Source organism: Streptomyces sp. NPDC001108 (assembly GCF_053598535.1).
Window position 1 is genome coordinate 626,122 of the sequence record NZ_JBSFKL010000002.1, and the last position, 115,343, is coordinate 741,464.

Genomic DNA, 115,343 nt, shown 5'->3' on the forward strand with positions numbered 1-115,343 from the left:
GGATCCGCGCGGTGCTGCGCCGCGGCGAGCGCGAGTCCACCGACTCCGCGGTGTTCGGGAGCGTGGTCATCGACCGTTCCGCGATGACCGTGACGAAGAACGGGGAGGATCTCCAGCTCACCCCGACCGAGCTGCGCCTCCTGCTGGAGCTGAGCCGCCGCCCCGGCCAGGCGCTCTCCCGGCAGCAGCTGCTGCGGCTGGTCTGGGAGCACGACTACCTCGGTGACTCCCGGCTGGTGGACGCGTGCGTGCAGCGGCTGCGCGCCAAGGTGGAGGACGTGCCGTCCTCGCCGACCCTGATCCGTACCGTCCGGGGTGTGGGCTACCGGCTGGACTCGCCCCAGTGACCGCTGCCCCCATACGGAGACTCCTCGCCGGGCTCCGCTGGACGAGCCTGCGCCTGCGGCTGGCCGTGGTGTTCGGGCTGGTGGCGCTGACCGCGGCGGTCTCCGCCTCGGGGATCGCGTACTGGCTGAACCGCGAGGCGGTGCTGACCCGTACGCAGGGCTCCGCGCTCGGGGACTTCCGCCAGGAGATGCAGAGCCGGGCGGCCACGCTGCCGCTCCACCCCACCCGGGACGACCTGCAGAACGCCGCCGTGCAGATGGCGAGCAGCTCGCCGGGGTACAGCGTGCTGCTGGTCGACGAGCGGGACACCGGGAAGCCGATCGTCGGCAACTCCGACCTGGACACGTTCACACTCGACAACGTGCCGCTCCCCCTCCAGAAGGCCGTCGGCAAGAAGCAGCCGCTGGGCTCGGGCAACAAGGACGAGTACCACCTGTTCTGGCAGCGCACCAACATCAACGGCACGCCGTACCTGGTGGGCGGCACGAAGATCATCGGCGGTGGCCCGACCGGCTACATGCTGAAGTCGCTCGACCAGGAGCGGCAGGACCTCAACTCCCTGGCCTGGTCGCTGGGGATCGCGACCACGCTCGCGCTGATCGGTTCCGCGCTGCTCGCGCAGGCCGCGGCGACGACCGTGCTGCGCCCGGTGCGGCGGCTCGGCGACGCCGCCCGCAAGCTCGGCGAGGGCAAGCTCGACACCCGGCTCGTGGTGTCCGGAACGGACGAACTGGCCGATCTCTCGCGCACGTTCAACCGGACGGCGGGTTCGCTGGAGAAGCGGGTCGCGGACATGAGCGCGCGGGAGGAGGCGAGCCGCCGGTTCGTCGCCGACATGTCGCACGAACTGCGCACCCCGCTCACGGCCCTGACCGCCGTCACCGAGGTGCTGGAGGACGAGGCGGACGGCCTCGACCCGATGATCGCGCCCGCGGTGCACCTGGTGGTGAGCGAGACCCGCCGCCTCAACGACCTGGTGGAGAACCTGATGGAGGTCACCCGCTTCGACGCGGGCACGGCCCGGCTGGTCCTCGACACGGTCGACGTCGCCGACCAGGTCACCGCCTGCATCGACGCCCGCGCCTGGCTGGACGCGGTGGACCTGGACGCCGAGCGCGGCATGATGGTCCGCCTCGATCCGCGCCGTCTCGACGTGATCCTGGCGAACCTGATCGGCAACGCGCTCAAGCACGGCGGTTCGCCGGTGCGGGTCGCGGTGCGGACGGAGGGCGAGGAGCTCGTCATCGAGGTACGGGACCACGGTCCGGGCATCCCCGAGGCCGTCCTGCCGCACGTCTTCGACCGGTTCTACAAGGCGAGCGCCTCCCGGCCGCGTTCCGACGGCAGCGGGCTCGGCCTGTCGATCGCCATGGAGAACGCGCACATCCACGGCGGCGACATCACGGCCGCCAACTCTCCGGACGGTGACGGCGCGGTGTTCGTCCTGCGCCTGCCGCGCGACGCCGAACGGCTGACCCGCACCACCGACGGGGAGGACGGCGACGGTGACGGCTCCGGGGGCCGGGACGAGGGGAACGGGGCCACGACATGACGGGCAGCAGCATCGGGCGCCGGGACCGGCGCCGTACCACCGTCCTCGCGCTGGCCGGGGCCCTCGCCGGGGCCGCGCTGGTCACGGGGTGCGGGATCAGGTCGACCACGGTCCCGGTGGACGCCGGCCCCGCCCCGTCCCAGGTGCCCTGCACCGTACCGGCGGAGAGCGTCACCACGCAGTCGCTCCAGGGCGTGCCCGTGGAGGTGTACCTGGTCTGCTCCTCGCAACTGGTCACGGTGGACCGTACGGTCCGGGCCGACGTGTCCGGCCCGGACCGGGCCGCGGCGGCCCGGGCGCTCCTGGACGAGCTGCGTCGCGAGCCGGACGCCGAGGAGCGCCGCGCCGGGTACGCCACGACCGTCCCGGACGGCCTGCGGATCGGCCCGGCCCACCCCGGCGACGGCAAGGACACCCTGCGGCTCAGCGAGCAGCCGGAGGACCTGCGCTCCGAGGCGCTGGCCCAGATCGTGTGCACGTACGCGCAGAACGACACGCTGGCCCCGGGCGGCCAGGTGGTGCTGGGCGGCCCGGGGGCGTACCCGGCGCGTGCCTACCTGTGCACCTCGGAAATGAAGGCGCGCCCGAATGCCGACCCGGCCCCGGTGGCGGTCCGGACCACGATCCCGGGGAACGGCGCGTCGCCCGGTACCGGGTGACGGTGAGCGGTGCCGGTGCAGGGGGCGGCGAGAGCGGTTCCGGTACGGGCGCGTGGGGCCGTGAACGTCGCCTCGCGCGCCGCTGAGCAGCCGTAACGGGAGTGAGGGGCCGCCCGCGCGCCCGTTACGGGAGCCGGGCGCCGTTACCGTTTCCGGACGTAATCCGGACGTGCGGATCGACAGGCGGCGGAACCGATTCCGCCGCCCGCCGCGTCTTGGGGGGCGTGCGTCAAGGTACGGACGGCCAGACCGTCATCCGCTTCCGCGCGACCGGGGCATGCCTGCTCCTCGCGCATCTGCTGCTCGTCGGGTGGCTGACCCTGCGCCCGCTCGACGTCCCCTGGGCGACCGCCTCGAATCTTCATCTCTTCGCCGGGATCCGGGCCGATCTGGCCCTCGGCCCGGTCGAGGCCACCCGGCGGATCGGTGAGGGGCTGCTGCTCCTCGCCCCGCTGGGCGTCCTGCTGCCGATGGCCGGCGGCCGCCTCACCGTGTCCCCGTGGGCCTCGCTGGCCCGTACCGTCGCGGCGGGAACGCTCATCTCCACGCTCATAGAACTGGCCCAGACCGGAGTGCCCGGCCAGGTCGTCGACGTCGACTCGCTGCTGCTGAACACGGTGGGCGTGGCCGTCGCCCACCTGCTCGTCGTCCCCGTGTGCCGGGCGCGGCTGCGCCGCCGGAGGGAGGGGCGGGCCGAGACCGCCCCCCGCCCCAGGGACGAGGCCCCCCAGGGTGCTACCCCGACGATTCCCAGGGTCGGGATCGCCCCGTAGAGCGACGCTTTGCCCCCGTTCGCCGGAGACCATGGATTCATCGGATCGGGAGCCCACGGAGCGGCTCCCGGCACCTCATCCCAGCGACGAATCCGCACGACGGATCCCCGCAACGGTTTCGCGAAGGAGCCCACCATGGCCGGACTTGTCCGCCCCCGCGAGGGACGCATGATCGGCGGAGTGTGCGCAGCGCTGGCACGGCGCTTCGGCACCTCCGCCGGGACGATGCGCATCATCTTCCTGGTCTCGTGCCTGCTGCCGGGCCCGCAGTTCCTGCTCTACCTGGCGCTGTGGCTGCTGCTCCCGGCGGAAGGGACGAGGGCGGCCACCGACTGGTGACCTCTTCCGTACGCGTACGCCCGTGGGGCGGCCACCTGGACCGGGTGGCCGCCCCACGGGCGTACAGCGGAATACGGATGCGAATGCGGTGACGGGTGCCGGTACGGACCGGGTGCCGGCCGGTGTGGACCGGGTGCCGGCCGGTGTGGACCGGGTGCTATCGGTTTCCGGCCGTGGGTGCGGGCTCTCAGCCGCCGAGCGGGATGCCGTTGGCCGTCAGCCCACCGGCGTTCGCGCCGCCCGCGGGCAGGCCGCCGAGGAGGCCCTTGACCGGGCCGGTGGCGCCGTCGACGAGCTTCTGCTGGTTGGTGCCGAGGAGCTTGGTGGTGGTCTCCTGGAGCGGCAGGCCCTGGGTGGCGGTGTCCACCGCCGAGCTCGCGACGGGCAGGGCCATGCCCACGGCGTTCGCCGGCAGCACGGCGGCGGAGGCGGTGCCCGCGGCAGCGGCGGCGAAGGCGGCACCGAGAGCGGCGACACCGAGAGTCCTGACAGCAGACTGCTTCATGGAATTCATCCTCGGAGGGAGAAGGGGGTGTGGGAACAACGAAAAGTAGCCACGGTTTCCCGCTCCTCACAAACAGTCCGACACGCCGAAACGGCCGGGAATTCGACATCCCGGCCGTTCCCGCGCAGCCGCCGATCAGTCCGAGGCCGCGGAAGAAACGCTGGTCGCAGCGGTCTGCTCGAAGAGCCACTCCGCCTTCAGCTCGGCGTAACCCGGCTTGATCACCTCATTGATCATCGCCAGACGCTCATCAAAAGGAATGAAAGCCGACTTCATCGCATTGACGGTGAACCACTGCATGTCGTCGAGCGTGTATCCGAAGGTCTCGGTCAGCTTCTCGAATTCCTGACTCATGCTCGTACCGCTCATGAGCCGGTTGTCCGTATTCACCGTGGCCCGGAAATGCAGCTTCCGCAGCATTCCGATCGGGTGCTCCGCGTACGAGGCGGCGGCGCCGGTCTGGAGGTTGGAGGTCGGGCACAGCTCCAGCGGGATGCGCTTGTCCCGTACGTAGGAGGCGAGGCGGCCGAGCTTGACCTCACCGTTCTCGGCGACCTCGATGTCGTCGATGATGCGGACGCCGTGGCCGAGCCGGTCGGCGCCGCACCACTGGATGGCCTGCCAGATCGACGGCAGGCCGAACGCCTCGCCCGCGTGGATGGTGAAGTGGTTGTTCTCGCGCTTGAGGTACTCGAACGCGTCGAGGTGGCGGGTGGGCGGGAAGCCCGCCTCCGCGCCCGCGATGTCGAATCCGGCCACGCCCTGGTCGCGGTAGCGGTTGGCCAGCTCGGCGATCTCCAGGGACCGGGCGGCGTGCCGCATCGCGGTGAGCAGGGCGCCGACCCGGATGCGGTTGCCGTCGCGGCGGGCCCGTCGCTCGCCCTCGCGGAAGCCCTCGTTGACCGCCTCGACGACCTCTTCGAGGGTCAGCCCGGCCTCCAGGTGCTGCTCGGGGGCGTACCGGACCTCGGCGTAGACGACACCGTCGGCGGCCAGGTCCTCGGCGCACTCGGCGGCCACCCTGACCAGCGCCTCACGGGTCTGCATGACGGCGCAGGTGTGGGCGAACGTCTCCAGGTAGCGCTCCAGCGAGCCGGAGTCGGCCGCCTCACGGAACCAGATGCCGAGCTTGTCCGGCTCGGTCTCGGGAAGTCCTTCGTACCCGCTCGCGCGGGCGAGGTCCACGATCGTCCCGGGGCGCAGGCCCCCGTCGAGGTGGTCGTGGAGGAGGACCTTGGGGGCGCGCCGGATCTGATCCCGGCCGGGCACGTTAAGGGGCTGGCTCATCATCTGCGCACTCTAGCCCCTACGCGCGTAGATCGCCGATTGTCGATGCGTAACAGTGACCGCGAATACGGGTGGCGTACACCTCTCCTTCTGACACTGTTCTGCCATGGCACAGCGCGCACTCCCCCTGCCTGCCCCGAGGCTGGGACGGGCCGTCCGGACGGCCGGAGCCACCACCGCGGTCAGCGGCGTCGTCCTGCTGCTCCCGGACGGCGAGGCCGACTCGCATCGTCGCCCCTCCCCCCTCTCGTACGCCCGCCAGCTACCGCTGGCCCGCACCCTGGCCCGCGCCGGAAAGGAGGACGGTCTCGCCGTGCACGTCGTCCGCTACGGCTGCCGTGGCTGGAACGCGACGGACGCCCGGCTCGCGGCGGACGCCGAGTGGTCGGTGGAGGAGGTCGTACGCCGCTACGGCGACGTCCCCGTCTGCCTGGCCGGTCACGGCATGGGCGGCCGGGCCGCGCTCCGGGCGGGCGGCCACTCGGCGGTCAACTCCGTTCTGGCGATGGCCCCCTGGCTCCCGGAACACGATCCGGGCGGCCCGGAACCGGAACCCGACCCCGAACCGGTGAAACACCTCCTCGGCCGCCGGGTCCTCCTCGTCCACGGCACCAACGACGCCCGCACCGACCCCGAACTCTCCTTCCGCCTGGCCGAACGCGCCAAGAAGACCAACCGCGACACCTGCCGCTTCGAGGTCCACTCGGACGGTCACGGCCTGCGCCAGCACCGCGCCGAAGTCATGGCCCTGGCGGTGAACTTCGTCCGCGGCTCGCTCTTCGGCCGCGCCTACGCCCGCCCGGTCACGGACGCCCTGGCGGCCCCGCCGCCATTGGGGCTGCGGATGCCGCTGGCGGCGGGGTTCGGGAAGTCGCTGCGGGACTGAGGGCGGGCCGGGGTCATCTCGGCGGATCGCGCCCCCGTCAGTCGGCTGCGGCCGTACGCCTCGCGACCCGGAAGCGGCGTACGGCCCAGACGGCACCGGACACGGCGGCCGTCCAGACGATGACCTCGGCGAGAATGATGCCCGGTGTCATGACGAGGTGCGGCCGGGGCGGCATGACGACCATCTGCGCGGCGGCCCCCACCGGGACCGTCAACGCCGCGAGCAGGCCGACCACACCGGGCCGCCTGACGGCCGAGCCCACCGCACCCAGGAGCAGCCCGAGCGGCAGCCCTGCCACCCACCACGTGACCATGTCCGTCTCGGCGTCCGCGACGGCGGCGTCCGTCACGTAGTACGTCCACGTGGCGGCGAACAGCGCCAGCGCCCCGGTCAGCGCCCCCCGGACCGGCGTACCGACCAGCCACCCGACCACAACCGCCAACGCAGCCCACGCCCAGCCCGCGTCCATCAGCAGACTGAGCACCTTGGCGGCACCGCCCCAAAGGGTCCCGGTGATCGGTGCGCCGATGTGCGTGTACGGGGAGGAGAGCGCGTTGACGAGCGAGGTAGCCGCCCCGAACCCTGCTCCTATCGCGACTCCGACCGCCATGATCTTCATACCGGGAGAGTAGGCGGGGTGCCCGCGCACACGGCACGCAGGGCTCGGACTACTCAACAGAGAGGCACCCAGACCCAATTCGGACCGACTGGCTCACGCCGACCCGCGCCCCAACGATCAATTTGCCACCTCCCGAGACGCGCGGCGGCAAAAGCACCGGACGGGCGTCTGGTTGGCCCCTCTTCCCAACACGGCAGCGCAGACGAGCCGGGGCGGGTAAAGCCTCGGTAGCGCTCAACGTCAACTTGACGGAATCGGGGCGCTTTCCGCTCAAGTGGCTGTCATCATCAGGCTACTTGAGAGCGAGCAAGCAGGGCGGATTGAAACCTATGCGACATATGCCGGATTCAGCGAAGTTGGACGAAACTGGCCTCTCCCCTCGATGAACCCGCAGGTCAAGAAGAGTGGTCCCCGCGCGTGCGGGGGTGGTCCCGCACCCGACACCCTCGAACCCGCCGACACATGGTGGTCCCCGCGCGTGCGGGGGTGGTCCCATGCAGGACGCTGCCGCATCGTCCCTGAGTCTGTGGTCCCCGCGCGTGCGGGGGTGGTCCCCGTCAACGGCACCCGGAGGATCTTCTCGGCGTGTGGTCCCCGCGCGTGCGGGGGTGGTCCCAGCGGCGGGTCCCTGCGAGATGCGGTTGACCGGTGGTCCCCGCGCGTGCGGGGGTGGTCCCCCGCAGGCCCGTGTACTGCGCTGCGTGCGCCGGTGGTCCCCGCGCGTGCGGGGGTGGTCCCGGCTATGACCTGTACCTCAGCAACAAGTACATGTGGTCGCCGCGCGTGCGGGGGTGGTCCCCAGGCACCGCGCCGTGCTCCTCCGCCGGTCCAGTGGTCCCCGCGCGTGCGGGGGTGGTCCCCACCCGCGACCTGAACCGCATCCTAGGCTGGCGCGGTCCCCGCGCGTGCGGGGGTGGTCCCCAGCCACCACGCCGCGCTCCCCCGCCGGTCCAGTGGTCCCCGCGCGTGCGGGGGTGGTCCCGTGGCGGAGGTCATCGGGATCACCCGGGCGTCGTGGTCCCCGCGCGTGCGGGGGTGGTCCCAGGCGGCGGGATCTCCGGCGTTTGACGGGGGGGGGGTGGTCCCCGCGCGTGCGGGGGTGGTCCCGGCTTCTCGCCGCTCCTCTTCGCCCACGTCGTGCGGTCCCCGCGCGTGCGGGGGTGGTCCCAGCTCGACGACCTGGCTGCCCACCCGGGCAAGGTGGTCCCCGCGCGTGCGGGGGTGGTCCCGCGGACACTGAACCGTCTCAGTGTCAGGAATTGTGGTCCCCGCGCGTGCGGGGGTGGTCCCCTCAACCAGCTCGTCCGCTACACCCACCAGGAGTGGTCCCCGCGCGTGCGGGGGTGGTCCCTACCCCGATCTACCGATCCACCTACCTCGGATGTGGTCCCCGCGCGTGCGGGGGTGGTCCCGCGTGCCGGTCACCGGAAGCGCCGGCGCCCCGGTGGTCCCCGCGCGTGCGGGGGTGGTCCCCCGGCCGACTCCTTGCGGGGCCGGGTCTTCGTGTGGTCCCCGCGCGTGCGGGGGTGGTCCTCCGAAAGCCGCCGGCTGCTCGCCGCGGCGCGAGTGGTCCCCGCGCGTGCGGGGGTGGTCCCTCGATCCGCCCGATCACTCCGTCATCGCTCATGTGGTCCCCGCGCGTGCGGGGGTGGTCCCCCGTCGTCGACCAGCCACGCCGCTACCTCGGTGTGGTCCCCGCGCGTGCGGGGGTGGTCCCCCCTACGAAGGACACTGGGCCCTGCCCGGCGGGTGGTCCCCGCGCGTGCGGGGGTGGTCCCGGGTTCCAGTCCAGGTGGGCGGACAGGGCGTCGTGGTCCCCGCGCGCGTGCGGGGGTGGTCCCAGGCTGATGTCGGCGATGACGTCCTGCGGATCGTGGTCCCCGCGCGTGCGGGGGTGGGTGGGCCTTGCTCGGAGATGTGACAGTGACACATGTTCGTGTCACTTCTTTTCTGTGGGTGGAGATCAGTCCGGGAGGAGGTGGCCTCGGCGGGAGAGGAGGAAGCGTTTGAAGGCGGCCACCGGTGGGGTGTCGGGGTGGCCGTCGAGCCAGGCGACGCCGATCTCTCGGGCGGCTCTCGGGGCGGTCACCGTCAGTTCGACGACGCCCGGGCGTGGGACTGCCGGAGGGGGGAGGAGGGCCACGCCCAGGCCGGCCGCCACCAGGCCGCGCAGGGTTTCCGCCTCCTCACCCTCGAAGGCGACGCGGGGGGTGAAGCCCGCCTCGGTGCAGAGGTCGTCGGTGATGCGGCGCAGGCCGTAGCCGGGTTCCAGGGTGACGAAGGTTTCGTCGGCGGCCTCCGCGAGGCGGATGCGGCGGCGGGTGGCCAGGCGGTGGTCCTCGGGGACGACGAGGCGCAGGCGCTGCTCGTCCAGGCGGCGGGCGACCAGGTCGGGGGCGTCCGGGACCGGGGAGGTGAGGCAGAGGTCGAGGCCGCCGGCGCGCAGGCGCTCGATCATCGCCTCGCCGTAGTTCTGCACGAGCTGGAAGCGGACTCCGGGGTGGTCGGCCCGGAAGGCGCGGATGAGGGCGGGTACGGTCTCCGAGCCCATGGTGTGGAGGAAGCCGAAGGCGACCTTGCCGGTGGCCGGGTCGGCGTCGGCGCGCACCGAGTCGGCGGCCTTCTCCACCTCGGCCAGGGCCCGCTCGGCGGAGACGAGGAACGTGCGGCCCGCCGGGGTGAGCGAGACCGTACGGCCCTTGCGGGCGAACAGGGCGACGCCCAGGTCCTGTTCGAGCCGCACCATCGCCCGCGAAAGCGTCGACTGCGGTACGCCGAGTTCCTGCGCGGCACGCGTGACGTGCTCGTGGCGGGCGACCGCCGCGAAGTGGGCCAGCCTCGGCGCGAGCACGGCGCGGATGTCTTCTTCGTAACTGCTCGGTGACAGCCGGGGCTGTGAGCTGTGTTCATGCGCCATGGGATTGATTATGGCCACTTCGTGCATTGGACGCATGAAATGGGAGGGCCTACTTTCGGGGTATGCCTCCTGCCAGTACCGGGGCGTCCACGCTCGTCGTGGCCGCCTCGCCCCAGCCGTCCCCCGTCGCCGACTCCCCCGCGCCCGCCGCCACCGCCGCCGCGCCGGCCCGTACCGGGGCGGAGCGCCTCGAACCGGGCCGCCCCGGGTACCGCCGGATGAGCTTCGCGCTCTTCGCCGCGGGTGTCGCGACCTTCGCTCTCCTCTACTCCACGCAGGCCCTGCTGCCCGCCGTCTCCGCCTCGTTCGGCGCCACGGCCGGGCAGGCCAGCTGGACGGTCTCCGCGGCGACCGGCGCACTGGCGCTGTGCGTGCTGCCGCTGAGCGCGCTGTCCGAGCGGTTCGGGCGGCGGCAGATGATGACCGCCTCGCTGACGGTCGCCGTACTGGTCGGGCTGTTCGTCCCCTTCGCCCCCTCGCTGGGCTGGCTGATCGCGCTCCGCGCCGTGCAGGGCGCCGCCCTGGCCGGGCTGCCCGCCTCCGCGATGGCGTACCTGGCGGAGGAGGTGCGGCCGAAGGCGCTGGTCGCGGCGATCGGGCTGTTCGTGGCCGGCAACAGCATCGGCGGCATGAGCGGCCGCATCGTCACCGGCTGGATCGCCCAGCTGTGGGGCTGGCGGGCGGCGCTCGGAGCGGTGGGGCTGATGGCCCTGGCCTGCGCGGTCGTCTTCCACCTCATGATCCCCCGGGCCCGGAACTTCACCCCCGGGACGCTCAACCCGAAGGCGCTGGCCCGGACGGTCGGCGGGCACCTCGCCGATCCGCTGCTGCGCCGGCTGTACGCGATCGGCGCACTGTTCATGACGGTGTTCGGCGCGGTCTACACGGTCATCGGGTACCGGCTGGTGGAGGCGCCGTTCAACCTCCCGCAGGGGGTCGTGGGCTCGATCTTCCTGGTCTACCTCGTCGGTACGGTCTCCTCCGCCGCGGCCGGGAAGCTGGTCGCCCGGCTGGGCCGCCGGGGCGCGCTGTACCTGGCCGTCTCCACCACCGCCGCCGGGCTGCTGCTCTCGCTCGGCAACGGGCTCGTCCCCGTACTGCTGGGCCTGGTCCTGATCACGGCGGGCTTCTTCGCCGGGCACGCGGTCGCCTCGTCCTCCGTGAGCCGTACCGCAACGAAGGGCCGCGCCCAGGCGTCGGCGCTCTACCAGTCGGCCTACTACCTGGGCTCCAGCGCGGGCGGCACGCTCGGCGCGGTCGCCTTCCACGCCGGGGGCTGGGCCGGGACCGTGTCGCTGGGGCTGCTCGCGGTCGTCGGCGTCACCGCGATCACGCTCCACGGGACACGGGCCGCCCGCGCCGAACGGATCCGGCCGGTCACGGTGTCGCCCGTGCGGGCATCCGTACAGAACTGAGACATTCGGCGCACAACCAACGACTCCCCGACGCGCGTCCAACAGGCGGAAGCACCTCACGGCGCGCGAAGGGGAGTTGGCGTACATGGGAGTCCCGGGGAACATACGGGGAGTGCGGCTGAGGCTGCGGCGCGGGATCGCGCTGTCGGTCGCGGGGCTGACGGCGGTGCCCGCGCTGGTGCTGGCCACCGGCGGGTCCGCGCAGGCGGCGTCGTGCACGACGACGACCGGGCCGTACCAGAAGCAGGTCGAGAAGTATCTGAAGCGGCCGGTCGACGGCAAGCAGTCGGCCGCCGACTGCAAGGCGATCAAATCGTTCCAGAGCACCTACGGGGTCACCCCCACCATCGGGTACGCCGGGCCCGTCACCTGGCGCACCATGAAGACGCTCACCGCCCAGAAGGCGGCCGGCAAGAACCCCAACAAGGACGGGAAGTGCCCCACCAACAAGGGGCGCATCGCGTGCGTCGACCTGACCCGGCAGCTGAGCTGGATCCAGGACGGCAGCAAGCTGAAGTTCGGTCCCGTGCCGGTGCGCACCGGGCGGAACGGGTACGAGACCCGCACCGGGTCGAAGAAGATCTACTGGCGCCACATCGACCACGTCTCGACGCTCTACAACGTGAAGATGCCGTACTCCCAGTTCTTCGACGGGGGCCAGGCGTTCCACGCGGTGGGCGTGAAGATGTGGAACCCGCCGGGCTCGCACGGCTGCGTCAACATGCGTACCGCCGACGCCAAGTCGTACTGGAACCTGCTGAGGAACGGTGACGACGTGTACGTGTACGGGCGCAAGCCCGGCACGTGACGGACGGCGCCGTCCTCGGCGGCCCGGACCACCCTCGACGGCCCGGACCACGGTCGCCCGCGCGGCCGTGATCCGGGCCGTTTCGTCGCTTCCGCCCCCGGCTGTCAGTGGCCTGCGGTAGCTTCCGGAGTGCTGGAACGAGCCATGTCGCAGCACAACAGGGGTGGAAAGAACGATGAGCGATCTGACCGCGGCGGCGGATGTCGACAGCCGTCTCGAAGGACACCGGGTCGAGCTGACCGGCTACTGCTACCGGATGCTCGGCTCCGCCTTCGAGGCGGAGGACGCGGTGCAGGACACGCTGGTGCGTGCCTGGCGCAACTTCGACAAGTTCGAGGGCCGCTCCTCGCTCCGCTCCTGGCTGTACCGGATCGCCACCAACGTCTGCCTGGACATGCTGAACGCGGGGAAGAAGCGGGCCCGCCCGGTCGATCTGTCCGGCCCGACCCCGCTCGCCGAGGCGGCGCTCAACCCGCTGCCGGAGAACACCTGGCTGGAGCCGGTGCCGGACGGCCGCGTCCTGCCGACGGTGGCCGACCCGGCGGAGGCCGCGGTGGCCCGGGAGTCGGTGCGGCTCGCGTTCGTCGCGGCGCTCCAGCATCTGCCGCCCAAGCAGCGCGCCGTGCTGATCCTGCGCGAGGTGCTGGCCTGGAAGGCGAGCGAGGTCGCCGAGCTGCTCGACACCACGGTCGCCTCGGTGAACAGCGCCCTCCAGCGCGCCCGGGCCACCCTCACCGAGCACGAGGGCCGGCCGGCCGACACCGCCAACCCGCTCGACGAGGAGCAGCGCAAGCTCCTGGAACGGTACGTCGCGGCCTTCGAGGGCTACGACATGAAGGCGCTGACGGCGCTGCTCCACGAGGACGCCGTCATGACCATGCCGCCGTTCGACCTCTGGCTCCAGGGGCACGACGACATCACCGGCTTCATGCTCTCCCTCGGCGCGGGCTGTGCGGGTTCCCGTCTGGTGGCGACGGAGGCGAACGGCACCCCGGCGTTCGCGCACTACAAGCCGAACCCGGACGGGCCCGGATTCGTGCCGTGGGCGGTGCAGGTCATCGACATCGCGGACGGGGCGATCACCGGGATGCACTGCTTCCTGGACACCCCTCGCTGGTTCCCGCTCTTCGGTCTGCCCGACCACCTCGACGACGACGCCGCGTAGGGCCCGGCGTACGCGAAAGGCCGTCGGCCGGGGTCCCCGCACGCGGACCACGGCCCCGGCCACCGGCGGTGGGCGGCGGTCAGCCGCCCACCGCGCCGCCCGCCTCCGGGACGCACCGTACGTCCACCACGTCGGCGAGGCCGACCAGGTCCAGCAGGTCGCGCAGTTCGGGTGGCGCGTTGCGCAGCCGCAGCCTTCCACCGCCCGCCCGGCGGGCCACCAGCCCCAGCCGCGCGACCGCCTCGACCAGGGCCAGATCCGCCCGCGCGACCCCGCCCACGTCGCAGTCCACCTCCGCGCCCGGGTGGCGGACGGTGCCGTCGGGCGCGTACAGCAGTGATTCCAGCTCGGCGCAGAGTCCCGGCACCACGTCTCTGGTGACATGGCCGGTGACGACGAGAGCGCCCGGGGTGACGGATTCAATGGGTTCCACGACCGGTTGACCGATGCGGCGGCCGAAACTCATCGCCGGCCCGTGGTCCGTCCGCCGCCGCCCGCCCCGTCCCCGTCCCACCCCTCCCCTGTGTCCCGCTTGGCCGCGGCGGGTCTCGGCGCGCCCGGACGGGCCTCCGAAACCCCGGGAAACGGGCGATGAACTTCCGTCAACTCCGGTTATCTGTGCGACTTCTGTGAACCTTTTCGAGTGATCTCGACTCTAGGTACATGAACCGGCCCTCGGGGCCGCCTGATTCTCCAGGGGGAGAGTTGCGCAAACACGTGAGAAGCGCGTGTGTTTCGACCGTAGCCGCGGCAGCCGCCGTGGCGCTCGCGGCCGGGATGACCAGCCCGGCCGTGGCCCAGCCCGGCGACGGCGGCCCCGCCATCGCCCGCGTGGCCGGTGCCGGATCGGCCGCCGGGCACGAACTGACCCTCATCACCGGCGACCGGGTCACCGTGGACGCCAAGGGCAGGGTCGTCTCCTTCCGCCCGGCCAAGGGGCGCGAGCACATACCCGTACAGCGGCAGACGCACGACGGGCACACCCTGCTCATCCCGGCCGACGCCCACCGGCTGATCAGCTCGGGGAAGCTGGACCGCCGGCTGTTCGACGTCACGGAGCTGAGCCGGCCGGAGTACCGCCGGTCCCAGAAGTCCGGCCTGAAGCTGATCGTCTCCTACCGGGGCGCCCGGGCCGCGGCCGCCAAGGCGGAGGTCCGCGACGCGGGCTCCACCGAGGTCCGCCGGAACCTGGCCACGCTGAACGCCCAGTCGGTGACCACGCCGCAGGAGGACGCGCAGGACATCTGGCAGGCGCTCACCACCCGCCCCGCGAAGAGCGTGCAGCGCACCACCGCCGCCGGGATCGACCGGGTCTGGCTGGACGGTGTGCGTCGGGCCAGCCTCGACAAGAGCGTGCCGCAGATCGGCGCCCCCACCGCCTGGAAGTCCGGGTACACCGGCAAGGGCGTGAAGATCGCCGTCCTGGACACCGGTGTGGACGCCACCCACCCCGACCTCCAGGGCCGGATCCTCGACTCGAAGAACTTCACCGCCTCGCCCGACACCAAGGACCGGGTCGGCCACGGCACCCACGTCTCCTCGATCGCGGCCGGTTCCGGCGCCAAGTCGGGCGGCAAGTTCAAGGGGGTCGCCCCGGACGCCGAGCTCCTCGAGGGCAAGGTCCTCGACGACGACGGCTTCGGCGACGACTCCGGCATCCTGGCCGGGATGGAGTGGGCGGTCGCCCAGGGCGCCGACATCATCAACCTGAGCCTCGGCGGCCAGGACACCCCGGAGGTCGACCCGCTGGAAGCGGCGGTCGACAAGCTCTCCGCCGACAAGGGCGTGCTGTTCGCCATCGCGGCGGGCAACGAGGGCGACGAAGCCGGTACGGTCGGCTCGCCGGGCAGCGCGGACTCCGCGCTGACCGTCGGCGCGGTCGACGACAAGGACGTGCTGGCCGACTTCTCCAGCCGGGGCCCGCGCGTCGGCGACGGGGCGATCAAGCCCGATGTCACCGCCCCCGGCGTGGACATCACGGCGGCCGCCGCCCCCGGCTCCGAGATCGACAAGGAGGTAGGCCAGAACCCGCCGGGCTACCTGACGATCTCCGGTACGTCGATGGCGACCCCGCACGTGGCGGGCGCCGCGGCGCTCCTCAAGCAGCAGCACCCCGACTGGACGTACGCCGAGCTCAAGGGCGCGCTGACGGCCTCGACGAAGCCGGGCGCGTACACGCCGTTCGAGCAGGGCTCGGGCCGGATCGCGGTGGACCGGGCGATCGAGCAGACCGTGGTCGCCGAGCCGGTCTCGGTGAGCTTCGGCGTGCACCAGTGGCCGCACACCGACGACGCCCCGGTCACCAAGACCGTGACGTACCGCAACCTCGGCACCACCGATGTCACCCTCGACCTCTCGGTCACGGCCACCGGCCCGAAGGGCAAGCCCGCCCCGGCCGGCTTCTTCGCCCTCGGCGTCGACAAGGTGACCGTGCCCGCGGGCGGCACCGCCGACGTACCGCTGACCGTGAACACCAAGCTCGGCGGGACGGCGGACGGCAGCTACTCCGCGTACGTCGTCGGCACCGGCGGCGGCCAGACCGTGCGCACCGCGGCCGCGGTCGAGCGCGAGATCGAGTCGTACGACGTCACGGTCAAGGTCCTCGGCCGGGACGGCCGGCCCGCCGCGTACGCCGACACCGATCTCTTCGGCCTGTCCGGTGCGGGGCTCGGGGTCTGGCTCTCGAACGAGACCGACAAGGGGCTCGTCAAGGTGCGCGTTCCCAAGGGCGGTTACACGCTCAACTCGGGCGTGTACATCGACCCGGAGGACCTCTCCAAGGGCGCCGACTGGATCTCGCAGCCGAAGCTGGACGTCACCAAGAACCTCACCGTGACGTTCGACGCCCGCAAGGCGAAGCCGATCGACATCACGCTGCCGGCCACCGGCACGAAGAGCCTGCTGGCCTCCCCCGACCTCCAGTTCGACAACGCGAACACGTCGTACGGGTACGGCTGGCTGCTGGACACGTTCAAGAGCCTGCGCACCGCGCACGTCGGCCCCTCGGTCACCGACGGCTCGCTCTCCGCGCACTGGATCGGCACATGGACCAAGGGCGCCTCGACCCGGTACGACATCGCCGTCGGCGGTCCGGTGACCAAGGCCTCGACCGGCTACAGCCGGAAGTTCACCGCCGCCCAGCTGTCCCGGGTGGACGTCACCATGGGCGCCTCCCGCAAGGGCAAGACCGGTGAGTTCGCCGCCTCGGGCGAGCTGCCCGGTTCCAACGGCGGCTGGTCGGCCTGGTCCCTGCACAAGCTGCCGGGCAAGGTCACGCAGTACCTCTCGACCGCCGACAAGGTGAAGTGGGCCCTCGACTTCGCCCAGGACGGCGCCGTGGACTCCGACGGCATCCCGGCCACCGACGCGATGTACTCCATCGGCAACCCGGCCACGTACAAGGCGGGCAAGAAGTACACGAAGACCGTGAACACCGCGGTGTTCGGCCCGGGCCTCGGCCGGGGCACCGGCATCTTCCGCGACGGCAACGAGATCTTCCCGGCCATCCCGCTCGCGGCCGACGGAAGCGGCAACCTCGGCTTCCAGTCGTACACCTCGGTGAAGACCGTGCTGTACCGCAACGGTGTGAAGTACGCCCAGAGCAAGGACCCGGTGGAGGGCGAGCCCTTCACCGTCCCGTCCGGCGCCGCCGACTACCGGCTGACGACCTCGGTCAAGCTCGACCCGAAGTCCACCGCCGTCACCAGCCGGATCGACGCGAGCTGGACCTTCCGCTCCAAGAGGGCCACCGAGCAGTCCCTGCCGGTCTCCACCGTCCGCTTCACGCCCAACGTGACGACGGACGGCAAGGTCACCGCCGGCCGGACCGCCTCGGTGCCGGTGAAGGTGCAGGGCTCGGCCGCCGGTAAGAACCTCAAGTCGCTGACGGTGTACGTCAGTTACAACTCCGGCAAGACCTGGAAGAAGGTCACGGTCAAGTCCGGGAAGATCTCCGTGAAGAACCCGGGCAAGGGCAAGTCCATCTCCTACCGGGCCAACGTCACGGACAAGAAGGGCAACAAGGCGTCGGTCTCGATCTACGACGCGTACTTCGGCAAGTAACCCGCGGCGGGCGGTGGGCCGAACGGCCGACCGCCCGCGCACCTGAACGACGGCCCGCCGGGAGAGTTCCCCCCTCCCCGGCGGGCCGTTGCGCGTGCGGCCGCGGGCCCGCGAAGTCCTCGGGACCGCGGAAGCCCCGGAACCGCGAACGGCTCAGGACACCGGGAAGACGCCGGTGTCCAGGACGAGCCCGAACGGCTCGGGCAGCGTCAGCTTCTCCCCGTACTCGACCGTCTCCAGCACCCGGTAGGTGGCGCCGTCGGGTTCCCCGTAGAGCGTGGCGGTGGGGCGGCCCGAGTGCCACGGGTCGAGCAGCAGGAAGAGCTCGACGCCGGCCTTCGCGTAGCCGCGCACCTTGCCGATGCGGTCGTGGTTGGCATTGGCCCGGGAAGTGATCTCGACGACGAGCCGGGCCGCCTCGGCGGGGATGCGGTTCCCCGGTCCTGTCGCCATCGCCCGTGGTACGACGACGAGATCGGGACTGTAGAGCCCGGCCCTTCCCGGTACCGAGACGCCGAGGGTCTGGTAGATCCCCCAGTCCTCCGGGATGACCCCATAGAGCCTGCGCTGCAGAAGCTCCGCAGTGGTGTTGTGGTCCTTGGACGGCGGCGGTGACACGGTGACGATCCCCTCGATGATCTCCACCTCGCAGCCCTCGGGTGCGTCCGTCTCCTCCCAGATCCGGACGAGGTCGTCCCATTCCCGGCCGTGGCCCGGGGCGGGATCGACGGTGAGTGCGCTCATGGCGGTCTCCTTCATAGGTGCGTCACCGAGTCCAGCATGCCGAACGGGACCGGCGGTGGTCCACCGGTCCCGTTCACCCGCACGAGGAAACCGCAGGTCAGGCGATACGTTCCCGCACCACCGGGGTGGCGGTGAAGGCCGTGTCCGGGGCGGCGATGTCGTACGCGCCGGGGAGGGTCTTCAGGGCGTAGTCGAACTTCTCCGGGGTGTCGGTGTGCAGGGTCAGCAGCGGCTGGCCCGCCGTGACCCGGTCGCCCGGCTTGGCGTGCAGCTCGACGCCCGCGCCCGCCTGCACCGGGTCCTCCTTGCGGGCCCGGCCCGCGCCGAGGCGCCAGGCGGCGACGCCGATGTCGTACGCGTCCAGGCGGGTCAGGACACCGGTGGACGGGGCGGTGACCACGTGCTGCTCGCGGGCGACCGGGAGGGCCGCGTCCGGGTCGCCGCCCTGGGCGGAGATCATCCGGCGCCAGACGTCCATCGCGGAGCCGTCGGCGAGGGCCTTCTCCGGGTCGGCGTCCTTGAGACCGGCCGCGTCCAGCATCTCGCGGGCCAGGGCGAGGGTGAGGTCGACGACGTCCTTGGGGCCGCCGCCGGCCAGCACCTCGACCGACTCGCGCACCTCCAGGGCGTTGCCCGCGGTCAGGCCGAGCGGAGTGGCCATGTCGGTGAGCAGGGCGACCGTGCGCACCCCGCTGTCGGTGCCCAGCGCGACCATGGTGGAGGCCAGTTCGCGGGCGTCCTCGATGGTCTTCATGAAGGCGCCGGAGCCGACCTTGACGTCCAGGACGAGCGCGCCGGTGCCCTCGGCGATCTTCTTGGACATGATGGAGCTGGCGATCAGCGGGATGGCCTCGACGGTGCCGGTGACGTCGCGGAGCGCGTACAGCTTCTTGTCGGCGGGGGCGAGCCCGTCACCGGCGGCGCAGATGACCGCGCCGGTGGTGTCCAGGACGGAGAGCATCTCCTCGTTGGAGAGGTGGGCCCGCCAGCCGGGGATGGACTCCAGCTTGTCGAGGGTGCCGCCGGTGTGGCCGAGGCCACGGCCGCTGAGCTGCGGCACGGCGGCGCCGCAGGCGGCGACCAGCGGGGCGAGCGGCAGGGTGATCTTGTCGCCGACGCCGCCGGTGGAGTGCTTGTCGGTGGTGGGGCGGGAGAGGGACGCGAAGTCCATCCGCTCGCCGGAGGCGATCATCGCGGCGGTCCAGCGGGCGATCTCGGTGCGGTTCATGCCGTTCAGCAGGATCGCCATGGCCAGCGCCGACATCTGCTCGTCGGCGACCTCGCCGCGGGTGTACGCGTCGATCACCCAGTCGATCTGCTCGGGGGTCAGCTCGCCCCGGTCCCGCTTGGTGCGGATGACGGAGATGGCGTCCATGTCCTGGGAGTCCTTCCGGCCGGTGGTACTACGTACACACGTGCGGTACGCGAGAGTCCTGGCTGACTCTACGCGCATAGAGGGTGGAGAGGGGTGTGGCCCTCCCGGCGGGCGGGAGGGCCACGGTGGGCAGGGCCTCGGGGCCCCTACTTCTTCAGGTGGTCCGGGCCGAAGGCCTGCGGCAGCATCTCGTCGAGGGTGCGCAGCCCGTCCGGGGTCTCCAGGACCAGCTCGGGGCCGCCGAACTCGTACAGCAGCTGGCGGCAGCGGCCGCACGGCACCAGGACCTCGCCCGCCCCGTCCACGCAGGTGAAGTGGGTGAGGCGGCCGCCGCCGGTGGCCTGGAGCTGGGAGACCAGCCCGCATTCGGCGCAGAGGCCGATGCCGTAGGAGGCGTTCTCGACGTTGCAGCCGGAGACCGTGCGCCCGTCGTCGACCAGCGCCGCGGCGCCGACCGGGTAGTGCGAGTACGGGACGTACGCCCGGGTCATCACGGACCGCGCGGCGCTCCGCAGCGCCGCCCAGTCGACCTCCGCGAGGGCCGTCACTTGCCCTGGCCCTTCCGGTACGGCAGACCGTCCGCCTTGGGCATCCGCAGGCGCTGCGACGACAGGGCCAGCACGAGCAGCGTGGTGACGTACGGGGCGGCGTCGACGAACTGGCTCGGGACCTGGTCCGTCAGCGCGTACCAGGTGAACAGCAGCGCCGAGCAGGCCGCCGCGATCACCGCGGCCACGTACTTCTTCCGGTACAGCTGCACGGCGGCGGCGATCACCAGCAGGATCGCCAGGAGCAGCAGCATCGCGTGCACGTTCTCCGCCCCACCGCGCAGCTTGAGGCTGTCGGTGAAGCCGAAGAGTCCGGCGCCCAGGGCCATACCGCCCGGCATCCAGTTGCCGAAGATCATCGCGGCGAGACCGATGTAGCCGCGGCCGCCGGTCTGGCCCTCCTGGTAGATGCTGGTGGCGACGATGGAGAGGAAGGCGCCGCCGAGGCCGGCCAGTCCGCCGGAGATGACGACGGCGATGTACTTGTACTTGTAGACGTTCACGCCGAGGGTCTCGGCGGCCACCGGGCTCTCGCCGCAGGAGCGGAGCCGCAGACCGAACGCCGTGCGCCACAGCACCCACCAGGTGGCCGGGATCAGCAGCAGGGCGACGACGGTCAGCAGGGACAGTCCCGTGACGAGCCCGCCGATGATCCCGGCGAGGTCGGAGACGAAGAACCAGTGGTGCTGCTGGAGGTCCTGGAGCCAGTCGGAGAGGCCCGGGATGGTGATCTTGTCGATCTCCTCCAGGCGGGGGGACTGCTTGGAGGAGCCGCCCGGGTCGTTGGCGAAGGTGAAGTTCGAGAGGTACCGGGTGACGCCGACGGCGAGGATGTTGATCGCCACACCGGAGACGATGTGGTTCACGCCGAAGGTGACGGTCATGACCGCGTGCAGCAGGCCGCCGAGCGCGCCGCCGATGATGCCGAACAGGACACCCACCCAGGGACCCCACTGGAATCCGGCCCAGGCACCGAACCAGGTCCCGAGGATCATCATGCCCTCGAGCCCGATGTTGACCACACCGGCCCGCTCGGCCCACAGACCGCCGAGTCCGGCGAGACCGATGGGAACGGCCAGTTCCAGGGCGCCCGCGACCTGACCGACCGAGGTCACGTCGTCGGCACCGCTGATCAGGCGGACGAGCGAGACGAGGGCCAGGGCGCCGGCGACGAGCAGCAGGACGGTGGGCAGGGAGAGCTTGCGACGGCCGCCCTTCGCGGGGGCGACGCGTGCGGCGGAGACTTTGCTGGTGCTCACAGGGCCGCCTCCTTCTCGGTCGTGAGGGCGTGGCCGGCGGCGAGCTCTTCGCCGACCTTCTGCTGCTGACGGCGGGTCCCGTAACGGCGGACCAGCTCGTAGCTGATGACGACGGAGATCACGATCAGGCCCTGCATGATCGTGGCGATCTCCTTCTCGAACCCGAACTGGTCGAGCGGGGAGGACGCCTTGTCCAGGAAGGCGATCAGCAGGGCGCTGAGGGCGATGCCCACCGGGTGGTTCCGGCCGAGCAGCGCGATGGTGATGCCGGTGAAGCCGATACCGACCGGGAAGTCGAGGCTGTACGTGTGGGTGTCGCCGAGCAGCGTCGGCATGCCCGCCAGACCGGCGACCGCGCCGGAGATCAGCATCGAGGTGAGGATCATCTTCTTGGCGTCCACGCCGGATGCCTGGGCTGCGCTCTCGCTGGCGCCGGTGGCCCGCAGGTCGAAGCCGAAGCGGGTGCGGTTGAGGACGAACCAGTAGACGAGGCCGCAGCCGGCGGCGACGAAGGTGAAGCCGTAGATCTCTCCGGACTCGGGGCCCAGGGAGAGGCCCGGGAACCAGCCGGACTCGTGGATCTCGCCGGTGGTGAGGTTGTTGGACCCGGCGGCCTGGTCACCGAAGTTCTTCGGCAGGATCAGCCAGGCGATCAGCGAGGTCGCGATGGAGTTGAGCATGATCGTCGAGACGACCTCGCTCACTCCCCGGGTCGTCTTGAGGACGCCCGCGATGCCTGCCCAGAACGCGCCGACCAGCATCGCCACGATGACGATCAGGGCGATCTGGAGCGGTCCGGGAAGGTCGACACTGGCGCCGACGAGGGCGGCCATCATCGCCGCGAGGCGGTACTGGCCGTCGACGCCGATGTTGAAGAGGTTCATCCGGAAGCCGACCGCGACCGCGAGAGCGGCGAGGTAGTAGGTACCGGCCTGGTTGATGATCAGTACCTGTACGTCGGAGTACGACGCCTGCTCGAACAGCAGCCGGTACAGCTCGAACGGGTCACGGTCCGACACGAGCAGCACGACGGTGCTGAGCGCGAAGGCGACGACCAGGGCGAGCGCCGGTCCGGCGAAGCCGAGGATCAGCCGGTCCTTGTCGAGTTTCTTCATCATGCCTCGTCCTCCGGCGCTGCTTCGAGGTGGCCTGCAGCGGCACCGGTCATGGCCGAGCCCAGTTCCTCGGGGGTGATGGTGGCGGGGTCCGCGTCCGCGACGAGCCGACCGCGGTACATGACCCGCAGGGTGTCGGAGAGCCCGATCAGCTCGTCCAGGTCCGCCGAGATGAGCAGGACGGCGAGTCCTTCGCGGCGGGCGTCACGGATCTGGTCCCAGATCTGCGCCTGCGCGCCGACGTCCACGCCCCGGGTGGGGTGGGCGGCGATCAGGAGCTTGGGGGCATGGCTCATCTCCCGGCCGACGATCAGCTTCTGCTGGTTGCCGCCGGAGAGCGAGGCGGCGGTGACGTCGATGCCCGGGGTGCGGACGTCGTACTCGCGCACGATCCGGACGGTGTCCTCGCGGGCGGCCCCGGGGTCGAGCAGGAAGCCGCGGCTGTTGGGCTTCTCGGTGACGTGGCCGAGGATCCGGTTCTCCCAGAGCGGCGCTTCCAGCAGGATTCCGTGCCGGTGGCGGTCCTCGGGGATGTAGCCGATGCCGCTCTCGCGCCGCTTGCGGGTGGGCATGCGGGAGATGTCCTCGCCGCCCAGGGTGATCACTCCGCCGTCCGCCGTCTTCATCCCGATGAGGGCGTCGATCAGTTCCGTCTGACCGTTGCCCTCGACGCCCGCGATGCCGAGGACCTCGCCCTTGTGGATGGTGAAGGCGACGTCGGACAGCACGTCGCGGACGACTCCGTCCGGGTCCGTCACGGAGAGGGAGAGCCCGTCGACCTGGAGCATCGGCTCGTCCGTCACCGTGGACTCGCGGGTCTCGGGCGACGGCAGTTCGCTGCCGACCATGAGTTCGGCGAGCTGCTTGGGCGTGGTGTGCGCGGGGTCGGCCGTGCCCACGGTCGTACCGCGCCGGATCACCGTGATGTCGTCGGCGACCGAGAGCACCTCGCCGAGCTTGTGGGAGATGAAGATGACGGTGAGGCCCTCGGCCTTGAGCTCGCGGAGGTTCGCGAAGAGCGCGTCCACCTCCTGCGGGACGAGCACGGCGGTCGGCTCGTCGAGGATGAGGATGCGCGCCCCGCGGTAGAGGACCTTGAGGATCTCCACCCGCTGCCGGTCGGCGACCCCGAGGTCCTCGACCAGCGCGTCGGGCCGGACACCCAGTCCGTACGCGTCGGAGATCTCCTTGATCTTCTTCCGGGCCGCGGAGCCGATGCCGTGCAGCTTCTCGCCGCCGAGGACGACGTTCTCCAGAACGGTGAAGTTGTCGGCGAGCATGAAGTGCTGGTGCACCATGCCGATGCCGCGCGCGATGGCGTCGCCCGGGTTGTGGAACGAGACCTGCTCGCCGTCCACGGCGATGGTGCCCTCGTCGGGCTTCTGCATCCCGTAGAGGATCTTCATCAGGGTGGACTTGCCGGCACCGTTCTCACCGACGAGGGCGTGGACCGTGCCCTTGCGGACGGTGATGCCGATGTCGTGGTTGGCGACGACGCCGGGGAAGCGCTTCGTGATGCCGTGCAGTTCCACGGCAGGGGGGCTACTGGACGCGTTGATGACGCACTCTCCTTGGCCGGACAGGAGCGGGAGCGGAGGGGCAGGGGATGTCTGAGCGATTCCGCGTGGATCACCGGACGCCGCCCGCCCACGCGGGATCGATCGGACACCCGCTGGGGGGCGGGGTGAAGTTATCGCGCCCGAGGGCTGTCTACACGCGTAGTGTTGTCGAATCGTCAAACACATGTGCGCGACAGGACCGGAACACCGGGATTCGGGGCCTGTCCGGAGAATGCGCTGCAACGGGCGGAACCACTTCGGGGGTACCCCCGTGGGCCCGGAGCAGCGATGCTGCGGCTCCGGGCCCACGGGGTACCAGCCGTACGACCGCGGTCGTTACGGGGCGGTCTTGACGGTGATCTTGCCGCCGACGATCTCCTGCTTCGCCTTGTCCACGGCGGCGATGACCTCGGTCATCTTGGTGAACGCCGGGTTGGACATGGCCAGGCCGACGCCGTCCTTGTCCAGGCCGTAGCGGACCTCACCGGACTGCGGCTTGCCGTCCTGCACGGACTTGATCAGGTTGGAGACGGAGTCCTCGACGTCCTTGGTGACCGAGGTCAGGATCGACTCCTTGTAGGCGGCGAGGCCCTTCTGGCTGTACTGGTCGGAGTCGACGCCGATGTTCCACTTGCCGGCCTTGGAGACGGCCTCGATCGCACCGGAACCGGCCAGACCGGCCGCCGAGTAGATCACATCGGCGCCCTTGTCGAGCTGCCCCTGGGCCGCGGCCTTGCCGAGGTCGGGCTTGGAGAAGCCGTCGAAGTTCGGCGGCTGGGTCAGGTACTGGGGGATCACCTTGATCGCGGAGTTGGTGTCCTTGACGCCCTGGGTGAAGCCCGCCTCGAACTTCTTGATCAGCGGCGTCTCGACACCACCGATGAAGCCGACCGTCTTGGTCTTGGTGACCTTGGCGGCGGCGACACCCGCGAGGTAGGAGCCCTGCTCCTCGTTGAACACGATGTTCGCGATGTTCGGGCCGGTCACCGAGGCGTCGTCGATGATGCCGAAGGTGACCTTCGGGAACTTCGGCGCGACCTTCTTGATGGCGGGCGCGTAGGCGAAGCCGACGCCGATCACCGGGTTGTTCCCGGCGCGGGCCAGCGAGGTGAGGCGCTGGACCTTGTCCGCGTCCGACTCGCCGTCGGAGGGCTCGGCCTCGGTGCCCTTGACGCCGAGGTCCTTCTCGGCCTTGGCCAGGCCCGCGTACGCGGCGTCGTTGAACGACTGGTCACCACGGCCGCCGATGTCGTACGCGAGGGCGGTCTTGCTCCCCTTCGAGTCGGAGCTGCTGCTCGACGAGGAGGATGATTTGCCGCACGCTGCCACGCTGAGCGCGAGTGCCGCGGACATGGTGCCCACAGCGGCAATCCTAGTGATCCGGCGCAAGGGAAGGCTCCTTCAAACCTGACCGAAGCGCCTCTTCCGGCGCTGGTTTCGCCGCGATCGTAACGCGCGTAGATGTCAGATAAAGCCCTGTACGGAAGCCGTTATCGGATCGTCGCGAACCGGAGGTGACACTCCCGGTCACGCTTGGTTGCGGGTGAGCAACGCGGAGGCAGTGAACAGCTCCACGGCGACCGTGATCGCCTCCTCGTCGGCGTCGAAATCTCCGCGGTGCAGGTCGAGCCCGGCGGTGTCGCCGGGGGTGCGGACGCCGAGCCGGGCCATGGCGCCGGGGACGTGCTCCAGGTACCAGGAGAAGTCCTCGCCGCCCAGGCTCTGCTCGGTGGGCTCGATGGCGTCGGCCCCGCGACGGGCGGTCATCGCCTCGGCGAGCAGATCGATCACGGCGGCGTCGTTGACGACCGGGGGGACGCCGCGGACGTAGTCGACCATCGACTTGGCGCCGTGCATCCCGGCCACCTGGTCGATCGCGGCGTGCACCAGGTCGGGCGCCTCGCGCCAGGCGTCCAGCTCCAGGCAGCGGACGGTGCCGGAGAGCTCGGCGTGCTGCGGGATCACGTTGCAGGCGTGGCCCGACTGGAGGCGGCCCCAGGTCACGGCGAGGCCGGCGCGGGCGTCGACCCGGCGGGCCAGCAGCGCGGGCACCTCCGTGGCGACCTTGGCGGCGGCGGTGACCAGGTCGGTGGTGAGGTGGGGGCGGGCGGTGTGGCCGCCGGGCCCGTCCAGGCTGACCTCCAGCCGGTCGCAGGCCGAGGTGATCGCCCCGACCCGCAGCCCGATCCGGCCCACGTCCACCTTCGGGTCGCAGTGCACCCCGATGATCCGGCCGACGCCCTCCAGCGCCCCGGACAGGATCGTCTCGGGCGCACCGCCGGGCAGCACCTCCTCGGCGGGCTGGAAGATCAGCCGCACCGGGTTGGGGAGCAGCCCCTGCCGGTCCAGCTCGGCGAGGACGAGGCCGGCGCCGAGGACCGAGGTGGTGTGGACGTCGTGCCCGCAGGCGTGCGCCCGGTCGGGGACGGTGGAGCGGTACGCCACCCCCGCCTTGGTGTCCGGAATCGGCAGGGCGTCGATGTCCGCGCGCAGGGCGAGCATGGGCGCGGTGGACGCGTCGCGCGTGCCGACGTCGCAGAGGAGCCCGGTGCCGGTGTCGAGGATCCGGGGCTTCAGCCCGGCCTTCTCCAGCCGGGCCTTGATGGCCGCGGTGGTCCGGAACTCCTGGTTGCCCAGCTCGGGGTGCATGTGGAGGTCACGCCGGAAGGCGATCAGCTCGGCACGCAGGGCCTCGGGGAGGGTGCCGGGGAGCGGCTGGGCGTGGGGCGTCGGCTCGGCGTCGGACTCGCGGGACATCAACTGGTTCACCCGGTGAAGGTTATGCCGCTTCCCCCGCCAACTGTCTTCGAAACAGGAAAAGTTCAGCCACTTAGGGGAACGAGGGAGGGCGTGGCGACGGGTGGCGCGCTCACGGTGTGGGTACACTCCGCCGCCACCCGAGGGGGCGCACGCCCCCGGGGCACCGGGGTATTCCGGCGGCACATTCACCGAACCCGGGAACCACGGGCCGCGCCGGGCCCCCTGGACCGCGCGAGGGGTCCGGCGCCCCCGGACCCCCGGAACGGCACACCGACCCGAACACCACCGGTGAGATCGGCGCAAAACCATCGCTCTCCCGCCGCCATGCCCTGCGGCGGGCCGGACAGGGCCGCATCCACCTGGGACGGAGCCGCCGCCCCTCACCCCCGGGCGTGGGAGCGTACTCACGATCCCGCCACTCCCGGACCCTACGACTTCACCGCCTCCTGCCCATCCCGGGAGAGCCGGGATCTCTCCCGCACGGTCGCCCCAGCAGGGGGGAGAGGCGCTCCGCCACCCGGGGGTGACGCCGGAATGCCGCGCCTCCGTTCCACCACTGAGGCCCCGACCCGCACGCGGATCGCGCGGACATCCGCCCTCTTACGGGAGAACGCTTTCAGCCTTCATCGACTCAGGAGCGGGCGGGACCGCCGAGCCTCCGCCGGGTGACGTCACGCCGCCCGGCCGAAGCCGAGCGACACGCCCCGGGGCGCGGGCCGGGTGGCGGGCCGGGCACGGAAGGAGAGCTTCTCCAGGAGGGGTCGGCGCCGGGTGTTCTGGAACGCGGCGACCTTCCACTCCCCCGCCGCCCCCAGGACCAGGGCGTACGTCTGGATCTTGCCGAGCCGGCCGGGCCGGGCGCCCTTGTGGACGTCGCCCCGGGTGACGGCCAGGGCGGTGCCGGGCCCGGTGCGGCGGATGTCCACGGTCTCGCTCGCCAACCGGGTGCCCTTGAGGAGACTGCCGAACAGGTCCTGGTGCGCGGCGCCGATCTCGGCCGCGCCGGTGTAGAGGGTGCCGACGTAGGTGATGTACGTGGCGTCGGCGGTGAACTCGGCGCCGTAGGCGGCCCCGTCCCCCACGTTCCAGGCGGCGGTCAGGCGGTCCAGAAGGGCGGTGACGGCGGCTTGCGTGTCGGCGCCGGTGCGATTGCCGGGCGGGACGTCCATGCGGTCCACGACCTCTCGTGATAACTTCACGCAGGAATTAACTTCACAGAAGATTTCTCTTCTTTGGAGAAGAGATTAGGGAGGGGTGGATCGCGTGTCAACGTCCGAGCCGATGCCCGAGGACGCCGGGGCCGTCTACCGGCGGTACCTCAGCGCCGTACTGCTGCACGGCCATGCCGGGGCCAAGGCGGTCGGCCTGGGGGCCACCGATCTGTACGCGCTCAACATCCTGGCCCTGGACGGCGCCATGACCCCGGGCGAACTGGGCCGCCGCACCGGCCTGACCACCGGCCCGACCACCCGCCTGATCGACCGCCTGGAGCAGGCCGGCTACGTCCACCGCGCCGCCGACCCCCACGACCGCCGCAAGGTCGTCGTCGAACCCACCGCCCGCCCCGGCGGCCTGGACGAGGCCATGACCCCGGCCCGCGAGCGGATCGGCGCCCTCATCGAGGGCTACTCCCCCAAGCAGCGGGCCGTCCTCCTCGACTACTTCACCCGCGCCGCCGACGCGTACCTGGAGGCGACGGCGGAGGTCGGCGGCAGCCGCGGGCACTGAGGGCGGCCGAACCAGGGCAGCTACTCGGACATGGTCCGCCGCCCCGAAGCGCGCGGGCACCTCGGCCCCACCGGGAGGATCCCCGCCAGCACGACTCCGCCTACCAGGCCCGATTAGGTTCAACTACCACTCAGCGAGGACTTCCCACCCCGCGCCTCACCGCTTCCCGCAGGCTTGGTGCTGCTCTCGCGGCACGCGAGTGGGAGTGACGACGCAAGGGGAGCCATGAATCACACCGGGCACTTACGGTGGACCATCGCCCGGACCGCGTCTCGAAACGCCCCGTAAGGCACCGACCAAGCAACACGCCTGTGCCGCATCCGCGCAGTCGGCCCGGACTCCAACCCTGGACCAGATGACGAAGCGGCGACGAGCAGCCGACTTCGGAACCTCGAAACACGGCGGCAGAGCCCGCCAGGCACACCCGCCCACCAGCAGTACACGATCGCCGCAAACAGCGGCTCGTCATGCGCGTCCTGCGTCCCACACCCCTGCGGACGCAACCTCGACGACGGGTTCAACGACTTCGCGATCCCTCACAGTCCTTCCGAAACAACCCAACTCATAGATCTCCCCAGAAACAGGCCAAAAGGTGATCATCGCTTAGGAAACGGTCGGGACCGATGATGCACCGCCGACGGGCTACCAAATGTTGATGCCACTGTCACATTGCCGTCAAGAAAACAGAAGCCCCGCCGAACAAATTCGCAGGCGGGGCAACTGAACCACTGGGAATTTAATTGGACTCTAAGCTTCTGGCTACTTCGCCCAATAGATCATCCTCCCGAAGGAATCAAGAGTTTTCGGATCGGGATCTCCGACATGAATCCTCGACCCGACCAGGGGATGGTCTCCAGAAAGGAGAGCGTCCAGCTCGAAAGTTGCTTGCTCGGCGTCCTCTTCGATTTCAGCCGTGCAACGACGAACCCAGAAGATCAACTCTACACGGTGCGCCTCGACGAGAACTGCCACAGCGACGACATCCGAGGAAATCAGGCCCAACAGCGCCTGAATCGCGTCCAGGACGATTTCATTCTCTCGCCGCAGCGCTTCTGGACTAGTCACGACGCCCCCGAATTGGGGTTCATCGGTACCACACTTGGACTCTTCGTACCCTTGATCATGAAGATGTTCGTCGGGACACCGAGCCGACCCGCCCGAGGGTTGTTATCGAAACCTGTGACGGCCGAGACTCTGATCTGAATGTTTCCCGTCTTGGTCACGCCCATGACTTGCGCCTCCCCTGAATGGTAGGCGTCAAGTACTGCCTGAGCATCAGCATGCGAATTGAAGTATCCGCCACCTCTGTAGCCTTTTCCGTTGAGAATGTGACGATCTTGTTTTTGTCGGCTAATCGAGCCCTGAACCTGTGGGAGCTCGACAATATTGCCAGACCCGTCCGCAACAAATCTGGGACAGTTCGAATTGTGCACCAGGACGGGAGTCTCTCCCGCCAGCACATAGTACGTGTGCTACGCGAGCCCCTCGACCTGCTTTTTCGCTGGTCAAACCCAGTTTGCTGGTCCGGCGACGTGCGTGGGTGTCCGTGGTTGTGCGGGGTTGTTGCCGTCAGCTACTGCCGTCAGACAGTTCAGCCCAGGTACGGCTTCTCGCGGTGTTCCAGGAAGTGCTGGATCCTGAGCCGTTGGGTGTGGTGCATCGGCAACTGCTCGATCTCTTCCGGCGGCACGAACCGGAGTTCGGTGGACTCGTCGGAGATAGCCAACAGACCGCCGGTGATGCGGGCGGTGAAGCAGACGTTGAACTGGCGGCGGACCTCGCCGTCGGTGTAGGCGATGATGTGTTTCGGGTCGGTGTAGGTGCCGACCAGGCCGGTGATCTCTACGTCGAGGCCGGTTTCTTCCTTGACCTCGCGGACGGCCGTGCCTGGCAGGGAGTCGGTGAGGTCCATTCCGCCTCCGGGCAGGGCCCACAGGTCGTTGTCGCGGCGGCGCTGGAGGAGGATGCGGCCATGGTCGTCGGTGACGACGGCGGATGCGGCGACGACCATGCTGTTCGGCTTGGGCGCGTTCGGGTCGTCGTAGTACTCGGTGCGAGCCACGGTCAGCCTTCCTCTCGTACGGGGGTTGCTGTCGTCCACACGGCGTCGAAGCTCTCGGCGTAGGTGTCGAACATGCCGCCTGCCTCGTGTCGGCGAAGATGCCATACGGGGGCGGCGTAGGCGTTGACACCCCAGACGTGTGCGTTGACGAGTTGCTGGTCGTCGGCGCGGTAGAGGGAGTTGTAGAGCGTGGTGCCGTGTGTGCGGACTTCGATGCCCGGGGTGCCGGCGAGCGGCCTGTAGTGCATGAGCGCGAGGCGGCAGCGGGATTCGATGCCGTGGCCGAACCGCTCCTCCTGGCCGCGGGCTTGGACGTTGTCGCTGTCGGCATCCCCGATCGCGATACGGACGGTGCAGCCTTCAGCGGCGCGTTCGGTGAGGAGTTCGTTCAGCCGCGGGTACGCCTCATGGAGGAAGACGGCCGCGTAGACGAGGACATCGATCCGTTCCCTGGCCTGGGCCATGAGGTCGGTGAACGTCGAGACGGGAATGTCGGCCCGCTGCTCGTAGAGCGCGACCAGCTCGGGGCTGATGGCGCGGGCGGGGCGGGCTTGGCGGAGTGCCGGCCAGAGTGCGTGCACGTCTTCTCCCAGGGCTTTGGCCGCCTGGAGGGCGGTGGCACGGCGTGGAGTGCGGCCGAGGTTCACCCAGCGCTCGACCGACTTGGGGTCGACCTCCACCTCCTGGGCGAGGGTCGCGTACGTCCAGCCTCCCGCCGCCATGACGGCTCGTAGTCTCTCGTTCGACACGAGTCTCCCCCCTTGTCTCAGGACGACACTAGGGACGTTCTACACGGTGCAGGACGTCCCGAAGTGGGGTTTGGTGGAGGTTCCTTCGTCCCGGTGACCGGCGTGAGGATCGGTGCCGACCCTGCGGCACCAACAGGCCCCAGGGGCACGCATCAACGCCGCCGAGGAGCGTCACCGTGCGAATGAGCGCCACCCCATGTGTTCCCGCCCTGCGACTGGACGCCCGGTCGCGCGCCGCCTCGCCGGGGTGGTCACGATGACGTCCCCCACCCCTGATGCCGACGGGCACACCGTCTCGCCCGATGCCGGCGCCCTGGTGGTCGACCGGCGGAGCGGCAAGGTGGGCGTGGTGATGGGGCACGTGGGGCCGTACGTGCAGCTTCGGCCACCGCGCGGTGGCCGGGAGTGGGACGTGCCGCCAGAGGACGTACGTACGCCGACTCCGACGGAGGAGCTGAGCGCGAAGGTGGCCGTGGCCAACCGGCGGTGGGGACGGTGACCCCTCGCTCGGTCCTGCGCTACGAGACCTGGACTCTCCAGCCCGACCGCGAGCCGGACGCGGAGCCGGTCCTGTACGCGATGCAGTGCGCCGTGGACGGAGAGACCTCGCCGACAAGCGAGGACTTCGCCGAACCACAGGAATGGGTGCTGCGGCACTGCGGCCAGAACCCGTCCCACCACACCTACCGGGAGATCATCACCCGCCCCTGGCGGACCTGGCGCCAGATGTGACCTGCCTCGCTCGCCCAGGCGCCGCACCACGCTGACCCACCCGACTCCCGTCCCTGCCGGGCGCGGCCAACCGAGGCTCCCCCGTCCTCGTCAGCCCCGGCAGGGACGGGCCTTCACATGTGCGCCGCGCCCATGACCGTGAGGTTCTGGCCTCAGCCCCAGAAAGTCAGCCACGACGGCGGGCGCGCCAACGGATCACCCGCCACGTGTGTCTCGCTCAACCCCGCACTGGCATCAGCCCAGTTATCTCCATCGTCACGGCCCCAGCCAAGCACAATGGCCGCGTTCCGGACGACAGCTCCGCCGGGGTGCCGACGCCGCACGGTACGAGATAGCCGGACGGCCTCTCGGGGACCCGGCCGGTCTGCTGCTGAGCGGTCGGACAGCGGGGCTTCCGATTGACAGTCCGGCCTGTGCCTCTGGGCCCTGCGCGCCGAGTGGTCGGCGGCCGTCGCCAGCGGGGCGGCAGACAGGAGCGGGCGGCGGTCACCGACCGCCGGCGCGCGGCGGCCCGCGTCAGCGGGACGCCCTTGATCAAGTAAAGAAACTCTGAACAGCTCGTCCCATGGAACTTCCCTGGCTGAGCTGCCGGACTTTCCCGTCAAGGGCGCTGCTGTCGCCGCTTCCTCGACTCGGCCAGTGCGGTCTCCAGCTTCTCGCGTGGCGACATGTCCGGGTCCGCATCGTCGTCGTGGAGGGGTGGCAGGAACAGGCCGCGGCGGCTCTTCTCGCGTTTGATCTTCCGGCGCTCGTTGAAGACTCGCTGGTGCTCCTCGCGGATCGTGGCCCATCGCTGGTCCAGCTCCGCTTCCCGTTCCAGCAGGTCGTCATCGGTGAGGTTGGCGAACTTGGCGGCGGAGGCGCGGGCCTCGCGGTCGACTTGTTCCCGTAGCAGGTAGTTGGTGATCGGCCCGTGGTGCTTGCCCGGCTCCGGAGTCGGGCGTACGAAGACGCCGCGCCCCTTGACCGCGTACACGAGTCCTGCCTGCTTGAGGCTCCGGTAGGTGTTCTGCGCGGTGGAGTTGGCGACCTGGAACCGCTCCTGGATCTCACGGGCCGGGGGTAGCTGGGAGCCGGGCGGATAGGTGCCTTCCTCGATCTCGCGGCGGAGGATGTCGGCCACCTGAACGTACGGCGGGCGGCTGTCTTCGTTGCGGATGAGGTCGACCGGCCAGTCCGGGCCTTCGGACTCGGCGTCGCCGTGGTCGTCGCCGGCTGGGCCGGCGCTCCGGTCGGCTGAGGCGCTGACGTAGCTGCCCCGACCGAGCTGGGAGTAGACGAGTCCTTTTTTTGCGAGCCGATCAAGCGGCTCCATCGATCAAGGGATGTGATGGCATGGCCATGCCTCGAATCCGGGTTGCTCTGCTGCCGTCGGCGGTGTGCATCGCGGGCACCGAGCCGGTGCTGAAGATCAAGGACCAGCAGACCGGGGAGGTCGCCACCGACCGGGAGACCGGCGCGTCGCTGTACACGGTGACCGTGATGCTCATGGAGGACGGCCGGGCCGAGGTCCTGAAGATCACGGTCCCGGAGACGGGCCTGGCGGCCGGGCTGAAGCCGGGCGTGATGGTCCGGCCGGTGGACCTGTTCGCCACCCCGTGGGCGCGGATCTTCAACGGTCAGCTCTCCGACGGCGTCGCCTACCGCGCCGCCCGCCTGGAACTGGTCGCGGCGGAGGCGGCCCAGTGATCCGCTTCGGAAATTCCGGGCCGGAATACGTGCCGGACGCGCTGCTGGCCGTGGCCGTCCTGGTCGGTGTGTGGCTGCTGGTGACGGTGGTGCGCTACGTACGGGCCGACCGGGGCACGCGGGTGAGCATGCGGCAGGCCGTGCGGGTGCGGTGGGGCTGGGTACGGCTCGCGCGGATGGCCGGGCTGACGGTCACCGACAAGACCCCGGGCCTGCTCGCCCAGATCACCGCGCAGAAGGACGGCCCCGCCCCCGCGCCCCGAGTCCTGACGCCGAAGATCAAGGTGAAGCCGGACCGGTTCGGTGTGATCGTGCAGGCCCGGACGCTGCCGCAGGTCGGGGTGGAGGAGTACCAGAAGTCGGCGCGGTTCCTGGCGGACGCCTGGCGGTGCACGCGGGTGTCCGTGCTGCCGGACGGCCCCGGCAGGGTGGTGATCCGGGGCGTGCGCTTCGACCCCCTGACCACGCCGACCACGCACCGGCCCACCGGCCTCCCGCCCGTGGACCTGACGCGCTGGGAGCTGGGCATCGACGAGTACGCCACGAAGGTGTGCGTGTCCCTGGCCAACGTGCCCGGGGTCACGGTGGCCGGCGTCCCGGGTGCGGGCAAGACCTCCGGGGTCAACAAGTTCGTCTGCGACTTCGCGCCGTCTGCGTCCGTGCAGATCGTGACGGCGGACGGCAAGGTGTCGCGGGCCTCGGAGGGCGACTACTCCGACCTGGTCAAGCGGATGTTCGCGTTCTGCGGAGACGATCTCGATGAAGCCAACGCGCTGTTCAAGCGCCTGGTGGAGCTGCGCAAGCGGCGCTCGGCGACCATCCGGGACGTGCTGGGCGTGAAGAACATGTGGCACGTCGGTCCCTCACCGCAGTGGCCGCTCACGGTCCTGATCATCGATGAGGCGCACACGTACTTCCGCGAGTACAAGGGCAGCGACGCCACCACCAAGCGGCTGGCCGCGCTGACGGCGGAGAACGCCCGGCTGGTGGAGGACCTGGTCAAGAAGGGCAGGAGCGTCGGCATCCTGGTGATCCTGATCAGCCAGAAGACTACCGGCGACGCCATCCCCACGTTCATCCACGACGTGTGCCCCATCGGGCTGTCCTTCGCGCAGAAGACCGTGGAAGCCGCGGTGGCCGCGCTGGGTGACGACATCCGCAACTGGCCCGATGCCAGCCCGGTCACCTTGCAGGACCCCGCCTACGTCGGAGTCGCGGTGATGGCGATGCAGGGCCGCCCCGGCTACACCCGCATCCGCACCCCCTACGTCTCCGACGCCGACGCCGCCCGCGTCGCCGACGCCACCTCGCACCTGACCGCCGATCCGGACCTGTGCCTGGACGCCCTCCTCGCCTCGACCGGCCGGACGGCAACGCCCGCACCCTCGCTCACCAAGTGATCCCGAACAGACCACGCGACAAAGGAGGTTGAGGTCATAGCGGAGGAACGATTCACCCGGCGCACCGTGACCGTGGTCATGGCAGTCATCGCGGCCCTGGCCTTCGTCTTCTCCTTCGGCAACGTCTGGGCACTTGCCCTGCGCCTCGGCGTCCCCCACCCGATCGCACCGCTGATCGCCCCCATAGTCGACCTGTCCGTCGTCGGGCTCCTGATCGCCCTGCGCTTCCTGGCGCTGCGCGGCGTCAACAAGACGGAGTTGCGGGCCGGTACCCGGCTGCTGCATCTGTGCGGGCTGCTCACCCTCGCCCTGAACACCGCCGAACCGCTGCTGGCCGGACGCTACGGCCGGGCCTGCCTGGACACCGTCGCCCCGCTCCTGCTCCTCGGCTGGGGCCACGTCGGCCCCGCCTTCCTCACCCAATTCCACACCCTCACCCACCCCACCACGCACCTGGAGGACACACCCACCCCCATCTCCGAGCCGGTGCCCGACGAAGCACCCGCACCCGAGCCCCCGACGCCCACCCCGGTCGAGAAACTGGAGCCCACTCCGGCTCCGGCCACTGCTCCGCCCGCTGCCGTCGCGAAGGCAACTCGGCCCGCCTCAAGCCCGGCCTTGCCTGCCGCCCTGCTGGACGCGGCCCGGCGCCTCGCGGACACCCACCGGGCGGAGCACGGAACCCCGATCAGCGCTGCCCAGTTGGGCACGCGCCTGGGCATCGCCCTGCCGGTGGCCACCGCCGCCCTCGCTCAGCTCTGAGCCCCGGCCCTCACCGGCCGCATCCCCCTCGCTCAACCCCACGCCCGCCCATGGGCCTGGTTCGCCATGCCACGAGCAGCACCAACACGCCTTCCGATTGGGCTGGTTGCTGCTCGGGGCCGCCCACCCGAACAGAAGGGACACGCCCCGAATGGTCACCCTGGACCGGCGCCACGTGGCAAGCCCCGCCGTACGGGACCTGCTCCACCTCGTCAACCACCCCGGCTTCGACCGCACACAGCAGCAGATCGAACACCTCGGCGGCTGCACCGAACCCGTCCGGCTGACCGGCCACGCCACCACCGTCGACACCACGACCGGCGAAGTGCTGCGCTCCTACACCTCCTCCGACGAGCCCACGGGCAGCCTGCTCACCACGTGCGGCAACCGCCGCGCCTCCCGCTGCCCGGCCTGCTCCCGCCTCTACGCCGCCGACACCTACCACCTCATCCGCGCCGGCCTCACCGGCGGCAAGACCGTCCCCAACACCGTCCGCACCCACCCCCGCGTCTTCGCCACCCTCACCGCCCCCTCCTTCGGCCCCGTCCACAACCGCCCCACCACGCCTGGTGGTGACGTCCGGGCCTGCCGCTGCGGCACCTGCCATGAACCCACTGACCCCATGCTCGGCACGCCGCTCAACGCGGCGACGTACGACTACGCGGGCGCGGTCCTCTTCAACGCCCACGCCGGAGCCTTGTGGGCGCGCTTCACCACCTACCTGCGCCGCGAGCTCGCCGTCCGGCTCGGCCTCACTCAGAAGGCCGCCCACGCCGTTCTGCGGGTGTCCTTCGCCAAGGTCGCCGAGTACCAGAAGCGTGGCCTGGTCCACTTCCACGCCGTCATCCGGCTCGACGGACCCGACGGCAGCACTCAGCCTCCCTCGTATGCCACCGTCGGCGTGCTGACCGACGCCATCCGGGCCGCCGCACCCCGGGCCCGAATCTCCGTCGTCTCGGACGCGGTCGGGGAACGCGAACTTGGCTGGGGCCAGCAGCTCGACGTGCGCGAGATCGCCGCCTTCGGCACCGACGCCGAACTCACCGACCAGGCGGTCGCCGCGTACGTGGCGAAGTACGCCACCAAGTCCGCCGACGCCTCCGGCACCCTCGACCGTGCCCTGTTCTGCCGCCCCTGCCAAGGGCGCGGCGCCACTCTCCTGCCCCACGGCACCCCGCTCCCCTGCACCACGTGCGACGGCACCGGGCAGGCCCGCCCGTTGCCACGACTCGCCGTTGCCCGCCACGTGCGGCAGATGATCCGCACCTGCTGGGAACTGGGCAAACTCGCCGAGTTCGCCGATCTCAAGCTCTGGAAGTGGGCGCACATGCTCGGCTTCCGGGGCCACTTCTCCACCAAGTCCCGCAGCTACTCCACCACCCTCGGCGCGCTGCGCGAGGCCCGCCGCGTCTGGCGCACCGAACAGGCCCGCGCCCACGCCGGCCTGCCCGAGACCGACCCGACGACCACGCTCGTCGTCGGCCGCTGGGACTACCTCGGCTCGGGCTACAGCCCCGGCGCGGCCCTCCTCGCCGCGGGTGTCTGGCACCGCAGGGAACTTCAACGGCAGTTCACGGCCGAAGGGGGCTGCTGATGGCCTCGCCCCCGCCCACCGTCCTCCACACCGGAACGGGCACGGTTCTGGAGTTGCTGACGGTCCCCCAGGTCATGGCCCGCCTCCAGCTCGGCCGCTCCGCCGTCTACGACCTGCTCCGCACCGGCCAGCTCGCCTCGATCACCCTCGGCCGCGCCCGCCGCATCCCCACCCACGCCCTCACCGAATTCATCCACACCCGACTCGAACAGGACGCCGCCTGATGACCACACCCCGCGACACCCCAGCATCCCGCCGAGTCCGCGCCAACGGCGACGGAACCGTCTACCAGCGCAAGGACAGCCGCTGGGAAGCCGCCGGATACGTCCTGGCCCCCGGCAACACGCGCCGCCGTGTCCGCGTCTACGGCGCAAGCCGGAAGGAAGCCCTGGCCAAGCTGACCGAGAAAATCGCCGCCAGCAACCGCGGCGTCCTCATCCCCTCCGCGCAGGGCAGCGTGGCCGCGTACCTGACGTACTGGCTCGACGCTGTCGCCGTCCACCAGCTCCGCGAGAACACCCACACCCGCTACAGCGCCGTCACCCGCCTCTACCTCATCCCCGGCCTCGGCCGGAAGAAGCTCGCCAAGCTCACCGCCAAGGATGTGCGCACATGGCTCAACCAGCTCCGCACCACCTGCCAGTGCTGCACCCGCGGCCTCGACGCCGGACGCGATGAGCCCCGCTGCTGCGCTGCGGGTGCCTGCTGCTCGAAGCGGCTTGCAGCGCTGACCCTTGCCTACGTGCACTCCGTGCTCAAGTCCGCCCTGGAGCACGCGGTACGCGAGGAGGAGATCCCACGCAATGTCGCCCGCAACGTCCGCACCGGCACACCCAGACCCCGCCGCTTCGAACCCCTCACCGCCGACGAAGCGCGCGAGCTCCTGGCCGCCGCCAGCGGTCACCGATTGCAGGCGCTGTTCGAACTCGCGCTGCGCACCGGCCTCCGCAAGGGCGAACTCCTCGGCCTGCGCTGGGAAGACCTCGACCCGGCCGGCGGGCTCGCGAGCATCCGCCGTACTCTCCAGCGCACCAACTCCGACGGCCTGACCGCCCTCCCGACCAAGACCAAGAGCTCGGAGCGGCGCATCGCCCTCCCGACACCGTGCCTGCGCACTCTCGAACAACACCGCGACCGACAACTCCAAGAGCGCGAAACGGCGGGTACGGGCTGGAAGGACAGCGGCTACGTCTTCACCCGCCCGGACGGTGCTCCGATCGAAGGGTCCACCCTCACCCGGCACTTCAACACCCTGCTCCGCCAGGCCGGGCTCCGCCGCATCCGCTTCCACGACCTCCGGCATTCGACCGCGACCCTGCTCCTGGAGCAAGGAGTGGAACTCGTTGTGATCAAGGAGCTGTTGGGGCATGCCCACATCGGCGTGACCGCGACGGTGTACGCCCACGTCCGACTCCGCCTCCAACGCGACGCCATCGACCTCCTCAACAACACCCTCCGCAACCCCGCCGAGATCACCAGCAAGCCCGACGACGGCGACGAACCACCCCTCGTCGGAGCCGCCGTCCGCTGACGTTGCCGTCAACTACTGCCGTCAAGAGCCCCAAAGGCCCCGCCGGATTCAAGCATTCCCGGCGGGGCCTCTGACTTCAATCTCTATCTCAGCCTCGCTGAGATTATTCCACGTTGCGCGTTTCCCGATCCCTCAAGAACGAATTAAGTTCATCGAAGAGAACGGTAACCGCTTCGCCGCTTTCACCATGCGAGGCCGCAACCCAAAAGTCGTTGGCCTCACCTGGGTAAGCGATTCTGATCACCAGAACCTGCCACGCGAGATTGGCACCAAGATCCGACCTAGAAGCTAGCCACTCACGAAATCCTTCGAGGAATCTCCATTCGGTCGCGGCATCCATGCCGGTCACAAACGCAGCCACCTCGCCGAATGTGGTCAAGCCATACAGGTGAGGACGTCTACGCACGTCAGCAAGCCTGTCACGGAGATCCATCTCGTCACCTGCTACCTGGGAGCTGGGCTGAAGACGAGGTCGTCGCCATACTCGAAATTCGCCCGATATTGATCAATCGGTTCACCCCGTCTCCCAGTTGTTGCATCGAACACTCGACCATCCTTGACGACGACATCGTGGTAATTCCACCCACTGTCAATGCCGCGATACTTACCAAGCTGCGGTGCGCCATACCTATCGGTGATTCGCATGATGTCGCCACCAATGACCGACTGAATATGGTCGGCAACCTTCTCGCATCCACCCGTTCCGCAAACCTGTGATGCGGGCTTCGGCTTCCAGGACTCACCCAAGTCCGGGCCACAGCCAGAATTGTGTACCAACACAGGTGTGCTACCTGCGAGTACATAGTACGTGTGGATGCCGTCTACCGTGAGGTCGTAAGTGCGCTGACGCTTCTGGTAGTGATGGACAGCGGAGACCTCGACCACGTCATCGGCGTCAGTGCGGAGTTTGTCTCCGGCCCTGAGATCGCCTGCATCGATCCACCGCCCTTCCGCCGGGGACCAGAAGGGGTGGGTATCCGTCGCGGTGATCTTGGATGTGTTCCCGCCGGACTTCACCGCGATCTCGGTGAAGTCCTTGTCATCCTCCGTGACTATGGTGTTCACGACATCGCGGGGTTCCGTCTTTCCGGTTTCCGGGTCTGTGGCCAGAACCTTTTCACCGATCTCGACGTCTTCGATATTCTTAGTCGTCCCGTCGGACAGCTGGACCTTAGTTCCGGCGAGAAAACTGTGATTGCCGCCGGTCAGGCACTCCGCTGCTTTCTCAGCGGCTTTGGCCTCTTTGGCGCTCTTCTCTCCTGCCTTGGCAAGCTTGAGGATCTTTCCGGCTTTCAGGATCGGAATGTCAGTGACAATCCATCCGCACTCCCAGGAAATATCCTTACAAGCTGCTAGATCCTCAGGGTCAAAGACGGTGAGTTTGAAGACCTCTTTAGCCAGCCGCCAGTATCGGTTCTCACCGACCGGGAGATTACCGAGGACAAGTCCTTTTTCTCCGACGGTTACAAACCGTGTCGCTACCTTGCGCCCGTTGACGTACTTCTCGTGCGTGAACAGGGTGGAACCGTCGCTTCGCGATTCGACCTTGGTCTTCTGCAGATGCTGGTCCCATCCTCCGTTCTCGTTCATGGTGAAGTTCTCGCGCGTACCGTCATCGCAGATGCCGGTGTGTCCGCAGATGCCGAGTGGCCGCAGGCCGTCGGGGTCGCTGAGGGTGGCGGGGTTGTTGTTGCCGTAGGTGTAGCCGTTCATCTGCTGGGGATCGCTCAGGTCGAGGAGCGGGTCCACGGAGATGAAGCGGCCGAGTTCGGGGTCGTACTCGCGGGCGCCGAGGTGGGTGAGGCCGGTGGACTTGGTGTCGTCCGTGCCGCCGACGAAGCCCTTGGTGCCAGGCCAGTTGGCCGGCTTCGAGTCGCGGGTCGCGCCGAACGGGAGCGTGCGGCGCTGGGTGAGGGCCAGGTCCGACGCCTGGATGGCGAGTTCGCCGGTTCCGTGGTGGTCGGCGATGGTGAAGGAGACCGTTCCGTCGTCCGCGATGACGGCCGTCTGACCGCCGCCGAGGTCGATGTAGCGGGTCGCCTTGGCCTTGTCGGCGCCGGTGGGAACCGTGAGCTCGGTGTTGCCCAGGTAGAGCGTGGCCTCGGTGCTGGTACGGCTGATGAGACGGTTGCCCGCCGCGTCGTACACGTAGCTGGTGGTCTTGCCGTTCTCGGTCACCTCGGAGAGGTGGTTCTCGGCGTCCCAGTTCAGCTTCTGGCCGGGGCGAGTGGTGGTGTTGCCGCTCGCGTCGTAGGCGTAGGAGCCGGTCGTGGTTCCCGAGGGGGCCGCCGTGGTGACGGAGCTCAGGGCGTGGGCCTGCGGCTGACCCGGTTCCGGGTACGTGTAGGTCCGCTTGGTGTCCTTGGTCGTGTCACCGGTGGGGTCGTGCTGGATCTCGGTGGCCCGGTTGCCGGAGTTGTCGTACGTGAAGCTCTGCCAGTACGGGGCCGGTCCGCCAATCAGGCCGCCGGACGGCTCCGTGGCGCAGGTGGTGACGGGCTGGGTCCACGCCTCGGTGACCCGGCCGAGGTAGTCCTGGACGAAGCACTGGTTGTCGGTGCCGCTGCGGGAGACGTCCGCCATCGAGCGGACGTTGCCCGCCTCGTCGTACCTGTAGGTGACGTTGCGGTCGACGCCCGGCTGGTCCTGGCGGTCGACGCGCGAGGTCGCCAGCCGCTGGGTGCCCCACTCGTACGTGTTGGTGACCTGGGTCTTCTTGGTGCTGCCGGACAGCGCCATGGTGTACTGCAGCGGCTTCCCGGTCGGGCTGTAGGCGACGCCGGAGGTCATGCCATCTCCGTACACCCCGGTCGTCCGCAGAGTGTCGGCCTCGTAGGTGTAGTTGGTCGCACCCCCGGGAAGTGAGCCGGCCGCGGAGTAGCTCACGCCGCTCACCAGCCCGGACGGCAGGTAGGACGTGCCCGCCTGGTAGGTGCCCTGGAGCTTGCCTTCGGCTGCCGGGATCGTGACGGCGGTCCTGGTCGGACGGTAGAGCCGGTCGTATTGAGTGACCTTGGAGGTGTACGCCTGGCCGTCGACGTAGCGGGTCGACTCGGCCAGTTGGCCCTGTGCGCCGCTGATCGTGTCGTAGACATTCTTGGTCCGCAGCGTGCCGGTGGCCGATCCCTCACGCACCTCGGTCTGACGGCCGAGATTGTCGTAGAGGTAGGAGAGCCCCGGGACATCGGTGCGTGAGCCCTTGGCGAAGATCAGCTGGGACCGGTCGTCGTAGGTGCTCTCGGTGGCGCCCTTGTCCGGGTCGGTGGAAGCCGTCTGAAGTCCACGCTGGTCGTACGTGTAGGTCCAGCTGTTCTTCGCGGGGTCGGTCACCTTCTTGAGCTCGCCGCGCGGCGTGTACTCGTAGAGGGTGGAGTCGAAGGCTGCGGCGGCCGAGCGGCTGTGGTGCTGACGCAGCTCGGTGGTGTTGCCGCGGGCGTCGGTGAGCGTGGTAGTCGCTGTCCCCCCGACCGGCGGAATGACAGTGGTGCGGTCGCCGCCGAAAGTGGTCGTGGTGGTGCTGAGGACCGCGCCGCCGTCGCCGTTGCCCGCGATCTGCCGGACTTCCACGGCGCGATTCAGCCCGTCGAACATGGTGCGGGTCTGAGATTCCACGGACAGCGCGTCAGCCGGCTTGAAGAGCTGAGTGCCCGGCTTGCCCGTCGTGTAGTAGGGCGCGAACGACTTGGCCGCCAGTCCGCGGTCGTCGTAGAAGACATCGCTGATGATGCTGCCGCCGCCCGGACCGGGGGTCTGGGTCTGCCGCTCGCGCAGGAAGCCGTCGTAGAGCGCATACGACGCGATCTGACCGCCCGTGTTGTTCAGGGTTTTGGACGCGACCGCGACCGTGTTGTCAGTGATCGTGTAGGCGAACTCCTGGCTCGGGACCTGGCTGGTGCGCCGGTCCGGCAGCCATACCTTGGTGGACCGGCCCAGGGCGTCGTAGGACAGCTCGGTCACGTTGCCGTTGGTGTCGGTCTGCTTCACCACGGAGCCGCGGACGGGCTCCATCACCGTGGTGGTGGTCTGCGCCGAGGTCACGTCGGTGGCGACGGCCGGCGGCGTCGTCACCTTGATCTCGGCAGCCTGACCAGTCGTCGGTGTGTATGCCGTGGTCGTCGTACGCCCGTCCTTGCGGGCGGTACGGACCGGTGCGTCGGAGCCTGTGGCGGTGACATCGGCGGTCAGGTCCGTGGCAGTCAGTGCACGGCCGTAGGCGTCGTAGGTGGCACCCGACTCCAGGTAGGTGGCCTTAGTGCCGTCGTGGCTCTTCAGCGCGGCGATCGCGGTCTTGTCGCCCTTGGTGGGGGCGGCACCGTAAGCACCACCGTCGTATGCGGTCCGGGTGTCCGAGAGAACGTCCTTGGAGCGGTCGGTCGTGGCATCGCACGCCTTTGTGACCGTCTCCTCCCGAGCGGTCAAGGTAAGCAGGTTGGCACCCGTCACCGGGGGGTACGTGATGCGGGTGCACCGGTCGTCGGCCGCGGTGGCGTCGTCACCGAAGTCGTCCGACTGGACGAGCCGCCCTGCAATGGTGTCGTATGCGGCGGCCGTGGAAGTGGTACGCCACTTGGCTCCAGCGCCGTTGTCGAGGGAGGTCCACTGCTTGGTGGCGGAGTTGCCGATGAAGTTGGCCGTCACCGTGCCCCAGTCGCGGACCTTCTTCGCGGTCTGGTGGTACCAGGGCCGGTTGACCGACTTGGCGAGCACCTTGCCGCCGGGCTTGTCGAACGAGATGGTCTTGTAGGCGAATCCGGCAGTGGTCTCGTGGTCGGCGATCGGATCACCCTCGCCCGCGTCGAGGCTCACGGTGACGGTCTTCGTGCCGCCGGAGGTGTTCTTCCGGTCGCCATCCATGCCCCGGAGGAAGTAGGAGTCCTGCTGCGTCTTCATGGCTGCGTCACCGCCCTGACCGCCGGTGCGGACCCGGACCTGGCCGTAGCCGCGCCACTGTGACCAGGTCTTCTCCTTCTCCTTGGTCAGGCCGTCGTCATCGTCGAAGTGCCAGGCGGCTCCGCCGAGGTAGTCGTAGCGCGTGACCTGGTCGGGTGCGCCGCCGATGCGGTCGGTCGACGTTACAGAGGTGGTGACGTACTTGTTGAACCAGTGCTTCTCGGCAGGTTCGGTGTCGCTACCGCCGAGGAACTGGGGGAAGCAGCGGGTGGTGTTGGTCTCCGGGGTAGGGAGGTTGTTCCAGTCGCACACGGGCTCGGAGTAGTTGGCGGTCACCTGGCCGCCGTACTCGTCCGCCACCGAGGTCAGACGTTCCTTGATGAACGGGGCGTACCCATCGCCGGTCTTGTCGAGTCGATTGGCCAACTGGACGTACTGCAGAGTCACCTTGGGCAGGGTGATGGCCGGCGTCGTGGACTCGCCGGTGTGCTGGATGCTGTCGAGCAGAAGCTGGTAGTCGACGTCTGCCTGGCCCCAGCGGTGGTCGAGCTTCCAGGAGTCAACCTTGGCATAAGTGCCGTCGGACTTGAGTGTCTGCGTCGTGATGCCGGTCAGCCGCTTACGCGTCCAGAAGGAAGGTGCGAGCCGGTTGCCGTCACAGCTGGTGCCGGCCTTGCAGTTCAGGTCCCAGGGCGTGTCGTACCAGTAGAACGCCTTGCTGTCGATGGTGTCCGCCGCGCAGGTGACGCCCGACTCCGGAAGACAACGTTCGCTGTTGTTGAAGACAACCTGGGCCAGAGGCTTCGAGGTGTACACCTCGGTCGCCTTCTGCCCGTAGTCGATGCGCTTCAGGTAGCCGCCGCGGGTGTACGGGGTGTCGTCCGCCGCATTCAGGTTGCGGCCGTAGGAGTTGGTCTCCCGGCCGTAGTAGTAGCTGATGGTGTTGTCGTGGGCGTCCACGACGTAGTCGAGGTTCCATCGCCAGGCCTGCTGGCACCAGGAGGCGGCGAAGGCGTCGGCGTGGCAGGCCTCGCCGGTGTTGTTGCCGTAGACGGGAAGGGTCCAGGTGGATTCCGTGGTTTCCTTGCCCGTGCTCCAGCCCGGCAGCTGGTGGTAGCCGAAGTAGAAGCGGGTGCCCTGGGGGTCGGTCAGCCGCCAGTACTCGCCGTCGTTGTCGCCGTTCTCCCGAGTGGAGTCCTTCAGTCGCTTGATGCGGGTGCCGTCGTCGTGCTTCAGCTTGAACTCGTCGTCGCCCGCCGGGACGAGCTCACCACCCGAGCCGTTGAAGGAGAGGAAGGCATTGTCGTACGCCCAGCACATGTCGCCGGGCTTGTTGCCGTCGGCGTTCTTCACGCCGTCGTCCGCGCACGGCTTGTAGCGGCGCTCGATGTACCCGGGCCACAGGTCGAAGCCGTCGCCGACCCAGGAGCCCTGGTTGTTCGTCCCGCCGGTGCGTCCGTCGATGGCCCCAGAAGAGTAGGAGAGAGCGACACCCGGCTTCAGACCACCCGGGACCCCAGGAGTGTCGATGGCGTAGGACCAGGTGAAGTCTCCGGTGTTGAGGCTGGTGTTCCACGTGGCCGACGGGGAGAGCGGTGTTGCCTTGTAATCTCCCTTGTCGCCCGCGGCCGCGGCCGTCGCGGCCAGCACGGTCGGGCCGTCCGCCCGCAGGTTCACCGACTTCGCCGTGAGCTTCCGCTCCGCAGTGTTGTTCGTGGCAAGGATGGACTCGCCTGTGCGGCACTGCGGCTTGTCCGGGGTGGTCAGTGCGCAGGCCGGCAGTTCGACCAGGCGCAGACGCGAGGTGTACGACCCGCCGAACAGCTCCGCGTAGGGGGCGTAGTCGACGGTCAGCGCGACGGAGCTGCGCCCGACGGCGGGCGCAGCAGAGCTGGTCTTCTTCGCGGACGTCCCGGTGTCCGGAGCCTTCGCCAGCTTCGGGGTGAGGCTGAACAGGGCACCGTTCACACCTGCTCGGCGCGCCTGCTCACTCCCGAGTACACGTGAGGTCACGTTGATCGGCGCGGGGGCCTCACCAGCCCTGCTGCCTCTGGCCGCCGCGTTGTCCCGCGCTTTGTCCTGGGCCCGGCCGATACCGATCGGCTGCTTGCCGGGGATAGCAAAGCGCGCACTGCCCCTGGCGTCGGCGCCGGGCATCGAGACTGTCTCCACGGAGGGTTCGGGCAGCTCCGTTCTCGGGGCTCTGGACGGAACCCTGGCCCCCGGGGTTCGGGGCCGGGGCTTGGCCTTGGCCTCTCTGACTCCCTTTACCGGCTTCTCTGCCGACGGCAGGCCGGGCAGGTTGGAGGTCGTGGCCATCGCGGCGGGAGCTGCCGCCGCCTGAAGCAGGGTGGCGACCATCACGGCGGATACCGCCAGCGATGTTCGCCGGAACACTCTGTTCCTGGAGGTAAATCCTGTTCCATGTCTCATGCGCAGTTGTCCATCACTGTCAGGCGCGTGTGCCGGGAATCCCGAACACGCCGCGCGCGGCCCAAAGGAGATGTTCTTGAAGGCCCGGCGGGCACGGGGACACCCGACCGGGCTTGCTTCCCAGTCGGGTGTCCCCGTCCGCCGGAGTCAGATGCCAGCCGGCACTTCGGTCGGAATCTCGAACCAGACGTTGGCGAGGTAACTGACCTGGCTGTCGTTCAGCGCTCCCTCGAAGGCCCAGACGTCGTCGATCGTCCCCGCGAAGTAGTCGCTCGCGGTGCCCGCCAGAGTGCGGCCCACCTGCATGCCCTTGTCGGCCTGGAAGGTCAGCACGTTGTCGGCCCAGGCGACGAGGTCCTGGCAGGCGCTGTCGTCCGCCGCGCCGTCTCCGTCGCTGTCACCGCACGCCACTTCCTGGAGGACGCCGTTGACGTAGAGCCGGGCCTCCTTGGCGAAGCCGTCGTAGACCACGGCCAGGTGGTTCCAGTCGCGGACGTCGAAGAACTCCGTGTTGCCGACCTGCTTGACCGCGGCGGTCGAGCTGTTCGCGTCCGGGAGCGTCAGCTCCCAGCGCCCCAGCCCCTGCGGATCGGCCGGGTCGGGCCGGAAGCGGACGTCGAAGGCGCTCCGTTTGCTCCCTCCGGCGCTGACCACGGTCATCGGGTGGTCCGGCAGCGCGGCGGCCTGGGCCCACGCGCTCACCGTGAAGCTCGACCCGGCGTCGACCGGCATGGTCGGCACCTCCCCGTAGGAGTCGACGCCGTCCAGCTGGAGGCCCTGGTCGTCGATGGTTCCGGGGCCGGTCTTCGCTCCGCCGTACAGGTTCATCGCCGAGGACTCTCCCGAGGAGTCCGGGGTGCTCACGGGTGTACCGGCGGTCGTCTTCTCGAAGTTCCAGCGTCCCTTGAGGACCGGGCTCTGCCGGAACATCTGCTGGACCTCTCCGGCGGACAGCGGCCGGTCGTAGAGGCGGACGTCGTCAATCTGCCCGGGGAAGTACGAGTCGGGCTTCCCGTCGTACGAACCCGCCCCGATCTGGACGGGGCCTCCGGCGTACCACGTCGTGGCGGCCTTGGCCTGGCCCGCTTCGACGCCGTTGACATAAAGCGTCAGCCGGTCGACCACGGTGTCCATTACACCGACCAGGTGCACCCAGTCGCCGCCGTACGCCGTCGTCCCTTCTGGCTGCATGGCGCGGACCACGCCCGCGTCCGAGGTGTCGGCCATGTACTGGTTGAACACCCAGCGGTCGTAGGCGCTTGAGTAGTAGAGCTCGAAGCCGGGTTTGTGCGCGCTCGTCTGGCTGGCGACGATCGCCGCGTGGGTCGGCTTGGTCTTCGGCATCTTCGCCCAGGCCGACACGGTGAAGCTGCGCTGGTTGTTGATGTGGGGAGCGCCGGAGACGGCGTAGTCACCGTCCCCGTCGAGCGTGAGCGCGTTGCCGTCCACACCGCGCTGGCCGATGGCGGCGCCGCCCTGGAGCACGGCCGGATGGACGTCGGCGCGCCCGGTGATCTCCGTGGCGCCCGCCGGTTCGTCCATGGGGAACACCGCGCGGGCCGGTCGCCCCGATCCGATGGGCTGCTTGTTGTACAGGCTGGTGACCTCCGTCGCCGAGATCGGCTTGTCGAAGATCCGCACCTCGTCGATGGCGCCGGGGAAGAACGACGCCTGCTGCCCGCCGTACGAGCCGGCGCCGATCTGGAGCCCGCGACGGGCGTCCCACGGCGTGCTGTACGTGGTCGTGCCCACGAGCGTGCCCTGCACGTAGAGCTTCAGTTCCTTCGACGCCGAGCTGTAGGTACCGACCAGATGCGTCCACTGGCCGGGAGCGACCCCGCCCGGGGCGGGTGCCATGGCACGTACGGCTCCGGCAGTCGCCGTGTCGGCCGTGTACTGGTTGAAGACCCAGCGGTCGTACGCCTTGGAGTAGTACAGCTCGAAGCTCGGGCTGTAGTTGCCCGGCTGGGCGGCGATGATGGCCGCCGTGTCAGGCATCCGGGACAGATTCGCCCATGCCGAGACGGAGAACCCGGTCTCGGTGGCGACGGTGGGAATGTCGGTCACCGCGTAGTCGTCGACCCCGTCGAACGAGACCGCCGTTCCAAGGACACCGGGGACGCCCGCGGTCGCGCCTCCCTTGAGCGCGGCCACCCGTGCTCCCGCGGTCCCCTGGGCTTCAGTCGCACCGGCTTCGTCGTCCATGCGCCAGGCGGCCTTCTCCGGCTGCCCGATCTTGACGCGGAAGAAGTACGTCCGCTCCTCACTGCCGTTTCCGGCGGCGTCGAGCGACCGGACCGTGAGGAAGTTCAGCCCGGGTTCCGAGGGAAGGATCTGGATGGTCTTCTCCGCCCCGCCGGAGGTGGTCAACTCGTTCTTCGGCAGCGGAGAGCCGTTGAGGCCGTACTGGTACTTCGTGACGTCGTTCTCGGCGGCCTTGATCCGGAACGCGCCGTACTTGCCGACCCCGTCGTACCAGGGATCGTCCGGGTTCTCGGGGTCGGAGGCCGGGTAGTCGCTCGAGGTGACGGACGGGGCCTTGGGAACCGAAGTGTCGTACGTGAAGTAGCAGCCCGTGGGGTCGCCCGCGCTGGACCACGGGGAGTACTCGGCTCCGTCGTAGACCCGGACCTGCCAAGCGACCCGTTTGTTCTGCGGAATCGAACTTGGAAGGCTGATGACGAAGCTCGAACCGGACGGTTTCGATGTCGTCCGCGCCGGGTTCCAGCGGGCAATGTTGCCCTTGCCGTCCCCGGCGTCCCACGATGCCTGGAACTGGACCGAGACGTTGTCCTTGTCAGGATCCGTCACCTTGCTCGCTGTGATCGTTCCCAGCGTACGGACGCGGGCGGCCTGTTCCGGTCGCTTGCATGTCCCGCCGTACTCCATGGTGAGCTGCGACATCTTCACCTGCACCGGCGGGCGGTTGTACTTCACCCGCAGGACGGCCTTGTCCGAGAACCGCTTCCAGCCGTACTTGTCCGACTCGTCGTCTGCCTGGAGGCCGAACGTCATCGTGGACCATTTGCCGTTCGCCGCCTCCTGCACCGCGGCCTTCACGTCGAACTCCGCGTCCTTCGCGGCGCACCCGGTGAATCCGTAGGCGAAGGACTCGGTCTGCAGTTTCTTGATCCAGAACCCGGCGGCGTTCTGCGAGTTCCATGTCGTGGACGAGGAGATGTCCTTCGTGCGCCACAGCTGGACCTTGCGCGCCGAGCACGAGGCCGACCAGGTGTTGCGGACCACGAACTCGGCGGAGAGGATCGACTTGCCGGCGTAGGTCGATGTGGGGACCCGGTAGAACAGCCGCTTGGTGTCGTTGGGCGCGCAGTAGTCCCAGTTGCAGTACCCCATGCCGGCGGTGGACTCACCGTTGAACTTCCACTGCGGTGACGATGCCCAGTACTGCGAGGCCATCGTCCAGGCGGAGGCCCGGGGCGAGTACCACTGCGGGTCGATGAAGACGGGGTACGTGGTGTCGGCGCCCTTCAGCAGATCGGCGTCCGGTGTCAGAACCAGTTCGCCGCCACCGGGCGCGATCTCCACGCCTACCGGGGCCAGCCGTCCGGACTCCGTCGGCGAGACACTCTCCGAGGACTCCACCGCGGCCGACCTCGCCGAGGCCGCGCTCTTCGCCGAACTTTCCGGTGCGGCGGAACTGGAGTCCCACATCATGGGCTTCGGCGCTTCGAAGACCGCCCCCTTCGCGCCTTTGTCGACCGCTTCGAGCCCGCCCTCGGCCGTCGTGTTCACTTCCATGCCGTCGGCGGCAAGCCTCAGGCGCAGCTCGGCCAGCTCCTCGCTCTGCGCGGCCTGCGCGGACTTCACGACCAGCAGTTGGGTGAACCCGTCCTCCTGCGCCTCCATCCGCAGGTCCACACCGGGAAGAACCTCGGCGTACGTGGCGGTCGCACCGTCCAGACCCGGCGCCGGCAGCTTCCCGGGCCAGGACAGGGCCAGTTCGCGTCCGGCCTTCTTCATGCGTACCAGCGGTGTGCTGCCGCCCCCGGAGAATTCGAGGTCGACCGTGCTGGCCTTCGGGGCCACTCCGCCGTCGCCGGTCCGTGCGAGCGCGGTGTCGATCGGTTTCCACTCTCCGCCGACCCGGGTCCGGACCGGGCGCAAATGTTCCTGGGCCTCCAGGTTTCCGTCCGGCGTCGCGAAGACCTCGCGGCTCTCTCCCCGCAGGGACATCACCTCGACCGGACGCCCCTCGCGCTTCGCCCTGGCCTGGGCCGCGTCGATGCTCGATTCGGCACTTGATTCCGTGTCACCACCGGTCGGCTCCGCGGACTTCGACACCTGTGGCACGGGAGCCGCGCCCGCCTGTGGCGTCAGCGCTCCTCCCGCCACGAGGCTCAACGCGACGGCAGCCACCACCCCGGCTCCTCGTCGACCACGCAACCGTCTCCGCATAGCACCCACACCAACCTCAAGAAGATGAAGATTCCGTGAGAAGCAGGGAATCTGGGTGGACTATATGTACGGGCCACACTTCCAACCAGAGGGATGATCTATCCCATCTCGACAAAACGGGGCATGCGGTATGTGATGTGGAACACTGGCAGGTGCACGGCCAAACAGCCCTGACCGGTACGGAGGGTGGGCCGCCGGATGCTGCTCACGCCTCACGGGAAGGACGGCGCCATGAACCGCTGCCCGGTCTGCGGACTGGGCGGCGGAGGCCAACGGCGCTCACCTGGAACGAAGTTGGCCTGACCCCGCCAGCGCCGAAGCCCCGCCCGGTGCGTACCGGGCGGGGCTTCGGCAGGAGGGGGTACCCGTGTCGACCGGCCGGGCTGTGGCTGCGGACCAGCCGGACCGATCGTCAGGGCAGGGTCGACTCGATGCTCGTGCCGTCCGGGAGACCCCTGACGAGGTTCACGAGCCGCTCGTCCAACGCGCCTCGGAAGACGCGCAGTTCATCGACGGTGCCCGCGAGGAGGTCGCTGGAGGTGTCGCCGTTCAGCGTGCGGCCGACCTGGAGTGCGGTGGTGCTGAGGTCCCAGGTGTTGTCCCAGGGCAGGCGGGCGCTCTCGACGCCGTTGACGTAGAGCACCACGTCGCCGAAGGCGGCCGAGTACACGAGGGCCAGATGGTCTCCCGTGGTGCCGGTGCTGGGCAGGAAACCGTTCGCCTTCACGGTGGTGCGTGTGGCGGTGGCCGAGTCCGCGTCGGTGACCGTGAGGGTCCAACGGCCGGCGGCGGCCGAGTAGCCCACAGCGACCGCGCTGTTCCGGGCGCCGGACAGCGACATGACCGTCTGGTCCCCGGCGGGCGAGCGCGAGGCGAGCCGGGCCCGCGCGGTCAGGGTGAAGCCGTCCCGCTTGTCGAGCAACCCGGCCGCGCGGGTGGCGTAGGCGTCGGTGCCGTTGAGGACCAGGTGTCCGTCGCCCCACATCGGGTCCGGGGCAGGCACCTCGTTGCACTCCGGATCGGCCTCCGGGCTGCAACTGCCTGGTTCCGGTGTATAGATGGAAGCTCCGCCGCCGAGCGTGAGCCCGGTTCCGCCGTACATTTCCGGGGCGACGCCGCCGGGCGCGGAGTCCACGTCCCAGTAGGCGAGCTGCCGGGGCTGGAGGCCGCCCGTTTCGGCGTTCTCGGCCCCGGGCACGACCCGGTCGTGGACCTGGACGTCGGCGATGCCGCCCTTGAGGTGGGCCGTGTAGCCGTCCGGTGAGATCCTGCGGCCGATCTGCAGGTTCCCGGTGGCGTTCCACGGGTCCGGCCGCTTCGCGGTGGCCGGGACCGCCGTGCCGTTCACGTACAGCCGCATCTCGCCGGTGACGCCGTCGTAGGTGCCGGTGAGGCGCGTCCAGACGCCGGGGACCACCTTGCCGCCGGTGACCTTCCACTCACCGGTGGAGCCCTGGTCGCCGGACGGGATGCGGAACGTCCAGCCCCGGGCGGCCGCGTCGTATCCCAGCTCGAAGCCGGGCCGGTCCGTACCGTCCTGGCTGACCACGGTCTGGTCCCGCGTCGGTTCTTCGGGGAGGTTGACCCACGCGCCGACCGAGAACCCGGCGTCCGTGTCGACGATGCGCCGCCCCGCGTCCAGGTAGGCGTCCGCGGTGCCGTCGAGGGTCGCGTACGTGTCGGTCCCGCCGAGCGGTCCGGGCCGGGCGCCGAAGGTGACGCCCGTCCCCGGTACGGCGGCGGGCGAGGTGCCCGAACCGGCCGCCGAGCCGGAGCCCTTGGCGTCGCCGAGGGTCCAGCCGCCGACGGGTGCCCGGCCGTCGGAGACGAGGAAGTGGTAGGTCGTGCGCGCTCCCAGGAGGTTTCCGTCCGCGTCGACGGCCTTCACCTCCACGGACCAGGCGCTCGCGGACGTCGGCATGAACGCCACCGTCGCGGAGCCGCCCGGCGCTGCGGCGTCGACCGTGGACCAGCCGCCGTCGCCCTCGAACCGGTAGGTGTAACGGACCACGTCGGAGGACGACGAGGCGAAGGTGAAGCTTCCGTAGTCGCCGACGCCCTGGTGCCAGTTGCCGTCGTCGGGGTACTCGGCCGAGCTGACCGTCGGCGCGTCGAAGACTTCGGCGGCGCCGCTCCCGGCGGGCGCCGAGGCGGCCCGCGCGACCCCCTCGGACAGGGCCGGGAGCACCGCCCCCATGGCCAGCACGGTCGTCAGCGTCACGGCCACCAGGGGTCTTCGGCCACGCCCACGCCCTTGTCCGTCAGGTCTGTTCACGAGCACACGCACCACACCACTCCACTCCAATTCGCCGATTCCCGACAGCGCACAACAGAGCCGCATGCAACAACGCCCTCATGATCTTGTCAAGGACATGTCCGTCATGTGCTGCTGAACGGGAGTGGATCCGGTGGATCCGCCTATGCGTCGAAAACGAACATGATCTTCCGGTCGTCCAGGTATCTGATGGCGGTCTCGTGACCCGGCCGGAGCAGGGGGAAGCGGCGGGCCGGGATGGTGTCGCGGCCTTCCACCGTCTTCTTCTCACCGTCCTCCTGCCAGGAGAGGCGGTAGGCGATCTCGAAGCTTCCGGCGTCGTTGGTGCCGATGTGGCGGATGTCCTCCACCAGAGCCCGGACGTCCCGGCCGTGCCACCGGATGTCGTGGTCGCGCTTGAAGAGGGTGGCCAGGTAGCCGACGAAGCCCACGGCTATGACGGCGGAGATGAGGAAGGCGACGATCACGGAACTCCCCTTGCGGCGGCGACGGGTGCGGCGGCGCGGTGCGGCGGCGCCCGTTGGTGCTGCCCCGAAGATACGACCGGGCCCACCCCCGGTGTTCCGGTGGGTGGGCGGGCCGGGGGTGTGGGGTGCGGGGTGTGGGTTACGCCTCGGTCACCGCCGTGGCGCGCCACGGGGCCAGGCGCTGGACGTCGCGGGCGGTCTCGGTGACGCCGGAGAGGAAGCCGTGGGCGCGCGGGGAGGCGGTGTCGCGGAGCCATTCGGGGGCGATGTCGCAGACGGCGACCTTCACCTCGGTTCCGGCGAGGGCCAGGGGGAGGGTGTGGACGACGGTGGAGGGGAAGCTGAGGACCGTGCGGCCGATGGGGCCGCGGCGGGCGATGAGTTCCAGGGGGAGGTCGGGGCGGACGATCTCCAGTCCGGTGGCGGCCTCCAGGGCGTGGAGCTTGTCGGTGGATTCGCGGCGGTGGGCGAAGTAGCGGGTGGCCTGGTGGGTGCGGGCCAGGGCGCCCACCGCCTCCAGGTAGCGGTCCTGGTCGACGACGCCCGTCTCGACCAGCGAGGTGCCCACCAGGTCGGCGCCCCTGGTCAGCCGGGGCGGGCCGAAGCGGGCCCGGGTCCAGGCGAAGGTGTTGGAGGTGACGGTCACGCCGGGCGGGGCCTCGACCGGCATGGCCGTGAAGACCTCGACCGTACGGTCGGCGGACGGGGTGAACCGGCTGCGGGCACGGGCGGTGACCGGGGCCAGGACCAGTTCGCGCGGGCCCTTGCTGCCCTTGCGGTGCCAGCGCACCAGGCGTTCGCCGCGGGCGAGCTGGGCGACGAACTCCATGGTGGCGGTGCCGTCGTCGACCACGGTGAGGTGGCGGGCCCGGACCAGGGTGAGCAGCAGTTGCACGTACCGGGAGAACGGGTCGCCGATCACGACGTGCCGGGCCCGGCGGACGAGTCCGGACAGGTCGCGCAGGCTCTTCAGAGGGGCGCCCGCTCCGCCGCGCGCCTCCTGCCAGCGGACGGTGATGCCCTCGTCGCGGGCCAGCTCCGCCATCCGGCGCAGCTGGCCGCGCGACATCGGGTCGACCGGGGGGAGGACGACGACCGTGATGTCGGTGAGGACCCGGTCGTCGCCTCCCTCTGCGTAGGCCCACTCCAGGACGTTCAGGAGCTGGACCGGGCTCTCGACGAGGGCGAGGTTCACCGGTCGGCCCGTCAGACCGCGACCGGCTCGGCGGCCGGGGCCGCCTCGCTCTCGGCGACGACGCCGGTGACCCGGCGGAGCTTCTTCATCGGGCCGAGCTCGGACTCGTACACCTTCTTGACGCCGTCGCCGAGCGACTGCTCGATGGTGCGGATGTCGCGGACCAGGCGGGTCAGACCCTGCGGCTCGACGGAGGCGGCCTGGTCGGAGCCCCACATGGCGCGGTCGAGGGTGATGTGGCGCTCGACGAAGGTGGCGCCGAGGGCGACGGCGGCGAGGGTGGTCTGGAGGCCGGTCTCGTGACCGCTGTAGCCGATCGGGACGTTGGGGTACTCCTGCTGGAGGGTGTTGATGACCCGCAGGTTCAGTTCCTCGGCCTTGGCCGGGTACGTCGACGTGGCGTGGCAGAGCAGGATGTTGTCCGAGCCGAGCACCTCGACCGCGTGGCGGATCTGCTTCGGGGTGGACATGCCGGTGGAGAGGATGATCGTGCGGCCGGTGGCGCGCAGGGCGCGCAGCAGTTCGTCGTCGGTGAGCGAGGCGGAGGCGACCTTGTGGGCGGGGACGTCGAACTTCTCCAGGAAGGCGACGGCCTCGGTGTCCCACGGGGAGGCGAACCAGTCGATGCCGCGCTCGGCGCAGTGCTCGGAGATGGCGCGGTACTCCTCCTCGCCGAACTCGACGCGGTGGCGGTAGTCGATGTACGTCATCCGGCCCCAGGGGGTGTCGCGCTCGATGTCCCACTGGTCGCGCGGGGTGCAGATCTCCGGGGTGCGCTTCTGGAACTTGACGGCGTCGCAGCCGGCTTCGGCGGCGATGTCGATCAGGGCGAGGGCGTTGCTGAGGTCGCCGTTGTGGTTGATGCCGATCTCACCGGTGATGTAGACGCGGTGGCCGGGGCCGGCGGTGCGGGTACCGAAGGTGCGCAGACGGGAGGTGCTCATGAGATGTGCTTCCTTAGCTGGGACGGTGTGCCGGGTGCGGGAGTCCCGGGTCACTCGGGGGACTTGGCGGTCGTGGTGGTCGTGAGGGTGGGGCCGAGCAGCCAGGCCGCGATCTCGCGGATGGCGCCGAAGCCGCCGGGGGTGGTCGTGACGGCGCGGGCGGCCGCCCGGACCGCGTCGTGGGCCCCGGCGACCGCGACGGGCCAGCCGGCCAGCGCGAAGCAGGGCAGGTCGTTGACGTCGTTGCCCACGTAGAGGACACGTTCGGGCGCGACGGAGTGTTCGTCGCACCACTGCTTGAGTGCCAGGTCCTTGCGGTCGATGCCGTGCAGGACCGGGACGCGGAGTTTGTGGGCGCGGGCGGCGACGACCGGGTTCTGCTCGGTGGAGAGGATCAGCAGCGGCAGGCCGGCCTTGCGCAGGGCGGCGATGCCGAGGCCGTCGCCCCGGTGGACGGCGACGGTCTCGCGGCCGTCGGAGTCGATGAACACCCGGTCGTCGGTCTGGGTGCCGTCGAAGTCGAGGACGACCGCGTCGACGTCGTCGAGGGTGGGCAGCGGGGCCGGGTCGAGCAGCGGGGCCAGGGCGCGGGCGCGGTCGAGGTCGTGCGGGTCGTCGATCTCCAGGACCCGGGCGGCGTCGGTGCGGACCAGGGCGGTGTGGCCGAAGAAGCGGTGGCGGTGGGTGCGGAAGCCCTGGACGTCCATGGCGTACGCGGCGCCGGTCTCCAGGAGGTCCACGGGGCGGTCCTGGCGCATCTGCCGTACGGACTTGTCGTGGTTGACGCCGTAGTTGCCCTCCTCGATCGCGTTGCCGTCGCGCCAGAGGAAGCCGTGGAAGGGGGCGACGGTGACGGCGGTGTCGGCGCCGTCCCGGGCGACCGCGGCGGCCACCCCGTCGATGTCGTCGGGCCGGAGGAAGGGGCTGGTGCACTGGACGAGCAGCACCACGTCGGCCCGGCGGTCGCCGTCGGCCTCGTACGCGTCGAGTGCGTGGAGCACCGCGTCCTCGCTGCTGGCCCTGTCCCCGGCGATGGCGGCGGGGCGCTGGACGACGTGCAGCCGGGCGGGGGTGGCGGACGCGTCCCCGGCGGCGCGGGCGGCGTCGGCGATGGCCGCGTCGTCGGTGGTGACGACGACGTCGGTGACCTCGTGGGAGGCGAGGCAGGCGCGCACCGCGCGGGCGACCAGCGGTACGCCGCCGACCTGGGCGAGGTTCTTGGCCGGTACGCCCTTGGATCCGCCGCGGGCGGGGATCACGGCGAGCACGGTGGGGGTCGGGGTCATCTCTGCTCCTGAGGTGGTGTTCACAGCTCGCCCATCCGTCGGATCACCGGGGCGACCCGCTGGACGCCCTGCCGGTAGGCGCCGCGTGCCGCGTCCCGGACCGCCTCGCGGACCGCGCCGCGGACCCGCCCGGTCTCGCGCGGCCGTCCGGCGCCCGGCAGCGGGTGTCCGTCGGGGGCGAGGTGGTGGCGGGCGAGGATGCCGGGGAGGTAGCCGGGGGCGGTGGCGGGCGTGTAGTAGGGCGCGAGGGCGGGCAGCGGTCCGGCGGCGAGCAGGGCGTCGACGCGGGCGCGGGCGTGGTCGTAGGCGGTGGCGTACGTGCCGTCGGCGGCGACGCCCTGGCCGGCGAGCCAGTCGGGGTCGGGTTCGGGGCGCAGGCCGCCGTCGAGGTGGTCCCAGGAGGTGAGCAGGCCGGAGCCGACGAAGTGGTGGTTGCCCAGGGCCTCGCGGACGCCGAGGTCGGTGAGGATCGCGGTCGGGATCCGCCGGTGCAGGGACTCCAGCGCGGCGGTCGATGAGACGGTGACCAGGAGGTCGGTACGGTCCAGGACCTCGCCCATGTGCCCGTAGACCAGGCGGAAGTTGGGCGGGAGGCCGCCGGGCAGCTTCTCGGCGAGCCGCTGGTACGGGAGTTCCTCGATGTGCGTGGTGTGCTCGCCGGGCTTGGAGCGCAGCTTGAGCAGGACCTCGCGGTTCGGGTGCAGCCTGGCGTGCTCGACGAGCCTGCGCAGCAGGTACGTGCGGTCCGCGCGGGAGGCCGGCACGGAGGGCTGGGCGGCGAAGACGACGGTGTCGCGGCCGGGCCGGGGGGTGTGCGGGGCGCCGCCGAGGAAGGGCAGGGCGGCTTCGGTGACGGCCGAGGCGTCGGCGCCGACCCCCTCGTACACGGCACGGAAGCGGTTCGCGTCGTGGCGGGAGTTGGCCAGGACGATGTCCGCGCCGTGCCGCAGCAGCAGCCCGTCGGCGAGCTTCTCGTAGACGACGCCGACGTAGCCGGTGACGACGGCCGGCCGGGACTCCAGCCGCAGGGCGGCGAGGCCGTGCAGCATCGCCTGGACGCCGCCGCCGACGAGGGCCAGGACGACGACGTCGTACCCCTCGTCCCGCACGGTGTGCAGGAACTCGACGGCCGTCACCTCGCGCACCCGGGCGGTCTCGATGCCGACGTCGCCGACCTCGGCGAGCTGGCGCGGGGTCGGGGTGGCCCGGCCGCGCAGCAGCAGTCCGGTGATCTCGACGCGTCGCGCCGGATCGCCCGCGGTGAGGCGGCGCGCGGTGAGCGCGCCCCATTTCCACCGGGTGTCGGAGTCGGCGAGCACGGCTACCCGGAGGGCGGTCGTCTTTTCGGTACGTGGGGGCACGTCCCAGACGCTAGGAAGCCATTTCGATTCGCGGCCCAACGTCACGGCAACAGCTGGTTAACAGCCCGACGACGCTCGGCGAATCGCCCTCACAAAGAGGACACCGATCCCCCCGCTCCGGCCCGGTTCATCATTCCGACATTCGTCGTTCACCCGTCGTCCTTCCCGGGGTCAGGGCAAATGACGGGCCCGCTCCTAGCGTGGCGGGGTGGTTAAGCTCTCGGTCATCGTGCCGTTCTACAACGTGCGGGCATACGCCCCCGACACTTTGCGAAGTCTGCGGGCGAATGCCCGCGAGGACTTCGAATTCATCCTGGTCGACGACTGTTCGACCGACGGGACCGCGGACGTCCTGCGCCGCGCCGAGGACGAGATCGAGGGGGTGGTCATCCGCAGACACGAGCACAACGGCGGGCTGGCCACCGCCCGCAACACCGGTCTGGACGCGGCGCGCGGAGAGTACCTCGCGTTCCTGGACGGCGACGACTGGACCGCCCCCGGCTACTACGCCGAACTCCTCGCCCGAACAGAGGAGTTGGGGTGCGACTTCGTACGGACGGACCATGTCCAGGTCGAGTCCCGCGCCCGTACCGTGCACCGGGTCCCGCACGGCCGGCGCGACGAGGTGATGGACCCGAGGGAGGCGATCCTGCCCGCCGCACGGACCACCTCGGTCGACTACCCGTACGCCTGGGCCGGGCTGTACCACCGGCGCCTGCTGGACCGCGGGCTGCTGCATTTCACGGACGGGCTGCGCACCGCGGAGGACCGTCCGTGGATCTGGCGGCTGCACCGCGAGGCGGATTCCTTCGCGGTCCTCGGACTTCTCGGGATCTTCTACCGGCGGGGTGTCGCCTCTTCGCTCACGCAGATCGGCGACGTACGCCAGTTGGATTTCATCCGCTCATTCGACCAGGTCATCCGGGAAACCGCCGAGGACCGTGACGCGAAATCGCTTCTCCCGAAAGCGGTCCGCACCTATTGCGCGATCATTTTCCACCATGTGAACTCGATCGAAAGGTTCGAACCCGACGTGGCCCGCACGCTGAAATCGATGAGCGGCGCGGCGCTGAGGCGCATGCCGCAGCAGGTGCTCGACGAGGCCCTCGACTCGATGGACGTGGAACGCGCCACCCTGCTGCGCCGGCTGCGGCGCCGCCCGGCCGGCAAGGGGGTGACGGCCGCGTGAACGCCTCCCGGTCCCGTACCACCCGGATCTTCCTCGCCTCCACGCTCTACGGCACCGCCACCCTGGCCGCGGCGCTCGACGCGGGCTGCTTCCCGGACGCCGACCGCCGCATCCTGCTCGTCGCGAACAACGCCGCCGTGCCGGAGACGACCCCCGCCCTCGACACGATGCCGGGCTTCGACGCGCTGCGCGGCCGCTTCGACGACGTGGTGTCGTGGAACACCACGATCGCCCCGTTCCACCCGGGCGGCTGGGAGCCGCGCCCCGACGACGTACCGCTGTGGGAGCGCCATCTGCGCCTCGCCTGGGGACTGGGTGAGGACCGGGTCGAGCTGGCGGTGGAGTCGATCCAGGTCAACCCGGCGCAGGCGGTCGCGCAGATCTTCACCGGCGCCCCGATCGACGTGTACGCGGACGGGCTGATGAGCTACGGCCCCACCCGCAACAAGCTCGATCCGCTGATCGGCACCCGGGTGCGCCGGCTGCTCCATCTGGACCTGGTGCCGGGGCTGCGGCCGCTGCTGCTCACCGAGTTCGGGGTGGCGCCGCAGGTCGTGCCGACAGAGGCGTTCCGGAAGGTGCTCGCCGAGCTGGCGGACGCCCCGGGGGCCGGGTACGGCACCGGGAGCGGGCTGCCGGACGGGCCGGGGCCCGCGCTCCTGCTCGGCCAGTACCTCTCGGCGCTGGGGCTGATCAGCGCGGCCGAGGAGGAGGGACTGCACCTGCGGATGATGCGCGGCGCGGTCGCACTCGGCCACACCCGGCTGGTCTTCAAGCCGCACCCGACGGCCCCGGCGCGGTGGTCGGACGCGCTCCGCGAGGAGGCGGGGCGGCTCGGCGCCGAACTGACGGTCCTGGACGAGGAGGTGCTGCCCGCGCCGGTCCTGGCCGAGGTGCTGTACCTGCGGATGCGGCCCGCGCTGGTGGTGGGCTGCTTCTCGACGGCGCTGCTGACCGCCTCCGCGTTCTACGGGCTGCCGGTCGCCCGGGTCGGCACGGAGCTGCTGCTGGACCGGCTGGCCCCGTACGAGAACAGCAACCGGGTGCCGGTGACGCTGGTGGACGCGCTGGTCCCGGAGGTGACGGACCGGGACGCCGTCGAGCGGGCGGCGGCGGGCGACGGACCGGCGGACGACACCCCGGACGGGCTGACCGAGCTGGTCACCGCGGTCGGTTTCGCGATGCAGCCGAAGATCTACCCGGAGCTCCGCCCGGCCGCCGAACGCTATCTGGCCGCCCACCTCTCGGACGCGACCTGGCGGTACTTCAAGCGCCGGCGGCTGACGTCACTGGCCCTCCCGGGCGCGGTCCCGGCCCAGCTCGCCTTCCTCCCCCGCAACGCGATGGTGCGCCGGGTGGCCCGCACGGTGCGGCGGCGGGTGGTGCGCCGCTGAGAGGACCGGACGGACGAGGGAGCGGGTTCCGGTCGGCACGGGGTGTCCGGCCGAACCCCTCACGCTTCCTCGCGCACGGGAGCACGGGGCGGGGCCGGACACCACACGTCCGGCCCCGCCCCGCCCCCGCTCCCGGTGCCGTCAGAAGGCGGCGCCGCCGAGGATTACCCGCAGGTCGGCCGCGTTGGCCTCGGTGACCTTCCACAGCTCCCGCTGGCGGGCGTGGACGTCGGCGACGGTCGCCGTGTGGTCGTCGAGGAGTCCGGCGGCGCGCTCCACGAGGCGGGCGCCGAGGTGCCGGTCGTGGACGGAGATGCCCCACTCGGGGCGGTCGATGTCGGCGAGGAAGTACGCCATCTTCGGGTGGGAGATCAGGCTGATGATCGGCGTCCCGCAGCCGAACGGGATCATCCCGGCGTGCCCGCGCATCCCGATGACCAGCTTCGTCCGGGCGTAGGTGTCCCGGATCGCGTCGTTGTCGAAGTCGTACATCGGGATCACCGGCAGCGAGATCCCGTGCTCGCGCCGCAGGTCGAAGGCGATCCGCTCGTCGTCCAGCGAGTGGGCGACGCACTTCACCTCGGCGTGTTCGCCGAGCCCGCGCACGGCGGTCGCCATCTCGCGCAGGAAGTGGTCGTAGTCGTGGCCGAAGCGGAGCCCGGCCCGGTCGTACGCGGCGTTGACCAGCACGGTGTCCTCGCGCCGGTCCGGGTCGGTCCAGCCGTCGACCAACTGCCGGGTGACCGTGGTCGGGCAGGGCTGGAAGCGCACCTTGTCGTGGAGCCGGGCGGGCAGCAGGGCGCGGACCTTCTCGATGGAGCCGTGGTTGCGCAGCCCGAAGAACGAGGCCCGCTCGACGAGGGTGCGCAGGCTGGCGAGGAAGGTCTCGCGGCCGTGCCCGTACGCCTGGCCGTCGAAGGCGTTGAAGCCGACCGCGTACACCATGACCGGTACGTCGATCCGGTCGAGCAGCTTCCCGGGGACGTTCCACTGCCAGCCGCTGTTGCCGTTGGGCGCGGTGTCCGGGATGAAGAGGCCGCCGCCGCCGATGACCAGGCCCCGGCGCTGGTTGACCCGCGCCAGGGCGGCCTCGTCGAAGAGCCGGTGGGCGTGGACGGAGTGCCAGCGCCTGGGGCCGGTGTCCCGGCCGAAGGCCAGCCGGACGCTCTCGGGCAGCAGCTTGTCCCCGGCGTTGCCCTGGCGCTCCATGTAGAAGGCGACATGGGCGAGCTGGTCGGCGGCGGGGCCCTCCACGGGCGGGGTGGCGTCCGCGGTACGCAGGTGCATCAGCCGGTTGGCCCGGTGCGTGGGGTCGACGGAGAGGCCCTTCAGGGCGTACGCGGCGGCCTCCTCGTCGTCGCCGTGGATCCAGGAGATCTGGGCGAGCCGGGCGAAGGCGGTCGCGGCCCGGTTGGGGGCGGCGGTGGCGAGCAGCAGCCGGGCGCGGGCCTCCTCGTAGCGGGAGACGCTCATCAGGGCGTGGCCGAGGACCTCGTGCGGCCAGGACTCGTCGACCGGGATGGTGACCCGGCCCAGCAGGTCGGCGGCCTCCTGGTACTCGCCGGCCGCGATGTGGGCGGCGGCGACCTTGCGGGCGGCCTCGACCGAGCCGGTGCGGGCCACGTGCGGGGTGCCGTAGTGGACCAGCAGGTCGTGGTGCTTGGCGCCGGGCAGCTCAAGGTAGGCGGCGTGGAAGTCGGCGTCGGACAGTTCGAAGTCGCGCCAGCGGGCCTCCGCCTCGCCGTACCCGGCCTCGCCGCCCTGCCAGGGCTTGTGGCGCCCGGTGAAGTGCAGGATCGCGGTGGACTCGGGGACCGGGAGGTCGCCGGAGAGTCGCCGCTTGACGAAGTTGTAGCGGGAGTCGAGCTGGACGAAGTCGCCGTCGAGCACGGCGTTGAGGATGCCCTGGTCGTGCTTGTCCAGCTCGTACGTGCCGGCCCGGCCGACCTCGTCGATCCGGGCGCAGAACGCGTCGCTCAGGAACTCCCGCTGGATGACGAGGAGTCCGCTGTTGAGTTTGTGCTGCCCGTAGAAGAACTGCGGTACGGCGGCCAGTCCGTCGCGCAGGGCCAGCAGTTCGCCGAGGTCGCCGAGGACCACCATGTCGGTGTCCAGGGTGATCACGGTGTCGTAGTCGCGGACCTTGAAGATGTCGAGGATGAAGTACGCCTTGCGGACCAGGTAGTTGTCCTGGTCGCCCTTGGCGTAGGAGTCGTAGTGGTCGGCGTCCACGCGGCGGAAGTCGACGCGCGGGTGCAGGGCCCGGATCCGCGCGACGGAGGCCGGGCGCAGTCCGTCGTGCAGGACGAGGAAGTCCTCGCAGACGTTCGGGTTGGACAGGGCCAGGCTGCGCAGCAGGGCGAGGAAGCCGGGGAGGTAGTTCTCGTCGACGAAGCTGGCGAAGGCGATCCTGCGCTTGCCGGTGAGTGGGTTGGCGGTCGCGGACGGGGCGGGGAGGGCCGCCGCGGACGGGGGTGTGGCGGTCGTCGTCATCGCAGTCGGATCCTCATGTCGGTGACGTCCTGGGCCCGTTCCATGACCCACGCCTTCTCGCTGGTGTATTCGTGCACGGAGGTGATGGGCATCTTCATCGCGTCGGCCAGGCGGTAGGCGCCGCTCTCGTAGAAGTCGAAGCCGATCAGGTCGATCCGGCTGCTGACGTCGAGGTGGTCGAGGAGCCACAGCATGTTGAAGCCGCTGGTGGGGATGGCGGGCCAGACGTCGGTGCCGACCCGGCCGAGGTCGCGCAGCGGCCAGCGCAGCGACTCGTCGCCCAGGTACTCCTGGGCGCCGGGGACCAGGCGGTTGCGCAGGGAGTGCTTCCAGTCGTTGGCGAGTCCGCCGAAGACCAGCCGGGTGTGCACCTTCTGGTCCCAGTTGAAGCCGTGCTTGTGGATGGTGGCGTGGATGTCGGTGCGCCGCCCGGTGGCCGCCGGGTCGATCCGGTACGAGTTGAAGCGGACGACCAGGTCGTAGTCGTCGATCTCCTCGCCCATCGAACTGGTTCCGACGCGCTGGGAGTTGGCTATCAGGCAGATCGTCTTTCCGGCGATCCGGTTGCGGAACTCACCGACGGTGGTCCAGGTGACGCCGCCGAAGGTGGGGTCCGGGACCGGGCCGCGCATCCGGTTGCGGCGCTGTTCGGCGTAGAGGCCGGCGAGCACGGTGATCCGGGCGAGGGCCGCCGGGTCCGTGCCGGCCGTCTCCAGGGCGAGGGCCAGGTACTGGCCGGCGGCCTCCTGGATCTCCTGGACCGGGGCGCCGGACCGCTCCTGGGCGAGCAGGGCGCCGACGAGGCGGGGTTCGGCCCCGGCCAGGTCGCCCCGGGCGTGGCGGGCGAGCCCCTCGGCCCAGGACTCGGTGACGGGCCGGTCGGCGTACTCGGCGGCGGCCGGGCAGTCGCGTTCCAGGCGGCGCAGCAGCTCGTCCTGGCGCTCCCCACCGGCCCGGATCCCGGCGATCCGGTTGGCGACGCCGAAGCCGTCGTCCTTGGTGAAGGAGAGGTAGCGCTCGTACGCCTCGACGGCGGCGGCCTCCGCGCCCATCGCCTCCAGTGTCCTGGCCCGCAGCCGCCAGCCGGCCCGGGAGCCCTTGCGCTGGGTGAGGACGGTGTCGGCGATGCGCAGGGCGAGCTTCAGCTCGTCCTCGTAACCGCAGTCCAGGGCCTTGTTGCCGACCGTGAGCAGCGGGTCGACCAGGGCGTCGGGGAGGGCCGCGGAGCCGCTGCCCGGTTTTCCGGTGCGCCGGATCAGCGCGAGGGCGGAGGCGGCGGCCGGGGCGGGTGCGGCGGCGGGCTGGGCGGCGTACGTGGCGAGCAGCTGGCGCAGCGCCTCGGCGAGGGCGGTGCGCCGGCGGTCGAGCCCCGCGACCAGCTTGGTGCTGTGCGCGGCACAGGCGCGCAGACACACCTCCACATCGGTCGGGTCGACGGAGGCGTGCCGGACGGCGACGCTCTCCGCGTCGGCCGCCTCGCGCTGCCGTGGCGGGCGGGTGCGGGCTTCTCTCATGGCGCTCCAAGCGTCTGGTGCCCGTGGGGGGAGGGGCGGTCCGGGCGTACGGTCACGTCACCGGGCGCGCGCCGAGGGGGTGTCCGGCGAACGAGTGCGACGCCGCAGGCATGCGTCGGACACTCCCGGGGCGCATCCGGCCCGGGCGGGCGGATGCGCGGCGCGCTGGATCGGTTCCGGGCCACGCTAGGAAAGCTGAACGGCCTCCGGATGAACTCGCCCTGTCGGAAAGGAAAACGGCGCACCGACCCCGCAGGTCGGGGCCCTGTCGACGCGGTGAGCGGCGCGCTCCGGCACTTGCGACGATCGGTCGCGGCCCGTCCGCGCGGGCCGGGCCGGTGCCCCGCGCCCCGGGGGTCGCGTGCGCGGTGCGGACGGCGGTGCCGGGCGGGCGGGGGCGTCGCGGGGCCGGTGCCGTGCGCGGCCCGGTCCGGGTTCGCCCCGGTCACACGCCGCTGAGCGAAAGCTTCACCGCGAACCCGAGGAAGAGCAGCCCGGCCGCCGAGGTCGCCCCGGCCGAGAGACGCTTGCGGCGGCGGAAGGCGGCGGCGAGCCGGGTGCCCCCGAAGATCAGCGCGGAGAGGTAGAGGAAGCTGGCGATCTGGAGCAGGGTGCCCAGTACCAGGAAGGAGAGCGCCGGATAGGCGTACGCGGGGTCGACGAACTGGATGAAGAAGGAGATCAGGAAGAGGATCGCCTTCGGGTTGACGAGGCTGACCACGAGCGCCCGCCGGTAGGGCCGCTCCGTCGACGCGGTCTCCTCCCCCGCCTCCTCGGACAGCTCGGCCACCCGCCGGTGCCGCTCGCGCCACATGGTCAGCGCGGTGCGCAGCATGCCGATGGCCAGCCAGGTGAGGTAGGCCGCGCCGGCGTACTTGACGACGGCGAAGAGCACCGGCGTCGTCCGCAGCAGCGAGGAGGCGCCGAGCGCGGACAGCGTCATCAGCACGGTGTCCCCGGTCCACACCCCGGCGGCCGCCGCGTACCCGGTGCGCACCCCGCGCCGGGCGGCGACGGAGAGCACGTACAGCGAGTTCGGCCCGGGCAGCAGAACGATCAGCACCAGGCCGGCGAGGTAGGTCGGAAGGTCGATGACACCCAGCATGGGACGGAGTGTCGCACGCCCGCGCACGCCCCCTCGTGCGAGGGGTCCGGTTCCCCGTTTCGAGGGTGTCCGCTGGCACGGCGTGCCGGCCCCACGACCTCGCCGACCGCTCAGGTACGCCGGACAGCGGTCACGAGCAGAGTGTCCGCGCCGCGAGCCGTACTGTCGTCCGGCGGCATCCTGTCGACGCCGATCCCGGTGAACCCGGACGCGGCCAGCAGCTCCGTCCAGACGTGCTCCTGGAGCACCCAGCGGCGCATCGTCGTCTCCTCCCCCTCCGGGGTTCGTGCCGGGATGTCGGCGGGTACGGCGCCGGGTTGCGCGGGTGCGCCGCCCAGGTAGTGGCCCAGCGTGGAGAAGACCAGCCTCCCTCCGGGACGCAGCGCGGCCGCCGCTGCCGGGAGCAGTTCGGACGGATCGGTGAAGTCGAGCGCGCCGAAGACGCTGTACAGCACGTCGTAGGTGTCGGCCGCCGTCCGCGCGTGCTCCAGCGCGTCGGACCGGACGATGCGCAGACGCGGCGCGAGGCGGCCGAACAGGTCGTCCGCCATGGCGCACTGCGCGGGCGAGGCATCGACGGCATCGACCCGGGCGGGGGCGCGATGGACGGCGAGGTGGGCGGCGTGCCGGGCGGATCCTGCACCGAGGTCGCCGACGACCTTGCCCGTCAGGTCGCCCAGGATCTCGGGGCCGGGCCCCCCGTCCTGCCCCCAGAGCCACTGAAAGGTGTCCGGCACCGTGCGGTCCCGCTCGGCACGGACACGGCCGTAGCGGTGCCAGAGGTCTGCGGTGGTGGGCGTCACCCGCACCATCCTGGCGCGCGCGGCCCGGGAGCGGGCCGGCTCCGGGACATCCGACCCGCACGCCCGCGCACGCCCCTCGTCCGAGGGGTCCGGTTCCCCGTTCAGAAGGTGTCCGCGGGGACGTACCGGCCCCACACCTCGCGCAGCGCGTCGCAGACCTCGCCGACCGTCGCGCGGGCGGCGAGCGCGTCCTTCATCGGGTACAGGACGTTGTCGCCGCCCCCGGCGGCCGTGCGCAGCCGGGTCAGGGCGGCGGCGACCGCGTCCTGGTCGCGTTCGGCGCGCAGTTCGGCGAGGCGGGCGGTCTGCCGGGCCTCGATCGCGGGGTCGACGCGGAGGGGTGCGTAGGGCTCCTCCGCGTCGGCCCGGAAGCGGTTGACGCCGACGACGACGCGCTCGGCGCTCTCGGTCTCCAGGGCCGCCCGGTACGCGGAGCGCTCGATCTCGCCCTTCTGGAAGCCGTGCTCGATCGCGCGGACCGCGCCGCCCATCGCCTCGACGCGGTCCATCAGCTCGACGATGGCGGTCTCGATGTCGTCGGTCATCCGCTCCACGGCGTAGGAACCGGCGAACGGGTCGACGGTGGCGGTGACGTCCGTCTCGTACGCGAGGACCTGCTGGGTGCGCAGGGCGAGGCGGGCGGACTTCTCGGTGGGCAGGGCGATCGCCTCGTCGAAGGCGTTGGTGTGCAGCGACTGGGTGCCTCCGAGGACGGCGGCCAGTCCCTGGACGGCGACCCGCACCAGATTGACCTCGGGCTGCTGGGCGGTGAGCTGGACGCCCGCGGTCTGGGTGTGGAAGCGCAGCATCAGCGACCGGGGGTTGCGGGCGCCGAACTCCTCCTTCATCACCCGGGCCCAGATCCGGCGGGCCGCGCGGAACTTGGCGATCTCCTCCAGCAGCGTCGTACGGGCGACGAAGAAGAAGGAGAGCCGGGGCGCGAAGTCGTCGACGTCCATCCCGGCCGCGAGGGCGGTCCGCGCGTACGCGATGGCGTTGGCCAGGGTGAACGCGATCTCCTGCGCGGGCGTGGCCCCGGCCTCGGCCATGTGGTAGCCGGAGATCGAGATGGTGTTCCACTTCGGGATCTCGGTCCGGCAGTACTGGAAGGTGTCGGCGACCAGGCGCAGCGAGGGCCCCGGCGGGAAGATGTACGTGCCGCGCGCGATGTACTCCTTGAGCACGTCGTTCTGGACGGTGCCGGTCAGCTCGGCCGCCGGTACGCCCTGTTCCTCGGCGACCAGTTGGTAGAGGAGCAGCAGGAGCGCGGCCGGGGCGTTGATCGTCATCGACGTGGAGACCCGGCCCAGCGGAATGGAGTCGAACAGGATCCGCATGTCGTCGATCGAGTCGATCGCCACCCCGACCCTGCCGACCTCGCCGGAGGCGATCGGCGCGTCCGAGTCGTGGCCCATCTGGGTGGGCAGGTCGAAGGCGACGGAGAGGCCGGTGGTGCCGTCGGCGATCAGCTGCCGGTAGCGGGCGTTGGATTCCGCGGCGGTACCGAATCCGGCGTATTGCCGCATCGTCCACGGGCGGCCGGTATACATCGTGGGGTAGACGCCGCGTGTGAAGGGGTAGGTGCCGGGTTCGCCCAGCTTCTCGCCGGGGTCCCAGCCGTCGAGCGCGTCCGGCCCGTAGACCGGTTCGACGGGCAGCCCCGACTCCGTCCCACGCGTCATCCGCCGTACCTCCCGCCGAAGCCGATCCCGATCCCCGCCTTCCCATCATGCGCGGGCTTTGGCGACCGGGCAGGGCGGGAATCCGTCCAGGGACACCGGACACACACCGGACGCAGGGGGCAGAGAGATGAGGGACCGCACCACCAGCACCACCGACAGCACGGGCAACACCGGCACTTCGAGCACCGCGGGCACCACGGACACCGCGGGACCGGCCCTGACACGGGCGGGTACGGCGGGCTCCGGCGGACGGGGCCGTACGGGGGCCCTGGCGGTCCTCGCCGCGCTCACCGTCGCCGCCGCCACGGCCGGCTGCACGGCCCAGGCCGTCGGGCAGCCGCACGCGGCGCCACCGGCTCCGGAACGGTCCGCCGCCACCGGGACGCCGGACGCCGAGCCGCCCGTACCACCGGCCCCGACCCCGGCCACGTCCTCGCCCGAGGCGCCGGAGGTCCCCGGGGCGCCGGAGACCTCGGAGCCGCCGTCCCCCACCCCCGACCCGCAGGGCGAGACGCTGATGGCCGACGGGTCCCAAGGCGAGCGGGTGCGCGAACTCCAGGCCCGGCTGCGGCAGATCGGCCACTTCGACCGCGACCCGACCGGCTACTACGGCTCCGTCACCGCCGCCTCGGTCCGCTCCTTCCAGGGGAAGCGCGGCCTCGTCCGCACCGGCCGGGCCGACACCCTCACCTGGCAGAAGCTGCTCGGCATGACCCGTGTGCCGACCGCCACCGAACTGGACCCGCCGACCACCCGGCCGGTCGCCAAGCCGGACAAGCGCTGTCTGACCGGCCGGGTCCTGTGCATCAGCAAGAACAGCCGGACGCTCTCCTGGATGATCGACGGCCGCGTCGTCTCGTCGATGGACGTCCGCTTCGGCTCCCAGTACACGCCGACCCGCGAGGGGACCTTCTCCGTCTACTGGAAGTCCCGCGACCATGTGTCGACGATCTACCACACGGCGATGCCGTACGCGATGTTCTTCAGCGGCGGCCAGGCGGTGCACTACTCGGCGGACTTCGCGGCCCGCGGCTACGCCGGCGCCTCGCACGGCTGCGTCAACGTCCGGGACAAGGCCAGGATCGCCGCGCTCTTCGACGAGGTGAAGAACGGGGACAAGGTCGTGGTCTACGGGTGACCACGGCGGTCGGGCGGAGAGATGGCGCGGGCGGGACAGGGGGAATACGTCCCGCCCGCGCCGGGTGCGCCGAGCCGTAGGTACGGGGGGAACCCCGGCTCACGCGCGGCCGATGACCAGTCGGCTCATTCTGTTCAGCGTCACGGGGCCGAAAAGTGTCACACCCCGCGGGCCGACAGGATGTCCGCGGCCCCGGACGGCACCGGGGAGCCGGACCCCGTGGCGTCGCCGGGGGTTCCGGGCGGGGTGGGCGAGGCGGTGTAGCCGATGCCGCTGTTCCGGCCGTCCTCGTCGTCCCCCTGGTCGTCGCCCCGGCCGCTGCCGGCGCCGTTGTTGCCGTTCCCGCTGTTGCCGTTCCCGTTGTTGCCGTTCCCGCCGCCGCTGCTTCCGCTGCCGCTGCCGCCGCCCTTGTCGTCGTCGCCCTGCCCGTCCCCGGACTCCCCCAGGAGCCGGTCGCAGAACCGGCCCAGGTTGGCGGCCCCCTTCGCCAGCTCCTCCAGCTGGCGCCTGCGCTGCTCGCCCAGCTTCCCGGCGCGGTAGTCGCGGCAGGCCTGGACCGCCTTGGCGTACCAGCCGTTGGTGCCGGAGTCCCCGGGCCGGCCGGTCCGGTGGCTGTCGACGGAGCCGGGCGTACGGCCGCTGCCGTCGTCCGTCCCCCCGCCCTGGCCGGTGTCGTCGCCCGGGCCCTTCGACCGGCCCGGCCCGCCGGACTCGTGGCCGGGGGCGGAGGGGCTCGCGGGGGACGTGGTGGTGCCGGTGTCCGGGGAGGCGGACGGCTCCGCGGGCGGTTCCCCGGCGGAATCCGGCGCGAGCCCCTCGGGCGTCGCCGCGGCCGATACGGAACTGGCGGGCTGCGCACTCCCGCCGAACGGGACCGGAAGGATCCCGGTCCCCGCCGCCACGGCCACCCCGCCGAGCGCGCACCCCGCGAACGAGGCGACCAGCCCGAGCCGGACCGGACGGCTCCAGCGCGGCCGGCGCACCCGCCCGGGCCCGGCGGCCGGGGCGGGCCCGATGCGCACCGGATCCAGCGTCCCGGCCCGGACGCCCCTGCCGTCGGCGGCGCCCCGTGCCCGCGCGGCCCGGGGCGTCGCGCGGAAGGCGGCCAGCGCGGCGGCCTCGCCGGGCAGTTCGGTGGTGGCGGGGCGGGCGGTGCGGGCGGCGGCCTCCAACGCGGCCGCCAGCTTCTCGGCATCCCTGCCCGACGGGCCTTCGACGGGGTCGACCGGCTCACCCCGGAGCAGTCGCTCCGCGGTTTCCTTGTCAAGCCATTCGTACCGCTCGTCGGCCATCACATGTCCTTCTGCGTCCACGGACGCGAATGCGTCACACCCGCCGGCGCCACCAGGCCGTTGCGGGCCGGGCGCTGGGCGGGCATCCCGTCGAGTTCCGCCGTCCGGGCCACCGGGCCCTGCTGCGCGTGCGGATGCGGGTGTACGTGCGGGTGCGGGTGTGCGTGGCCGTGGCGGGTGTCCGCGCCGTCGCCGGTGGTGTCGTCGTCCGTGCGCAGGAGCTCGGCGAGCCGCTTCAGGCCGCGGTGCGCGGCGGTGCGCACCGCGCCGGGGCGCTTGCCCAGCGTCCGCGCGGCGCTCTTGGCGTCCAGGCCGACCACCACCCGGAGCACCACGGCCTCGGCCTGGTCCCGGGGCAGCTGGGCGATGAGCGACAGGGTGCGGCCGGTGGCCAGGGCCTCCATCGCCTCGCCCGCGGTGTCGGACTCGGCGGGCCGCTCGGTCAGCTCCGATTCGTCGCCGCCGATCGCGGGGCGCCTGCCGCGCATCCGTATGTGGTCCAGCGCGCGGTTGCGGGCTATCCGCGCCGCCCAGCCGCGGAAACGGTCGGCGTCGCCACTGAACCGGTCGAGGTCCCGGGCGATCTGCAGCCACGACTCGGACGCCACGTCCTCGGCGTCCGGCTCCCCCACCAGCGTCCGTATGTAGCCCAGCAGCCGCGGTTGCACAGCGCGGTACACAGAACGGAAGGCGTCCTCGTCCCCGTCCTGCGCCGCGAGCACCGCGGCGGTCAGCTCCGCGTCGTCCCCCAGCACTCCCTCAACCCTGCTCTGCTGTCCTGAATCGCAGCTGGTCACCACTGCCGCGCCACGCCGCGCGACTCAGCACGCTACGTCCTCGGCGGGGCCCGCGTCCACGTCTTGTACAACCCGCAACATTCCGCCCCCCGGTGGGGTGTGACAGAAATCGCGACGGCGGCGCTGAGTGGAGTACGGGGTCGTTCCACGTCCCCGCGAAGACGACCGGGGCCTCTCCTGTGGGGGGTGGCGGCCCCGGTCGTTTTCATTTCGCCCCACGCCACGGTCGCACGCGTGGTGGGCGGCCGGGGCTCCACGGAACACGGGGCCCGCCGTGGGCACAGCCACCCCGCCGAAACGGCTGAAGGGGCCATCGCGGAAGCGCGCCCATGCCTGCGAGGGGATGAGGCGGAACTCCGTGGCTACGCCGGGGCGAGCAGGTCGCCGTGGTCGAGGGCCCGGCACAGGGCGACGGAGATCTCCTCGGGCAACAGGTTCAGTCCGGCGAGGGCCTCGGTGGTGAGGGGGACCTCTTCGAGGATGTACTCCCCGCGGTCGTCCCGCTGGAACTCGGGGCCGCTGCGGTCGGCGAAGTTCCACGTCCGGACGCGGGCGAGATAGAAGTGCTCGGTCTCGCCGGACGCGTTCTCCAACTGGTGGAACGGGCGCACGATCTCCGCATCGCCCGCGATCTCCTCACGGATCTCGCGCAGGAGCGCCGCCTCGTGGTCGGCATCGGTGTCCTCGACGCCGCCCCCGACGACAACCCAGTAAGGGTCTCGTCCGGGGCGGACGCGCTTCATCAGGAGGGTGGTGTCGTCGGGGGTGACGAGGATGGCGCGGACGCGCTGCTTCATGGGTTCGGGCTCCTTGCTGGTGGGGTGTGGACCACGTCCGCCGGATCCCGCCGGACTCACGGGCTCGGGATACGCGCTCGCGGTGGCGACGTCGGCGGGTTACCCCCGCGGGGAACGCGCTGAAACGGCCGTCCTGGTCCTCGGGGCGTGCGCGGTCGTGGGCGGGCCATGCGCTCTCGGCATCGACCGGCATCGCGCCGGAGAGGACGGTGTCCACCCAGGTGCCGTGGAGGCCGAGCTTCCTGGTCCTGGATCGGGAAAGGCCGATCGGGCCGACCTGCGCAGCGCCGTGGACGGTCAGTTCGGGGCATCCGGCGCGGGCATTGGCACGGGAGACATTGACGATGCGCAGGTCATGGCCAGTACAACTTCACGGCCTCCAGCGCTTGTCGCGCTACTGGGACTCCGGGCTCGATCACCGAATACCCCAAAGCACGCAGCACCCGTGCGGCTGTATCCGGAGCGTCCCGGACGCCGGCCTTCAACTGCATGACCCGCCAGTTCATCAGATGATCTTCGATCACGGTCTTCCAGCCGTCAACGGTGTCGAACGCGAACTCACGCTGAAGGAAGAGCAGCACGTCTTCGAGCGACGGCCGCATTCGATGCCCACCGACCGGCAAATGCATCTCGGACAGGCGCGGCAGTTTGTTCTTCCTCATTCCCTGTTTGGGTCGACCACGTTCGGCCAGGCGCAGCAGATAGGCCATTTCATCGCGGTGAGCATGGACCTGCAGATGCGCGCCCGGCGGTTCTTTGCTGCTCCGCAGGTACTCGTAACGCAGCAGTGGATCCGGCACCCCTTCATAGAAGACGTGCACGTCTGCTTGGTCCGTGGCCATGAAGGTGCTGGATCCGTCCCAACAACAGTAGTAGCGCACCATGAGGCTGAGCCGCGGCTCGCCGTCGATCGTGACAGGAATGCGTTGGAGCACCTCGTCGTCCGTTATGGGCGAGACCCTGGCGTCAACGTAGTCAGCTGGTCGGCGAATTCGGCCGCCAACACGTCAAGGGTCTTTGCCTCATCAGCAGTCACCTTCGAGAAGGTAGTCGAGACCTTCGATGGTGTGCCAAACGTCCAGCTCCCGCAGACTGAGGCTGTACGTTGCCGCTCGCTCGGCCAACTCGTCGTAGCTCATGTGCACGTCTGCCAGCAGTCGTTCGCGCTGGTCCTCGAGCTCACCGCGCGTCTTGTGGATCACAGTCGGCATAAGTCGCTCCCCGGTTTCGATGACCATAGTGAAGCAGGGCCCACTGACAATGGCGCGATCGACTCGGGATGGCTTCACCCTCACGGGTCCTACTTCGAGCCACTCGCTACCAGATGACTGAGAACGAGACGACGCCGCACTCCCTGACCGGTCCAGCAGCGGGCGCTGTCGTATGTCCGTGATCAGCGGCACTCGGCGCGCGCCGGCATCACCACAGCGGCCCGCGCGGCCCGCGCGGCCCGGTCAGGCGTACCGGACGGCGGTGCCGTACGCCTGGTAGACCGTCCGGGTCTCGATCGACTCGCCGGTGAAGAGGCCGTTCCTCGTGTACGTGTCCGATGCCGTGACGAACCGCACCGCGACGACGGCGTCGGCCTCCTGGCTCGCGGCCATCGCCTCCAGGTGGGCGTACGCCCCGGTGAGGTCCTGGGCCTCGGCCCCCCAGATCAGCCAGCTCAGCGCTATCTCGCGCCCTGTCAGCGGTGAGTCGGTCGTGGTCATGGGCACCGACTGCCCCTGTCTCCCCATCGCATCAGTGTGATGGTCCGGACGGGGGCCTGTCACTGCGTGGACAGCCACCGGGTGGTGTCGGCCGACAGGTTCCCGGACCGGCGGATCCGGCGGGCGACCGGCAGAACACCGGTGCTATGCCGTTGGCACATTGTCGCCGTACGATCAGCGATCGAAGCTTGACAGTGTTGGCAGGTACACGTGCGAATCAGTGAACTCCATGGGACGGATGGGGTGTTGGGCGTGCGGTCCGGATCGTGAGGTCGGGGCCGCGGGCAACCGGCGCCCGGTCCTCCCGTGCCATCCGGAAGGTCGCGCATGAAGCATTTCCGGCTGCTCGTTCTCGGTAACGGTGTTTCCGCGTACGGCAGTTACCTGAACATGGTCGCGTTGAACGTCTTCGTCTACCACGTCACCGGCAGCGCCCTGGCCGCGGGACTCTTCATGGCGGTGCGGCTGGGGACGAGCGTGGCCGCCGGGTTCGTCAGCGGGCGGCTCGTCTCGTCGTACGACCGCAAGCGGCTGATCGTGGGCGCCGACCTCGGGCAGGCGCTGGCGCTGCTGGCGCTGCTGCTGGCCCCGGAGGCCGGCCGGGTCTCGCTGCTGTACTGCCTGGCCGTGGTCACCGGGAGCTGCTCGACCCTCTCCCAGGTCGCGCTGCGCAGCAGCATCCCGGAGATCGTGGGGGCCGAGCACCGGACCCGCGCCAACGGGCTGCTGGTCACCGGCCGTTCCCTCGCCATGATCGCGGGCTTCGCCTCGGCGGGGGTGGTGGTGGCGCAGCTCGGATACACGGTGGCGTTCGCCCTGGACGCGGCGACGTTCCTGGTCTCCGCCTCGGTGCTGTTGTCGCTGCCGATCCGTACGCGGGCCCGGTCCGAGACGGCCGGGGGCGGCGGGGAGGCCGCGCCGGACGCGCCGTCCACGTCCCTGCGGCTGCTGTGGGCCGGGGCGCCGCTGCTGCTGGCGATGATCGCCGTGCGGGCCGTCGACGGGCTGGGGTCCTCCTCGCACAACGTCGCGCTGCCCGTCTACTCCAGCCTGCTGGACCCCGCCCATCCGGCCACCTTCGTCAGCCGGTTCTGGGCCGTCTGGGCGGTCGGCACGATCATCGCCCAGCAGGCTCTGTCCCGGTACACCCGCCGCACCGGGCGAACCTTCGGCGAGCGGGCCTTCGCGGTGGGCGCCTGTGTCATGTCGGCCGCGTTCATCGTCGTGTTCAGCGGGCTGCCGACCGTGCCGGTGCTCGCCGCGGCGCTCGTCGCCGGGGTGGCGGACGGGTTCACCGAGGTCGTCTACGTGTCCCGGCTCCAGGCGGTCCCGGACGAGCAGCGCGGGCGCCTCTTCGGGCTCTCCGCCTCGGCCGAGAACGCCGGGTTCGGGCTGGGGATGCTGGTCAGCGGGGCGCTGCTGGAGTCCTTCTCCCCGTTCAAGGTGGTCGGCGCCCTGCACGGCCTCGCCATCGTCCTCTGCCTCGCCCTGCTGGCCCTGCTCGTGCTGCGCCGCCGCGCCCCGGCGGCCGGCGGCCCCGAGCCGTCGCACGAAGCCGGCGGCGACGTCGTACGCGAAGGGAGCACCTGATGGACGGCCGCGCACCGGACCCCCGTCTCGCCGTGGTCGGGATGGCCTTCCGGCTGCCGGGGGCGGACACCCCGGAGGAGCTGTGGCGCATCGTGCGCGACGGCGAGGACCGGTTCACCCGCTTCACCGGGGACGAGCTGAAGGACGCGGGCGTCCCCGAGGAACTGTACGGGCGCGACGACTTCGTCGGCGCCTCGGCCGTCCTCGACGACATCGCCGGGTTCGACGCCCGGCACTTCGGGATGAGCGCCCGCGAGGCCCGGCTGACCGACCCCCAGCACCGGCTGTTCCTGGAGTGCGCCCAGCACGCCCTGGAGAACGCCGGCTACCCGGACGAGCGGGACGGGAAGCGGATCGGGGTCTACGCCAGCGCCGGCTACCACCTGTACAACATGCAGTCCTACCTGCTCAACAACGTCCTGCCGAACGAGGACATCGGCGACTGGCTGGCCGGCATGCAGGTCATGGTGGGCAACTTCACCGACTTCAACGCGACCCGGGTCGCCTACCGGCTCGGCCTCACCGGCCCCGCCGTCAACGTGCAGACGGGCTGCTCCAGTTCGCTGGTGGGGGTGCAGCTCGCCGCCCAGTCGCTGCTGCTGGACGAGTGCGACGTCGCCCTGGTCGGCGCCAGCGCCGTCCACGTGCCGCAGGTCCTCGGCTACCACTACGTCAAGGGCTCGATCCTCTCCAGGTCCGGCCGGCTCCGGGCGTTCGACGCGGCCGCGAACGGGACCGTCGGGGGCAACGGTGTCGTCGCCGTCGTCCTGAAGCGGCTGGACCGGGCGCTCGCGGACGGCGACACCGTGCACGGCGTCGTCCGGGGCTGGGGCGTGTGCAACGACGGCTCCGGCAAGAAGGCGTTCGCGGCGCCCAGCGCGGGGGGCCAGCAGTGGGCCGTGCGCCGGGCGCTGGACCACGCGGGCGTCGGCGCGGGGACCATCGGCTATCTGGAGACCCACGGCACCGGCACCCTCAAGGGCGACCCCATCGAGCTGGCGGGGGCGGGCGCGGCGTACCGGCAGGACACCGACCGGACCGGCTACTGCGCCCTCGGTGCCGTCAAGGCCAACATCGGGCACCTCGACGCGGCCGCCGGGCTGGCCGGGTTCGTCAAGACGCTGCTGGTCCTCAAGCACGGGGTGATCCCGCCGATCGCCGGTTTCACCGAACCCAATCCGCTGCTTGGGCTGGCGGACAGCCCGTTCTACGCGCCGACCGCCGCCCAGCCCTGGCCCGACGACAAGACCCCCCGGCGGGCCGGGGTCACCTCGCTCGGCGTCGGCGGGACCAACGTCCACCTGATCCTGGAGGAGGCCCCCGACCCCGGGCCGCGCCCCGCCTCCGTCGTCCCCCCGCCGGACGTGCTCCTGGTCTCCGCGACGAGCCGGGAGGCCCTCGTGGACAACGCGCGGTCGTTCCGCGACGTGCTGCGCCGGCGGCCCGCGCTGTCCCCGGCGGATCTCGTCACGACCACCGCCCTGGGGCGCTCGCACGGCCGCCACCGGATCGCGGTCCGGGGCGCCACCCCGGCCGCGCTGGCCGACGCCCTCGACACCTGGCTCACCGGCCCCGGAGCCCGCGCGGACGCGGCGGATCCCGTCGCGACGGGGGACGGGCCCGCCCGGGTGGCGTTCCAGTTCACCGGTCAGGGGGCGCTGCGCCCGGGGGCCGCGGCCGGCCTGTACGAGCGGTTCCCCGTCGTACGGGAGGTCCTCGACGCCTGCGAGGACGCGCACCGGCGCCTCACCGGCGAACCGCTGCTGGCCGGGCTCCTCGACGGGAGCGGAGGGGCGGACGCGCCGGGGGCCGTCTGGCCGACCTCGACGGCGCAGCCCGCCCTGTTCGCCCTCCAGTGCGCCCTGGTCCGGCTCTGGGCGGAGGCGGGCGTCGAACCGTCGGCGGTGACCGGGCACAGCGTCGGCGAGTACGCGGCGCTGTACGCGGCCGGGGCGCTGACCGTCGAGGACGGGCTGGAACTCCTGGCGCACCGGGGCCGGTTGATGCGGGAGCACTGCGTGCCGGGTGCCATGGTGGCGGTGGCCCTGACCCGGGAGGCGGCCGGGGAGCTGGCCGCCGCGCACCCCGGCGTGGAGCTCGCCGCGACCAACGGGGAGCGGTCCCAGGTGCTGGCCGGTCCGGTGGCGGACGTGGGGCGGCTGTGCGCCGCGCTCGACGGGCGGTCCGTCCCGTACGAACGCCTCGCGGTCGACCGGGCGTTCCACACCGCGACGACGGAGCCGATGCTCGACGCGTTCGCGACGGTGCTGTCGAAGACCCCCTTCGCGCCGGTGCGGACCCGCTTCGTCGGCTCGCTCGACGGCCGGGTCCGCGAACCCGGCTGGACACCGGACCCTGAGTACCTGCTCAGCCAGGCCCGCGAGCCGGTGCGCTACGACGCCGCGCTGCGCGCCCTGGCCGGTGAACGGCCCGACGTGCTCCTGGAGATCGGCCCGCACACCACCCTCAGCAGCCTGGCCCGCCGTGCCCTTCCCGGGGTGCGGGCGACGCCGTCCCTGCACCGGACCACCGGACTCACCGCGCTCTTCGGCGCCGCCGCGACGCTGCACTGCGCGGGGGCGGAGCTCCGCTGGGAGACGTTCCTGGCGGGCACCGGAGGGCGGCGCGTCCCGCTGCCCGGCTACCGCTTCCAGCACCGGCACCACTGGGTCGGCGCCCCGCCCGGCCCCCGCGCATCCATTTCCCCGGCGAGAGAGGAACGCACCATGGCATCAGAGGCGACGGAGACCAGGCGGCTGCTGGACAGCATCCTCGGTGTCCTTTCCAGGACCTTCGGGGAGGACCTCACCTCGGTCCCCGACACCCCGTTCTTCGATCTCGGCGCGGACTCGCTCCTGATGATCAACGTGCTCCGGGAGATCGAGCAGGAGCACCGGGTCAGGGTCACGATGCGGGAGCTGTTCGACGAGACGGGCACGCCGCGGCTGCTCGCCGAACTCGTCGCCGCGCGGCTGCCCCGGGAGACGGGGGTGGCGGCGCCCTCCGGGCCGATATCCGCGCCTGCTCCCGCCCCGGCCCCGGCCCCCGTGTCCGCTCCGGTGCCGGTGTCCGCTCCCGTGCCCGCGCCGCTGCCCGTGGCACCGCCGGTCGTCCCCGTACCGCCGGTCGTCCCCGTACCGCCGGTCGACTCCGCGCCGCCCGTCGCGCACGCCGCCGTCGCGGACGCCGGTTCCGTCACCCGGCAGGAGCTGCTGGACCTGACCCGGCGGGTCCAGCAGCTGTCGCAGATCCAGCTCCAGATGCTCACCCAGATCTCCCAGCTCTCCCAGTTGCTCGCGCTCCAGGGCGCGCACCCGGCCGCGCCGGACGGAGAGGTGGCCCGGTGAACGAGCAGGAGAGCCTCGGCGCCACCCTCGACCGGGAGCTGGCCGCCATGGCGGAGCTCACCCGGGACATCGGCGCACGGATCCACGCCCGGCAGGCCCCGGCCCCGGCCGCCGGCACACCGCAGCCCGACGCACCGCAGCCCGACCCGCCGCAGCCCCGGGCGCACGGGCCGCGCGTGGTGGTCTCCCCCGACGCGGGCATGGTCCGCGCCACCTCGCCCCGCGCCCAGCAGGACCACCTCGACGACCTCGTACGCCGGTACACGGCGCGGACGGCGGCCTCCAGGGAGCTGGCCCAGCGCCACCGCCGCCGGCTCGCCGACAGCCGGGCGATCGTCGGATACCGCAGGTCGACCAAGGAGATGCTCTACCCCGTGGCGGCCCGCCGCGCGGCGGGCGCCCGGATCGAGGACATCGACGGCAACGCCTACACCGACATCACCATGGGCTTCGGGGTCCTCCTCTTCGGCCACGAGCCGGACTTCGTCCGGGAGGCCGTGCACGAGCACCTCTCCCGGGGCATCCGGCTCGGCCCCCGCAGCGTCGAGACGGGCGGGGCCGCCGAGCTGCTGTGCGAGCTGACCGGGATGGAGCGGGTGGCCTTCGCCAACTCCGGCACGGAGGCCAACGCGGCGGCGATCCGGCTGGCCCGCGCCGCCACCGGCCGCGACCGGATCGTCACCTTCACCGGCGCCTACCACGGCCACGCCGACCAGGTGCTGGGCAGGGACGCCGGACACGGCGCCCCGGAACGGACCGTGCCCGTCTCCCGGGGCATCCCGCAGAGCGCCGTCTCCGAGCTGACCGTCCTCGAATACGGCAGCGAGGAATCCCTCCACGCCATCGAGCGGGACGCGGCCCGGATCGCCGCGGTGATCATCGAACCGGTGCAGAGCAGACACCCCTCGCTCCAGCCCGTCGCGTTCGTCCGCAAACTGCGCGAACTGACCGCCCGGCACGGCATCGTGCTCATGTTCGACGAGATGCTGACCGGTTTCCGCCCCGCGCTCCGGGGCGCCCAGGAGCTCTACGGCGTCACCCCGGACCTCGCCACCTACGGCAAGCTCCTCGGCGGCGGCTTCCCCATCGGCGCGATCGCCGGCCGCGCCGACATCCTGGACGGGGTCGACGGCGGCTACTGGAGCTACGGCGACGACAGCGGCCCGACCGCCGACACCACCTTCTTCGGCGGCACCTACCTCCAGCACCCCGTGTCGATGACCGCCGCGCACGCCGTGCTCACCCATCTCAAGGAACGGGGCCCGGGCCTCCAGCAGCGGCTCAACGCCCGCACGGCCGAACTGGCCACCGGGCTCAACGGCTTCTTCGAGGCGGAGGAATTCCCGCTGCGGATGGGCTGGTTCGGCTCCCAGTTCCGCTTCGAGCACCGCGCCGACATGGAGCTCCTCTACTACCACCTGATGCTGCGCGGCGTGCACGTCTGGGAGTGGCGCAACTTCTTCCTCTCCACGGCACACACCGACGACGACATCGCCCATGTGGCCGACGCCGTACGGGGGTCGCTGACGGAGCTGCGGAACGCCGGGTTCTTCCGTACCGGCAGAGTGCTCGCCCCGGCGGCCGCGCCCGCCCGGACCGCACCCGCCCCGGTGGAGGCCCCCACCCCTGCCCCCGCACCGGCCCCCGCCCCGGTCGAGGCCCCCGCACCCGTGACCGCCCCGGCCGCCCCCGCCGGGCCGCGCCGGGCGGACTTCAGCCTCTACTTCTTCGGCGACTACCCGGAGCCGGAGGACGGCACCGGCCCGCGGGAGGGCCGCTACGAACTGCTCATGGAGGCCGCCCGGTTCGCCGACGAGCACGGCTTCGAGGCGCTGTGGATGCCCGAACGGCACTTCAACTCCTTCGGCGGCCTCTTCCCGAACCCCGCCGTCCTGGCCGCCGCGCTGTCCCGGGAGACCCGGCGCATCCGCCTCAACGCCGGCTCGGTCGTGCTCCCGCTGCACGACCCGATCCGGGTGGCCGAGGAGTGGTCCATGGCGGACAACCTCTCCGGCGGGCGCGTCGGCCTCGGCGTCGCGAGCGGCTGGAACGCCAACGACTTCGTCTTCTTCCCCGAACGCTTCGGCCCGCACAAGCAGGAGATGTACGACCGGCTGGAGGAGGTACGGAGCCTCTGGCGCGGCGAACCGCTGCGCCGCACCACCGGGGACGGCGAACGGGAGGTCCGGCTCTTCCCCCGCCCCGTCCAGGAGATGCCGCCGCTCTACACGGCGGTGGTCGGCAACCCCGAGTCGTTCGAACGCGCCGGTGCGCACGACCTGGGCATCGTGACCAACCTGATGACCCAGGACGTCGACCAGCTCCGGGAGAACGTCGCCCGCTACCGCGCCGCACGGGCCCGGCACGGCCTCGACCCGGCCGCCGGGCGGATCGCCGTCCTGCTGCACACCTACCTCGCCGACGACCACGACACCGCCCGGGCCGAGGCGTTCGCCCCGATGTCCCGGTACATGCGGGCCTCGCTCTCCCTGTTCAGCGGGGTCACCCACAGCCTGGGCGCCACCACCGATCTGCGGTCGCTCAGCGAGGACGACCTGGACGTCGTCTTCCGCCGCGCCTACGGCCGCTACTGCGACCAGCGGGCCCTGATCGGCTCGGTGGACACCGTCCTGCCGGTGGTCGAGGCGGTCACCGACGCCGGGGCGGACGAGATCGTCGCCCTGGTCGACTTCGGCGTCTCCGGGGAGCAGTTGCGCGCCGGACTCCCCCGGCTCGACGCCCTGCGCCGCCGCCACCGCGAACGCCGGGCCCCCGCCCCCGCTCCCGCCCCGCTCTCCCCCGGCCAGGAGCGGATCTGGTTCCTGGAGCGGCTGCTCCCGGGCCGCACCGCCTACAACGAGGTCAAGGCCGTCCGCCTGCGCGGCCCGCTCGACACCGGGGCGCTGCACACCGCGCTGCGCCGGCTCGTCGACCGCCACGAGGGGCTGCGCACCGTCTTCCGCCCGGCCGGCGACTCGGCGGTCCAACTGGTGCGGGAGACGGCCGGGCCCGACTTCGCGGTGGTGGACGGCACGTCCCGGCCCGAGGCGGCCGTACGGGAGGTGCTGGCGGCGGAGAGCGCCCGCCGCTTCGACCTGGAGAACGGCCCGCTGTTCATCAGCCGCCTCGTACGGACCGGGTCCGACGAGCACGTCCTGGTCATGTCCTTCCACCACATCGTGGTCGACGCGGCCTCGGCGACCGTCCTGTGCCGGGACCTGTCCGCCTTCTACCGGGCGGAGCGCGACGGCACCCCCGCCGTCCTGCCCGAGCTGACCTGGAGCTGCGTCCAGCACGCGCGGGAGCAGCGGGCGGCGGCCGGCGGCCCCGACGCGGCGCGGGACCTGGCCCACTGGACGCGGGTGCTCGGCGGCGACCTGCCCGTCCTCGACCTGCCCACCGACCGTCCCCGGCCCGCCGAGATGACCTCCGCGGGCCGCGCCGTCTTCCGCACCCTCGACCCCGTCCTGTCCGAACGGGTCAGGGGGGTGGGCCGCGACCGGCGCGCCACCCTGTTCATGACCCTGGTGGCCGGGTGGGCGGCGATGCTGCACCGGGTCACGGGGGCGGAGGACATCGTCGTCGGCATCCCGGTCTCGGACCGGCCGCAGCGGGCCGAGGAGCTGATCGGCTTCTTCGTGAACACCCTCGCCCTGCGGGTCGACCTGACCGGCGATCCCGGGTTCGCGACGCTGCTGGAACGGGTGCGCGCCGTCGCGCTCGACGCGTACGACCACGCGGGCACCCCGTTCGAGGAGGTGGTGCGGGCGATCGCGCCGCCGCGCCGGACGGACCGTACGCCGGTGTTCCAGGTGTGCGCCGAGTTCCAGTCGGCGGAACCGTTCCGCCTGGACCTCCCCGGTATCGAGGCGGAGGCGCTGGACGAGGGGCCCGACAAGGCGCTGACCGACCTGACGGTGTACTTCACCGACCGTCCGGAGGGCATCCGCTGCCATCTGGAGTACAACTCCGACCTGTTCGACCCGGACACCGTCGACCGGTTCTTCACGGTCTTCCGCGAACTCCTCGCCGCCGCCGTCGACCGGCCCGCCACCCCGCTGTCGCTGCTCGCGCGCCCGGTGGCCGAGGGCGACGAGGTGCCGGAGAGCTGGCTGCGCGGCCCGGTCCGGCCGGTCGCCGACACCACCGTGCACGGCTGGGTCGCCCGGCGGGCGGCCGAGCACCCCGGGCGGACCGCGGTGATCGGCGAGGACGCCGTACTGACCTACCGGGAGCTGGACGAACGGTCCGGGCGGCTCGCCGCCGTGCTCGCCGCGCAACCGGTGGACGGGGAGCGGGAGCCCGTGGTCGCGGTGTGGCTGCCGCGCTCCGCGGAGCTCGTCGTGGCGCTGCTCGCGGTGGCCCGGTCCGGTCGCGCGTACGTACCGCTCGACCCGTCGCTCGGCCGGGTCCGCGCCGCCCAGGTGATCGCCGCGAGCGGCGCCCGTACGGTGATCAGCGACGCGGCCGGGGCGAAGGAGCTGGAGCTGCCCGCGTCGGTCGCCGTCGTCGCCCCGGACGCCGTCGCGGACGCCGGGCCGGCGGGGGCACCCGGGCCCGACGCGGCCGTCTCCCCCTCCGCGCCGTTCGCCGTCGTCCACACCTCGGGCAGCACCGGCACGCCCAAGGGCGTCGTGCTCACCCACCGCTGCCTGGTGGACCTCTGCCAGTGGCACCACGAGCGGTTCGCGTTCACCGCCGACGACCGCAGCGCCGTCGTGTGCGGCCAGAGCTTCGACGCCTCGCTCGTGGAGATCTGGCCGGCGCTGACGGCGGGCTCCACGCTCGTCGTGGCCGATGAGCGGGTACGCCGCGACCCGTTGGCCCTGGCCCGGTGGTACGCGGACCGGAAGATCTCGTTCAGCATCCTGCCGACGGCCCTGGGCGAGGAGGTGCTGCGGCTGCCCGCGGCCGACCAGCCGCCGCTGCGCCATCTGCTGCTGGGCGGCGAGGCGCTCAGGACCCGGCCCCGCCCCGAGGCCCCCTACGAGACGGTGAACGTCTACGGCCCGACCGAGACGACCGTGCTGTGCGTCGCCGGGACGGTCGCGCCGGGCCCCGGCCCCGAGGCGATCGCGATCGGGCGGCCGGTCGACAACGTCTCGGTGCGGGTGGTGGACCCGTCGGACAAGCCGGTGCCGGTCGGCGCGGTGGGCGAACTCCTCGTCGGCGGACCGGGGGTGGCCGACGGCTATCTGCACCGGCCCGACCTCACCGGGGAACGGTTCACCCCCGCGTCCGACGCCGAGGACCGTCACTACCGCACCGGCGACCTGGTCCGCTGGACTGCGGACGGGCAGCTCGTCTTCGTGGGCCGCACCGACGACCAGGTGAAGATCCGCGGGTTCCGGGTCGAGCCGGAGGAGGTGACGCGGGCGCTGACCCGGCTCGACGGGGTCCGCCGGGCCGCCGTCACCGGTCTGCGCAGGTCCAACGGCGAGACCTTCCTGGCCGCCTACGTGGTGCCCGAGGAGCCGGGCGAGGACCGTACGGACGCCTGGGCCGGGGAACTCCACCAGCACCTGCCGGAGTACATGGTGCCGCGCGTCTGGCGGGTACTGGACGAGCTGCCGCTGACCGCCAACGGCAAGGTGGACCGGGCGCAGCTCCCCCCGGCCGACCGGCCGGAGCCGGAAGCCGCGGCCGGGCCGGAGTCCGCTGCCCGCACCGCCGCGGAGAACGGGCTGCGGGCGCTCTGGGCGGCCGAGTTCGACCTCACCGCCTCGGCGATCGACCCGGACGTCTCCCTCTTCGACCTGGGCGGGCATTCGCTCACCGTGATGAGGCTGGTCAACCGGATCAGGGAGGCCTGGGGCGTCGAGTACCCGCTCTCGCGCCTCTACCAGGAGCCCACCCTGCGTGCCATGACGGAGTTCGTACAGGGCGCCGGGGCGAGAAGGGTCGTCCGCTCCGGCCCGGCCGACCACCAGCAGGCACGCTTCGCCACCGTGCACTCCCAGCACTCCAGACCGCAGGTCTACAACGTCGCCCTGCGGATCGCCTTCTCCGGGCCGCTGGCCCCCGGCTCCCTGCGCACCGCCCTCCAGCAACTGACGGATCGTCACGAGGGTTTGCGTACCCGGCTGGTACGGGAGGGCGCGGAGTCCTGGCGGCAGGAGGTGCTGGAGCCCCGCCCCTTCGACCTGCCGGTCGACGACCTCACCGCGCTGCCCGAGGCCGAGCGGCGGGCCGAGGCGGACCGGCTCGCCGAGCTGGCGGCCGAGACCCCGCTGGACATCTTCGAGGGCGAGATGATCTCCGCCCGGCTGCTGCGCACCGGCGCCGAGGAGTGGGTGCTGCTGTTCGTCGTGCACCACTGCACCTGCGACGGATGGGCCCTGACCACGGTGCTCAAGGAGCTCTCCGCGTTCTACCGCGCGGACGTCACCGGGACCGGCCACGGCCTGTCCGCCGAGGCGCCCCAGCACGTGGAGTACGCGCACTGGCAGGCCGCCCACGACGCGGCGACCGCCGCCCGCCGCACGGAGTACTGGCTGGAGGAGCTGGTCGACGCCCCCTTCTCCGTAGACCTGCCGACGGACCGGCCGCGGCCGGAGCAGCTCAGCGGGCGGGGCGGGATCGTCGAGTTCACCGTGGACGCCGAGGTCCGGGCCGCCGTGGAACGGCTGGCCGCCCGCCGGGCGACGACCCCCTTCGTGGTGACCGCGGCGGCGCTCGGCCGGCTGCTCGCGGCGAAGTCGGGGCAGGACGACGTGATGATGAACGTCTCCTACGCGGGCCGGGAGAGCCGCGCGTTCGAGTCCCTGGTCGGGTGCACGGCCATCGGCTTCGCCCTGCGGGTCCGCGACGCGTGCGCCGGGACCTTCGCGGAGCTGACGGACCGGGTGACCCGGACGGCGATCCTGGGCATGGAGAACGCCATGCCGCCGCGCCGGGTGGCCCCGGCGATGAAGGAACGCAAGGGCGTCGTGCTGCCGCAGACCCTGAGCGTCAACCTGGCCTACGAGAGTTCGCTGGACACCGGGATCGAACTGCCGGGGCTCACCACCACGGTCACGGAGATCGCCGCGGCCGCGTCCCGGTCGGAGCTCACCGTGGCGCTGACCCCGGTCGACGACGTGCTCCACTGCGCCGTGGAGTACTCGGCCGACCTGTGGGACCGGGCCACGGTCGAGTCCTGGACACGGGACTACGTACAACTGCTGCGGGACGAGACCCGGCAGCCGCCCGCCGGCCCGGCGGACTGACCGGCACCGGACCGGGCGGGGCGCGGACGCCTCCGCCCGGTCCGGTCCGGGTTCAGGCCACGGGCCCCGTGCCGAGCGGGTACACGCCGAGGTTCGCCCGCTCGCCCTGCATCCGGGTGAGCTTGCGGACGAAGAGGACGGCGAGCACGGCGGCCACGATGTCCAGCGCGTCGGTCGCCATCACCAGACCGGCCGCGTCCACGATCTCCTGCGGCGACTCGGCGGCCATGTATCTGCGCTGCGCGAACCGGGAGAGGAGCAGCGAGCCGATCCAGACGCCCCACCACAGGTTCATCACGGTGGCCGGGACATGGCGCCAGCTGCCGTCGGTGTTGGTCTGGGCGCTCGCGGTCCAGATGCCGCCCGCGATCCGGCGCGGCAGCACCAGGTTGGCGATCGGGATGAACCAGCCGCCGATGGCCCAGCCGGGCCGCATCGGCTGCATGGACCGGTCGAAGATCCCCGCGTTGTGCCGCACCCGGTGGAACCACATGAGAAAGACGACCGCGGTCGCCAGGAAGGCGAGGGCCTGGAGCCCCCCGGCCCCCGCGTACAGGTTGTCGGCGAGCTCCGCCTCCTTGTCGCTGACCGAGGCGTAGTCGGCCATCGCGGCCGTGATCAGCCGCCGCAAGTTCGCCCCCGCGGCCACGGCGAGCACGTCCGCCGCCGCGACCACCGACAGCAGGACGACGACGGCCTTGGCCAGCCCCTCGGGCGAGCGGAGGTACTGCTGCGGCGCGTGGAAGGCCGGGGCCGCCGCGGCACCGGCGCAGACCGCGCAGCGTCCGTCCCCGGTGACCGGCGGTCTGAGACGGCAGGTGAAGCAGAGCATGAAAACGGAACCCCCCATGGTTCGGTACGCGGACGCGTGGCGCGCACGCGGAAGCGTGCGCCCCTCCCCGGACCGCACGACTTCCGGAACGTAGGCGCTGCGCGCCGCCCTGTCCACCGGAATCGCGGCTCAGCCCGCCGCGTCGATCCGGTCCGCCAGGGCGCGGAAGCGTTCCCAGCTCAGCGCGGGCTTTCCGGGAACCCACAGTTTCTGGGCGACGGCGCGCAGCGGCATCCGGATGCCGTCGGCCACCTGCTGCGGGGTCTGCGCCTGCGGGAGGTCGCCCCAGACCGCGAACCGGCCGCCGAGGATCTGCCCGGAGTAGGACGCAGGTACCGGGGTGGTGCCGCGCAGGACCAGCGGGGTCCACTGCTCGTAGATCCGCTCGCCGGTCGGGTAGACGAAGTTGTTGGGCTGGCCGAGCACGTAGTAGAGGTACTCGTCGTTGAGGTTCACCACCCGGCGCCCCTCGCGCAGGTACTCCTCCGGCGGGCGGGCCCCGTACTCCTTCCCGGTCCAGTACTCGACCTCGATGTCCTTGTCGGCGCGGACGGTCCCGTCGCGGAAGAAGCCGTCGTTCCACGCCTTGGGCTTCTTGCCGTGCGGGCGCACCAACGCCGTGCGGTCGTTCAGCCAGCCGGTCGTCAGGTCCTTGATCGAGGCGGCCGCCCCGTACTTCCGCCGGGCGGCGGCCTGGAGCTGCGGGTAGGAGGCGGCCGGGTCGCGGGCCATCAGCGCGAGGTACTCGTCGGCGCCCAGGTGCCAGTAGGAGCCGGTGAACAGCCCGGTGAACTCGCCGAGGAGTTCGTCGACGAGCTTGGCCGAGCCGGGGTTGGAGATGTCCAGCGACCCGGTGCTCCGCGCCCCCGACGCGTTGCGGAGCTGGAGGTCGGGGTGGGCGCGGAGGACCGCGCCGAGGTGGCCCGGCGAGTCGATCTCCGGGACGACCTGGATGTGCAGCCGGGCGGCGAGGGCGAGGATCCGCCGTACCTCCGCCTGGGTGAGGTGCTGGGGCGACACCACCTCGGGGTGGGTGCGGGACTCGATGCGGAAGGCCTGGTCGTCGGAGAAGTGCAGGCCGAGCTGGTTGAGCTTGAGGTCGGCCATCTCGCGCAGCCGGTCCTCGATCCAGGCGGCGGTGTAGTGCTTGCGGGCGATGTCGAGGTTGAGGCCGCGCTGCGGCCGGTCGGGGCGGTCGCGCACCTCGCCCTCCGGCATCGTGCCGTCGGCGCGCACCGACTGCTTCAGGGTGCGGGTCCCGTAGAAGACCCCGGCCTCGTCGGGCCCGCTGATCCGGACCCGCCCGTCGCGGACGCCGAGGGTGTACGACTCGGGGGCGCCGCCCGGGGCGAGGGCCAGCTCCACGTCGCCCGCGCGGGCGGGCACCTCGCCCCGGTAGTGGATCTTCAGCTCGCCGGCCAGCAGCCGCCCCTCGTCGGCGAGCGCCCCGCTGCCGCCCGCGACGACGACCCCGCCGTCCGGGCCGGGGCGCCAGCCGGGGCCGTGGGCCGGGCGGTGCTCCCGGACGGCGGGGATGGTGCGGGGCGCGGTGGAGAGCGGGTAGCTGCGGGTGGGCGTGGGGGTGGCGACCCGTACGTCCGTCTCCCGGCCGGCGGGTCCGGCACCGGAGCCCTCCGGCCAGACGACGACCGCGATCACCGCGGCAGCCGCAGCGGTGAGGGCCGTACCGGCCACGAGCGCGCCGCGTGAGGGCGACATCGTCAGAGTCCTCCGTTGTCTGCGGGAGTGTGGGGGGCGAGGGTGCGGGGAGCACCGGGTGGACGGATGTACGGGTGCACGGGGGCCGTCCGGCCGAAACGCCGGGCGGCGCCGGGCGGACAGCTTCTCCGCCCTCCTGGTCTACGGATCACCGGACGTTCCGAAACTCTCCCGTCCGGGTGAAGTTCGCGCATTTGTCGGACGTGCGTTGCCCCTGATCGCTAGCTTTGAGAACCATTCGTATCTCCCTTCGCCCCCTTCGTCCCGCATCTGCCCGGTCCCCTCCGCCGCCACCGCCCCAGGGTCACAGATGCCGCTGATCCGAGGAGCCCACGCTGTCCAGGTCCAGCGAACCCCGCGCCGGCCTCCCGGAGCAATTGCGTCAACCGGCCACCCGGACGGCCGTACCCGCCCAGAGTTCCGGCCCCGGCTCCGCCCCCGGGCTCGACGTGTTCAACACGGTGCCGCCCGCCGAGGCCGAGGCCGCCCTGATGGACTGCTGCGGAAGCCACCGCTGGGCGCAGCGGCTGACCGCCCACCGCCCCTACCCCGATCTGGACTCGCTGCTCGCCGCGGCCGACGAGGCGGGGTACGACCTCGCCCCCGCGGATCTCTCCGAGGCGCTCGCCGCCGAGGTCTCCCCCGGTCTGCACGACGGCGCGCCGCACTCCGCCCATCTGGCCCTGCGGGCCGCGCACGCCGCGTACGAGTCGCGGTTCGGCCATGTCTTCGTGATGTGCCTGGACGGGCTGGAGCCGGCCGAGCAGCCGGACCAGGTGCTCGCCGGGATCCGGGCCCGGCTGGGCCACGAGCACGACCAGGAGCGGGTCGTCAGCGCCGACGAGATGCGCCGACTCGCCCGGGGCCGCATCATCGACCTGGTATCGGGTTCGTAACGGAATGGCATCGACAGACCGGTCAGGTGACCGGTTTGCCGGTCCGAGCGGTCCGTTCTAGCCCGTCCGTGCCTGTTTGATTGCCACTTTGATCACACCGCGGGCCCCCGCGCGAACGAACCGACAATGCGTCGCTACGATGGCCGGGGCCGGTGGACCGTACCCGGCCGGGTCAGACCGACAGTCAAGCCGGCCGACCCCAATCCCCGCTCCCGGAGGGTTCTTCCGTGCCGGCTGGAACGCTGTACCGCGGCCGGGAAGGCATGTGGTCCTGGGTGGCTCATCGAGTCACCGGTGTCCTCATTTTCTTCTTCCTGTTCGTACACGTCCTGGACACCGCTCTCGTCCGCGTCTCCCCCGAGGCCTATGACGACGTCGTGGCCACGTACAAGACGCCGATCGTCGCACTGCTGGAATACGGCCTGGTGGCCGCGATTCTCTTCCACGCGCTGAACGGTCTGCGCATCGTCGCCGTGGACTTCTGGGCCAAGGGCCCGCGCTACCAGAAGCAGATGCTCTGGTCGGTCGTGGGCATCTGGATCGTGCTGATGGTCGGGGCGCTGTACCCGGTCCTCGGTCACGCCGTACGCGCAGTCTTCGGGAGCTGAGGCCCATGTCCACCGAGTCCTCCGCCGCGATCGGCTCCGTCGAGGGTGTCTCCCTGTACGACGTCGACAACCCCGCCCCGGTCATCGAGCCGCCGCGCAAGCGCACCGACAAGACCCCCAAGGGTTCGCGCACCAACTTCGAGATGTACGCCTGGCTCTTCATGCGCCTGTCGGGCATCGTCCTGGTCGTCCTGGTCCTGGGCCACCTGCTGATCCAGCTCGTGCTGGACGGCGGCGTGTCCAAGATCGGCTTCGCCTTCGTCGCGGGCCGCTGGGCCTCGCCGTTCTGGCAGCTGTGGGACCTCGGGATGCTGTGGCTGGCCATGCTGCACGGCGCCAACGGTCTCCGTACGGTCATCAACGACTACGCCGAACGGGACAACACCCGCTTCTGGCTGAAGATGCTCCTGTACACCGCCACGGTCTTCACCGTCCTGCTGGGCACGCTGGTGATCTTCACCTTCGACCCGAACATCCGCTAGGCGCCGGGCCAGAGGGACCAGAGGAAATCATGCAGATCCACAAGTACGACACCGTCATCGTCGGCGCCGGCGGCGCCGGTATGCGCGCGGCCATCGAGTCGACGAAGCGCAGCCGCACCGCGGTGCTCACCAAGCTGTACCCCACCCGCTCCCACACGGGCGCCGCGCAGGGCGGCATGGCCGCCGCGCTGGCCAACGTGGAGGAGGACAACTGGGAGTGGCACACCTTCGACACGATCAAGGGCGGCGACTACCTGGTCGACCAGGACGCCGCCGAGATCCTGGCGAAGGAGGCCATCGACGCCGTCCTCGACCTGGAGAAGATGGGCCTGCCCTTCGGCCGTACGCCCGAGGGCCGGATCGACCAGCGCCGCTTCGGCGGTCACTCCCGCAACCACGGTGAGGCCCCGGTCCGCCGCGCCTGCTACTCGGGCGACCGCACCGGCCACATGATCCTCCAGACGCTGTACCAGAACTGCGTCAAGGAGGGCGTGGAGTTCTTCAACGAGTTCTACGTCCTGGACCAGCTGGTGGTCGAGGAGGACGGCGTCAAGAAGTCCGCCGGCGTCGTCGCCTACGAGCTGGCCACCGGCGAGATCCACGTCTTCCAGGCGAAGTCGGTCATCTACGCCTCGGGCGGCACCGGCAAGTTCTTCAAGGTGACGTCGAACGCGCACACCCTGACCGGTGACGGCCAGGCCGCCTGCTACCGCCGGGGCCTGCCGCTGGAGGACATGGAGTTCTTCCAGTTCCACCCGACGGGCATCTGGCGCATGGGCATCCTGCTGACGGAGGGCGCCCGCGGTGAGGGCGGCATCCTCCGCAACAAGGACGGCGAGCGCTTCATGGAGAAGTACGCGCCGGTCATGAAGGACCTCGCGTCCCGTGACGTCGTGTCCCGCTCCATCTACACGGAGATCCGTGAGGGCCGCGGCTGCGGTCCCGAGGGCGACCACGTCTACCTCGACCTCACGCACCTGCCGCCGGAGCAGCTGGACGCCAAGCTCCCGGACATCACCGAGTTCGCGCGCACGTACCTCGGCATCGAGCCCTACACGGACCCGATCCCGATCCAGCCGACCGCGCACTACGCCATGGGCGGCATCCCGACGAACGTCGAGGGCGAGGTGCTGGCCGACAACACCACCGTCGTCCCGGGCCTGTACGCCGCCGGCGAGGTCGCCTGTGTCTCCGTGCACGGCGCCAACCGCCTGGGCACCAACTCGCTGCTCGACATCAACGTCTTCGGACGCCGCGCGGGCATCGCCGCCGCCGAGTACGCCGAGAAGAGCGACTTCGTCGCGCTTCCCGAGGACCCGGCGCAGCAGGTCGTCGACCAGGTCGAGCGGCTGCGGAACTCCACGGGCACCGAGCGCGTCGCCGCGCTCCGCCAGGAGCTCCAGGAGTGCATGGACGCCAACGTGATGGTGTTCCGCACCGAGCAGACCATCAAGACGGCCGTGGACAAGATCGCCGAGCTGCGCAAGCGGTACCTCGACGTGTCGATCCAGGACAAGGGCAAGCGGTTCAACACGGACCTGCTGGAGGCCATCGAGCTGGGCAACCTGCTCGACCTGGCCGAGGTCATGGCGACCTCCGCGCTGGCCCGCAAGGAGTCCCGCGGCGGTCACTACCGCGAGGACTACCCGAACCGCGACGACGTCAACTTCATGCGCCACACCATGGCGTACCGCGAGGTCGCGGCCGACGGCACCGAGTCCATCCGGCTCGACTACAAGCCCGTCGTCCAGACCCGCTACCAGCCGATGGAGCGTAAGTACTGATGGCAACCCCGACTCTGGACAAGGTCGAGGCGCAGTCCGCCGCCTCGCCGTACATCACGGCGACCTTCCGTATCCGCCGGTTCAACCCCGAGGTCTCCGACGAGGCCGTGTGGGAGGACTTCCAGGTCTCGATCGACCCGAAGGAGCGTGTCCTCGACGCCCTTCACAAGATCAAGTGGGACATGGACGGGACGCTGACGTTCCGCCGCTCCTGCGCGCACGGCATCTGCGGCTCCGACGCGATGCGGATCAACGGCAAGAACAGGCTCGCCTGCAAGACGCTGATCAAGGACATCAACCCGGAGAAGCCGATCACGATCGAGGCCATCAAGGGCCTCACGGTCCTCAAGGACCTCGTGGTCGACATGGACCCGTTCTTCCAGGCGTACCGCGACGTCATGCCCTTCCTCATCACCAAGGGGAACGAGCCGACCCGCGAGCGCCTGCAGTCCCCCGAGGACCGCGAGCGCTTCGACGACACCACCAAGTGCATCCTGTGCGCCGCGTGCACCTCGTCGTGCCCGGTGTTCTGGAACGACGGCCAGTACTTCGGCCCGGCCGCGATCGTCAACGCGCACCGCTTCATCTTCGACTCGCGCGACGAGGGCGGCGAGCAGCGCCTGGAGATCCTCAACGACCGTGACGGCGTGTGGCGTTGCCGCACCACGTTCAACTGCACGGACGCCTGCCCGCGTGGCATCGAGGTCACCAAGGCGATCCAGGAGGTCAAGCGGGCGCTGATCACGCGCCGCTTCTGACCGCCGACCGGTACGGCAGTGCCAGGAGGCCCCTTTCCCGCGGTGGGTACCGCGGGGAAGGGGTCTCTTGCCGTTCCGTCCCCCACTGGCGGTACGGTCATGCGGAACCGTCGCCGGAACCGGAACCAGAACCGGGAGCCCGCCACCGGTTCACCGCCGCCGGTGCAGCAGGCCCGGGGCACAGGACCGACCGAGAGCGGGGAACGTTGAGCGATCCGAATCCGTACGCGGACGAATCGTACAAGTGGGGTCCGGAGCCCCAGCAGCCCGGCCAGGGCGTACCCCCGCCGGCCGGGCAGGGCGTGCCTCCGCACCCGGGCCAGGGCATGGCGCCGCAGCCGGGGATGCCGGGCGCGTTTCCCGGGGCGGGGGTGCCGGCCGCGGGGATGCCGGCGCTGGTCCTCGGTGACATCGCCGTGGTCAACGACCAGATCGTCACGCCGAGCGGTTCGATGCCGCTCAAGGGCGCGGTGTGGACGGCCACCGACCTGACCCGCACCGAGGAGAAGATCCCGACGGTGGCGATCGTGCTCGCGATCGTCTTCGCGCTGTTCTGCCTGGTCGGTCTGCTGTTCCTGCTGATGAAGGAGAAGCAGACGACCGGCTTCGTGCAGGTGACCGTGGTCAGCGACGGCCGGACCCACTCCACGATGCTCCCGGCGCTCGGCCCGGAGACCTTCCCGATGGTGATGGCCCAGGTCAACACCGCTCGGGCGATGAGCATCTGAGGTCCGTCCGGACGGCCGGCGCGACCCGCACCGGATACCCTCGGGGATCGTGGTGAAGGAAGCGAAGGACGTGAAGGAAACCCGGACCCCCCGGAGCGAGCAGACCCGCACACTCATCCTCGAAACGGCGCTGCGGCTCTTCCAGGAGCGCGGCTACGACCGGACGACGATGCGGGCCATCGCCCAGGAGGCCGGCGTCTCCGTGGGGAACGCCTATTACTACTTCACCAACAAGGAGCACCTGGTCCAGGGGTTCTACGACCGGCTCGCCGCGGAACACGCGGCGGCCGTCCGGCCGGTCCTGGAGGGGGAGCGCGACCTCGCGTCGCGTCTTCGCGGGGTGCTGCTCACCTGGCTGGACGTGGCGGAGCCGTACCACCGCTTCGCCGCCCAGTTCTTCAAGAACGCCGCCGACCCGGAGAGCCCGCTCAGCCCGTTCTCGGCCGAGTCGGTGGCTGCCCGGGAGGCGGCGATCTCCATCCACCGGGAGTGCCTGGCCGGGGCCGACACCAAGGCCGACCCCGAACTGGCCGAGTTGCTGCCGCAGTTGATGTGGCTGTCGCAGATGGGCCTGGTGCTGTACTGGGTGTACGACCGCACGGAGCACACCGGGCGCAGCCGCCGCCTGGTGGAGCGGGGCACCCCGATCATCGCCCGGGCCGTCGCGCTCACCCGGTTCCGGCTGCTGCGGCCGCTGGTGCGGCAGATCCACGGCGTGCTGGAGGAGTTCCTGCCCGGCGCCGCGGCCGGGCGCGTACGGGGCACGCAGGGCGCGTAGGGCGTGCGCGGGGAGGTACCGGAGACATGCCGGAGGGGGCGGCCCCGGCCGATGCCGGAGGCCGCCCCCTCCAGTGCCGCGTCGTGCGGACGCGTCAGATGTGCTTCAGCTCCCAGAGCCGCCAGATGCCGGTGCCGTCGGAGAGGTACTGCGAGCCGGAGACGTCCTTCGAGCTGACGACGTAGTCCTTCTTCTGCCAGAGCGGGAGCAGCGGCACGTCCTCGCCGACCAGCGCCTGGAGCTCCTTGAAGTCGGCCGAGGTGCGCCCGCGGTCGCTGTACTGGAGCGTGTCGGCGATGAGGGCGTTCACCTTCTTGTCGGAGTAGCCGTTGTGGAGGCTGTTGTCGGCGCCGACGAGCGGCTGGCTGAAGGTGTCGGGGTCCGGGTAGTCGGGGAGCCAGCCGACCGTGTACGCGTCGAACTTGCCGGAGGCGTAGTCCTTCTGGAACTTCTGCCAGCCCACCGAGTGGATGTTCAGCTTGAACAGTCCGTCGGCCTCCAGCTGGCGCCGGAGCTCCTGGGTCTCCTTGTCGTACGCCTCGCTGCCGCCGCGGTAGCCGAAATCGATGGTCACCGGGAGCTGCACGCCGGCGGACTGGAGGAGCTGCTTGGCGCGCGCCGGGTCCGGCGCCGGGTAGGCGTCGAAGAACGGGGTGCTGTGCCCGATGTAGCCCTGCGGGATCAGCGAGTAGAGCGGCTCCACCGTGCCCTTGTAGATCTTGCTCACCAGCGGTCCGCGGTCGACGATCGCGGCGACGGCCTGCCGGACCTTCTTGTCGGCCAGCGGGGAGCCGGGCCGGACGTTGAAGACCATCGTGCGGATCTCGGCGCTGTCCGCCTCGGTGACGCGCAGGTCGGGGTCGCCGGGGTTCAGCTCGGAGAGGGTGGTCGGCGGCAGCTCGCGGTGCGTGACCTCGACCTTCTTGGCCTTCCAGGCGTTTTCGAGGTCGTCCGGGGTCTTGTAGTAGTGCACGGTCACCGGGACACCGGTCTTGGTCAGCGCGCCCTTGTAACGGGGGTTGGGGACCAGCTCGGCGATCTCGCCCGCCCGGTACGCCTTCAGCAGGAACGGCCCCGAGCCGTCGACCGTGTTCCCCTTGCGGAGCTTGTCCGCCGGGTACGTCTCGCGGTCGACGATCGAACCGGCGCCGGTGGCGAGCTTCTGCGGGAAGGTCGCGTCGCGCGAGGAGAGGTTGAAGGTGATGGTGCGGCCCTCGGTGACCACGTTCTTGAGGCTCGGGAAGAGCACCCAGGGGCCGACGTCCGTCTTGATCTTGATCATGCGCTCGATGGAGAACTTGACGTCCTCGGCGGTGATCTTCCGCCCGCTGGAGAACGTCAGGTCGTCACGGAGCTTGCACTGGTACGTCTGGAGCTTCTGGCCGATGAACTGGCAGCTCTCGGCGGCGTCCGGCTGCGGCACGACGGCACCGGACTTGAAGGTCAGCAGGGACTGGTAGATGTTGCTGTACAGCGCCCAGGAGCCGGCGTCGTAGGCCCCTGCCGGGTCGAGCGAGGTGACCTCGTCGGTCGTGCCGACGCCGACGGGATCGCTGTTCACCTCGTCCGAGGGGAGCAGTTGCCAGGCGACCACGCCTGCGATGACCAAAACCGCGATAACCGCGAGAATCCGTGCCCGGATCGACCGCATCTGCCGTGCTCTCCCTTACGCCCCACCTCGGTGTCGCGCGCAGGAACGCACATCACCGCATGCTCAGGCGTTCACCCAATCACACGATTTTCACATCGGGAAGACCAAAACTGTGACTCATAGCCTTTTGTTCGGCAGTTGAAACCTTTGGTGCCACAAAGGAGTCCGAAACCATGTGGTCACGAAGCGTCACGCCTGGAGCGAGGCGAGCTCCACGACGGTGATGTCGGAGGGCGCCCCGACCCGGACGGGCGGGCCCCAGGCGCCCGCGCCGCGTGTGACGTAGAGCTGGGTGTCGCCGTACCGGTCCAGTCCGGCGCTGGTGGGATTGGCCAGATCTGCCAGGTAGTTGCCCGGCCAGAGCTGGCCGCCGTGGGTGTGTCCGGAGAGCTGGAGGTCCACCCCGTGAGCGACGGCGTCATGGATGACGACGGGCTGGTGGGCGAGGAGGACGGCGGCGCGGGCGCGGTCGCGGTCGCCGAGGGCTTGGGCGAAGTCGGGGCCCTGCCCCTCGCTCTCACCGGCGACGTCGTTGACCCCGGCGAGGTCGAACCCGCCGATCTCGACCCGGGCGTTCTCCAGCGGGTGCAGGCCCAGTTCCCGCACCTTGTCGACCCAGGGAGCGGCACCGGAGTAGTACTCGTGGTTCCCGGTGACGAAGAAGCCGCCGTGCCGGGAGCGGAGCCCGGCGAGCGGTTCCGCGGCCGTTCCGAGGTCGGCGACGGTGCCGTCGACGAGGTCCCCGACGACGGCGATCAGGTCCGGCTGGGTCCGGTTGACGGTGTCGACGATCCGCTGGGTGTGGGCGCGGCCGAGGATCGGGCCGAGGTGGATGTCGCTGACGACGGCGATCCGGAAGCCGTGCGCGGCGCGCGGCAGCTTGGCGAGGGGGACGGTGATCCGCTTGACGCGCGGCCCGCGCAGCACCCCGTAGGTGCCGTACCCGACCGTGCCGAGCCCGGCGACGGCGGCGGCCCCGCCGACGGCCCGCGCGACGAAGAGCCGCCTGCTGGGCAGTTCGGGGCGGGGCGGTGCGGGGGGCTCGGCGAGGAGGGTGGCGGGCCCCGCGGCCGGCGCCGCGGATTCCTGGCGGTCCGGCGAAGCGGTGGACCCGGCGACCGGCGCCGAAGGGTCCTGGCGGTCCGCCGGTTCCGCCCGCTCGGCAGTCCGTTCCTTCTTCGCTCCCCGGGCCGCGAGCGCCCGGCGGAGCAGCGGCCGTACCGCCTCGCCCACCAGCAGCGCCAGCGTCAGGTACAGCACCGCCGCCAGCCACAGATAGCCCGGCCAGGCCAGCACCCGCTGGAGCCAGAAGGGCGCCCCCGCCCGCCCGGCGACCAGCGCGCCGACGCTCAGCAGGGGCAGCGCGTACGCCGCCACCGTGCCGATCCGGCGCGGGACGCTCCCCTGGGCCGTGGTGTCACCGACGAACCGGCGCCAGAGGTAGCGGTGGACCACGGCGAGCAGTGCGAGCACCACGACCACCATCACCGCGAGACCCGCCACTGCCATGTGTCCTCCAGTCGGTCGGCCGGCCGCCTTCGACGTACGGCCGGTCGGTGGTACGGCTCGTTACGCGTCTTCGCGGCGCAGCGCCTTGACGCCTCGGAACCCGATCACGCCGATGGCCGTCCCCAGAAGAAAGGACGTGATGGCGAGCAGCAGATGCACCCAGAAGTACGCAGTCGGGTCACCCGCGTCGTCGAAGGCGAGTCCGCTGCCGTCCTTCCACAGGTTCTTGACGAAAGTGATCCAGATGAACCAGCTCCACACCCCGAAGGCGAGCAGGAACCAGGAGACGGGGCGGCTGAGCTTCATGGCCCCAGTATCTCCGGGGCGTTCCGGCCGGGGTGGCCGGGGTGGGCCGTCCCGGCGTAACGTCCGGCGGTTCAAGCCATCCGGACGCATTTTCATATCTTCACCCTGTACGTTTCCGCTCGTGCCTGTTCTCAAGAAGACCGCCCTGATGGTCGCTTCCGCCGCCCTGCTGACCTCCTTCGCCGCGACCCCGGCATCGGCGGCCGGCAAGGACACCTCCAAGGACCAGCCGAAGCCGCCGTCGGGCATGTCCCAGGTCGGTGGCGAGCTGCTGGGCCGGGCCGGTACGCAGGTCGAGCTCGGGCCGGGCGCGCCGGTGCTGCCGAAGGAGCTCACGGGCAGGTCCTGGATCGTGGCGGACGCGGAGAACGGCGAGGTGCTCGCCGCGCACAACGCGCACTGGCGGCTGGCCCCCGCCTCCACGCTGAAGATGCTCTTCGCGGACACCGTGATGCCCTCGCTCCAGCCGAAGACCCTGAAGCACACCGTCACGGACGAGGAGCTGGCCGGGGTGGGCGAGGGCAGCAGCCTCGTCGGGATCAAGGAGAAGCTCACCTACACGGTCCACGACCTGTGGCTCGGGGTGTTCCTGCGCTCGGGCAATGACGCGGTGCACGTGCTGTCCTCGATGTACGGCGGCGTCCCCAAGACCGTGGACGCCATGCAGACGCACGCCGAGGAGCTCCAGGCCCTGGACACGAAGGTGGTCTCGCCCGACGGGTACGACGCGCCCGGCCAGGTCTCCAGCGCGTACGACCTGACGCTGTTCGCCCGCAGCGGGCTGCAGAAGGCGGACTTCCGGGAGTACTGCTCGACCGCCGAGGCGCAGTTCCCCGGCGAGATGAAGAAGAACGGCAAGCGCGAGACCTTCGCCATCCAGAACACCAACAAGCTGCTCACCGGCGCCGGCGGCGTCACCCCGTACAAGGGCATCGCCGGCGTCAAGAACGGCTACACGACGCAGGCCGGGAACACCTTCACCGGGGTCGCCGAGCGCGACGGCAAGGTGCTGCTCGTCACCGTCATGCACCCCTCGTCCGACAAGCCGCACGCCGTCTACGAGGAGGCCGCCGACCTCCTCGACTGGGGCTTCGGCGCGAGCGGCAAGGTCACCCCGGTCGGTGAACTGGTGGCCCCGAAGTCCGCCGACACCGGCTCCGGGACCGGCAAGGGCGCGACCGGCGAGCAGAGCAAGGGCGAGGCCACGGGTCAGAACGGTCCCGCGCAAAGCGGGTCGAAGACCGTGGCGGCCGAACAGGACGGGGGCGGCGTCGGGGTCGCGCTCGGCATCGCCGGGGGCGTCCTGGTGCTGCTGGCCGGCGGGGCGTTCCTGGTCAACCGGCGCTGGCCGCTGCCGGACCTGATGCGCCGCCGTTCCCACGACTGACGGACGGGGGCGCCGCCCGGTGGGCGCCCCCGCCACCGTCGCCGTCGCCGCTCCCACCGCCCTCGTTCCCGCCACCGCCGTCGCCGTCCTCGTCCCCGCCCTTCCCGGCGAGCTCGCGGCGGCTCGGTGTCGCGGTCCAGGCGGAGCAGTACAGCAGCAGCCGGGCCGAGAAGTTGATCCACAGCAGCAGCGCCACCGGCACCCCGAAGGCGCCGTACATGCTCTTCGCCGCCACGCCCCTGATGTAGCTGCCGAGCAGCAGCTTCAGCAGTTCGAAACAGACCGCGCCGATCGCCCCGGCCACCAGCAGCCTGCGCCGGGGCGGCTCGACGCCGGGCAGCAGCGTCAGCATGTAGAGCAGCAGCAGGAATCCGGCGAGCGCCGCCACCAGCAGCGCGGCCACCCGCAGCACCACCCCGCCCGCGCCCCGGTCCGAGATGCCCAGCAGCTCCGCCGCCCAGCCGACGGCGACCGAACCGACCGACGACACCGCGAAGGTGGCGAGCGCCGCCCCGCCCAGGCCCAGCAGCAGCCCCGCGTCCTTGAGCTTGCGCAGCACCGGATTGCCGAGGTCCACGTCGTCCAGGCCCCACACGGCGCGCAGACAGTCACGCATCGAGCCGATCCAGCCGATCCCGGTGAGGAGCAGCGCGGCACCGGCCACCAGCCCCACCGTGCCCGCGTGGGCCACCAGGTTCTCGATGCCGAGCTGGTCGGAGATGCCGGGCACCTGCTCGACGAGCCTGGCCTCGATCCGGTGCAGTTGCTCCGGGGTGAGCAGCGCGGCGCCGATCGCCGCGCCGACCGCGATCAGCGGGAAGATCGCCAGGAAGCTGATGAAGGTGATCGCGGCGGCGAGTCTGGTCCAGTGGACCTGCTGGAGCCGGTCGAAGGAGCGCCAGACGTGCGTCGCCATCAGCCGGGTGACGATCGGCCCGATGACGGGAAGGTTTTTCAGCCAGTCCATGCCGTAACGCCTACCCTTCCGAACACGGAATACCGAACGCGGAGAACGGAATCAGCCCCCGGTCACCGTGCGGGCCGGCCTCTCTTCGCTGCGCCATACCGGCGAGTGTTGTAACAAATACCTCAAAAGGGTTTTCCCGGGCGATACGGTCACCGTCATGTCCGTCGACACCGTGTCCCTGACCGGCTGGGGCCGTACCGCCCCGACGACCGCCCTGCGTTTCCGTCCGCGTTCGTACGAGGAGGCGGTGGCGACGGTCCGCGGCTGCGGGCCGCGCGGCTCCATCGCCCGGGGCCACGGCCGGGCCCACGGCGACGCGGCGCAGAACGCGGGCGGCTCCGTCCTCGACATGACCGCGCTGGACCGGGTCCGCACCATCGACGCGCGGTCCGGGGTGGTCGTCTGCGAGGCCGGGCTCGGCCTGCACCGGCTGGCCGAACTGCTGCTGCCGCTCGGCTGGTTCGTCCCGGCCGCGCCGGCCTCCCGCCGGGTGACGGTGGGCGGCGCGATCGGCTCCGACGCCCACGGGCTCGACCAGCACCTCGACGGCTCCTTCGCCCGGCACGTCCAGGAGCTGGAGCTGCTGACCGCCGGGGGCGAACTCCGTACGGTCCGGCCGGGCACCGACCTCTTCGACGCGACCACCGGCGGGCTGGGACTGACCGGGGTGATCCTCTCGGCCACGCTCCGCTGCCGCCGCGTCGGCAGCCCCTGGCTCTCGGTCGACACCGAACGCGCCGTCGACCTGGACGACCTGCTGGCCCGGCTCTGCTCCGGGGACCACCGCTACCGCTACTCCTCCGCCTGGGTCGACCTCCACGCCCGGGGCCGGGCGACCGGGCGCGCCGTCCTCACCCGGGCGGAGCACGTCCCCCGCGACGCGCTCCCCGCGTACGCCCGGCGTGTGCCGCTCTCGTTCCGGCCCGGTCCGCTGCCCGCCGGGTCCGCGCTCGTGCCCCGGGCGCTGCCCGGCGGCGGATCCGGAGGGGCCGGCGGAGGGCTGCTGAGCGAGGTCCGGTACCGCGCCGCGCCCCGGTACCGGGTCGGTGAACTCCAGCGGCTCGGCGCGTTCTTCCAGCCTCAGGACGGACCGCGGCGGTGGGGCGGGGCCCCCGGGCGCGCCGGTTCGGTGCGGTACCAGTTCGTGGTCGGGCACGGCCGGGAGGAGGCGCTGCGCCGGATCGTGGGCCGGATCGCCCAACGGCGCTGCCCGGCGTCCCACGCGGTGCTCAAGCGGCTGGGCGCGGGCGGCCCGGGGTGGCTGTCGTTCCCGGTGCCGGGGTGGACGCTCGCGTTCGACCTGCCGGCCGCGCTGCCCGGCCTGGACCGGTTCCTGGACGGGCTGGACGCGGAGGTGGCGGCGGCCGGCGGCCGGGTCTGCCTGGCGAAGGACTCCCGGCTGCGGCCGGAGCTGCTGGCGGCGATGTACCCGAGGCTGGCGGAGTTCCGGGAGCTGCGGGCCGAACTGGACCCGGGCGGCGCCTTCCGCTCCGACCTCTCGCGCCGCCTGTCGCTCTGATCCCCTCGCCGCGCCCCGGCCGTCCCGTGCCCCGTCTCTTCGTCTCCCCTGCCCCTCTGCCTCCCCCTCCTCCCCCTCTGCCTGCAAGGAGTGTTCCCGTGAAGGACGCCTTCGGAGCCCCGCAGTCCCTGCTCGTCCTCGGCGGCACCTCGGAGATCGCCCTGGCCACCGCCCGGCGGCTGGTCGCCCTGCGGACCCGTACGGTCCATCTCGCCGGGCGCCCCTCCCCCGCGCTCGACGCGGCCGCCGCCGATCTGCGGGCCCGCGGCGCGGACGTCCGCACGGTCGCCTTCGACGCCCTCGACTCCGCGTCCCACGAGGCCGTGCTCGGTGAGGTCTTCGCCGGGGGCGACATCGATCTGGTGCTCCTCGCGTTCGGCATCGCGGGCGACCAGGGGCGTGACGAGGAGGAACCCCTCGCCGCGGTGCGGGTCGCGCAGACGAACTACACCGGGGCGGTCTCCGCCGGGCTGGTGTGCGCCGGAGCGCTCCAGGCGCAGGGGCACGGCTCGCTGGTGGTGCTCTCCTCGGTGGCGGGCGAGCGGGTCCGCCGCGCCGACTTCATCTACGGGTCCAGCAAGGCGGGGCTGGACGCGTTCACCCAGGGGCTGGGGGACGCGCTGCACGGGACCGGGGTGCATGTGATGGTCGTACGCCCCGGCGCGCTCCGCCCGGAACCGGCAGCCGGGCCGGTGCCCGTACCGGTGCGGGCGGCGGGGTCCCCGCTGTCGGCCCCGGCCCGGTTCGCCGCCGCGCCCCTGGAGTCCTCGGCGCTCACCACGACCCCGGACGCGGTGGCGGAGGCCATCGTGACGGGGCTGCGGCGGCGCTCGGAGACGGTGTGGGTGCCGGGCGCGCTCCGGGCGGTGATGTCGGCGCTGCGGCATGTGCCGCGCCCGCTGTTCCGGCGCCTGCCGCTGTAGCGGAGCGCGAGGCGTGCCCCCGGGCCGCGGGGTTTCAGCCGTGCAGCGAGGGCTCGTCCGCGCCGCAGCCGCTCTGCGCGGGCACCGCGGTACCCGCGCCGCCGGCGGTGAACGGGAAGTCGTTGATCTTCCGCCAGACGCTGTCCTCGCCCTGCTCGTACAGGGCGAAGGACCCGCAGGTCCAGCTCGCCTCGTAGTCGGCGAGCTCCGCGTACGCCCGGTCCATCGCCGCCTCGGCGATGTCGTGCGCCACGGTCACGTGCGGGTGGTACGGGAACTGGAGCTCGCGCACCAGCGGCCCGGAGGCGTCCCGGACCCGCTTCTGCAGCCAGGAGCAGGCCGAGCCGCCCTCGACAACCTGTACGAAGACCACCGGCGAGAGGGGGCGGAAGGTCCCCGTACCGGAGAGCCGCATCGGAAACGGGCGGCCGGCCGTCGCGATCCGGGCGAGGTGCGCCTCGATCGCGGGCAGGTCGGCCGCCTGTGCCTCGGTGGGTGGGAGAAGGGTGACGTGGGTGGGAATGCCGTACGCGGCAGGATCCCCGAAGCTCGCGCGCCGCTCCTGGAGCAGGCTGCCGTAGGGCTCCGGGACCGCGATCGAAACGCCGAGCGTTACGGTCCCCACATCGTCCTCCTCATACTCGCTGCACGATGGCCTGTTTTCGGCCACCGCCGACTTCCGTCGCCAGTGTGACGCCTGGGGCCGGGAATCCGCCAGGGTCGTTGGACTCTCCTCCGCCTCAGTGCTTCGCGGGCAGGAGCCCCATCCGGTCGTACGTCAGGGCCAGGGTCTCGGCCGCGACGGCACGGGCCTTCTCGGCTCCCTTGGCCAGGATCGAGTCCAGCGTCTCCGGGTCGTCCAGATATTCCTGCGTACGGGTCCGGAAGGGTGTGACGAACTCGACCACGGCCTCGGCGAGGTCGGTCTTGAGCGCACCGTAGCCCTTGCCCTCGTAGTTCTGCTCCAGATCCGCGATTCCGGTCCCGGTGAGTGTCGAGAGGATGGTCAGCAGATTGCTGACGCCGGGCTTCTCCGCACGGTCGAAGCGGATCACCGTGTCGGTGTCGGTGACGGCGCTCTTCACCTTCTTGGCGGTGGCCTTCGGCTCGTCCAGAAGGTTGATCAGACCCTTCGGGGTCGGCGCCGACTTGCTCATCTTCGACGACGGGTCCTGGAGGTCGTAGATCTTCGCCGTCTCCTTCAGGATGTACGGGTCCGGCACGGTGAACGTGGAGCCGTAGCTGCCGTTGAACCGCTCGGCGAGGTCCCGGGTCAGCTCCAGGTGCTGGCGCTGGTCCTCACCGACCGGGACCTGGTCGGCCTGGTACAGCAGGATGTCGGCCACCATCAGCATCGGGTACGTGAAGAGGCCGACCGTGGTGCGGTCGGCGCCCTGCTTGCCGGACTTGTCCTTGAACTGCGTCATCCGCGACGCCTCGCCGAAGCCGGTCAGGCAGTTCATGACCCAGCCGAGCTGGGCGTGCTCGGGGACGTGGCTCTGGACGAAGAGGGTGCAGCGCTCCGGGTCGAGACCGGCGGCGAGGAGCTGGGCGACGGCGAGCCGGGTGTTGGCCCGCAGCTCCGCGGGGTCCTGCGGGACGGTGATCGCGTGCAGGTCGACGACCATGTAGAAGGCGTCGTGGGTTTCCTGCAGCGCCACCCACTGGCGGACCGCGCCGAGGTAGTTGCCGAGGTGGAAAGAGCCTGCGGTGGGCTGGATTCCGGAGAGCACGCGGGGGCGTTCAGAGGCCATGGGCCCATTGTCTCAGGTGCGGGCGGCAGCCCCCGACCGGCCCGGCACGCCGGTGTCCGCTGGTTCCCGGCCCGCCTGGCGCGCCGGTGTCCGCAGGTTTCCCGGCCCCGGATCCGACCGACGATACAAAGTGGGCACCACCCCGCCCCGCACCATCCGCCCCGCACCACGACGAACGGAGACCCCGTGTCGAGCACGGAAACCGCCATCGCCTCCGCCGAGGCGCACAGCGCGCACAACTACCATCCGCTGCCCGTCGTCGTCGCGTCGGCGGACGGGGCCTGGATGACCGACGTCGAGGGCCGCCGCTACCTGGACATGCTGGCCGGATACTCCGCGCTCAACTTCGGCCACGGCAACCGGCGCCTGATCGACGCGGCCAAGGCCCAGCTGGACCGGGTGACGCTCACCTCCCGCGCCTTCCACCACGACCGGTTCGCCGACTTCTGCACCCGCCTGGCCGAGCTGTGCGGCATGGAGACGGTGCTGCCGATGAACACCGGCGCGGAGGCCGTGGAGACCGCCGTGAAGACGGCCCGCAAGTGGGGCTACCGGGTGAAGGGCGTCCCGGACGGCATGGCGAAGATCATCGTCGCCGCCAACAACTTCCACGGCCGGACGACGACCGTCATCAGCTTCTCCACCGACCCGGAGGCCCGGGAGGACTTCGGCCCGTACACGCCGGGGTTCGAGATCGTGCCGTACGGGGACCTCACGGCGCTGCGCGGGGCGATGACGGAGAACACCGTGGCGGTGCTCATGGAGCCGATCCAGGGCGAGGCCGGGGTACTGGTGCCGCCACCGGGCTACCTCGCGGGGGTGCGCGCGCTCACCCGCGAGCGGAACGTGCTGTTCGTCGCCGACGAGATCCAGTCCGGGCTGGGCCGGACCGGGAAGACCTTCGCCTGTGAGCACGAGGGCGTCGTGCCGGACATGTACGTGCTCGGCAAGGCGCTGGGCGGCGGGGTGGTCCCGGTGTCGGCGGTGGTCTCCTCCCGGGAGGTGCTCGGCGTGTTCCGGCCGGGCGAGCACGGCTCGACCTTCGGCGGCAACCCGCTGGCCTGCGCGGTCGCGCTGGAGGTCATCGCGATGCTGGACACCGGCGAGTACCAGGAGCGGGCCGCCGAGCTGGGCGAGCACCTGCACCGGGAGCTGGGGCTGCTGGCGAGCGGCGGCACGGTGACGGAGGTGCGCGGCCGGGGGCTGTGGGCCGGCGTCGACATCGCCCCCGACCTGGGCACCGGCCGGGAGATCTCGGAGCGGCTGATGGAGCGCGGGGTGCTGGTCAAGGACACGCACGGCTCGACGATCCGGATCGCCCCGCCCCTGATGATCAGCAAGGAGGACCTGGACTGGGGGCTGGAGCAGCTGCGCGCGGTGCTGCGCGGCTGAGCGGCCGCGCGGGGCCGGTCCCGGGCCGGTCCCGCCCTGTCGCGCGGGCGCGGCCGGCTGGCAGACTCCGGCCCGTGAGACCTGATCCGACACTGCTGCGGGAGCTGGTCGACGCCTCGCCCGGCTTCGGCCGCCGCGCCGTCCCCGCCCCGCCGTCCGAGGAGCTGATCGGGGCGGCGGAGGCGCGGGTCGGCCCGCTGCCGCCGTCGTACCGCTGGTGGCTGTCCGCGTACGGGCACGGGCGGGCCGGGCGCGCGGAGATCGCCTCCATCGGGCCCGCCGACGCCCACGAGTCGCTCACCGCCCCCTGGCGGCTGGACGGCGACCGGCTGTGTTTCGCGGCCGAACCGGACGGCGGTGACGCCTACCACTTCGCCCTCGGCCGGACGGGCGAGGCCGGGCCCGGCGAGTACCCGGTGGTCGTGCGGGACGGCATGGACGGGGAGGAGTACCCGTTCGCGGAGTCCTTCGCCGGGTTCCTGGCCGTCCGGGCGGCGCTGCTGCGCGGGCTGCGGGAGGGGCCCAACCCGTCGGTCGCCCGGCTGTGGCGGTCGACGCCGGGCGTCCTGCTCGACAACGGCGTCCACCTCTACGGCCCGCACTCCCTGCCCGAGCGCAACGGGACCTTCGAGGTGGCCCGGTACGCGCCCGGCTGGACGCTGGTCGGGGACGACAGCGGGGGCGACGGCCTGTTCATGCGCCACCACGGCCGCGACCGGGCCTCCGTGCACCGGCTCGGCCTCGGCGCGATCGGCGGCGACGTCGCCGGGGCGGGCGAGCGGGTGACGGACGACCTGGCCGACTGGCTCAGGGCGGGCGCGCCGCTCGGCTGACCCGCCCGGCCGGGGCGCTCTCAGAGGATGACGTGCGGCAGGAAGCGGGCGTACTCGTCGGTGACCGGGCCGGCCGATTCACGGATGCCGAGACCGGCCGCCTCGTCCTCCACGACCCAGGCGCCGAGCACGACCCGGTTGCCGTCGAAGTCGGGCAGCGGCGCGAGCCGCTGGTAGCAGCACGGCTCGTCCCGGAGCACGGCGGGCGCGCCCGGCTCGTGGAGCGTGACCCCGACGCCCTCGCGGCCGAGCAGCGGCTTGGCCGCGTACCCGCCCGACCCGGCCAGCTCGCGGGGGCCGTCCAGGTAGGAGGGCAGCAGGTTCGGGTGGCCGGGGTAGAGCTCCCAGAGGATCGCCAGCAGCGCCTTGTTGGACAGCAGCATCTTCCAGGCGGGCTCGATCCAGCAGGTGGTGCCGGTGCCGCCGCCGTTGTCGAGGGTGTCCAGCACCTGGGGGCCGAACCGGTCGGTCGCCAGCCACTCCCACGGGTACAGCTTGAAGCAGCTGCGGACGAAGCGGAGCCGCTCGTCGACGAACCGCCCGCTCAGCCGGTCCCAGCCGATCGCCTCGATGGCGAGCGCCTCCGTGTCGAGGCCGGCCTGCTCGGCGGTCTCCCGGAGATAGGCGACGGTCATCAGGTCCTCGCCCGACTCGTCGCCCTCGGTGTGCACGAAGTGGACCGGGCCGGGCGGCAGCAGCGGCGCCTGTCGCCGCCAGGCCGCGACGAGCCGTTCGTGGAGCGAGTTCCACTGGTCGGCGCCCGGGAAGCGGTCCTCCATCCAGAACCACTGGGCGCTCGCCGCCTCCACCAGGGAGGTGGGGGTGTCCGCGTTGTACTCCAGCATCTTCGCCGGGCCGCCGCCGTCGTAGCAGAGGTCGAACCTGCCGTACAGCGACGGCAGTCGGTCCCGGCAGTGCCAGGAGCGGGCGACCAGGTCGGCCAGGCGGCGGTCGGTGATGCCGAGTTCGGCGAACCGGTCCTCCGCGACGATGTGGCCGGCGGCGGCCAGGCACATGGTGTGGAGCTCCTCGACGACCTCCTCCAGGGCCTCGACCTCGGCCGGTGGGAAGACGTAGTAGGCGCTCTCGTCCCAGTACGGCCGGAGCGAGCCGTCCGGGTAGCGGGTGAGCGGGAAGACGACCCCCTGCTCCTCCACCGTCCGCTGCCAGTCGGGGCGGGGCTGCGTGGTGCGGCGTTCCATGGCGGTCAGCCGCCTCCGCTGCCGGAGCAGCCGAAGCCGCCCCGCTCGACGGCGGACTTGTCGAAGCTGCCGCCCTCGACCTTGCCGTTCCTGCTGCTGCCGCCGTAGTAGTACGAGCCCTTGCCGCCGCTGTTCTTGCACTCGTAGCTGGGCAGTCTGTCCTGGGTCAGCCGGTCGACGCACCGCTTGTCCGGTTCGGAGCCGCAGGAGGTCACCATCGCGGCGAGCACCCCCATGCCTCCGAGCACCACGGTGCTCGACCTCAGCCTGCGCTTGGCCATCTTTCCGTCTCCCCCGCCGTACGAATCGAGCCAATATGGCTGCTCGTCAGATTAAAGGCCCGCGAGGGACGGGCGGTACCCGGGCCTTTCGGACCGACTCGCGCCACGTCTACCTCTCCGTCGCGGCCTCCGGGTCGGGGGGCAGTACGCGGCAGAGCGCGTCCAGTGCGCCGGCCCAGGCGCTGTCGGTGGGGGTTCCGTAGCCGATGACCAGCGCGTCCCGTTCGGGCGCCGCGTCCGGGTGGCGGAAGCGGCTGAGCCCCTCCAGCGCCAGGCCCTGCCACGCGGCCGCCCGGAGCGCCGCCGGTTCGGCGCCCGGGGGCAGTTCGATCACGGCGTGCAGCCCGGCGGCGATTCCGCTGACCCGGGCGTGCGGGGCGCGTTCGGCCAGCGCCGCCACGAGCTGGTCGCGACGGCGCCGGTAGCGCAGCCGCATCGCGCGCACATGGCGGTCGTACGCGCCCGACGCGATGAACTCCGCGAGCGTGAGCTGGTCCAGGGCGCTGGACGACCAGTCGCTCACCCCCTTGGCCTCGCACACCTCCCCCACCAGGCGCTCCGGCATCACCAGCCACCCCAGCCGCAGCCCGGGGGCGAGTGATTTGCTCGTCGTTCCCAGATGCACCACGCTCTCGGGATCGAGTCCCTGGAGGGCGCCGACGGGCTGGCGGTCGTACCTGAACTCGCCGTCGTAGTCGTCCTCCAGGATCAGCCCGCCCGTGGCGCGCGCCCAGTCGACCGCGGCGGCCCGGCGGTCGGGGTGCAGCGGGACCCCGGTGGGGAACTGGTGCGCGGGCGTCATCAGGACCGCTCCCACGCCCCGCATCCCGGCCAGCTCGCCGGTCCTCGCCCCGAACCCGTCGACCGGCAGGCAGGGCAGCCGTAGCCCGGAGTCCCGGAGCAGGTCGCGGTGGAGGAACAGGCCGTACGACTCGACGGCCACGTCCCGCACCCGCCGCTTGCGCAGCACGTCCCCCATCAGCCTCAGGGCCTGCGCGAATCCGGCGCAGATCATGATGCGTTCCGGGTCGGCGTGGACGCCCCGGGCGCGGGCCAGGTAGTCGGCGAGCACGGTGCGCAGTTCGATGCGGCCGCGCGGATCGCCGTAGCCGAAGGCATCGTGGGGTGCGGCGGCCAGGGCGCGGCGGGCCGCCTTGAGCCACTCGGTCCGGGGGAACGTCGCCAGGTCGGGTGATCCGCTCCGCAGGTTGTGGACGGGCCGGGCGCCGACCGGGCGGGCCCGGACCACCCGGGTGGCCGAGCGGCGCGGTTCGGACCGCGCCGCCACCCGGGTGCCGGAGCCCTGGCGGGCGGTGAGCCAGCCCTCGGCGACCAGTTCGGCATAGGCGTCGGCGACGGTGTTGCGGGCCATGCCCAGGTCGGCGGCGAGGCTCCGGGAGGACGGCAGTCGGGTGCCGGGGGCCAGCCGGCCGGTCCGTACCGCCTCCCGCAGGGCATGCATGAGTCCGGCCCGCAGACCGGTCGAGCCGGTGGTGTCGAGATGCAGGTCGGCGCCGAAAGTGGCCCAGGATTCCGTCATGGGAATGGACCATACCCATGTGCCACCCCGCCCTTAGTGTCGTAGTCATGACGACGAACGAGAACACCGCACCCGCCACCGGACGCAACCCCGAGCACACCCCCCGCCTGAAGCAGTCCTGGGCCCAGCACGCCCCCGAGGTCTACCGGGCGGCGGTCCGGCTGGACGGGGCGGCCCGCAAGGGACTCGACCCGGTCATCGGCGAGCTGGTGAAGATCCGCGCCTCGCAGCTGAACCACTGCGCGTTCTGCCTCGACATGCACACCAAGGACGCGCTCGCGGCCGGTGAGTCCATCGAGCGGATCATCCAGCTGAGCGCCTGGGAGGAGTCGAAGCATTTCTACACGCCCAAGGAGATCGCGGCGATCGAGCTGACCGAGGCGGTGACCGTGCTGACCGACGGTTTCGTCCCGGACGAGGTGTGGGACCGGGCCGCCGAGCACTTCGACGAGGCCGAGCTCTCCTTCCTGATCGCCGCGATCGTCTCGATCAACGTGTGGAACCGCTTCGCGGTGACCACCCGCATGGTCCCCGGCCACTACACGCCGGGCGACCTCAACCACTGATCCACCGCCCGCCCCGCCCGAAGGAGCCCCGCGTGACCGCCGCCGCCCTGCGCGCCCTGCACCACGACCGCACCCCGGACGACCCGCTCGTCCTGCCCGGCCCGTGGGACGCGGCGAGCGCCCGCGCCTTCGTCGAGGCGGGCTTCCCGGCCCTGGCGACGCCCAGCGCGGGCGTCTCGGACGCGCTGGGGTACGCGGACGGGGCGGCGCCCGCCGCCGAGATGTTCGCCGCCGTGGCCCGGATCGTCCGGGCCGTCCCGGCCTCCGTGCCGGTCTCGGCGGACGTGGAGGCGGGGTACGGGCTGCCGCCGAAGGAGCTGGTGGAGCGGCTGCTGGAGAGCGGGGCCGCGGGATGCAACCTGGAGGACTCGGTCGACGGCGTGCTCGTCGAGGCCGAGCGGCAGGCGGACCGGCTCGCGGCGGTCCGGGAGGCGGCGGGCGACGCCCTCTTCGTCAACGCCCGCGTCGACACGTACGTCCACGGCTCGCCCGGCTCGCCCGGTTCCCCGGGAACGGATCCGGGGACGGAGGCGGAGACGGTGCGCCGGGCGCTGCTGTACGTGGCGGCGGGCGCGGAGTGCGTGTACCCGATCATGGCCCCGCCCGAGGCGCTGCCCCGGCTGGCCGCCGCCGTCCCGGGCCCGCTCAACGCGCTCGCCCGGCCGGACGGTCCCGCCCCGCGCCGCCTCGGCGGGCTGGGCGCCACCCGGATCACCTTCGGGCCCTGGTTCCAGCGGCGGGCCATGGCGGCGGTACGCGGGTTCGCGGACGAGCTGCGGCACGGGTAGCGGCCGTCCGCGCGGGGCCGGGTGCGCGGCGTCGATCCGTACCGGCGGCGGGGCGCACCCCGTCCCGGGACTCCTGGGGGCACCCGTAGAAAAGAACGTGACCCCGAACAGCCGTCGCCCCCGGCTGCGGAGTGCTGCCGGGGGCGACGTGGGTACGCGTCAAGGGCGTACGGGCCGGATCGGGGATCAGATCAGGCCGAGCTCGCGCACCGCGTCGCGCTCCTCGGTGAGCTCCTTCACCGAGGCGTCGATGCGCGCACGGGAGAACTCGTTGATCTCCAGGCCCTGGACGATCTTGTAGGTGCCGTTCTCCGTGGTGACCGGGAAGGAGGAGATGATGCCCTCCGGCACGCCGTAGGAGCCGTCCGACGGGATGCCCATGGAGGTCCAGTCGCCCGCGGCGGTGCCGTTGACCCAGGTGTGCACGTGGTCGATGGCGGCGTTGGCGGCGGAGGCGGCCGAGGACGCGCCACGGGCCTCGATGATCGCGGCGCCGCGCTTGGCGACGGTCGGGATGAAGGTGTCGGCCAGCCACGCCTCGTCGTTGACGAGCTCGGCGGCGTTCTTGCCCGCGATCTCCGCGTGGAAGATGTCGGGGTACTGGGTCGCCGAGTGGTTGCCCCAGATCGTCAGCTTCTTGATGTCGGAGACGGCGGCACCGGTCTTGGCGGCCAGCTGCGAGATCGCCCGGTTGTGGTCGAGGCGGGTCATCGCGGTGAAGCGCTCGGCCGGGACGTCCGGGGCGGCGGCCTGGGCGATCAGCGCGTTGGTGTTGGCCGGGTTGCCGACCACGAGGACCTTGATGTCGTCCGCGGCGTTGTCGTTGATGGCCTTGCCCTGGGGCTTGAAGATGCCACCGTTGGCGGAGAGCAGGTCACCGCGCTCCATGCCCTTGGTGCGCGGGCGGGCGCCGACGAGCAGGGCGACGTTGGCACCGTCGAACGCCTTGTTGGCGTCGTCGGTGATCTCGATGCCGCGCAGCAGCGGGAAGGCGCAGTCGTCGAGCTCCATCGCGGTGCCCTCGGCGGCCTTCAGGCCCTGCGGGATCTCCAGGAGACGCAGGTTGACCGGCACGTCCGGGCCGAGCAGGTGGCCGGAGGCGATGCGGAAGAGCAGCGCGTAGCCGATCTGGCCGGCTGCGCCGGTCACGGTGACATTCACGGGAGTGCGGGTCATGGCGATCTCCGTTAGACAGCTGGCGGTGGGGGTTCCTGGCCCCTGGTGCTGGACATCCCTGAATCTTGATGTGAAGAGATATCCAGCGGTCAGGCTATCCGACCCGGAACGTCCCGGCCGCTCTGCCCCCTGTGGCACCGCGCACAAGCGATCACACAGCGCTCACCCGGCCGAATCCGGTACGGCCCCCGGCCCGCCACCGCGCACCGGCCGCCGCACGGGCGGTGACGCCCGGCCGCCCCGCCACCGGGCCCGGAACGCTCCGTTGCCGGACGCTCACACGGTGGCGGAATGGTCACTTCCGTGCCACAGGCCCTGGCCATGCCTTGTTCCGCCCCACCCCGTCGACCAGGCTGAATCCGGACGGGGCGGGAACGCTCGACCACCACCCGGCAGGGCCACGCGCCCCGGTGGGCCCCGTCAGCCGGTGTCCGTCCCGCTCGGGGGAGGGGACGGGCACCGGTCCGGGTACGGGTCAGCGGATGGTGAAGTGGACGGCCTGTTCCAGGAACGGAATGTCCAGCCACGGCTTCGGCTGCGCCACCAGCGCGAGCATCACGATGAGAAAGCCGAGCAGCCCATAGGTCACCAAATCGGTGAAGCGGGACCGCACCGCCAGCATGCCCACCGACGGCACCACGAGCCGCAGCACGGCACCGCCGAGCAGGGCGCAGCCGATCAGCATCGTGCCGACCCGGAACGCCTCGGCGAAGGGGTCGACCGCCACGATCAGCAACCCGATCCCGGCCGTGCAGAGCACCGCGAGCAGCGGCCACTGCCGGGCCGGGGCGGGCGCGTCACCGGGGGCGGCCCGGCCACCGCCCTCGGGGCGGGCGGTGTCCCGGGTGAACAAGGGGAACCGCCGCGAGCGGCGCGCGCCGCCGGGCCCCCCGGCCGCGTCCGATCCGCCCGCGTCCGCACCCGTGGCCGAATCGTCCTGGCCCGCGGTCGCCCCGTCGGCCCCGGACGTCCCGTCGGCCCCGGACGTCCCGTCCACCGCGCGTTCGTCCGCGTCCGGCACGTGCGACCCGCTCGCCGTCTCCGGGGACCGGGGCGGGCGCGCGGACGGGCCGCCCGTCTCGGCGGCCCGGTCGGCCGGGCTCGTAGCAGCACCCATGGGGTTTCCTCCGGATCGGGTCAGCCGGCGGCGGCGGCGTTGCGCTCGGCCGCCTCGACCACGTTGACGAGCAGCTGGGCGCGGGTCATCGGGCCGACGCCGCCGGGGTTCGGGGAGATCCAGGCGGCGACCTCGGCCACGCCCGGGTGGACGTCCCCGACGATCTTGCCGTTCTCGTCCCGGCTGACGCCGACGTCGAGCACGGCGGCGCCCGGCTTCACGTCCTCGGGCTTGATGATGTGCGGCACCCCGGCGGCGGCCACGATGATGTCGGCCTGCTTGAGGTGGGCGGAGAGGTCGCGCGTACCGGTGTGGCACTGCGTCACGGTGGCGTTCTCCGAACGGCGGGTCAGCAGCAGCGGCATCGGGCGGCCGATGGTGACGCCCCGGCCCACGACCACCACGTTGGCCCCCTTGATCTCGACGCCGTGGTGGCGGAGGAGCTGGACGACGCCCTGCGGGGTGCACGGCAGCGGGCCCGGCTCGTTGAGCACCAGGCGGCCGAGGTTCATCGGGTGCAGGCCGTCGGCGTCCTTGGCCGGGTCCATCAGCTCCAGGACGCGGTTGGTGTCGATCCCGTCGGGGAGCGGGAGCTGCACGATGTACCCGGTGCAGTCGGGGTTCTCGTTCAGCTCGCGGACGACCGCCTCGATCTCCTCCTGGGTGGCGGTGTCGGGGAGTTCGCGCTGGATGGAGCCGAGGCCGACCTGCGCGCAGTCGCGGTGCTTGCCGTTCACGTACCAACGACTGCCCGGGTCGTCCCCGACCAGCAGGGTTCCCAGGCCCGGGGTGATGCCCCGTTCCTTGAGGGCCGCCACACGGACGGTGAGATCGGACTTGATCGCGGCTGCGGTGGCCTTGCCATCGAGAATCTGGGCAGTCATGTCCCCATCCTCTCGGATGACCCCGCCCCGGTACCAATTCGGCCGCCGTCAGTGGCGTGATGTTGCACTTGCGCAACAAGCCCCGACCGTGACTGGACAAACTTACATTCTGTTTATAACGATTATGGCCGCAGTGCCGCAGTAGTACCGGGGGGCGGACCACTGACCTTTCTTTCCTCCGTGCGGCCGCATCGTCCCCGCAGTGCACGTTGGAGGAACGCCCAGATGAGTTTCGGCGACCCGAACCCGAACCCGAACAACCCGTACGGCCAGCAGCCCGGCCAGCCGCCGCAGGGCCAGCCCGGTTACGGCTACCCGCAGCAGCAGCCGCAGGGTCAGCCGGGTTACGGCTACCCGCAGCAGCCCCCGCAGGGCCAGCCGGGCTACGGCTACCCGCCCCAGGCCCCGGGCACCCTCCAGGCCAACAACGGCTACATCAACGTCCCCGTGCTGGGCACCGTCCAGGTCGCCTCGATGGGCCGCCGCCTCGGCGCCCGCGCCCTCGACGGCGTGATCATCGGCGTGCTCTACACGATCCTCAGCGCGATCGGTGTCGCAGGTGCGATGGGCGCCGCCAAGGACATCGAGAACTGTGGCAGCTCCCTGGACCCGGGCTACCAGGCCTGTGTGAACGACGCGAGCGGCAGCGTCATCGCCACGATGTTCGGCATGATCGCGATCTTCGGTCTGATC

At 71.3% G+C, this 115,343-nt stretch carries 93 protein-coding genes, 1 pseudogene and 1 CRISPR repeat array (2 of these 95 only partly in view); of the genes and pseudogenes, 40 read left to right on the plus strand and 54 right to left on the minus strand.

Translation table 11 applies throughout. From position 1 onward, the window contains the following. From afsQ1 to ACWC97_RS07640, 5 genes are all read left to right on the plus strand, one after another. A protein-coding gene (afsQ1, locus tag ACWC97_RS07620; RefSeq protein WP_352273629.1) for a two-component system response regulator AfsQ1 crosses the window boundary here: on the plus strand, nucleotides 1-347 show its 3' portion. Its footprint begins 331 nt before the window's first position; the window shows 347 of its 678 coding nt (coding positions 332-678); the start codon falls outside the window, past its left edge; its stop codon occupies nucleotides 345-347. Then, nucleotides 344-1,900 (plus strand): sensor histidine kinase, encoded by a 1,557-nt coding sequence (locus ACWC97_RS07625; protein ID WP_352273481.1) that lies wholly within the window; start codon nucleotides 344-346, stop codon nucleotides 1,898-1,900. Before afsQ1 ends, ACWC97_RS07625 begins: the two co-directional genes overlap by 4 nt. After that, the gene (locus ACWC97_RS07630; RefSeq protein ID WP_352273482.1) at nucleotides 1,897-2,559 is read left to right on the plus strand and encodes a GerMN domain-containing protein; all 663 of its coding nucleotides are present in this window, start codon (nucleotides 1,897-1,899) and stop codon (nucleotides 2,557-2,559) included. Before ACWC97_RS07625 ends, ACWC97_RS07630 begins: the two co-directional genes overlap by 4 nt. A 224-nt stretch (nucleotides 2,560-2,783) precedes the next feature. Then, complete coding sequence (locus tag ACWC97_RS07635; protein ID WP_352273483.1) at nucleotides 2,784-3,332, plus strand: VanZ family protein; 549 nt, start codon at nucleotides 2,784-2,786, stop codon at nucleotides 3,330-3,332. 135 nt (nucleotides 3,333-3,467) lie between these two features. After that, nucleotides 3,468-3,671: a PspC domain-containing protein gene (locus ACWC97_RS07640; RefSeq protein ID WP_385208595.1), complete on the plus strand. Its 204-nt coding sequence runs from the start codon at nucleotides 3,468-3,470 to the stop codon at nucleotides 3,669-3,671. Between the two features lie 187 nt (nucleotides 3,672-3,858). Here the strand turns inward: ACWC97_RS07640 and ACWC97_RS07645 are convergent, their stop codons facing one another. Together ACWC97_RS07645 and ACWC97_RS07650 are read right to left on the minus strand one after the other, a co-directional pair. After that, entirely contained in the window at nucleotides 3,859-4,176 is a 318-nt protein-coding gene (locus tag ACWC97_RS07645) for a hypothetical protein (RefSeq protein WP_352273485.1), read from the minus strand. A gap of 135 nt (nucleotides 4,177-4,311) precedes the next feature. Next, on the minus strand, nucleotides 4,312-5,466 hold the full coding sequence (locus ACWC97_RS07650) for an adenosine deaminase (protein WP_352273486.1): 1,155 nt from the start codon (nucleotides 5,464-5,466) through the stop codon (nucleotides 4,312-4,314). Between the two features lie 103 nt (nucleotides 5,467-5,569). Between ACWC97_RS07650 and ACWC97_RS07655 the strand changes: the two genes are divergently transcribed. Next, a complete protein-coding gene (locus ACWC97_RS07655) occupies nucleotides 5,570-6,349 on the plus strand; it encodes an alpha/beta fold hydrolase (RefSeq protein WP_352273487.1) in 780 nt (259 codons plus the stop codon). Nucleotides 6,350-6,386: 37 nt separating this feature from the next. On the opposite strand, the gene ACWC97_RS07660 is transcribed toward ACWC97_RS07655, so the two are convergent. Together ACWC97_RS07660 and ACWC97_RS07665 are read right to left on the minus strand one after the other, a co-directional pair. Continuing rightward, nucleotides 6,387-6,968 carry a hypothetical protein gene (locus ACWC97_RS07660; protein ID WP_450648002.1) on the minus strand — a complete coding sequence of 194 codons (582 nt, stop codon included), beginning with the start codon at nucleotides 6,966-6,968 and terminating at the stop codon, nucleotides 6,387-6,389. A 404-nt stretch (nucleotides 6,969-7,372) separates the two neighbouring features. Then, nucleotides 7,373-8,870: direct repeats of the CRISPR family, unit length 29 nt; unit sequence GTGGTCCCCGCGCGTGCGGGGGTGGTCCC. 61 nt (nucleotides 8,871-8,931) lie between these two features. Continuing rightward, nucleotides 8,932-9,885, minus strand: coding sequence for a LysR family transcriptional regulator (locus tag ACWC97_RS07665; RefSeq protein WP_352273489.1), 954 nt, complete (start codon nucleotides 9,883-9,885; stop codon nucleotides 8,932-8,934). Nucleotides 9,886-9,947: 62 nt separating this feature from the next. Between ACWC97_RS07665 and ACWC97_RS07670 the strand changes: the two genes are divergently transcribed. The 3 genes from ACWC97_RS07670 (at nucleotide 9,948) to ACWC97_RS07680 (ending at nucleotide 13,273) form a co-directional block, all read left to right on the plus strand. After that, a complete protein-coding gene (locus tag ACWC97_RS07670; RefSeq protein WP_450648004.1) occupies nucleotides 9,948-11,300 on the plus strand; it encodes an MFS transporter in 1,353 nt (450 codons plus the stop codon). Nucleotides 11,301-11,385: 85 nt separating this feature from the next. Next, complete coding sequence (locus ACWC97_RS07675) at nucleotides 11,386-12,108, plus strand: L,D-transpeptidase family protein (RefSeq protein ID WP_450648006.1); 723 nt, start codon at nucleotides 11,386-11,388, stop codon at nucleotides 12,106-12,108. A 175-nt stretch (nucleotides 12,109-12,283) separates the two neighbouring features. Next, nucleotides 12,284-13,273 (plus strand): sigma-70 family RNA polymerase sigma factor, encoded by a 990-nt coding sequence (locus ACWC97_RS07680; protein WP_450648008.1) that lies wholly within the window; start codon nucleotides 12,284-12,286, stop codon nucleotides 13,271-13,273. A 79-nt stretch (nucleotides 13,274-13,352) separates the two neighbouring features. Here the strand turns inward: ACWC97_RS07680 and ACWC97_RS07685 are convergent, their stop codons facing one another. Next, nucleotides 13,353-13,739 (minus strand): STAS domain-containing protein, encoded by a 387-nt coding sequence (locus tag ACWC97_RS07685; RefSeq protein WP_352273493.1) that lies wholly within the window; start codon nucleotides 13,737-13,739, stop codon nucleotides 13,353-13,355. Between the two features lie 197 nt (nucleotides 13,740-13,936). Between ACWC97_RS07685 and ACWC97_RS07690 the strand changes: the two genes are divergently transcribed. Next, entirely contained in the window at nucleotides 13,937-17,335 is a 3,399-nt protein-coding gene (locus ACWC97_RS07690) for a S8 family peptidase (protein WP_450648010.1), read from the plus strand. 153 nt (nucleotides 17,336-17,488) lie between these two features. Here the strand turns inward: ACWC97_RS07690 and ACWC97_RS07695 are convergent, their stop codons facing one another. From ACWC97_RS07695 to ACWC97_RS07735, 9 genes are all read right to left on the minus strand, one after another. Continuing rightward, a complete protein-coding gene (locus ACWC97_RS07695) occupies nucleotides 17,489-18,079 on the minus strand; it encodes a Uma2 family endonuclease (RefSeq protein ID WP_450648012.1) in 591 nt (196 codons plus the stop codon). Between the two features lie 97 nt (nucleotides 18,080-18,176). Beyond that, a complete protein-coding gene (locus ACWC97_RS07700; RefSeq protein ID WP_352273496.1) occupies nucleotides 18,177-19,454 on the minus strand; it encodes a thymidine phosphorylase in 1,278 nt (425 codons plus the stop codon). Nucleotides 19,455-19,600: 146 nt separating this feature from the next. Continuing rightward, complete coding sequence (locus ACWC97_RS07705; protein WP_352273497.1) at nucleotides 19,601-20,002, minus strand: cytidine deaminase; 402 nt, start codon at nucleotides 20,000-20,002, stop codon at nucleotides 19,601-19,603. Beyond that, nucleotides 19,999-21,261: an ABC transporter permease gene (locus ACWC97_RS07710; protein WP_450648014.1), complete on the minus strand. Its 1,263-nt coding sequence runs from the start codon at nucleotides 21,259-21,261 to the stop codon at nucleotides 19,999-20,001. Before ACWC97_RS07710 ends, ACWC97_RS07705 begins: the two co-directional genes overlap by 4 nt. Continuing rightward, nucleotides 21,258-22,376 carry an ABC transporter permease gene (locus tag ACWC97_RS07715; protein ID WP_352273630.1) on the minus strand — a complete coding sequence of 373 codons (1,119 nt, stop codon included), beginning with the start codon at nucleotides 22,374-22,376 and terminating at the stop codon, nucleotides 21,258-21,260. Before ACWC97_RS07715 ends, ACWC97_RS07710 begins: the two co-directional genes overlap by 4 nt. Continuing rightward, nucleotides 22,376-23,959, minus strand: a complete 1,584-nt coding sequence (locus tag ACWC97_RS07720) for an ABC transporter ATP-binding protein (RefSeq protein WP_392279233.1) — start codon at nucleotides 23,957-23,959, stop codon at nucleotides 22,376-22,378. Before ACWC97_RS07720 ends, ACWC97_RS07715 begins: the two co-directional genes overlap by 1 nt. A 312-nt stretch (nucleotides 23,960-24,271) precedes the next feature. Further along, the gene (locus ACWC97_RS07725; RefSeq protein WP_352273500.1) at nucleotides 24,272-25,324 is read right to left on the minus strand and encodes a BMP family lipoprotein; all 1,053 of its coding nucleotides are present in this window, start codon (nucleotides 25,322-25,324) and stop codon (nucleotides 24,272-24,274) included. Between the two features lie 138 nt (nucleotides 25,325-25,462). Further along, nucleotides 25,463-26,692 carry an amidohydrolase gene (locus ACWC97_RS07730; protein ID WP_392279232.1) on the minus strand — a complete coding sequence of 410 codons (1,230 nt, stop codon included), beginning with the start codon at nucleotides 26,690-26,692 and terminating at the stop codon, nucleotides 25,463-25,465. A 674-nt stretch (nucleotides 26,693-27,366) separates the two neighbouring features. Next, nucleotides 27,367-27,894, minus strand: coding sequence for an SgcJ/EcaC family oxidoreductase (locus ACWC97_RS07735; protein ID WP_450648017.1), 528 nt, complete (start codon nucleotides 27,892-27,894; stop codon nucleotides 27,367-27,369). 64 nt (nucleotides 27,895-27,958) lie between these two features. Between ACWC97_RS07735 and ACWC97_RS07740 the strand changes: the two genes are divergently transcribed. Further along, on the plus strand, nucleotides 27,959-28,423 hold the full coding sequence (locus ACWC97_RS07740; RefSeq protein ID WP_450648019.1) for a MarR family winged helix-turn-helix transcriptional regulator: 465 nt from the start codon (nucleotides 27,959-27,961) through the stop codon (nucleotides 28,421-28,423). A gap of 336 nt (nucleotides 28,424-28,759) precedes the next feature. Here ACWC97_RS07740 and ACWC97_RS07745 read toward each other — a convergent pair. From ACWC97_RS07745 to ACWC97_RS07765, 5 genes and pseudogenes are all read right to left on the minus strand, one after another. Further along, nucleotides 28,760-28,956, minus strand: a pseudogene (locus tag ACWC97_RS07745) (transposase); the annotation flags it as partial. 226 nt (nucleotides 28,957-29,182) lie between these two features. Then, nucleotides 29,183-29,488: a hypothetical protein gene (locus tag ACWC97_RS07750; protein WP_450648021.1), complete on the minus strand. Its 306-nt coding sequence runs from the start codon at nucleotides 29,486-29,488 to the stop codon at nucleotides 29,183-29,185. Next, nucleotides 29,485-29,883, minus strand: coding sequence for a polymorphic toxin type 50 domain-containing protein (locus ACWC97_RS07755; protein ID WP_450648023.1), 399 nt, complete (start codon nucleotides 29,881-29,883; stop codon nucleotides 29,485-29,487). The genes ACWC97_RS07750 and ACWC97_RS07755 overlap by 4 nt, the downstream gene beginning before the upstream one ends. Before the next feature lie 131 nt (nucleotides 29,884-30,014). Then, nucleotides 30,015-30,485, minus strand: a complete 471-nt coding sequence (locus ACWC97_RS07760) for an NUDIX domain-containing protein (protein ID WP_450648025.1) — start codon at nucleotides 30,483-30,485, stop codon at nucleotides 30,015-30,017. A 2-nt stretch (nucleotides 30,486-30,487) separates the two neighbouring features. Then, nucleotides 30,488-31,207: an XRE family transcriptional regulator gene (locus ACWC97_RS07765; protein ID WP_450648210.1), complete on the minus strand. Its 720-nt coding sequence runs from the start codon at nucleotides 31,205-31,207 to the stop codon at nucleotides 30,488-30,490. Between the two features lie 283 nt (nucleotides 31,208-31,490). Here ACWC97_RS07765 and ACWC97_RS07770 point away from each other — a divergent pair, with 283 nt between their 5' ends. Further along, nucleotides 31,491-31,733, plus strand: coding sequence for a hypothetical protein (locus ACWC97_RS07770; protein ID WP_263438320.1), 243 nt, complete (start codon nucleotides 31,491-31,493; stop codon nucleotides 31,731-31,733). Continuing rightward, nucleotides 31,721-31,966, plus strand: a complete 246-nt coding sequence (locus tag ACWC97_RS07775) for a DUF7848 domain-containing protein (RefSeq protein ID WP_189954358.1) — start codon at nucleotides 31,721-31,723, stop codon at nucleotides 31,964-31,966. Before ACWC97_RS07770 ends, ACWC97_RS07775 begins: the two co-directional genes overlap by 13 nt. Nucleotides 31,967-32,567: 601 nt before the next feature. On the opposite strand, the gene ACWC97_RS07780 is transcribed toward ACWC97_RS07775, so the two are convergent. Beyond that, nucleotides 32,568-33,281: a GntR family transcriptional regulator gene (locus tag ACWC97_RS07780; RefSeq protein ID WP_450648027.1), complete on the minus strand. Its 714-nt coding sequence runs from the start codon at nucleotides 33,279-33,281 to the stop codon at nucleotides 32,568-32,570. 20 nt (nucleotides 33,282-33,301) lie between these two features. On the opposite strand from ACWC97_RS07780, the gene ACWC97_RS07785 reads away from it, so the two are divergent. The 6 genes from ACWC97_RS07785 (at nucleotide 33,302) to ACWC97_RS07810 (ending at nucleotide 38,942) form a co-directional block, all read left to right on the plus strand. After that, nucleotides 33,302-33,655: an SCO3933 family regulatory protein gene (locus tag ACWC97_RS07785; protein WP_450648029.1), complete on the plus strand. Its 354-nt coding sequence runs from the start codon at nucleotides 33,302-33,304 to the stop codon at nucleotides 33,653-33,655. Next, a complete protein-coding gene (locus ACWC97_RS07790; RefSeq protein ID WP_450648031.1) occupies nucleotides 33,652-35,055 on the plus strand; it encodes an FtsK/SpoIIIE domain-containing protein in 1,404 nt (467 codons plus the stop codon). The genes ACWC97_RS07785 and ACWC97_RS07790 overlap by 4 nt, the downstream gene beginning before the upstream one ends. Nucleotides 35,056-35,091: 36 nt before the next feature. Then, entirely contained in the window at nucleotides 35,092-35,817 is a 726-nt protein-coding gene (locus ACWC97_RS07795) for a DUF2637 domain-containing protein (protein ID WP_450648212.1), read from the plus strand. A 151-nt stretch (nucleotides 35,818-35,968) separates the two neighbouring features. Beyond that, the gene (locus ACWC97_RS07800) at nucleotides 35,969-37,411 is read left to right on the plus strand and encodes a replication initiator (RefSeq protein ID WP_450648032.1); all 1,443 of its coding nucleotides are present in this window, start codon (nucleotides 35,969-35,971) and stop codon (nucleotides 37,409-37,411) included. Further along, nucleotides 37,411-37,635: a helix-turn-helix domain-containing protein gene (locus ACWC97_RS07805; protein ID WP_450648034.1), complete on the plus strand. Its 225-nt coding sequence runs from the start codon at nucleotides 37,411-37,413 to the stop codon at nucleotides 37,633-37,635. Before ACWC97_RS07800 ends, ACWC97_RS07805 begins: the two co-directional genes overlap by 1 nt. Beyond that, entirely contained in the window at nucleotides 37,635-38,942 is a 1,308-nt protein-coding gene (locus tag ACWC97_RS07810) for a tyrosine-type recombinase/integrase (protein ID WP_450648035.1), read from the plus strand. Before ACWC97_RS07805 ends, ACWC97_RS07810 begins: the two co-directional genes overlap by 1 nt. 103 nt (nucleotides 38,943-39,045) lie before the next feature. On the opposite strand, the gene ACWC97_RS07815 is transcribed toward ACWC97_RS07810, so the two are convergent. The 9 genes from ACWC97_RS07815 to ACWC97_RS07855 all read right to left on the minus strand — a co-directional run bounded on the left by ACWC97_RS07815 (nucleotide 39,046) and on the right by ACWC97_RS07855 (nucleotide 58,209). Further along, complete coding sequence (locus ACWC97_RS07815; protein WP_450648037.1) at nucleotides 39,046-39,375, minus strand: hypothetical protein; 330 nt, start codon at nucleotides 39,373-39,375, stop codon at nucleotides 39,046-39,048. 11 nt (nucleotides 39,376-39,386) lie between these two features. Continuing rightward, nucleotides 39,387-46,193, minus strand: coding sequence for a polymorphic toxin-type HINT domain-containing protein (locus ACWC97_RS07820; RefSeq protein ID WP_450648214.1), 6,807 nt, complete (start codon nucleotides 46,191-46,193; stop codon nucleotides 39,387-39,389). Nucleotides 46,194-46,412: 219 nt separating this feature from the next. Beyond that, nucleotides 46,413-50,681, minus strand: coding sequence for a LamG-like jellyroll fold domain-containing protein (locus tag ACWC97_RS07825; protein WP_450648038.1), 4,269 nt, complete (start codon nucleotides 50,679-50,681; stop codon nucleotides 46,413-46,415). Nucleotides 50,682-51,093: 412 nt separating this feature from the next. Then, the gene (locus ACWC97_RS07830; protein ID WP_450648040.1) at nucleotides 51,094-52,902 is read right to left on the minus strand and encodes a LamG-like jellyroll fold domain-containing protein; all 1,809 of its coding nucleotides are present in this window, start codon (nucleotides 52,900-52,902) and stop codon (nucleotides 51,094-51,096) included. 197 nt (nucleotides 52,903-53,099) lie between these two features. Beyond that, a complete protein-coding gene (locus tag ACWC97_RS07835) occupies nucleotides 53,100-53,423 on the minus strand; it encodes a hypothetical protein (protein ID WP_450648042.1) in 324 nt (107 codons plus the stop codon). Nucleotides 53,424-53,562: 139 nt separating this feature from the next. Continuing rightward, entirely contained in the window at nucleotides 53,563-54,618 is a 1,056-nt protein-coding gene (locus ACWC97_RS07840) for a hypothetical protein (RefSeq protein WP_352273506.1), read from the minus strand. A gap of 11 nt (nucleotides 54,619-54,629) precedes the next feature. Continuing rightward, nucleotides 54,630-55,562 carry an N-acetylneuraminate synthase family protein gene (locus ACWC97_RS07845; RefSeq protein WP_450648044.1) on the minus strand — a complete coding sequence of 311 codons (933 nt, stop codon included), beginning with the start codon at nucleotides 55,560-55,562 and terminating at the stop codon, nucleotides 54,630-54,632. A gap of 50 nt (nucleotides 55,563-55,612) precedes the next feature. Further along, nucleotides 55,613-56,848, minus strand: coding sequence for a cytidylyltransferase domain-containing protein (locus ACWC97_RS07850; protein WP_450648045.1), 1,236 nt, complete (start codon nucleotides 56,846-56,848; stop codon nucleotides 55,613-55,615). A 20-nt stretch (nucleotides 56,849-56,868) separates the two neighbouring features. After that, nucleotides 56,869-58,209, minus strand: a complete 1,341-nt coding sequence (locus ACWC97_RS07855) for a DUF6716 putative glycosyltransferase (protein ID WP_450648047.1) — start codon at nucleotides 58,207-58,209, stop codon at nucleotides 56,869-56,871. A 208-nt stretch (nucleotides 58,210-58,417) separates the two neighbouring features. Here ACWC97_RS07855 and ACWC97_RS07860 point away from each other — a divergent pair, with 208 nt between their 5' ends. Then, nucleotides 58,418-59,398 carry a glycosyltransferase family 2 protein gene (locus ACWC97_RS07860; protein ID WP_450648049.1) on the plus strand — a complete coding sequence of 327 codons (981 nt, stop codon included), beginning with the start codon at nucleotides 58,418-58,420 and terminating at the stop codon, nucleotides 59,396-59,398. After that, nucleotides 59,395-60,792, plus strand: coding sequence for a polysialyltransferase family glycosyltransferase (locus ACWC97_RS07865; RefSeq protein ID WP_352273511.1), 1,398 nt, complete (start codon nucleotides 59,395-59,397; stop codon nucleotides 60,790-60,792). Before ACWC97_RS07860 ends, ACWC97_RS07865 begins: the two co-directional genes overlap by 4 nt. 141 nt (nucleotides 60,793-60,933) lie before the next feature. On the opposite strand, the gene ACWC97_RS07870 is transcribed toward ACWC97_RS07865, so the two are convergent. The 5 genes from ACWC97_RS07870 to ACWC97_RS07890 all read right to left on the minus strand — a co-directional run bounded on the left by ACWC97_RS07870 (nucleotide 60,934) and on the right by ACWC97_RS07890 (nucleotide 68,389). Further along, entirely contained in the window at nucleotides 60,934-63,285 is a 2,352-nt protein-coding gene (locus ACWC97_RS07870) for a glycosyltransferase (protein ID WP_450648051.1), read from the minus strand. Further along, nucleotides 63,282-64,799, minus strand: a complete 1,518-nt coding sequence (locus ACWC97_RS07875) for a hypothetical protein (RefSeq protein WP_392279142.1) — start codon at nucleotides 64,797-64,799, stop codon at nucleotides 63,282-63,284. Before ACWC97_RS07875 ends, ACWC97_RS07870 begins: the two co-directional genes overlap by 4 nt. A 445-nt stretch (nucleotides 64,800-65,244) precedes the next feature. Then, a complete protein-coding gene (gene leuE, locus ACWC97_RS07880) occupies nucleotides 65,245-65,904 on the minus strand; it encodes a leucine efflux protein LeuE (RefSeq protein ID WP_450648053.1) in 660 nt (219 codons plus the stop codon). 110 nt (nucleotides 65,905-66,014) lie between these two features. After that, the gene (locus ACWC97_RS07885) at nucleotides 66,015-66,716 is read right to left on the minus strand and encodes a class I SAM-dependent methyltransferase (RefSeq protein ID WP_450648055.1); all 702 of its coding nucleotides are present in this window, start codon (nucleotides 66,714-66,716) and stop codon (nucleotides 66,015-66,017) included. A gap of 92 nt (nucleotides 66,717-66,808) precedes the next feature. Then, the gene (locus tag ACWC97_RS07890) at nucleotides 66,809-68,389 is read right to left on the minus strand and encodes an acyl-CoA mutase large subunit family protein (RefSeq protein ID WP_450648057.1); all 1,581 of its coding nucleotides are present in this window, start codon (nucleotides 68,387-68,389) and stop codon (nucleotides 66,809-66,811) included. A gap of 217 nt (nucleotides 68,390-68,606) precedes the next feature. Between ACWC97_RS07890 and ACWC97_RS07895 the strand changes: the two genes are divergently transcribed. After that, the gene (locus ACWC97_RS07895) at nucleotides 68,607-69,527 is read left to right on the plus strand and encodes a L,D-transpeptidase family protein (RefSeq protein WP_450648216.1); all 921 of its coding nucleotides are present in this window, start codon (nucleotides 68,607-68,609) and stop codon (nucleotides 69,525-69,527) included. A 158-nt stretch (nucleotides 69,528-69,685) separates the two neighbouring features. On the opposite strand, the gene ACWC97_RS07900 is transcribed toward ACWC97_RS07895, so the two are convergent. The 6 genes from ACWC97_RS07900 to ACWC97_RS07925 form a co-directional block, all read right to left on the minus strand. Beyond that, nucleotides 69,686-70,819: a hypothetical protein gene (locus tag ACWC97_RS07900; RefSeq protein WP_450648059.1), complete on the minus strand. Its 1,134-nt coding sequence runs from the start codon at nucleotides 70,817-70,819 to the stop codon at nucleotides 69,686-69,688. Then, nucleotides 70,819-71,574 carry an RNA polymerase sigma factor gene (locus ACWC97_RS07905; protein ID WP_450648061.1) on the minus strand — a complete coding sequence of 252 codons (756 nt, stop codon included), beginning with the start codon at nucleotides 71,572-71,574 and terminating at the stop codon, nucleotides 70,819-70,821. Before ACWC97_RS07905 ends, ACWC97_RS07900 begins: the two co-directional genes overlap by 1 nt. 404 nt (nucleotides 71,575-71,978) lie before the next feature. Beyond that, nucleotides 71,979-72,413, minus strand: coding sequence for an NUDIX hydrolase (locus ACWC97_RS07910; protein ID WP_450648063.1), 435 nt, complete (start codon nucleotides 72,411-72,413; stop codon nucleotides 71,979-71,981). A 353-nt stretch (nucleotides 72,414-72,766) separates the two neighbouring features. After that, nucleotides 72,767-73,348: a hypothetical protein gene (locus tag ACWC97_RS07915; protein ID WP_450648065.1), complete on the minus strand. Its 582-nt coding sequence runs from the start codon at nucleotides 73,346-73,348 to the stop codon at nucleotides 72,767-72,769. Nucleotides 73,349-73,438: 90 nt separating this feature from the next. Then, nucleotides 73,439-73,624, minus strand: coding sequence for a hypothetical protein (locus ACWC97_RS07920; RefSeq protein ID WP_450648067.1), 186 nt, complete (start codon nucleotides 73,622-73,624; stop codon nucleotides 73,439-73,441). A 243-nt stretch (nucleotides 73,625-73,867) separates the two neighbouring features. Next, nucleotides 73,868-74,125 (minus strand): hypothetical protein, encoded by a 258-nt coding sequence (locus tag ACWC97_RS07925; RefSeq protein ID WP_450648069.1) that lies wholly within the window; start codon nucleotides 74,123-74,125, stop codon nucleotides 73,868-73,870. 327 nt (nucleotides 74,126-74,452) lie between these two features. Here ACWC97_RS07925 and ACWC97_RS07930 point away from each other — a divergent pair, with 327 nt between their 5' ends. From ACWC97_RS07930 to ACWC97_RS07940, 3 genes are read left to right on the plus strand one after another with little or no spacing between them, the layout of a single operon-like run. Then, nucleotides 74,453-75,715 carry an MFS transporter gene (locus ACWC97_RS07930; protein ID WP_450648071.1) on the plus strand — a complete coding sequence of 421 codons (1,263 nt, stop codon included), beginning with the start codon at nucleotides 74,453-74,455 and terminating at the stop codon, nucleotides 75,713-75,715. Next, nucleotides 75,715-79,062: a type I polyketide synthase gene (locus tag ACWC97_RS07935; protein WP_450648073.1), complete on the plus strand. Its 3,348-nt coding sequence runs from the start codon at nucleotides 75,715-75,717 to the stop codon at nucleotides 79,060-79,062. The genes ACWC97_RS07930 and ACWC97_RS07935 overlap by 1 nt, the downstream gene beginning before the upstream one ends. Before the next feature lie 47 nt (nucleotides 79,063-79,109). Next, a complete protein-coding gene (locus ACWC97_RS07940) occupies nucleotides 79,110-86,270 on the plus strand; it encodes a MupA/Atu3671 family FMN-dependent luciferase-like monooxygenase (RefSeq protein ID WP_450648218.1) in 7,161 nt (2,386 codons plus the stop codon). 52 nt (nucleotides 86,271-86,322) lie between these two features. Here ACWC97_RS07940 and ACWC97_RS07945 read toward each other — a convergent pair whose 3' ends face one another. Then, on the minus strand, nucleotides 86,323-87,120 hold the full coding sequence (locus ACWC97_RS07945) for a DUF4328 domain-containing protein (protein WP_450648074.1): 798 nt from the start codon (nucleotides 87,118-87,120) through the stop codon (nucleotides 86,323-86,325). Nucleotides 87,121-87,231: 111 nt separating this feature from the next. Continuing rightward, nucleotides 87,232-88,821, minus strand: coding sequence for a beta-N-acetylhexosaminidase (locus tag ACWC97_RS07950; protein ID WP_450648076.1), 1,590 nt, complete (start codon nucleotides 88,819-88,821; stop codon nucleotides 87,232-87,234). A 377-nt stretch (nucleotides 88,822-89,198) separates the two neighbouring features. On the opposite strand from ACWC97_RS07950, the gene ACWC97_RS07955 reads away from it, so the two are divergent. The 7 genes from ACWC97_RS07955 (at nucleotide 89,199) to ACWC97_RS07985 (ending at nucleotide 94,855) form a co-directional block, all read left to right on the plus strand. Beyond that, nucleotides 89,199-89,717: a 2-oxo-4-hydroxy-4-carboxy-5-ureidoimidazoline decarboxylase gene (locus tag ACWC97_RS07955; protein WP_352273527.1), complete on the plus strand. Its 519-nt coding sequence runs from the start codon at nucleotides 89,199-89,201 to the stop codon at nucleotides 89,715-89,717. Between the two features lie 227 nt (nucleotides 89,718-89,944). Beyond that, nucleotides 89,945-90,325: a succinate dehydrogenase, cytochrome b556 subunit gene (gene sdhC / locus ACWC97_RS07960; RefSeq protein ID WP_266913134.1), complete on the plus strand. Its 381-nt coding sequence runs from the start codon at nucleotides 89,945-89,947 to the stop codon at nucleotides 90,323-90,325. 5 nt (nucleotides 90,326-90,330) lie between these two features. Continuing rightward, nucleotides 90,331-90,807: a succinate dehydrogenase hydrophobic membrane anchor subunit gene (locus ACWC97_RS07965; protein WP_352273528.1), complete on the plus strand. Its 477-nt coding sequence runs from the start codon at nucleotides 90,331-90,333 to the stop codon at nucleotides 90,805-90,807. Nucleotides 90,808-90,836: 29 nt separating this feature from the next. Beyond that, nucleotides 90,837-92,591, plus strand: a complete 1,755-nt coding sequence (gene sdhA / locus ACWC97_RS07970; protein ID WP_352273529.1) for a succinate dehydrogenase flavoprotein subunit — start codon at nucleotides 90,837-90,839, stop codon at nucleotides 92,589-92,591. After that, on the plus strand, nucleotides 92,591-93,349 hold the full coding sequence (locus ACWC97_RS07975; protein ID WP_352273530.1) for a succinate dehydrogenase iron-sulfur subunit: 759 nt from the start codon (nucleotides 92,591-92,593) through the stop codon (nucleotides 93,347-93,349). The genes sdhA and ACWC97_RS07975 overlap by 1 nt, the downstream gene beginning before the upstream one ends. Before the next feature lie 206 nt (nucleotides 93,350-93,555). Further along, on the plus strand, nucleotides 93,556-94,077 hold the full coding sequence (locus ACWC97_RS07980) for a hypothetical protein (RefSeq protein WP_450648079.1): 522 nt from the start codon (nucleotides 93,556-93,558) through the stop codon (nucleotides 94,075-94,077). 49 nt (nucleotides 94,078-94,126) lie between these two features. Next, the gene (locus ACWC97_RS07985; RefSeq protein WP_352273532.1) at nucleotides 94,127-94,855 is read left to right on the plus strand and encodes a TetR/AcrR family transcriptional regulator; all 729 of its coding nucleotides are present in this window, start codon (nucleotides 94,127-94,129) and stop codon (nucleotides 94,853-94,855) included. A gap of 94 nt (nucleotides 94,856-94,949) precedes the next feature. Here ACWC97_RS07985 and ACWC97_RS07990 read toward each other — a convergent pair whose 3' ends face one another. From ACWC97_RS07990 to ACWC97_RS08000, 3 genes are all read right to left on the minus strand, one after another. Further along, nucleotides 94,950-96,506 carry an ABC transporter substrate-binding protein gene (locus ACWC97_RS07990; RefSeq protein WP_352273533.1) on the minus strand — a complete coding sequence of 519 codons (1,557 nt, stop codon included), beginning with the start codon at nucleotides 96,504-96,506 and terminating at the stop codon, nucleotides 94,950-94,952. A gap of 189 nt (nucleotides 96,507-96,695) precedes the next feature. Continuing rightward, the gene (locus tag ACWC97_RS07995) at nucleotides 96,696-98,015 is read right to left on the minus strand and encodes a metallophosphoesterase (protein WP_352273534.1); all 1,320 of its coding nucleotides are present in this window, start codon (nucleotides 98,013-98,015) and stop codon (nucleotides 96,696-96,698) included. 60 nt (nucleotides 98,016-98,075) lie between these two features. After that, nucleotides 98,076-98,321 carry an SCO4848 family membrane protein gene (locus ACWC97_RS08000; protein ID WP_352273535.1) on the minus strand — a complete coding sequence of 82 codons (246 nt, stop codon included), beginning with the start codon at nucleotides 98,319-98,321 and terminating at the stop codon, nucleotides 98,076-98,078. Nucleotides 98,322-98,442: 121 nt separating this feature from the next. Between ACWC97_RS08000 and ACWC97_RS08005 the strand changes: the two genes are divergently transcribed. Then, complete coding sequence (locus ACWC97_RS08005) at nucleotides 98,443-99,708, plus strand: D-alanyl-D-alanine carboxypeptidase family protein (RefSeq protein WP_385208479.1); 1,266 nt, start codon at nucleotides 98,443-98,445, stop codon at nucleotides 99,706-99,708. Here the strand turns inward: ACWC97_RS08005 and ACWC97_RS08010 are convergent. Continuing rightward, nucleotides 99,656-100,675 carry a YihY/virulence factor BrkB family protein gene (locus tag ACWC97_RS08010; protein ID WP_450648083.1) on the minus strand — a complete coding sequence of 340 codons (1,020 nt, stop codon included), beginning with the start codon at nucleotides 100,673-100,675 and terminating at the stop codon, nucleotides 99,656-99,658. The genes ACWC97_RS08005 and ACWC97_RS08010 overlap by 53 nt on opposite strands. 157 nt (nucleotides 100,676-100,832) lie before the next feature. Here ACWC97_RS08010 and ACWC97_RS08015 point away from each other — a divergent pair, with 157 nt between their 5' ends. Further along, a complete protein-coding gene (locus ACWC97_RS08015; protein ID WP_450648085.1) occupies nucleotides 100,833-102,194 on the plus strand; it encodes an FAD-binding protein in 1,362 nt (453 codons plus the stop codon). Between the two features lie 98 nt (nucleotides 102,195-102,292). Then, entirely contained in the window at nucleotides 102,293-103,117 is an 825-nt protein-coding gene (locus ACWC97_RS08020; protein ID WP_385208470.1) for a decaprenylphospho-beta-D-erythro-pentofuranosid-2-ulose 2-reductase, read from the plus strand. 34 nt (nucleotides 103,118-103,151) lie between these two features. On the opposite strand, the gene ACWC97_RS08025 is transcribed toward ACWC97_RS08020, so the two are convergent. Together ACWC97_RS08025 and trpS are read right to left on the minus strand one after the other, a co-directional pair. After that, a complete protein-coding gene (locus ACWC97_RS08025) occupies nucleotides 103,152-103,742 on the minus strand; it encodes a 2'-5' RNA ligase family protein (protein ID WP_352273540.1) in 591 nt (196 codons plus the stop codon). Between the two features lie 115 nt (nucleotides 103,743-103,857). Next, entirely contained in the window at nucleotides 103,858-104,871 is a 1,014-nt protein-coding gene (gene trpS, locus ACWC97_RS08030) for a tryptophan--tRNA ligase (RefSeq protein ID WP_352273541.1), read from the minus strand. Nucleotides 104,872-105,057: 186 nt separating this feature from the next. Between trpS and rocD the strand changes: the two genes are divergently transcribed. Both rocD and ACWC97_RS08040 read left to right on the plus strand, forming a co-directional pair. Next, entirely contained in the window at nucleotides 105,058-106,263 is a 1,206-nt protein-coding gene (gene rocD / locus ACWC97_RS08035) for an ornithine--oxo-acid transaminase (protein WP_450648088.1), read from the plus strand. 74 nt (nucleotides 106,264-106,337) lie between these two features. Then, on the plus strand, nucleotides 106,338-107,096 hold the full coding sequence (locus ACWC97_RS08040; RefSeq protein WP_352273543.1) for an SMI1/KNR4 family protein: 759 nt from the start codon (nucleotides 106,338-106,340) through the stop codon (nucleotides 107,094-107,096). A 20-nt stretch (nucleotides 107,097-107,116) separates the two neighbouring features. Here the strand turns inward: ACWC97_RS08040 and ACWC97_RS08045 are convergent, their stop codons facing one another. The 3 genes from ACWC97_RS08045 to pdxR form a co-directional block, all read right to left on the minus strand. Further along, entirely contained in the window at nucleotides 107,117-108,298 is a 1,182-nt protein-coding gene (locus ACWC97_RS08045) for a glutathionylspermidine synthase family protein (RefSeq protein ID WP_450648090.1), read from the minus strand. 5 nt (nucleotides 108,299-108,303) lie between these two features. Then, entirely contained in the window at nucleotides 108,304-108,579 is a 276-nt protein-coding gene (locus ACWC97_RS08050; protein ID WP_352273545.1) for a hypothetical protein, read from the minus strand. A 109-nt stretch (nucleotides 108,580-108,688) separates the two neighbouring features. Then, nucleotides 108,689-110,119: a MocR-like pyridoxine biosynthesis transcription factor PdxR gene (pdxR, locus tag ACWC97_RS08055; protein ID WP_352273546.1), complete on the minus strand. Its 1,431-nt coding sequence runs from the start codon at nucleotides 110,117-110,119 to the stop codon at nucleotides 108,689-108,691. Between the two features lie 47 nt (nucleotides 110,120-110,166). Between pdxR and ACWC97_RS08060 the strand changes: the two genes are divergently transcribed. Together ACWC97_RS08060 and ACWC97_RS08065 are read left to right on the plus strand one after the other, a co-directional pair. Further along, complete coding sequence (locus tag ACWC97_RS08060; RefSeq protein WP_352273547.1) at nucleotides 110,167-110,685, plus strand: carboxymuconolactone decarboxylase family protein; 519 nt, start codon at nucleotides 110,167-110,169, stop codon at nucleotides 110,683-110,685. Between the two features lie 32 nt (nucleotides 110,686-110,717). After that, nucleotides 110,718-111,473, plus strand: a complete 756-nt coding sequence (locus tag ACWC97_RS08065; protein ID WP_450648092.1) for an isocitrate lyase/PEP mutase family protein — start codon at nucleotides 110,718-110,720, stop codon at nucleotides 111,471-111,473. Nucleotides 111,474-111,659: 186 nt separating this feature from the next. Here the strand turns inward: ACWC97_RS08065 and ACWC97_RS08070 are convergent, their stop codons facing one another. The 3 genes from ACWC97_RS08070 to ACWC97_RS08080 form a co-directional block, all read right to left on the minus strand. Next, entirely contained in the window at nucleotides 111,660-112,649 is a 990-nt protein-coding gene (locus tag ACWC97_RS08070) for a malate dehydrogenase (protein ID WP_352273549.1), read from the minus strand. A 475-nt stretch (nucleotides 112,650-113,124) separates the two neighbouring features. Beyond that, nucleotides 113,125-113,766 (minus strand): DUF3017 domain-containing protein, encoded by a 642-nt coding sequence (locus tag ACWC97_RS08075; RefSeq protein ID WP_450648094.1) that lies wholly within the window; start codon nucleotides 113,764-113,766, stop codon nucleotides 113,125-113,127. Between the two features lie 20 nt (nucleotides 113,767-113,786). Then, a complete protein-coding gene (locus ACWC97_RS08080) occupies nucleotides 113,787-114,650 on the minus strand; it encodes a bifunctional methylenetetrahydrofolate dehydrogenase/methenyltetrahydrofolate cyclohydrolase (RefSeq protein WP_352273551.1) in 864 nt (287 codons plus the stop codon). A 225-nt stretch (nucleotides 114,651-114,875) separates the two neighbouring features. Here ACWC97_RS08080 and ACWC97_RS08085 point away from each other — a divergent pair, with 225 nt between their 5' ends. Further along, nucleotides 114,876-115,343 carry the 5' portion of an RDD family protein gene (locus tag ACWC97_RS08085; protein ID WP_392279122.1) on the plus strand. Its footprint extends 264 nt past the window's final position, so 468 of the gene's 732 nt are visible here — the first part of the coding sequence; it begins with the start codon at nucleotides 114,876-114,878; the stop codon falls past the right edge of the window.

Coding starts and splice junctions, on each gene's coding strand:
- ACWC97_RS07630 (WP_352273482.1), top strand. CDS start 1,897: ATGACGGGCAGCAGCATCGGGCGCCGGGACCGGCGCCGTACCACCGTC.
- ACWC97_RS07805 (WP_450648034.1), top strand. CDS start 37,411: ATGGCCTCGCCCCCGCCCACCGTCCTCCACACCGGAACGGGCACGGTT.
- ACWC97_RS07820 (WP_450648214.1), bottom strand. CDS start 46,193: ATGGTCGCCACCCTGCTTCAGGCGGCGGCAGCTCCCGCCGCGATGGCC.
- ACWC97_RS07665 (WP_352273489.1), bottom strand. CDS start 9,885: ATGGCGCATGAACACAGCTCACAGCCCCGGCTGTCACCGAGCAGTTAC.
- ACWC97_RS08075 (WP_450648094.1), bottom strand. CDS start 113,766: ATGGGTGCTGCTACGAGCCCGGCCGACCGGGCCGCCGAGACGGGCGGC.
- ACWC97_RS08045 (WP_450648090.1), bottom strand. CDS start 108,298: ATGGAACGCCGCACCACGCAGCCCCGCCCCGACTGGCAGCGGACGGTG.
- ACWC97_RS07935 (WP_450648073.1), top strand. CDS start 75,715: ATGGACGGCCGCGCACCGGACCCCCGTCTCGCCGTGGTCGGGATGGCC.
- ACWC97_RS07770 (WP_263438320.1), top strand. CDS start 31,491: ATGACGTCCCCCACCCCTGATGCCGACGGGCACACCGTCTCGCCCGAT.
- ACWC97_RS07660 (WP_450648002.1), bottom strand. CDS start 6,968: ATGAAGATCATGGCGGTCGGAGTCGCGATAGGAGCAGGGTTCGGGGCG.
- ACWC97_RS07800 (WP_450648032.1), top strand. CDS start 35,969: ATGGTCACCCTGGACCGGCGCCACGTGGCAAGCCCCGCCGTACGGGAC.
- ACWC97_RS08080 (WP_352273551.1), bottom strand. CDS start 114,650: ATGACTGCCCAGATTCTCGATGGCAAGGCCACCGCAGCCGCGATCAAG.
- ACWC97_RS07890 (WP_450648057.1), bottom strand. CDS start 68,389: ATGACGCGTGGGACGGAGTCGGGGCTGCCCGTCGAACCGGTCTACGGG.
- ACWC97_RS07690 (WP_450648010.1), top strand. CDS start 13,937: ATGAACCGGCCCTCGGGGCCGCCTGATTCTCCAGGGGGAGAGTTGCGC.
- ACWC97_RS07825 (WP_450648038.1), bottom strand. CDS start 50,681: ATGCGGAGACGGTTGCGTGGTCGACGAGGAGCCGGGGTGGTGGCTGCC.
- ACWC97_RS07900 (WP_450648059.1), bottom strand. CDS start 70,819: ATGGCCGACGAGCGGTACGAATGGCTTGACAAGGAAACCGCGGAGCGA.
- ACWC97_RS08070 (WP_352273549.1), bottom strand. CDS start 112,649: ATGACCCGCACTCCCGTGAATGTCACCGTGACCGGCGCAGCCGGCCAG.
- ACWC97_RS07700 (WP_352273496.1), bottom strand. CDS start 19,454: ATGGACGCCATCTCCGTCATCCGCACCAAGCGGGACCGGGGCGAGCTG.
- ACWC97_RS07925 (WP_450648069.1), bottom strand. CDS start 74,125: ATGACCACGACCGACTCACCGCTGACAGGGCGCGAGATAGCGCTGAGC.
- ACWC97_RS08060 (WP_352273547.1), top strand. CDS start 110,167: ATGACGACGAACGAGAACACCGCACCCGCCACCGGACGCAACCCCGAG.
- ACWC97_RS07650 (WP_352273486.1), bottom strand. CDS start 5,466: ATGATGAGCCAGCCCCTTAACGTGCCCGGCCGGGATCAGATCCGGCGC.
- ACWC97_RS07655 (WP_352273487.1), top strand. CDS start 5,570: ATGGCACAGCGCGCACTCCCCCTGCCTGCCCCGAGGCTGGGACGGGCC.
- ACWC97_RS07945 (WP_450648074.1), bottom strand. CDS start 87,120: ATGGGGGGTTCCGTTTTCATGCTCTGCTTCACCTGCCGTCTCAGACCG.
- ACWC97_RS08000 (WP_352273535.1), bottom strand. CDS start 98,321: ATGAAGCTCAGCCGCCCCGTCTCCTGGTTCCTGCTCGCCTTCGGGGTG.
- ACWC97_RS08015 (WP_450648085.1), top strand. CDS start 100,833: ATGTCCGTCGACACCGTGTCCCTGACCGGCTGGGGCCGTACCGCCCCG.
- leuE (WP_450648053.1), bottom strand. CDS start 65,904: ATGCTGGGTGTCATCGACCTTCCGACCTACCTCGCCGGCCTGGTGCTG.
- ACWC97_RS07670 (WP_450648004.1), top strand. CDS start 9,948: ATGCCTCCTGCCAGTACCGGGGCGTCCACGCTCGTCGTGGCCGCCTCG.
- ACWC97_RS07715 (WP_352273630.1), bottom strand. CDS start 22,376: ATGAAGAAACTCGACAAGGACCGGCTGATCCTCGGCTTCGCCGGACCG.
- ACWC97_RS07870 (WP_450648051.1), bottom strand. CDS start 63,285: ATGACGACGACCGCCACACCCCCGTCCGCGGCGGCCCTCCCCGCCCCG.
- ACWC97_RS07930 (WP_450648071.1), top strand. CDS start 74,453: ATGAAGCATTTCCGGCTGCTCGTTCTCGGTAACGGTGTTTCCGCGTAC.
- ACWC97_RS07950 (WP_450648076.1), bottom strand. CDS start 88,821: ATGTCGCCCTCACGCGGCGCGCTCGTGGCCGGTACGGCCCTCACCGCT.
- ACWC97_RS08010 (WP_450648083.1), bottom strand. CDS start 100,675: ATGGACTGGCTGAAAAACCTTCCCGTCATCGGGCCGATCGTCACCCGG.
- ACWC97_RS07640 (WP_385208595.1), top strand. CDS start 3,468: ATGGCCGGACTTGTCCGCCCCCGCGAGGGACGCATGATCGGCGGAGTG.
- ACWC97_RS07965 (WP_352273528.1), top strand. CDS start 90,331: ATGTCCACCGAGTCCTCCGCCGCGATCGGCTCCGTCGAGGGTGTCTCC.
- ACWC97_RS07990 (WP_352273533.1), bottom strand. CDS start 96,506: ATGCGGTCGATCCGGGCACGGATTCTCGCGGTTATCGCGGTTTTGGTC.
- ACWC97_RS07850 (WP_450648045.1), bottom strand. CDS start 56,848: ATGACCCCGACCCCCACCGTGCTCGCCGTGATCCCCGCCCGCGGCGGA.
- pdxR (WP_352273546.1), bottom strand. CDS start 110,119: ATGACGGAATCCTGGGCCACTTTCGGCGCCGACCTGCATCTCGACACC.
- ACWC97_RS07730 (WP_392279232.1), bottom strand. CDS start 26,692: ATGTCCCGCGAGTCCGACGCCGAGCCGACGCCCCACGCCCAGCCGCTC.
- ACWC97_RS07815 (WP_450648037.1), bottom strand. CDS start 39,375: ATGGATCTCCGTGACAGGCTTGCTGACGTGCGTAGACGTCCTCACCTG.
- ACWC97_RS07645 (WP_352273485.1), bottom strand. CDS start 4,176: ATGAAGCAGTCTGCTGTCAGGACTCTCGGTGTCGCCGCTCTCGGTGCC.
- ACWC97_RS07845 (WP_450648044.1), bottom strand. CDS start 55,562: ATGAGCACCTCCCGTCTGCGCACCTTCGGTACCCGCACCGCCGGCCCC.
- ACWC97_RS08050 (WP_352273545.1), bottom strand. CDS start 108,579: ATGGCCAAGCGCAGGCTGAGGTCGAGCACCGTGGTGCTCGGAGGCATG.
- ACWC97_RS07785 (WP_450648029.1), top strand. CDS start 33,302: ATGGCCATGCCTCGAATCCGGGTTGCTCTGCTGCCGTCGGCGGTGTGC.
- sdhA (WP_352273529.1), top strand. CDS start 90,837: ATGCAGATCCACAAGTACGACACCGTCATCGTCGGCGCCGGCGGCGCC.
- ACWC97_RS07780 (WP_450648027.1), bottom strand. CDS start 33,281: ATGGAGCCGCTTGATCGGCTCGCAAAAAAAGGACTCGTCTACTCCCAG.
- ACWC97_RS07875 (WP_392279142.1), bottom strand. CDS start 64,799: ATGAGAGAAGCCCGCACCCGCCCGCCACGGCAGCGCGAGGCGGCCGAC.
- ACWC97_RS07680 (WP_450648008.1), top strand. CDS start 12,284: ATGAGCGATCTGACCGCGGCGGCGGATGTCGACAGCCGTCTCGAAGGA.
- ACWC97_RS07810 (WP_450648035.1), top strand. CDS start 37,635: ATGACCACACCCCGCGACACCCCAGCATCCCGCCGAGTCCGCGCCAAC.
- ACWC97_RS07940 (WP_450648218.1), top strand. CDS start 79,110: ATGGCGGAGCTCACCCGGGACATCGGCGCACGGATCCACGCCCGGCAG.
- trpS (WP_352273541.1), bottom strand. CDS start 104,871: ATGGCCTCTGAACGCCCCCGCGTGCTCTCCGGAATCCAGCCCACCGCA.
- ACWC97_RS07765 (WP_450648210.1), bottom strand. CDS start 31,207: ATGGCGGCGGGAGGCTGGACGTACGCGACCCTCGCCCAGGAGGTGGAG.
- ACWC97_RS07910 (WP_450648063.1), bottom strand. CDS start 72,413: ATGAAGCAGCGCGTCCGCGCCATCCTCGTCACCCCCGACGACACCACC.
- ACWC97_RS07675 (WP_450648006.1), top strand. CDS start 11,386: ATGGGAGTCCCGGGGAACATACGGGGAGTGCGGCTGAGGCTGCGGCGC.
- ACWC97_RS07920 (WP_450648067.1), bottom strand. CDS start 73,624: ATGCCGACTGTGATCCACAAGACGCGCGGTGAGCTCGAGGACCAGCGC.
- ACWC97_RS07685 (WP_352273493.1), bottom strand. CDS start 13,739: ATGAGTTTCGGCCGCCGCATCGGTCAACCGGTCGTGGAACCCATTGAA.
- ACWC97_RS07995 (WP_352273534.1), bottom strand. CDS start 98,015: ATGGCAGTGGCGGGTCTCGCGGTGATGGTGGTCGTGGTGCTCGCACTG.
- ACWC97_RS07695 (WP_450648012.1), bottom strand. CDS start 18,079: ATGAGCGCACTCACCGTCGATCCCGCCCCGGGCCACGGCCGGGAATGG.
- ACWC97_RS07975 (WP_352273530.1), top strand. CDS start 92,591: ATGGCAACCCCGACTCTGGACAAGGTCGAGGCGCAGTCCGCCGCCTCG.
- ACWC97_RS07885 (WP_450648055.1), bottom strand. CDS start 66,716: ATGGTGCGGGTGACGCCCACCACCGCAGACCTCTGGCACCGCTACGGC.